The following is a 115,343-nucleotide window of genomic DNA, read 5'->3' as shown; positions in this document are numbered from 1 at the left end:
CGCTCAAGGACAGCTTGCCTTGCGCCTGAGCATAGGCGGCCAGCGTGGCTGTCAATGTCTTGCTGACCGAGCCCACCTCGAACAATGTGTCGCGCGTGACTGGCTGGCCGGTGTTCTTAGAAACCTGACCAAATTCGAAGAACCGCTGCTGACCGTGAGACGTGACGGCGACCGCCATACCCGGGATTCCGTACAGCGTCATAACGGATTTCGCTGCGTCTTCGACAACCGCATCTAGCGGGTCGAGATTGTCGTCAGCCACCGCGTTGCAGCTGAGTGCCACAATCATTGCAGAGACGACGAGTCGTGCTTTGGTCATTAGCGGTAAGTGCATGGATAGTGCCTTGATTGTGTAATCAGGGAATCAGGGAATCACGGAGTGGGACGAAACCCTGGATCGAGTAGCTGGCTCACGAACCGTATCCTTACCGTCAGCCGAAGCGGGCCTGAATAGCCTGCATGAAATCCTGCGGAGAAGGGCTTTCCGGCCAGCTTGGCACATCATCAGGCAACGTCAGCCAGGCTTGCTTGCGCCGGGTCCAGATGTGCGCCGCGGGCTCGATCGATTCTGACATGTCCAACGTGCCTGCTCGCAGCACGATCATCCCTGGTGCTGCAGTGGTCTTGTTGTACAGCCGCGTGTGGCAATGGCTGCATAGGTAGTGCGTGGACTGTATCCGCTCGTGCGCATGGGTGTATTCGGTCACGGGGCCCGTTATGCTGAGCGCCGCCTCAGGCAGCAGGGCATGCAGGCCGAAGGCACTGCTGTTCCAGCGCTGACAATCGAGACAGTGACACGCATAAACGGCGGGCAGCTCTTCGCTGGTCAGACAATAACTGGCGGCGCCGCATCGACATCTACCTGCGATCATATTCCAGGGCTAGAGCATACGTTGCGCGGCGAGTCCGGCGGCGATCGCCAGAGCTAGTGTTCCGATGAGTATTCCCAGGCGCCAGCGCGAGGTGGCCTGTTCAGCTGGCTCGTTGGCCGAGGCTGTGGTTGCCGCAGTGCGGAGCGGGTTCGGTGTGGCGGGGCGGGGCCGGGTAGGCTTCTCGGCAGGAACGGCAAGGGCCGCAGGAACGGCAGCGACAGGCAGGTCGGTTGCGCGAATGAAAACGGTGGCGTCTTCATCAGCGACTTCCGGAGCGTTGACCTTCGGACCAATCACTAGCAGGGTCGTGCTTCCCAGCTGGACCTGATCGCCGGGCTGCAACACTGCCGTCGTGACTTTCTCGCGATTGACCAGCAAACCGTTGGCTGAAGCCAGATCCTTGACTTCGAGCACGTCGCCCTTGAGGTAGAACTCGGCGTGTCTGCGCGACAGCTCAGCGTCGCTGAAGCAGAGTTCGCACTTGACTGATCGGCCGAAGGTCATCGAACCGGTAATGTGGTACTTGTGCCCTTGGTTTTCGCCTTTGACGACTTGCAACAACCAGCGTGGCGCAGTCGCTACCTTCGCACCGACCTTCGCAGGGTCGACGATTTCCAGTTCCAGGGTGCCAAGGCGAACGCGGTCCCCGGAGCGAATCTGATAGCGATCACCAATCTTCTCCTCGTTGACGAAAGTGCCGCCTGGTGTCCCCAAGTCAGTCAGGTAGTAAAAGCGGTTGTCGTGGTGCAACTCAGCGTGAAAGGGGGCGATGCCTACGTCGTTCAGTACCAGATCATTGCTGCGATCCGTGCCAAGCGTGAATTTTTCATCGGCAAGCCAGACAGGGCTCTGGCGATTGTCAACGAAGTGGATCCTGAGCATCTATGCATACCTTGAGGGGGATTGAGTGGGCTCGAACCAAACGGTCGAGCAATCTGATCAGTCGAACAACCGGTTCCAGAGTCGCTTGACCGGGTTTGCAGGTGCCGGCGCAGGCGCAGCGCTGCGTGATGTGCTTCGGGCTGTGCTGACAGCCGTCCGTTTCGCGACACGAGGCGCACGAGCCTTGGCGACTCGCTGCAAGTGCCCGTCGCGCAAGGCCAGAAGGGTCGCCTGCTCGGGCGCTGCCTCGAGGCCCTGTTGAATGTATTCGAGCGCCAAAGCGTGCTCAGCACGTCCATAAGCCGCTTCGGCAAGCTCTACGTAGCGTTGGCTCACGCGCTCCAGTCCCGTACGAGCTGCTTCGTTCTCCGGTAGCCACCCAAGCACCTGACGGAAGTAATGCACGGCGCTGTCTTCGGCTGGTTCGAGCAGTTGATCCTCGGCCAGCCGCTGCTCGGCCATTACCAGCGCTTCGGCAATGCGGGCGTTGAGCACGCGTTTGAGACCGTCCAGAGCCTCAGGGTTGTCCGCATCCAGCCGCAACGCGCGGCGATAGTAGTAGTCGGCATTATCAAGCGCCGGTGCGATCAGCTGCCCATTGGCCAGACGAACTTCAGCGCGTTCAAGAAAGTCATTGATGCGGCTGTACTGGAACCATTGATAACCACCAGCGCCCAGAGCAACCGTCATCGACAGAGCTGCAGCTGTCGCTCCCCAACGTTTCAGTCCGCGCCGCCGGGACCGTCGTCTGGGTTGCTGAGTCACGACCAACGCCGGCGCGATACGCGTCTGATCCATATCGGGCTCGGTGAGCCTGTCGATGGCTTCCAGCAATTCGCGGCAACTGCCGAACCGCGCGTTTGGTTGCTTGGCCAGCATGCGCTCGAGAAGGTTTTGATAGGGCGCGAGCGCCGGCGGTAACTGCGGCGTAGGCATCTGCAGGTGGTTGAGCACGGTTTGCGGGTAGCTGTCCGCACGGAACGGGTTGGTGCCGGTAAGCATTTCGGCAAGGATCACACCGAGGCTGTAGATGTCGCTTCGTGCGTCCAATGTCTGGCATTGAGCCTGCTCCGGACTGCTGTAGGCGGGGCTGCCAACGGCTATTCCAAAGTGGGTGAGTTCGTTGTCCAGCTCTATGGCCTTGGCCACGCCGAAATCGGTGAGCACGACGCTGCCATCGTCCCGGAACAGGATGTTGGCGGGTTTGACATCTCTATGAATCAAGCCCCCGTCATGTACAACGGCCAGGCCGCCAGCCAGCTGCCGGACAATGTCCAGCGCACGCGAAGGGGAGAAGACGATGCCGCGGTGCTGCGCCAAGTCCCCGCCACCGATGTATTCCATGGCCAGATAGTGCCTGCCATCTGCAACCTTACCGATGTCGTAGATCGTGATGATCGCGGGATGGCGGAGTGAGGCGACGATGTGGCCTTCCTGAATGAATCGTTCGGTAAAGGCCGCGTCCTCGGTCCGTAACAGCACCTTGACCGCTACCTCACGGTCCAGTGATAGCTGCGTGGCCAGGTACACCTCGGCCATTCCGCCTTTTCCGAGTCGCTTGTGCAGGCGATAGCCGGGAACTTCTAGCATCCGTTGCGTCATGAAACGTGGGCCTACTTACGACTTCAGGGGATTTAGCAGCATGTTGATGAGCCGGCGTGTCCGGGACTCGGTGGTCGTGACAGCCGCCGTTCGGCCCACCACGATGCAGGTGATATTGTCGCGTCCGCCATGGTTGTTCGCCTGTTCGATCAGATACTCCACAAGACTTTCGAGCGTATCTGCGAAGGTGCAGGTGGCGTGAATCTGGGCGTCCGTCAGCTCATTGGTAAGCCCATCGCTGCAAAGCAGTAGCAATTCATCTGCGCCCAGCGTCCCCTTGCACGTGCCTATTTCGAGCGGCTCTCCGCGCCCGAGGCACCGCATGATGATGTTGCGCCAAGCATGCCCTCGGGCATCGGATGGCTGCAGCTCGCCAGCATCAATCATCATCTGTACCCAGCTATGGTCACGGCTCAACTGCACGATTCCATTAGCGGTCACCAGGTAGGCGCGACTGTCACCCACCCAGGCAAGGTCGAAATCGACCCCGTCGAAGTGCGCAGCGACTAGGGTTGTACCCATTCCATCATCGATGGCAGCTTCGAGCACGGCCTGGTTTGCCATGTGAACGGCAGCGTCCAGCGGTTCGCCATCCTCGATTGCCCGCTCCAGTGCTGCGAGAGCAAGGGTGCTTGCGACTTCACCGCATTGGTGGCCGCCCATGCCGTCCGCAATGGCCCAGAGCCCTAACGTTGGCGAGCAGACCAGAGCGTCTTCATTGTGAGCACGTGTGCGACCGGGGGATGTGAGCCCGGCGTAATCCAGCAAGGAGGCGGAGAGGGTAGGTTGCATGCGAGGGGCTGTTCCTTTTCCTGCGGCACGACAGCAAGCGGCCATGATGCGTGGGGCTTGTGCGGCTGTCATCGCTTGGCAGCAGAGCAAACGCAAAACTGTTAACTCGTCGGCGTCCTGGCGAGACCCGAGCGACGCCGTTGTCGTTGCCTTGACATCTGATGGACCGGAACTGCGTTTTCGCTATACAACCTTCAGCTGTAAGTAGCCACCAAGGAGCGGATAACGCCAAGCGGAAGGCTGCTGGCATACTCTATGGGGCGCACCCGACGTCAGCTCAAGGAATGACCACCCGCCCGGGTTTTCCGGCATCGTCGTATCGCTTTCGTAGAAGTGTGGCCAGGCACTGCTTGGCCTGGTCTTCGCCGTGAATGAGACGGATCTCTGCGGGCCATTCCTGCATGCGGGTAACGAAATCAACCAGATCAGCCTGGTCGGCGTGCGCCGAATATCCGCCTACGCTATCGATGCCTGCACGGATGTCGACGCGTTGCCCATCCAGATCGACATAGCCGCCCTCGGGTCCATGAGTCTGGATATCGCGTCCTGGCGTCCCCTTGCCTTGATAACCGACGAACACGACATGATGCCGTGGGTCGCCCAGCATCGCCTTCAGGTAATTAACGATCCTCCCGCCGGAGCACATACCGTTCCCGGCGATGACAATCGCGGGCCGAGCGGTTTCAGCAAGATGCTTCACAATACGGATGTGGTCGTCGTGGTTGTCCACGGTGATCAGCTGCTCAAACGACAACGGCTTGCGTCCCTCCTTCAAACGACGTCGGGCATCCTCATCCCAGAAGCTTTGTAGCTCCTTGTAGGTCTTGGTGAATCGGCCAGCCAGCGGTGAGTCAAGAATGATCGGGAGATGAGGCCAGTCGATATCGGGTGCGCCTTCCTCGGATCTGCTACCCGGCTCGCTGGGCCTAGCGGGCGCATCGTCGGCCTCGCTTTTTTCGTGAAGGATTTCCTCCAGTTCGTACAGCAGTTCCTGCGTTCGGCCAATGCTGAAGGAGGGAATGAGTACGGAGCCCTGGTCCGCCAGTGACCGCTCGATGGCAGCTTGAAGACGTTCGCGACGATGTGCTCGGTCCTGGTGGCGACGGTCACCATAGGTGCTTTCGAGGATCAGCAGGTCGGCGCGCTCAGGCGGCACGAGGTCCGGTAGGATCGGTGAGTGATGCGAACCCAGGTCGCCGCTAAAGACGACGCGCTTGCCAGTGGCGTCATTAGCGTTGAGGTCCAGCTCGACGTACGCAGACCCCAGTACATGCCCAGCCGGCTGCAGGCGCACCTTACATGCGCTTGTGTCGGTTTCGTGTAGCGTGAACCAGTGATCGTAGGGCAGGGCAATGATGCGTTGCTCGACAACCTTGAGGTAACGCTCCAACTGCTCTTGGTCACGGCTGATCGACAGGCGGAACGCATCTTCGAGCACGATCGGCAGCAGTCGAGCGGAAGGCTCGCTGCACAGAATCGGCCCTTCGAAACCGGCTGCCAAGAGATTCGGAATGCGCCCGACGTGGTCGATGTGCACGTGAGTGACAACGAGGGCCCTGATGCCGTTGATGGGGAAGTCCAGGTCTAACTCGTCGCCGTGCTGTCCTTCGTCAGCACCCTGGAACAGGCCACCGTCGATGAGAATGCTGTCGGAATCGTCCATCCATAGTTGATGGCAGGAGCCAGTCACGCCTTCGCGCGCGCCGTGGTGAATCAGTTTTGTGTGCTGCATCGGATGCCCTGAATGACGAGTGGTCAGAGCCAATGAGCCGTCAATCGGCGTCAGAAGCCTTTCACCCTTATGCGCATCAGGCATCACCAGCAGCGCGATAGTTTCGACGGATGAGCCTGCCCTGACGAGATGCTCAGGCGACGGCGCGTGCGGCGTTGTCTTGGCTTATTCAATCAGGTCGTCGAGCAGCGAACGTCTCGCTTCGCCTCGCTCCGCAGCCAGTCCGGACTAGCCTGAAAGCGTGATGGCAGATAGCCCCCCACTTAGGGTCTAAAAGTTCTTTTGTCCAGCGTAATAGATGCCAATTTTTCTTAAAAAGCTGTTGACAAGAAATTGTTATGCACAATCTGACGAGCCTCCGGCAGATGTGGCACGTCAACGCCAATGATCTCCAAGAATATTTATAAGTCATTGATTTTAAAAGAGATGATGCTGTTGAGTAAAAACTCATCGATCTGTTCCAAGCCCGCGCCGGATGGGCATTTGGGCGTGTCATCCCGGATATATTCACAGTGTTATCCACAGGTTCTGTGAATAACAGCCAAAGCCTAGGCGCGGCGGGCCTTTCAGAGCTCAAGCAAAAAAGCGGCGGCCAATCCTAATGTAGTTTTGTTGCGCTTTTGCGATTCGACTGACCGCGCCTATCGGTCCGCTGGCAACGCATTGCCTGTCGTCGATAACGACGCCCGTACCCGGTGTGTGTGTGGTTTTCCGTATTACCTGATTGGTTTCGGCCTCAGGGCTCAGGTCTCGATACCTTGTTCCGGAAGCGTGGCCGGCGCTTGCACCTCTTCATCAGGCTGCTCAATTGTCGCTCCATCTTGTTGAAGGCCGAGGTGGTCCTCGGCCGCACGCTGTAGCTCATCGACCTGTTTGTTGAAGGCTTGAACGGCATCGCTTATCGCTTCATGGGCGAGGTCCTGCACGGCTCGCTCGGCTTTCTCCTGAAGCTTGTGTGCCGACTCTTCGGCGGCGTCGCATCCCGTTAGCGTGATGGCGATCAACGCGACAAGCCCGAGAGCAGCGAAAGGTGACGATTTCATGCGTATCTCCATGGTCAATGATGACCCGGTAGGCCGGGCAACCGAGTTATCGAGAGGACGTTTCAACCTCTGCAAGGGGAGGGTCGTTTCGTGTTTTCCACAGTGACAGCAGCACGCCCCCGGCCAGCAAGCCTACGGTCACGCTCAGCGAAATCACCGGAGGCGTTTTACCGATGATGCCAACCAGGAAGATCTTGCAGCCGATAAACACCAGCACCAGCGCCAGGGCATACTTGAGGTAGGCGAAGCGATGGATCATCGCGGCCAGGGCGAAGTACAACGCGCGCAGGCCAAGGATCGCGAAGATGTTCGAGGTGTAGACGATGAACGGGTCCTGCGTGATGGCGAAGATCGCCGGCACGCTGTCTACCGCGAACACCAGGTCAGCACATTCGATGAGCACCAACGCCAGGAACAGCGGCGTGGCCCAGACCACCGCGCGGCCACTGGCATCCGGCTGGCGCACGAAGAAGCGGCCCTCGTGAAGCCGGTCGGTGACCCTCATATGCTTGCGCAGGAACTTGACCAACACGTTCTCGGAGAGGTCCGGGTGATCGTCGACCTTGCTGAACAGCATCTTCACGCCGGTGAGCAACAGGAATGCGCCGAACACGTGGAGAATCCAGCTGAACTCGGCGATCAGTGCCGCACCCAGACCGATCATGATCGCCCGCAGCACGATCACCCCGAGGATGCCCCAGAACAGCACCTCGTGCTGGTACTTACGCGGAATGGCCAGGAAGCTGAAGATCATCGCCATGAGAAAGACGTTGTCCATGGACAACGATTTCTCGATCAGGAAGCCGGTATAGAAATCCATGCCGGCGGTCACGGTGCAGCACCCCGAGGTCGAGGATCAGCAGGCTGATGAAGATGAGCCACAACCAGGTGGCGGTGCCGAAGAACTCGGCCATGAAGAACGGTTCTAGAGTGCTCATGAGCCCCTCCTAAGTCGAAGTTGTACAAACTGCAACTCCGACATGGCAGCTGGTTGGCTGTCAGAGGGGCCCGGCGTTGCATCGCTAATCTAAGCAGGCGCCAGGTCCCGCTCAAGCGGGCGCTCATTGCAAAGTATTTCAAATAGTGGGGCAGATATCGAAAGAGCCACCACGGGCTTGACTCTCCAATTCGAGGGCGTGGGCGCCTGACCTTAAGCGTCGGAAGCGCCCGCACCCGCGGCGGAGCATGTCGATCTACATCGAGTAAGCAGACATCCCGTGCCAAGCGATCTCAGGGTAAAACCGTGCTGTCGATGAAGGCTGCGCAGTAGTCGCCGCTGCCAACAGCCGTTCGAAAACCGCCCGAGACGGCTGGATCGCGAAGCACAGCGCCAAAAAGTCCCGCTCCGCATCAAGGTGCGTTTGCAGGTCGGACGACCCCGTTCCTTTGTCCATCGGCCAGCTGGCCCGCCAGACCGGAGCCAGCGTCCGTTCGATTCGCCATTACGACGATCAGGATTTATTCGCGTCCAGCCGCGCTGCGAACGGCTACCGCAGTTTTCAAGCCACCGCGATCACCCAGGTCCGGCAGATCCAGCGAATGATCGCCACCGGATTCAGCCTGGCCGATATCAAAACGTTTCCCGATTGTATGCGCCTTATCGAAAGCGCCGGCGCTTGTCCTGAGACCACCGCTCTCCAGCGAGAGCGGCTAGCGGACATAGAGCATCAGATCCAAGAGTTGAAAGCACGCCGCGCCCGCTTGCTGAAAACATTGCAAGAGGGCGCAGTACTGCCGTTTGAGTCGTAGAGGCTAAAGACCTGGCAGCTGGCGACCAATATCCGACGAAGTGCCGGTAGCTTAAGAGTCGGTTCGCTACTGGCCGAGCGCGGCTTCTGCGTGCTGGCAGCTATCGGCCATAAGCGGACATTGGGAAGCCGACCGCTACCGGCCAAAAGGGTCAGTGGAATCATCAAGGAGCTCAAAAGGCATTCAAGTCAGTCAACCTCGGGAAATGTTGTTGCTAATGATGGACCGCCCGCATAGCAAGTAACTTTTCTGATGCTTAGCTTCAATACTAGTCATTCAAATCAAATCGCTCTTTCAGCTCACCAAAATCTGACCATCTCTTTGTCTTGACTCCAATTAGATTGGCGCCATAGTAGCTAAAAAATGACGAATAATGGTTCTGCTTAGTGATAGCATCCATGCAAGCACGAATAATTATCTGCCTCTCTATGGTCGCAGTGTCTTTTCCATAAAAATCCACCATCGGAAGCCAGTCATACAGGGATCTGCAGTTATCAAAAACAAACATATCAAGATACATCTCCCTCTCCTTTGCTTTATACCTAGCTCGCCAATGCGCGTCCGTGTTTATGTGGTGCGTATTCCCAAGGTGATTTAAAGCAAGCTCTATCCATAAATGCGGCATCGGTACATCACAAAAAACGCCTCCGCGCGGATCAGGAAGAGATTTAATTATTTCCTTTATCGACCGAGACAAGCTTTCCGACAGAGTGCTTTTATAAGAGTACTGTGCATATCTAAGCAAATCATAAAGTTGCACGCTATCTAGATATGACAGAGCCCCATTCTTTTTTGAAAACTGCTCGTGCCAGTACTGACCCAGCTTACTTTTAGACTCCTTCAGCCTTAGCAAGAAATTCCAAATTGGAAAGTCTTCATGCGGCTCGAAAATTTCACCTCCTGGCAAATCCAAATCTTCGAGGGTGGCCTCATCAACTGTCCATCTTCGAAATCATAGCTTTGGCGGGTAGACATTTTTTTAATAATGGATTTTATCTGAGCTTCATCCATTTTCAAAAACATGCGTTTTAAGGCTGGGCTACTACCAACCTTAAGCATCGGACTTATGTAGCTAGCAAAGATTGTTGGATAATGCGTTGAGAATGCACTGTATGCAGAGTCGAAGTGCGAGCTTATCAAGTCCTCAAACAAACGTTCCTCGCAAGGCTCGCCGAGCGCCTTAAGCTCCTCTTGGTAGGCCCTGTCAACAAACCCATAGCAATCAACTCCTTCCCAAAAGCCAGTATCTTTAGGGTCACCTGAACGGATACAGTTCTCTAGAAATGGATGACTACGAAAATAAGAAGACAAGAATTCAATATTTTCTTCGGTTTTTTCGGGGAGCGAGCTATTTACTCGTTAGGACTCTCGTCTTGTAGAACTTCGTCAAAAGCGTAATCCCAAAGGCGCCTTATATAATTCGGCTTTAAAACCCTATGCTTTTCCCTATCAGTAGTCAGTTTTCTAACAGCCCTAGTCCATACTTCTACTCTGCTTTTTTATTTTACACTCTGTGTATAAGTAACCACTGCATCCCTCCAGAGGTTATAAAATTCAAATTGTGCTGCAAGCAGCACCTAAAATGTAAATAAAAAAGCCTTCGCACAACAACGTGCATAAACACGAGCTTTGGAAAAAAAGGACTGATTAATTTCTCAGAAACTAAATCAGCCCCCTTTTCTTACATCGTAGGACGGATGTTGTAGCGCCCATATTCCACTCGCTGAATTTTTATCGAGATCATCACGAAAAGCATGAGGATACCGAGCCCTCCGGCAGTCGCCACAATCACGGAAAAAGCCCCCCAAATATAAGGAATGCTGCCGGTGCTCCTGAGCGCAGCGAAGACGAGACACAAAAGCGAAATCACGAATCCTAGAATCGCAATGGCCAACGAGCATTCCCGTTCAAATTTGTCTTGAACCGGATCCCCCCCGACGAGTGTTCTCGGAATTTCCCTAATGCAAGCCGCCCAGATAGAAACACAGAAAAAAGAGAACGCCGGAAACTGCAGGGAAATCTCAAACTCGGGCTTCGAAAACCAGATGATGAAAAGCCAAATAAGCACAGGCATCAACGTCAGAAGCACCTCATACGTAGCCCAAACCGATGACCGAGTGATGATGACTCCCTTCGACAATGGCGCCTTTCCGCTCCCATTTCCTTCACTCAACGTCTTTCTCCTGCCAATAAATGAATGATAAAAGATCGTCCGCATACCGGCGGTAACCGGGATAGCGGCCCCCGGATTGATGGACAATCCATGATATCAAACAGGCATCACTCATGGCAGGGATTGAAGCAGGCCTCGGTTCGGCGGTGTGCTGGGGTGAAAATGCAATTCAAAGCCCCTCCATACCACGTGACATCGCTAGGTGATCGTACAAAAGGGGATTACAAAAGGCGGACGCTCGGCAGCACACCTGCCAATATGTGTTCTAACAGGCCTGCGCTGAATCCATCGAGTAACTGGATTGAAGAGTACGTTCATCCCATGGAAAGGTCTGAGTGATGCCAACCTTAATTACGTACTTACGGTTATTGAAAGAGCCCCAGACGCCGAGTTAGGTGTGATGTGTGAGCACCTACAGATCGACAGTCGCGATCTTTTTGAATCAGTTGGCGATCTCAATAACAAGACTGTTTTTTACAGGCACCCGCGATTTTCATCACTGTGATGAGGTGATGAGGTGATGAGGTGATGAGTACTGTCGTCAGCGATATCGTCGGCATTGTCCATGCATGCGGATATGCCCCAGCCGGCATTCTCTATCTACCAGGCATTTGATGCAGGCGAGTATTGGCACAGCGACGACGACCGGGACGCATTTCCTTAGGAGAGGTGGACGCGGCCTTAACTCGAGAGATTTTGTGGGTGGTCGACCACGGCGCAAACGGGCTTTCGAAGTAGGTTCGACTTGAGCCCCCACAGGACCGCTTTTGGCCGAAACCAGTCATCGCCACTGCTTCTTCGCATCAACGATGGGCGCTCTCATGGGGCGAGACGGCCTGGCTCGCTCGATGCGCAGCAGGCAGCCCTATTATCCAATTCTCAGCCAGCCCTTTGCGAATCTTGCCCTTCCAACTCTTGCTCGATGCGACTCCAATCCCCACGAAGTCGAAAACGCAGGTAGGCGACCAGAACTTTGTGGCGCATGCGGCGGAACCTGGAACTCCGACGAGCCTGCTGGTTGTTGTCAATGGTATCGGCAAGCCGAGTGCTGTCGAATGCCGTCCATATCGGTGGTATAGGTGCCTGCATGTTCGAGTAGCAGACGGGTGCCACCTCCTCGAAGAAGGCTTCCTTTACCGCAGCACGGTCGTATCCTGCCACCTCCCGTGCTATTGCCGGATAATCGATCTCGTTGTCGATGAAGACATCTGAAAGCGCCGACCATAAACGAGCTTTGTCGTCGTGTGTCAAAACACTTCCCACTTGGAGAGCTCCTCGAGTTCGTCATCTAGGGCATCGGCCGCCAGGCTGCCTGCAACTCCGCCAGCTGCACTGCCTGCAAGTACCAAGGCAATGGCACAGAAAGGAGCGCCAGGGCCGCAGACGAGCGAGACGCCAAGGCCTGCGAGAAACCCGCCGGCAGCGCCGGCGCCGATAATCATGCCTTGGCGTGCAGTCTCCTTTACCTTGTTATCAGCATTGAGGATCTCGTATGTGGCAAATGCCGCAGTGACCATGATGCCTACCTTGCCCATGATGCGCAGGCGATCCGAGCCCTTTGTAAACTTGGCGTTATCCCGGCCAGAGGATTCAAGGACTTCATAGTGGATCTGCCGCTTTTGCTCGATCGTGAGCGCCTCGTAGGGCTTACCAAACTTGCGGGTGGCGTACTTTTCGAATAGTTCAGGCAGGGTTGGTGGAGTTTGCTTGTGCTGCTGTGCTTTGGCGAGCCCGGTAGCCGAAGTCAGCTTGCGGTGCTCCGCCATGATTTTGTTGCGCATCTCGTGGCAGAACTCGACCCCTGCCTGGCTGCTTATCTTGCCTGCTGCCACATCCGACCGTACCTGAGCGGATATCCGCTTGATGTTTGCGGCGTAGCTGGCGCGTGTCTGCGCGTCGTTGATGGCATCAAGTGAAAATCTTGTCGCCACGCCTTCCATGCTGGCGAGGGCCTCGTCGAGTGGCGAGCCGGGCAGGGTGTGAACGCTCTGAGTCTGGTATTGGCCCAGTACCTCAATGCTCCCCGGCATACTTGGCTACTCTCAAAGATGATGGCGAGCAGCTTGTCCGTTACGGCGGGCTGCTCGCCAGCCTCTGGTACCGGGATCTCAACGCGGGTGCAGATTGACCCCGAGAGATTGCCAAAGGCCACTCGGTTGTCGCTGCCGATGACGCCATCAAGGCTAGATCCGTCATCGAAGTGGGCGATGCACTTCCAACCGGTGTAACACTCAGTTGCCGGAATCTGGAAGCTGATCCATTTGTCGGTCGCCAGAGGTGGCGGAGCGGTGAAGGGCGACGTGATAACCGTATCGCCAATCAGCACATCACCCGATCCGCCGATGATTACTCCGCCATGGCTCAGCGTGCTGTCTAGCATCGCGGCATTCTTGCCGTTGATAAATACGGTGGAGGAGAAAGCACCGGATATGGCCTGGCCACAGCCAGCAGCATCTCCAAGGCGCGCAGCGGGGAGGTTATTGAACAGCACATCCGGGGAGCCGGACGTGATGGCCGATGTGCCATGTCCGGGGACCGGGCAGGAGGTTGGGTCGCTCAGGCGAGCTGCGGGTTTGCCTGACATGAGAGTCCTTCTCGTGGTTTCGTCCAGATATGGATCCGTTGGGTCACTGCCTACTGTAGCTAACGGGTTAGAGCGTTGCGGTGATCTTCGTCGCGCATTGCATTGATGGTCAGCCCCAACGAGGTCCTATGCGCCATGGAGTTGGAAGTCGGAATCTTCCTTTGTTTCGTAGATGCTCAATGACTGCTCCTGGCCGTGAGGCCCCGGTCACGACAGGCAGCTTCTGGCCGAAAGCAGCCCGCAGCTACGCAGCTTAGGAAGTTACAACTTCGCAGCAGACCATCAGCGGTGATGACGGCCATTGCCGCTAACTCTCCCGTCGATATCCTCCTCTCACACAAAGCCGATCCACCGCCCGGCCACGAGAATAGAAACCCAAACAACAGCGGATGCGCCGGCCAGGGCGCGCACGTGCACTGTCGGCTGGCCGCTGCGCAAGGCGGTAGCAAAGAACTCGCCGCGATGCTGGAGTGCAACGGTGCAAGCGGCTAGCACCAGCAGTGCTGCCTTGTAGCGGAAGGCTGGGTTCACGGCGTATTCGACCGGCCTTACCGAGAACAACAGGAGCCCCGTTATTACCGCGAGTGCAGTGCCCGTTGCGGCTGCGCCTATGAGGAAGGGGCCAAGGACTGGCAGTTCCCGCCCGCGGGTTGAGCGCAACAGGCACAGATCAAGCGGCAGGATCGCGCCAAGGAGCAGGCCGATGCCAAGGATGTGCGCCGCGTTGACGATGAGGTAGGCGACCCAGTGTTCCTGCAGGAAGACGGCGCCGGGCCAGCCGGCGATTGCTTGCAGAAAGGCTGTCATCGCCGTGTCGTCATTCCTTGATGCGTTCCGGGTACATGTCGTACTGCTTGCCATCGACCGTGATGCGCACGGCTTTAATGAGGGCTTTGTTCGGCTCTTTGGTGCGGTTGCCAAGCACGGTGATGTTATCGCCCACCTGGGCGGTGTCGCCGGTGAAGCCGGACCGTTGCGTCTGGCTTGGATTGCCCAGATCAACTTGCCACTCGCGGCCGTCTTCAGCCTGAACGCGCAGGGTTGGATGAGGTGGTGCCATGGAAATCTCGCTGATCCTGCCCTGCAACTCCGACTGCTCTCCTTCCGCCCACGACCAGCCGTGATGCGCGAAGGTCTGTGTTGTAAACAGCACCATCGCCGACGCGCAAAGTAGCAAGGCCATGCGATGCCCAAGAGGACGTGCCGTGACGGCGCGGGTGACGTGGCTTTCGCTTGATACCGACATAGTCATGCTCCCATGTTCCGATTGAAGGCGTGTTCGACACATCGAACCCTAGCTCCCGGTCATGAAAGTACAAGCACTGCCGGTGCCGACGGTGCTGAAAGCGATGGGCAGCAGCGGTGACCGAGCTGCTGGCTAACATGAACGACACGCCCTAGCGATACCGCTCTCGGATGGACTCCGCCATGTCCATCGCGGCTTTGGCAGCGCCTGGCGAGACGTGAAGCTGGATCGCGAAATTTGGCAACGGAGGCAGTCCGGATTCTGCTCCGAGCATGCGCACGTCGTCCGGCATGAGCGAGCGTAGCCAGGGCGTCAATGCAAGACCGCTTCTCACGGTAGCGAGCGTTGTATCCACCGAGGCGTTTTCAAATACGACGCGCCAGCTGATGTGCGCTTCCCTCAGCACCGAGAACACTATGTGGCGAAACGTGCAGGTAGGGGTCACAAAACACAACGGCAAGGGCCTTTGGCTGATCACGTCATCCGAGGTGCCTATCCACACCAAAGGCTCCAGGCAAAGGCGTTCACCATTACTTTCCCGCTCCGGACATTGGCCGATGGTCAGGTCGATGGGGCCTTTGGAGAAGTCGGTCATCAGGTCGACCGAAGAGCCCGATACGACCGTGACATCGACGTCTGGATGGCGCCGCGCGTAGGCGCTGAGAACAGGCGCGAAGTGCGCGCCCGCCATGTCGTAGGGTACGCCAACCCGTACCTTTTCCCGAGTGCCCAGCCCGATCATTTCCTCACAGGCGAGGTCGTTCAGATCCAGAAGACTGCGGGCTTTGGGCAGGAGATCCATGCCACGGTCGGTCAACCGGGCACCCTGCGGATCACGCTCCAGTAACCGGCATCCGAAGATGTGCTCGAGCCGTTTGATCTGCTGGCTGATTGCCCCTTGCGTCAGGTGCAGCTGGCGCGCGGCACCGCCAATGCTGCCGGTCTGGGCGACAGACAGAAAAGTACGCAGCAGGACCAGATCGACAGTACGAAGCGCGGACATAACAGGACGCCAATACGGTTGCTAATACCCCCATTATGAACCTTCGATATGGCGTGTCGCTGGTCTAACGTACAGTGAGGCGCTTTTACACGGAGCCTTCTTATGATCCTCAGCGGCAACAGCACGAATATCGAGTCAGCCCTGGCCAAGGTCAGTGACTATTGGTCACCGCAGGTTATCGGTCAGGTCAATGATCAATACATCAAGGTCGCCAAGCTCAAAGGCGAGCTGATGTGGCATTCCCATGCGGATGAAGACGAGATGTTCCTGGTGGTTTACGGAACACTCAAGATCCAGCTGGAGGATCGGGACGTCATCCTCCAGCCCGGTGAGTTCTGTGTGATCCCCAAGCAAACCCGGCATAACCCAGTCGCCGAAGAAGAGTGCGGAATCGTGTTGATTGAAACCGTCAGCACCCTGCATACGGGCGATGAAGTCAGCGCGAGGAGCGTGCCGATCGAAAAGCAGTTGGGTGCTTAAGTTTAGCGGCGAGTGTGGCTTCTGGCCGATGGTTGTTGTTTACGACGATCATTATCGGCCAGAGGCTGTTGTAGCCTTCCAGTTGGTCGACAAAAATGCGCTATTGCAAGCGCAGCTAAGGGCCTCAATGGCATCTTGGGCCTAGCTCAGCCGCTCCCGGACGGCATCGACGAAGATTTTAACCTTCGGCAGAATCTGCCTACGGGTTGGATAGACCGCCCAAATGCCGAGTTCTTTGGGTTCGGCATCCTCCAGTGCGATGGGCACCAGGCGACCGGCTTCAATGTCTTCGTCGACGTGCCAGGTGGAGAGGATTGCCAAGCCTGCACCCGCCACGCACGCGTTGTGTACGCCATCAATACTGTTGGTGGTCACTCGTCCCGCTATCCGGACACTCTGTTCCCTGCCTGCGACGTTGAAAGGCCAATGCAGCGTTCCGGTCGTTGCGATGCAGTCATGCACCGCCAGCTCGCGCACAGTTCTTGGTGCCTCTCGCCGAGCTAAGTAAGCAGGCGATGCGCACAGGATCCGCTTGTTTATACCAAGTGGGCTGGCAATCAGGGACGAATCCTTGAGATCCCCGATACGAACCGCGACGTCCACGCCGGTAGACACAATGTCCACCAGCGTATCAGTGAGCAGCAGATCGATTCGAAGGGAGGGATTTTCATCGAGCAGCTTTGAAAGCAGCGGCATGATGACGGCGTGTCCGATTGAATTGCAGGCGGTGACACGCAACAGTCCGGTTGCGCCTTTTTCGGTCGGCGAGACCACCGCCCGGCCAGCCTCGGCTGCTTCAAGGATTGTCGATGCGAAGGGAAGGAACGCCTCGCCTTCGGCGGTCAGCGAGACCGACCGCGTAGTGCGCTGCATAAGCCGTACCCCCAGGCTTTCCTCCAGCGAAGCGAGTCGCCGGGTGGCTGCCATAGGAGCGATCCCAAGCCGCCGGGCAGCAGCTGATAGACTGCCGGCCGAGGCGGCACTGACGAATACGGCCACTCCAGACATGTCGATTTTGCCGATATCCATGCGAAGCCCTCCGGGTATATCGGAATAGGTTACACGGGCTTACTGTACGCAGTATCTAATCAGAAGGCGATACAGTTGATACCTTGGCTCTACACCACCAACGGAGCCCTCCTCATGTCAAACGACCCACTCTTTCGTCCCCTCAAGGTCGGCGCCATCGAACTCTCTCATCGCGTCGTCATGGCACCGCTTACACGGATGCGCGCCGCCCAGCCCGGTGATATTCCTCATGAGCTCAATGCTGAGTATTACGGCCAGCGGGCCAGCAGGGGTGCCCTGCTCATCACCGAAGCGACTGACATTACCGCGCAGGCTCATGGCTATCCGCTGGTACCGGGTATCTTTACCCCGGCGCAAATCCAGGGCTGGCGCGCGGTTACAGACGCCGTCCATGCCAAGGGTGGTTTCATCTTCAATCAAATCTGGCATGTGGGGCGGATATCGCATTCGTCGATGCAGCCGGATGGGGAGCTGCCAGTGGCGCCGTCTGCGATAGCCGCATCGGGAAATCACATGACGGCATCATTCGAGACCGTATCCTTCGAGACGCCCCGAGCACTCGAAACCTTCGAACTTGCAGATATCGTTGCGGACTTCGCTCAGGCTGCGGTGAACGCCTGCGAAGCCGGGTTTGACGGCGTGGAAATCCACGGCGCGAATGGCTATCTCCTCGATCAGTTCCTGCGCACAGGCAGCAACAAGCGCACTGACCGCTATGGCGGTTCCATTGAGAACCGGGCGCGGCTGTTGCTCGAGGTCGTCGACGCTGTCAGCAAGAGAATTGGAGCAGACCGCGTAGGTGTCCGCCTCTCACCCTGGGGTGGCTTCAATGACATGCACGATGACGATGGCTCGTTGCTCTGGGAGTATGTCATTACCGAGCTGGACAAACGCGGTATCGCCTACCTGCACGTGATCGAGCCCCGTGCCGACTTCACGAGTGACACAGCTCCGTTGGATGCGAACGCGCCGGACGCGGCCAGCAGCTTCAGGGCATTGTTCCGCGGGGCTTTCATTTCCGCCGGCGGATACCTGCCTGATACGGCGCGTGCTGCTGTAGCAGAGGGCAAGGCTGACGCGATCGCGTTCGGGCGCCCCTTCATCAGCAACCCCGACCTGCCCGAGCGTGTAAGGGTGGGGGCCAAGCTCACGGCGCATGATCGCAGCACTTTCTATGGTGGTGGTCGCGAGGGCTACACCGATTACCCAACCATGCGTCAACCCGTTGAGGCCTGAGCTCAGACCGACCATGACAGAACCAGAAGGCCCGCGATTGCGGGCCTTCTTAATGCGGAACATTCGCCTGAAGCGTCGAAGAGACCGGTTCAAGTGTTCAGAGCTCCATGGTTGCTTCCACTCCGCTACCCGTGACCACGGCAGTCACCGTTGTGGCCGTGGTGAAGTACATTGGGTGGCTCGTCACTTGCGTCCCGTCAGGATAGGTGACCACGAATGTAATGGCGGACTCTCCCCGCACCTTGAAAGAACGCCTGGCGCCCGGCTTCAGGGGTTGCAGGATTTTCAGGCGGTCGCCCCAGTGTGCTGTCACCTGCACGGTGAGCTGCGAATCATTCCGGACGACCATCGTGGGCGTTGCCCAATAGGTGATCGCTAGCAGGAGCGCTGTGCACAGGATGAACAAAGCAAACAGCGCGATCGCGATACGTTTGATAATCGGCCTGCTGTGGGTCATAACGGTTCCGTCAATGGAGCGTAGCTGCGCTTATATAGCGTGTTGCCCACCAGTTTCAGCAGAGTAGTGCGGCCCCAGCCGGGCAGGCCGCGCATCTTGTCCCGCCCTGCGCACTGCTTATGGACCCAATCGACCCGAGGCTTGCGGCGGCGCGTGTAGCCGGCGAGCGCCTCGCTGATATTCGAGGCGGTAGCCAGCGTTTCAGCCAAGACCAGCGCGTCTTCCATGGCCATGGCCGCACCTTCTGCCATGGTGGGGGAGGAGGCGTGGGCGGCATCGCCGATCAGCACCACGTGCTCCTTGACCCACTCCTCCATGACGACTTGCTCGATGCGGCTGGCGTGAATCTGGCCGGGGGCCGGCATATGGGTGATAAGCGGGGATAAGGGAGCCGAGAACGCGTCGAGTAGGGCCTTGTGCGGAAGGCCAGTCAGGTTTCGCTGCGCCTCTTGCTCGCTCATCGCCATGTCCGCGTAGACGTAGACCTGCTCGTCGCCGATGGGTATGGCCAGCAGACTCATCCCATCCCCGAGCATGACCGTCCAACCTTCGACCCCGACGATGTCTCGGGTGATGAAGCGCCAGCACACATTGCCGGTGTACGAGGGCCTGACGTCGGGGAACAGACTTTGGCGCATATAGGAGTTGATGCCGTCTGCCCCTATGACGAGGTCGTACTCGCCTGAGGTGCCGTCGGAGAAGGTCGCCAGGCTTGTCGCGGCACGCTGCTCGATGACGGTGAGCGAGGTGCCGAAGCGCAGGTTTGTATCACGCAGCGAATCGCGCAGTGCGGCGTGCAGCGCGGCGCGGGGCAGCGCCAGGCAGGGCCCGCATGACGACCAAACATCCGCGGTCCGCGTCACGCTCAGGGGTTTGCCTGTGCTATCAAGGATGCGCTGGGTCGTGATCGGCATGGCGACCGCAGCAATCGAGCCTTGCAGGCCCAGGGCCTGCAAGGCCCGGGCGGCATTGCCTGGCAGGTAGAGCCCGGTCCCGCCTTGTGAAGCATCAGCCCTGTGTTCGATCAGGTCGGAGCTAAACCCTTGCAGCTCCAGTGCCCTGGCCATGGTGAGGCCGGCGATACCGCCGCCCACTATCAGTATTCTCATCCGGTTACTCGTTCGGTGCTGTGGCTGTAGCGACAACACCCTGCGCTGCGAGGATGAGGTCTGCCGCGCGTACGCCGATGACGACGCAGGGCGCCATGGTGTTGCCGAGGGTGATGCGCGGCATGATCGAAGCATCGGCGATCCGAAGCTGCTCAATGCCATAGACACGCAGTTGATGGTCAACCACCGACATCGCATCCCGGCCCATTTTCGCGGTGCAGGACTGGTGCCAGTAGGTTACGGCCGAATTGCGAATGAATTGCTGCATCGTGCGGTGCTCTTTTGGCCCGGGTGCGACCTCGCGCTTGATCAGCCCGTTGAACGCTTCGCTGTTGCCGAGCGCGCGGCACAGGTCGATCGATGCGAACGCTGCGGCCATATCCTCGGGGGCGCTCAGCGAATTCGGCTCGATGAGCGGGGCATCCAGCGGGCCGGCACCCGACAGGCGCACTCGCCCTCGACTGGCGGGCCTGGCGAGGCCTGCGAACATCGTCCAGCCATGTTGCGGCGGCTGGAGGTCGACTTCTGCGGGAGCGGGCACCGCGAACTCAAGCTGGCAGTGCAGCAGGTCTGGGGCGTCCAGGCGGCTGTCGCTTTTCCAGTACAGCGTGGTTTCACACCCGCCTGCCCCGACTGGTTGAGGTTGCAGGTACTCCCAAGTACAGCCGAAGGCGATGTGGTCCTGGAGGTTCTGGCCCACCCCGGGAAGGTGATGAATCGGGGCGATGCCGTGGGCGTGCAGTTCATCTTCCGGGCCGATGCCCGATTGCATGAGCACCTTCGGCGTGTTGATCGCGCCCATGGACAGGATGACTTCGGCATCGGCATAAAAGCATTGCCGTTCGCCGTCGATCACCACTTCAACGCCGACTGCCCGTGTGCCACTCAGCAACACACGGGTCACCAACGCGCCGGTGCGGACCGTAAGATTGGGGTAGTGCAGCCGCGGCCGGATATAGGAGTCGTACGCGGATTCGCGCTTGCCATCCTTGATGCGCAGATCGGTGAGCGCGATCCCGCCGGGCCCCTCCATCATCTCGCCATTGGCGCTGTCGTAGCGGGGGATGCCCAGACGGCTGGCTGCCGCCAGCGTTGCCCAGGCCAGCGGCTGCGGCGAGGCCGGCTGTTCGACATGCACGGGGCCGCCTGATCCGCGTCGCACCGCATCCGGCGTTCCTTGCCAGTTCTCGATTCTGCGGTAATAGTTCAGGACCGAGTCGTAGCCCCACGCAGGGTCGCCGGACTCGGCCGCGAAATGATCCCAGTCCGACCGATGCCCGCGCGCCCAGACCATCACATTGATGCTGGACCCGCCACCGAGTCCCTTTCCCATGCTGAGCGAAAGGCGACGGCCGTTCAGATGCGGATTGGGCTGCCCCTCGAATGCCCAGTCGCGCTCCGAGCCCAGATTCAGCGGCCATTGCGCCGGCTCGACGACCTCGGGGCCGGTGTATCCGTTGCCGGCTTCGATCAATAACACGCGTGCGTTGCCGTGGTCGGCGAGACGGGCCGCGACCACGCAGCCCGCCGTGCCCGCACCACACGCGATGTAGTCATAGTTTCGATCACGCAGATGATCCATGCGTCCGCTCCAGTTCAAGGGGTTGTCGATGGCGTCGGCGATCACTGCTGGCCCAAGCTGCGCACCGCCTCGAGAATCACCTCGGCAACCGCGTCTGGCTGCGACTGCTGGGGCACGTGGCTGGTGCGCAGCTCGGCCAGGGTCGCGCCGATACGCTTGGCGGCCGAGCGCTGGACGTCCGGGTGGATCATCCGGTCCTCGGTGGCGAGCAGATACCAGGACGGTTTAGTCTTCCAGGCCGCGACGGTCGTTTTGTCTTCGAAGGCGGATGCCTTGATGGGGCCTTGGGTCGCAGCCATCACGGCGGTTTGCGCCGCTGGGAGATCCTGGGCGAAATCCTTGGCCATGCCTTCTGGCGTCAGGTAGAGGAAGCCGTTGCCGTCTGCCTTTATCTGGCTGATGCCGGGCGGTGTGGGCGCGCCCTTGCCTTGTTCGCCACTGGTTTGCCCAGCGTCCGGCGCGAAAGCGGCGACATACACGAGCGCGCTGACCTTCTCGTCGCTGCCGGCCTCGGTAATCACGGTGCCGCCCCAGGAATGGCCGACCAGAATCACCTTGCCCTGCTGGTTGCTCAATGCACGGCGCGTTGCGGCGACATCGTCGGCAAGCGAGGTGAGCGGGTTCTGCACGACCGTAACAGGAACCCCTTCGGCCTGGAGCCGCGGCACGACCTTGGCCCAGTCGGAGCCGTCGGCGAAAGCGCCGTGTACGATCACCACCGAAGGCGTTGTATCTTGCGCCTGGCTGGCCGTCGTGGCGAATGTGCTTGCAAGGGCAAAGGCAGCGGTGGCGACTTTCAATGTGAGTGTTTTCATTTGGATGAGCTCCTATGTGGAAGCTCGATTCTGCTGACCGGCCTGCGCCGCGGGCATCGGTCATTTATCCGACCCCGGAGTACGTTTCCCATGGATACCGCGCTGCAGCTGGACATCTCGTTGAGTGGAGCGCTGGCGGCGATCGCCCAGGTCGGTGACCTCAGCATGGGGCAACCGCTCGGGCATTCCCGGCGCGTTGCCGGCCTGGCCCGGATGCTGGCGCAGGCCGCGCACGGCAATGGCGAGCACCTGCAGGTCGCGGAGCAGGTCGCCTTGTTGCGCTGGTCCGGCTGCACCGCTAACGCCGAAGGGTTTGCGGACTTGCTCGGTGATGACGTCGAGGGCCGCCGCGCGATGCTCGACCAGACCCTGGGCAAGGAAGAAATGAACGCGGTGCATCAGGCGACCCCGCTTGCCGTCGTGCACTGCGAGGTCTCAGGTGAAATCGCCAAGACCCTCGAACTCGGTGCTGCCGTCGAGGCGGGCTTGTGCCGCGTATTCGAAACCTACGACGGAACTGGCCGCCCATTGGGCGTGACCCATGAGCACATTCCGGAGGCGGCTTATCAGGTGGTGCTTGCCGGCGATCTCGACATTCTCAGCCGATCACATGGCCTGGACGCGGCGCTGCGCTGGATTCGCGACCAGTCGGATCGGCGCTATCCCGCTTCGCTGGCGTCCCTGCTGGTGGAAAACGCCGGGGAGTGGCTGGCGAATCTCGACGCTCTGTCGAAGCCTCCGGCCCCTGCGCAGGCCGAGCGTTCCGTTTCGCTGACGTTGGTGGGGGACGTGATCGACCTGAAGCTTCCCTGGCTGGCGGGGCATTCGCGGCAGGTGGCGCATGTCGCGGTGGAGGCGGCACGCCTGTCGGGCCTGAGTGAGCCAACGCTGACCGCGATTGGAAAGGCAGCGCTCGTCTACGGTCTCGGCCGGGCTGCGGTTTCCAACCACCTCTGGAACACCGCGGGGGCGCTGCCCTACGGCGCTGCGGAGCGGGTGCACCTTGTGCCGTACTGGACGCAACAGGCACTGCGGCCCATCAGTGAATTGGCCGTGCCTGGCGAGATCGCCGCGCATGCCTACGAACGGCTCAACGGCAGCGGCTACTTTCGAGGCGTGATGGGCGATGCGTTGTGTGTCGAGCATAGACTGTTCGCCACCGCCGTGGCCTGGGTCGCGCTAAGGGAGGCCAGGCCGTGGCGGTCGGCCTATGGCGAGTCGGAGGCCGCAAGGCTGCTCACGCAGGATGCCGATAGAGGACTGTTCGATAACGACGTCTGCGAAGCGGTGATCGCCGCCGCACGGGGCGAGCGCCAGATCCATCAGCCGAAGGCTTCGATACTCACCGCGCGGGAGTGTCGCATTCTGCTGGAGATCAGCCGTGGCGCCAGCAACAAGCAGGTGGCGCGGCTGCTGGAGATCAGCCCGAGCACGGTCCGCACGCATGTGGAAAGCATCTTCCGCAAGCTCGAATGCTCGACCCGCGCCGCTGCCACGCTTAAGGCGCTGACACTTGGGTTGATTGCCTGACGAGGTTCGCTTGTGCAAGCGCGCAAGCGATGGGGCGTTACGCGAGTCCGTCTTTGCTGTCCTGGCTGGCGCGAGCCAAGGCGATGAATGCCTTGAACGCGGCAGAAGGGTTGCGGCGGTTCGGGTAGTACAGGCAGAGGTTGTCACGGGGCGGCGTCCAATCCTCCAGTACCCGCTCAAACTGTCCGGCCTCGATTTCAGCCTGAACGTCCTGCTCCATGAAAAAGCCGAGCCCGAGGCCTTGCTGCACGACCGCCTTGGAGAGGCTGGCCTCGTCGAGGGTCAGCGGCCCGGTCACATCGAGCTTGATGACTTCCCCGTCTCGTTCGAAATGCCACGGGAAGAGGGCGCCGTTCGGCAGTCGGATGCGAATACAGGCATAGTTGAGGAGGTCGGGCGGGGTGCGTGGCCGTCCATGTCGGGCGAAATAGGCAGGCGTACCGACCACGGCGTACCGCCGGGGCTGACCGAGCGAGATCACGATCATATCGCTGGGCACGAGGCTCGCAGAACGTACGCCGAAATCGAAGCCGTCAGCCACGATATCCACCAGGCGGCCTTCGGTGACGAGGTCGATGTGCACTTTCGGATGTTGCTCAAGGAATTCCACCATGAGTGGCAGCAGCGCTGCCCGGGCGGCAGTGGCGAACGCGTTGATGCGCAACGTGCCCGAGGGGCTGGCATTGTGGGATCGCACCGCGTCGAGCGCAGCCCGTACATCCTGCAAGGCTGGCGCCACCTGCTCCAGAAAGATCCTGCCCGCTTCGGTCACGGCCACGCTGCGTGTCGTTCGGTTGAACAGCCGGGTTTCGAGGCTCGCTTCCACTTTGGCGATGGTGTTGCTCAAGGCGGTGGTGGATACATCGAGATCAATCGCTGCCTGGCGAAACGAAGCCCTGCGTGCCACTGCGATAACAGCGTCCAGCTCACCGAGGCCAAGCCGTGGGTCTGACATGGATAGTCCTGCATTTCGGGATGGGTCATTGAGGTCTGTCCCAGTTGAGCAAATTGTCGGCTGGGCAGCAAGATCGGTCGTGAAGCCTAGCCAGGACGAAGACAATGATTTCTCAGTTGCCTAACCTCGAAGAGGCGCTCATCCAGATCAGTCGTGGGGGTGGCCAGGTTCCGGCTGCAACGGTCAGCCTGACGCCCGCCGAGCAGCGGCTCCATCAGCGGGGTTCGTTGCTTAGTGCACGTGAATGCCGCGTTCTACAGGAAATCAGCCGGGGTGCCAGCAACAAGCAGGTGGCGCGGTTGTTGGAAATCAGCCCGAGCACCGTTCGCACCCATGTGGAGAGTATCTTCCGCAAACTGGGATGCTCGACCCGCGCAGCGGCGACGTTGAAGGGCTCGACGCTGGGTTTGATTTCCTGATCCTAGCGCGCATGCCTGTGGCTCTGCCTGTGCATCAGCAAGCGCACTAACCTAAGGGCGGCGAAGGGTTAGGGCGTTCACGTGGAGCCAGAACCTCGGGCGCTCCGGGGTGTTGCTAACTGGGCCTGGCCTGTGGTGACTCCAACGCGAGCCTCTGATTAGCGGGTACATCGCGCCTCAAAGCCTGGCGCCGATACCGGTTAACTCCGCAATACCTCCTCACCCGAAACCCTCCAGTACGAACATCAGCGCTCATGCAAAAGCAGTCTTGCTGGGACATAGGCATTTGCACGACGGCAAGCCATTGTCCTGATTGGCGGGATTACCTATGAATGGTTGTCCGTATTGGATTGATTATGATCGTGGCCGCAAGATCATTCTCGTCGTAACCCGTCCAGGAGAACCGCGAATGAGCCTTCAGCTTCCAGACGTCGTCGAGACGTACTTTGATATCAGCAACGGTGGCGACCTGTCGCGGCTTGCGAGCTGCTTCTGTACCGACGCCACGGTGTTTGATGAGAACAAGACCCATGAGGGCCCTGCGGCCATCGAAGCCTGGCAGCGTGAGGTTCGGCAGGCCTTTGCGTTTGAAAGCAAACCTCTGCAGGCGCTGCAGGAGGAGGGAAGGCTGACCGTCCTTACGCGCCTTACCGGCAATTTTCCAGGCAGCCCGGTTAAGCTGAATCATGTGTTCAGGCTGGAGGGTGACCGAATCCGCTCCTTGGAGATCACGCCATGCTGAACCTGGAACTGAGCGGCAAGCGGGTCCTCGTGACCGGGGGCACCAAAGGCATTGGGAAGGCTGTGGTTGACCTGTTCCTGGCCCAGGGCGCAAAGGTGATGACTTCGGCTCGACAGGCCGACCGCGAAATGCCGGATGGCCTTCTGGTCACGGCAGATCTTATGACCCGCGAAGGCTGTGAGGCGTTGGCCGCTGCAGTCAAATCGCGACTGGGCGGCGCGGATATCATCGTTCATGTCCTGGGTGGCTCGTCGGCGCCCGGCGGCGGCTTCGAAGCACTGGATGATGAGCAGTGGCAACGCGAGCTCGACCTGAATCTGTTACCGGCCGTGCGCCTGGATCGCGCCTTGCTCCCGGATATGCTGGGCCGAAAGCAAGGGGTCATCATCCACGTGACGTCCATTCAGAACCGGCTTCCTTTGCCCGACGCTACGACAGCCTACGCGGCGGCCAAGGCTGCGCTCTCGACGTACAGCAAAAGCTTATCGAAAGAGGTTTCGCCCAAAGGCGTCCGGGTTGTACGGGTATCCCCAGGCTGGGTTGAAACCGAAGCGTCTGTCGCGTTGGCCGAGCGGCTCGCGCAACAGGCAGGCACCGACTACCAGGGCGGCAAGCAAATCATCATGGATGCATTAGGAGGCATCCCGCTGGGGCGGCCATCGACGCCGTCAGAAGTTGCCGACCTCATAGGGTTCCTGGCGTCGCCTCGAGCTGCATCCATCACAGGAACCGAGTTTGTGATTGACGGCGGCACGGTGCCGACAGCCTAGTGTTGGTCGGTAGTGCACGGACACCAGCCACAGTGATCAGCGCCAAGACGGACAGCGAGGAGGTATTGAGCAGGACATCAGCTGAACCAGAGTACGCTTACGCTCCTGACGTTTAGATAGTACAGTTCGCATAATCTATATTATGTTAAATAAGATATTGGGTGATGTGGTTGCAGCTGACTTAACCTGTGCTCCCCGCTGAAACCTAGCCCTCGCCGCGCTACCGCCTTTTTTAGCGATACCGCGGCGCTTGCGTCCTTCAGGCGTTCTCGGAAACGACGCTGCGTATGTCATCGGCTAACTGGCGCACCCGCGCTTCGCTGGTGTCCCATGAGCACATGAAACGCGCTCCGCCGACGCCGATAAACGTATAGAACATCCAACCACGGCTTCTCAGTGCCTCGAGCGCCAATGGCGGGATGCTCACGAAGACGCCATTGGCCTGCACCGGGAACATCAGCTCTACGCCAGGCACATCACTGATCAGCTCCGCGAGTAAACGGGCGCAGCTGTTAGCGTGTTCTGCATATCTCATCCACGCGCCGTTTTCCAGCAGGCCTACCCATGGCGCAGACAGAAACCGCATCTTCGACGCCAGCTGCCCAGCCTGCTTGCAGCGATATTCGAAATCTTCGGCAAGTGCGCGATTGAAGAACAGGATGGCCTCCCCGACAGCCATACCGTTTTTGGTTCCACCGAAACAGAGCACGTCAACGCCGGTTTTCCAGCTCAGTTCCGCTGGTGACAGGCCCAGGTGCGCGCACGCGTTGGCGAAGCGCGCTCCGTCCATATGCAAATGCAGCTCGAGCTCCTTGCAGGTCTCGCTGATGGCGCGGAGTTCGTCCGGCTGGTACACGGTACCGATTTCGGTGGCTTGGGTCAGACTGACTACACGTGGCTTGGGGTAATGGATGTCCTTGCGCTTCAGTGCAATCTCGCGGATCGCTTCAGGTGTCAGCTTGCCTTGTTCAGTACGAGCTACGAGCAGTTTGGACCCATTAGAAAAGAACTCCGGAGCGCCGCATTCGTCGGTTTCGATGTGCGCGATATCGCCACAAATAACGCTGTGATAGCTCTGACACAAGGACGACAGTGCCAGTGAATTTGCAGCGGTGCCATTGAAGGCAAAAAAGACCTCGCAGTCTGTTTCGAACAACTGGCGAAAGTGATCGGCTGCGCGTGCCGTCCACTGGTCGTCGCCATAGGCCCTGTCGTGGCCCTGGTTAGCCCTGGCCATGGCCTCCCAGGCTTCGGGGCAAATGCCTGAGTAGTTATCGCTAGCGAATTGCTGATTAGCGGTGGTCATCGATGCCTCTGTCAAAGGAATACTGCCTAACTGGTAATGGGCAGAAAAATAACGGTGTAGAGCCCAAGACCACCGAGCGCGAATACGGTTGTGGCTATCCAGATAACTGACACCACGTCAGCCTGAATCAGCCCGCTTTTCACGCCGCTTGAGCTACGCGTATAGCGGCGCCGTTGAGTGCTCCAGATACCTAGCGCGGTGGCTAAGGATAGCGCTACCAGTACCGCAACGAAGGCACCATGAAACGGTATCCACCGCAGGAACAGCGCGCTGACGGTGATCATGGTCAGTAAGGTGCGCCCCCACGCCAGCGAGGTTCGCTCGGGTTGCAGACCAGGGTCTTCATGCAGCGGTAACGGCGGCGTTTTGGGCTCAAGGCGCCTGCGAAAGGATCTGTGCATCGGCCTCAGCCACGTAGCGCTATAAAGGCTATCAATACGAGTGTAACCAGAGCGCCACCGATGGACAGAACAGGAATCAGCAAAGGGAACGGCAACGGGCTCTTGTGGCGCATCGCTCGTTCAATCGTCAGCCATCGAATACACGCAGTCAAACTGATGAACATCGCCAGCACTAACAACGAGACCGAGAGCAATTTGCGTATTTCCAGCGGAAACACCTGGCTGGCAAAAGCCTCGACCGCAACGCCTCCCGCCAGCAACGCCAGCGACGTTCGGATCCAGGCGAGAAAGGTTCTTTCATTGGCAAGGGTGAAACGCGGATCGGGTTCGTTTCCCCCAGCCAGCAACCTGTGACTCCATCGACTGCGTTCCATGAAATGATGCGTCTCCCATCGAAAGTTTCAGGCTTCATTCAAACAGAAACAACGGATAGTTGCAGTTCCGTTATCCCTGGTAGGCGCTAACTTGATATGGTGCGGCGAACAGCCCTAACGGAGACCTCTATGCTGCTTCGCCTGCTAACCACCGTCGTTCTTGGCGCGGCGTGCCTGTCTGCACAGGCCGCGGATAACGACCACTCACATCGTTCCAAGGCCCCTTCCCTCAGCGTTGCCCAGGTCTGGTCGCGAGCGATGCCGCCGACCGCACCGACGGGCGCGGTCTACTTCACGCTGCAAAATCCAGGCGACCAGACCGATCGACTATTGGCCGTGCATACGCCACGTGCGAAAAAGGCTGAGCTGCACACTCATGTGCATGAAGGCGAGTTGATGCGCATGAAGCAGATCGACTCGATTGAGGTGCCGGCGAACGGCAAGGTGGAATTCAAACCCGGTGGCAACCACGTCATGCTCTTCGAGCTGAGCGAACCGCTTGTGGCTGGCGAGCAGTTTCCGCTCACCTTGAAGTTCGAGCACGCCGGTGAGGTGACGGTCGAGGTGAAAATCGAGGACCAAGCGCCGGAGTCGGGTGGTCACGAACACATGCAGCACTGAGTGATTAGCTCATCAGTGAGGGGGGCCGCTAAACAGCGGCCCCCTCCTCCTACTGACTAGTTCGTCAGATGCCGGTTGGCGTGCGCATGGTGACAAACTCTTCGGCGGCTGTTGGATGAATGCCAACCGTGTCGTCGAATATCCGTTTGGTCGCGCCCGCTTTCAACGCAACGGCCAGCCCCTGGATGATTTCTCCCGCTTCGGGGCCGGCCATGTGGCAACCGAGCACCACGTCGGTCTCGGCGTCGACCACGAGCTTCATCAGGCTCCGCTCGAGGCTGTCGGTCATCGTCTGTTTCATTGGCCGGAAGCGGCTCTCGAACAACACCACCTTGTGTCCCAGCTTGCGGGCTTCCTCTTCGGTCAGCCCCACGGTCGCCATGTTTGGCAGGCTGAATACGGCTGTAGCGATGTTGTGATAGTCAACCGGGCGGTACTCTTCGGGTTTGAACAATTCACGAGCGACGGCCATGCCTTCTGCAAGCGCAACGGGCGTCAGCTGGATGCGGCCAATCACGTCGCCAATGGCGAGAATCGAGGGCACGGAGGTTCGGAACTGCTCATCGACGGCGATGAACCCGCGCTCGTCCAGCGCGACGTCGACGTTCTCCAGGCCAAGCCCGTCGAGCATGGGCCGGCGTCCTGTTGCGTAAAGAATGCAGTCGGCTTCCAGCGTCCGACCATCTTGCAGCGTGGCCAGCAGAGTTCCGTCCGCCTGTTTGTCGATTCTGGCGATGTCGGCATTGAACTGGAGGTCGACGCCCTTCTTGATCATCTCGTCCTTGAGGTGATCACGCAGCGAGCCATCAAAGCCGCGCAGGAACAGCTCGCCGCGGTACAGGAGCGTCGTGTCCGCACCGCAACCGTGGAAGATCGAGGCAAATTCGACGGCGATGTAGCCACCGCCCACGACCAGTACACGACGAGGCAGCGTGTCCAGGTAGAAGGCTTCGTTTGAAGTGATTGCATGCTCGCGGCCCGGAACCTCTGGCATGAATGGCCAGCCGCCCGTGGCGATCAGGATATGTTCGGCGCTGTACTGTTTGCCTTCTACCTCGATGGTATGCGCGTCGACGACATGCGCATGGGCCTGCATCAAGGTTACGCCGCTGTCGATCAGGAGATTCTTGTAGATACCATTAAGGCGTTGAATCTCGCGATCCTTGTTGGCAATCAGCGATTTCCAGTCGAACTTCGCGTCGGTTATGGTCCAGCCGTAGCCGCTCGCTTCGTGGATATCATCAGCATAGTGCGCGCCGTAGACCAGCAATTTTTTCGGCACACATCCTACGTTTACACAGGTACCGCCCAGATAACGGCTTTCGGCTACCGCCACGCGGGCGCCAAACCCTGCGGCAAAACGGGCGGCACGGACGCCACCGGAACCCGCGCCGATGACGAATAGATCGAAGTCGTAAGCCATGAACTGTTGTCTCCCTTGTAGAACGCACAGCATAACCCAGGCGTTTGACCTGATCACCGAAGGAGTGCCGTATGCGCCCTACCCTAACCCATCTTGCCCTGCATGTTCCTGACCTGGACGCGTGCATTGCCTTCTATGAAAGGTTTTGCGGCATGCACGTATTCCACGAGCGACCCGGCAAGGGGGCTCGCATCGTATGGATGGCAGAACCGGGTAAGGAGCGCGAGTTCATCTTCGTGATCATGCCGGGTGGTAAGGATCGCGCCCTGGCCAGTAACGACTACAGCCACTTTGGTTTTGCGCTGGCCAGCCGGGATGAGGTCGATGCGATAGCGGATGCTGCACGTCAGGCGAATTGTCTGATATGGGAACCGCGTGACGAGCCTTATCCTGTCGGCTACTACTGCGGCGTGCGCGACCCGGCCGGCAATTATGTCGAGTTCAGCTACGGTCAGCCGTTGGGTCCGGGTGCAGAAGACTTGCCGCTCCCCTGAAAGAAACAAGGCCACCCGGAGGTGGCCTTGTCGATGGATCACTTCGCTTAGAACGCTTTACCGGTCAGGTAGAAGTTCTCATAGCAGAAGTTGGTCGCCGCGATGTAGCCCTCGGCGCTACCGCAGTCGAAACGCTGACCCTTGAACTTATATGCCAGGACGCAACCGTCTTGCGCCTGACGCATCAGTGCGTCAGTGATCTGAATCTCACCACCCTTTCCAGGCTCGGTCTGTTCGATCAGGTTGAAGATGTCCGGCGTCAGGATATAGCGGCCGATGATGGCGAGGTTGGACGGCGCATCTTCCGGCTTTGGCTTCTCGACCATGTGGCTGACACGGAAGATGTCGTCGCGGATCATTTCGCCGGCAATCACACCGTACTTACTGGTTTCTTCCGGCGGTACTTCCTGAATCGCGACGATCGAGCAGCGGAACTGGTTGTAAAGCTTGACCATCTGCGCCAGGACCGGGTCGCCATCGACGTTGATGCAGAGGTCGTCTGCCAGCACCACAGCAAATGGTTCGTCACCGATCAGCGGGCGGCCGCTGAGAATCGCGTGGCCCAGGCCTTTCATTTCAACCTGGCGGGTATAGGAGAAGCTGCACTCGTCGATCAGCTTGCGGATGCCGACCAGGTACTTCTCTTTGTCCGTATTGCGGATCTGATGCTCCAGCTCGTAGCTGATATCGAAGTGATCTTCCAAAGAGCGCTTGCCGCGACCGGTAACGATGGAGATCTGGTTCAGGCCTGCGGACAGTGCCTCTTCAACCCCATATTGAATCAGGGGTTTGTTGACTACCGGCAACATTTCCTTGGGCATGGCCTTGGTCGCAGGGAGAAAGCGCGTGCCATATCCGGCCGCAGGAAAAAGGCATTTCTTGATCATGTGAGTCCTTGAAGAGGAAGGTTCCAGTTGATGCACTGCGCCTGGATCGGTCAGCAGTCATACCCTGCATGTCCCGCCGACAGCGGTTGACTAGAGGCTACGACCGCCGAAACGGTACGGGGTTCGACGGCTGTTAGGGCTAATTTGCCATGTTGGGCGACCCGACCAGCGGCCGTTGACATAGCTAATCGCCATAGCGTGGCTCGGCCTGAAACAATTGCCAATAGCCTGACGCAAAAAGAATCCAAGCGGCCCCAGGCAAGCACGAGCGAGCTGCGCGAAAGCCGGGGCGCTCCGATGCGCTGAGGTACGAAAAGGTCGCAATCCCGTTTTGCCCCGCCGTGTTAGCTGATCCAGATCAAGAAAAAGCGAGATTGCTTTCCATTCATCGCAGGTCGTGACGTCCGATTGCGGAACTGCGACTAGGATGTCGCAGGCTCGACTTCTAGCACTATGCCTGTATGCGCTGAGGTTCCCGCTTCGAGAGCGAAGGGCGTGTCGCGATAGGAGCTGGCCCGGCCACAGCGCTGAGCCTGATGGCTGCGCCACGGTTCGCAGCGCTTGTGTGTCTGGTTTGTTTTAGCGTGGTTAAGGTCCCTTCAAGGAACAGGATGAACAGCACCTCTCTCACTCGGCATCTATCCGTTCAGTCAAAGATCAATCTGGCATTGCTGGTGGTGTTCGCCCTGGTCCTGGTTGCCTCCCTCCTCTACTCGGGGAGCGCAGAGAAGCAGCTGATTCTTCATGTGGTCGAGCAGCAGACCAAGGACACCGCCGATTCCTATTTCGACAGCATCAATACGATGATGCTGACCGGCACCATGGCTCAGCGAGAAGTACTGCGTAGCAAGATTCTGGCGCGCCCAGGGGTGATCGATGCGCGCATCGTGCGCGGCGATGCCGTGACCAAGGTGTTCGGCCCCGGCTTCGCCCATCAGGCTCCGGCTGACAAGCTGGACGAACGTGCCCTTGCCGGCGAAGCCACCGTAGAAGTGAGCAATGGCCAGAACGGTCGGGTCCTCACCGTGCTCAATCCGATCCGTGCCCAGCAGGACTACCGTGGTACCAACTGTCTGACCTGTCATCAGGTCCCGCAGGATGCCGTGATGGGTGCGGTCCGTATCAGTTACGACTTGTCTGCACTGGACGGCGAAGTGCATCGCAACATCCTGACGTCGGCCATCATTCAGACGATGCTGTTGCTGGTTGGCTTGGTCCTCATGGGGTACATCATTCGCCGAGTGATCATCAGCCGCATCAACGACATGCGTCATACGATGGAGGCCATGACGGCCGATGAGGACCTCAGCCGGACAGTAGCCATTCACGCTCAAGACGAAGTCGGCGCAATGGGCAGCGCCTTCAACCGGATGATCTTCAAGTTCCGTAACAGTCTGGAAGCCGTAGCTGCTGTAACCCAGCAACTGGGTGACGTATCGAGTCGGGTATCGAGTGTTGCTGAGAAAACCCAAACGGCGGTACGGGAACAGCGCATCGAAACAGACATGGTTGCGTCGGCCATGAACGAGATGAGTGCAACCGTTCAGGAGGTAGCCCGACATGCGAACGAGACCGCTTCGGCCTCAAGCGGTGCCGATGAGGAAGCGCGTATAGGCGTTACGCTGGCCACCGAAGCGCTCGATGGTATCGAGGTGCTGATTCGCGATATCGAAAATGCCGCGCGGGTCATCAAGCAGGTAGAGACGGAGAGCGTCAGCATCGGTACGGTTCTGAACGTCATCAACGGTATCGCCGAGCAGACCAACCTCCTTGCGTTGAATGCCGCTATCGAGGCAGCGCGGGCCGGGGAACAGGGGCGTGGCTTCGCTGTGGTCGTCGATGAAGTACGCACGCTCGCTTCGCGCACTCAGAAATCCACCGAAGAGATTCAGCACACCATCGAACAGCTGCAGAGCGGCGTGCGCAACGCTGTTCAAGCCATGCAAGGTGCTCAGGCCCGCGCCCACTCAGGGTCGGATTGCGTGGCCAAGACCGCGCAGAGTCTCACCGTGATCGCTGGTGAAGTGAATACCATCAATGGGATGAACACCCAGATCGCTACAGCTGCCGAGGAACAGAGTGCGGTCGCTGAGGAAATCAACCGCAACATCACGACCATCAGCACCATTGCCGACACCACGCTGGCAGATGCTTCTCAGACTGCGCTTATCAGTGAGGACCTGGTGCAGCTGGCGGCTGAGCTGAATCGTCTGGTTGGGCAGTTCCGGCTGATATAGGTGGCCTTCCGAGGACACAGCTCGTAAGCCTTGCCCACTATTTGAAGAGCTGACCGGATGGCGACCTTTTACTTATGCCTGACCCGGTTCTTGATCTGGGACAGGCCCAAGCCAGGCGCGGTAACGCGATAATTCGCGCCTGGCTGTCGAGGATACCCGTCAGCCAAACACCCCTTCATTCAAGGTGAATCCGTACATGGACCAAACGCCGAGCTTTAACCGCGCCCTGGTCGAGAAATATGACCGTCCGGGTCCTCGTTATACCTCCTACCCCACCGCTCCCCAGTTTCATCAGGCCTTCGCTACTGATGACTACTGCAGCGCCGCGAAGGAAACCAACGAGGCCCCGACGCCCAAGCCGTTGTCGGTGTACATCCATATACCGTTCTGCAAAAGCCTCTGCTACTACTGCGCATGCAACAAGATCATCACCCATAAGACTGATCGCGCCGCTGAATACCTGGACTACCTCAAACGCGAGATCAAGATGCAGGCCGAGCTTTTTGATCGCTCGCGCAAGCTGACTCAGCTCCATCTCGGGGGGGGAACACCGACCTATTTCACCAGCGACCAGCTGGCTGAGCTGATGGCTGCGCTGCATGACGCGTTCAACATGGACGACAGCGATAATCACGAATTTTCGCTTGAGGTCGATCCGCGTACCGTCACTCCGGCGCAGATCCACGAGCTGCGCGGGCTTGGCTTCAATCGCTTGAGCTTTGGCGTCCAGGATTTTGATGAGCAAGTGCAAATCGCGGTCAACCGCATCCAGACCGAAGAACAGACCCGAGCGTTGGTCCAGGCAGCCCGTGACGCCCGATTCAAGTCGATCAGCGTCGACCTGATCTATGGCCTGCCGCTACAAACCGTCGAGAGCTTCAGCGTCACATTGGACAAGATCATCGACATCCGTCCGGATCGCATCGCGGCCTACAGTTATGCACATCTGCCGGAACTGGTCCGGGCCCAGAAGCTGATCCGCCCTGAAGACATGCCACCACCCGAGCGCAAGCTGGAGCTGCTGGAGCTGACCATCAGGCGCCTGACCGATGCGGGATACGTCTATATCGGCATGGATCACTTTTCTCTACCGAACGATGAGCTGACCCGCGCTCGCGCCAACGGTACGCTACAGCGCAATTTCCAGGGCTACTCGACTCACGCCGATTGCGACCTGATTGGGCTGGGTATCTCGTCCATCGGTAAGGTCGGTAACAGTTACAGCCAGAACGTGAAGGAGCTGTCGCAATACTACGCACGGCTCAACGAAGGCATGCTGCCGGTACACCGCGGCTACAAACTGAGCGAGGATGACCGCCTGAGGCGCGATGTGATCATCTCGCTGATGTGTCACGGTCGCATCGACTTTTCAGAGATCCAGCAGCGCTACGGCATAGACTTCCGCGCGTACTTTGCCGACTCGCTGGCCAAGCTGGACGAACACATCGCCGACGGGCTGGTTGATGTCGCTGAGGACGCCGTGGTCCTGCTCCCCCAGGGGCATCTGATGATGCGCAACGTCGCCATGGCATTCGATGCCTATCTGGGCGGCGAGCAGCGCGGTCGTTTCTCCCGCACGGTCTGATAATCAGCACGCTCAAGCCTCCCAACTGTGAGAGGGATGAGCGCTGCGCACTCCCGTCTCGCTACACGCCGTTCTGATCCGCACCATTGATCGTCCAGCCGTTGCCAAACGCCTCGACAACTGTATAAATACCCAGCCCTATGGGCCGCAGCGCCCAGTTAGACCGAACCGGACGTTCGATGCGCCAGTCCCTGGAAAACCCCTTCTATTACCTCGACAATTTTCGGCAGGTGCTCGCCTGGATCGGTGAGCGGCACGGCGATCTGCTGGACGATTATGAGCGTGGGTTTGTCGATCAGTTTCAGCTGATCCCGCAGGCCTCTCAGGCGCTTTTGGTACGCATGGTGATGCGTAAGGGCATGCTGTTTCGTGCCAGCAAGCTGCGCTACGCCGAGATCGGCTGCCCCATCGAGGCAGCGGCTGCGTTGATCGAGCGCGGCTGGATCGAAGCCAATCCGATACTGGATATTGTTCAGTTGTTCGGGTTGCTGAAAAAGGACGAACTGCTCGGGGTCTTTGGCCATGTTGCCAGCCAAGTTGCCAGCCAACGCAAGGCCGATTTTCTCCGGGCCATGCAGGCCGAGCACATCGAGCCCAAGCGATTTGCAAGTTGGTGTGATGGGCTCGATGATGCGGCGTTTGGGCTGGTTATCAGCGATCTGTGTGATCGGCTGCGTCTGATGTTCTTCGGCAATATCCATCAGGACTGGTCAGAGTTCGTGCTGGCCGATCTCGGCATCTTTCGCTACGAGCAGGTCGCATTCTCCCCTGCTTCCAGAGCCTTTCACGAACGTGCCGATGTCGATGCCTATCTGCATCTGCACCGCTGCCGTGAACGCTTCGAAGCGGGCGAGCTGATCGAAACGATCCTGCCCGACGTTCCCACGGTTCCTTATACAAACGAATGGCTGGAAAATCGCCGGGGCAAACTGCTGCTGAGCCTTGGCAGGCAATGCGAGCGTGAGGGCGACTGGTCGCTGGCGCTAAAGCTGCACGCCGCTAACGCTTACCCCGGTGCCCGGGAGCGGGCGATACGGGTGCTGGAACGGCACGATCAGCCCGAAGCAGCACTGCATCTGGCCGCCGAGGCTGAGGCCGCCCCTGAGAGCGAGCATGAAGCCCAGCAGTTACAGCGCATCCTTCCACGTTTGCGGCGAACCCTCGGTGAAGCAGCAACGCGGAAGAAGGCTATTGCCGATCCGGAGCGAATCGACCTGATCCTTCCTCGGCCGGACGCAATGAGCGTCGAGCATGCGGTGAGGGAACACTTGAGCCGTAGCGATGCGCCTGTTTACTACGTTGAAAATGCGCTGATCAACTCGCTGCTCGGTTTGCTCTGTTGGGACGCGATTTTTGCACCCCTCCCCGGCGCGTTCTTTCATCCATTTCATGCGGGGCCGGCAGACCTTGCGCGTCCCGACTTTCATAGCCGCCGCGCTGAGCTGTTCAGTCAATGCCTGAACAAGCTCGGGACGGAGGAATACCGCGACTGCATACGGAGCGTCTACCAGCGAAAATTCGGCTTGCAGTCTCAGTTCGTCAGCTGGGGTCTGTTCGACGAAAGCCTGCTGGATCTGGCGCTCAACTGCATTCCAGCCGAACATTTGCGGGCATTCTTCCAACGCATCCTGCTGGACGTACCCAACCATCGCAGCGGCCTGCCGGACCTCGTTCAATTCGTTCCCCATGAACAGCGCTATCGGCTGATCGAAGTGAAAGGGCCAGGCGACCGTCTGCAGGACAATCAGAAGCGCTGGATCGACTTTGCGCTGCGCAATAGTGTGCCAATCGCGGTGTGTTACGTGCAGTGGGACGAGGCCTCGCCTTGAGCTACCGGGTTGCCGTTCGCGCAATGTGTGAGTTCACCGCTAAACAGGGCGATCTTGATCTGCGCTTTACCCCCTCGCCGACCGCGCTGGAAGGGATCGCCGGCCATACCACTGTCACGGCCCGTCGCGGAGAAGGCTATGAACGTGAAGTCAGCCTAGAGGGAAGCTACCACTCGCTCAGCGTGCGCGGCCGTGCAGATGGCTACGACCCGGCAAAGAACCAACTGGAAGAGATCAAGACCTACCGGGGCGACCTGACACGTCAGCCAGCCAACCATCGTCATCTCCACTGGGCACAGGCCAAGGTCTACGGTTGGTTGCTTTGCGAAACGCGTCAGCTGCAGTCGCTGAACGTAGCGCTGGTGTATTTCGATGTGGTCAGTCAAAAGGAAACGCTGCTGGTAGAGCCGTTCCTGGCTGAGGAGCTTAGGTCTTTTTACGAAGTTCAATGCCAGCGATTCATCGCCTGGGCAGAGCAAGAGTTGGCCCATAGGGCCGAGCGTGACCAGGCGCTTAGGACTATGACGTTCCCCTTCGGTGAGTTTCGCAACGGCCAACGGCAGCTCGCCGAAGCGGTATACAAAGCCGCTTGCACCGGTACCCATCTCATGGCGCAGGCGCCGACCGGTATCGGAAAAACCCTCGCGACGTTGTTCCCGCAGTTGAAGGCATTTCCTGGCCAGCAGATAGACAAGTTGTTCTTTCTCACAGCGAAAACCTCTGGCCGGCGACTCGCGCTGGATGCGTTGGAAGCGCTGAGCCGGGAATCGGCGCCCTTGCGGGTACTGGAACTGATCGCCCGTGACAAAGCATGCGAGCATCCGGACAAAGCCTGCCACGGCGAATCCTGCCCGCTCGCGCGCGGGTTCTATGACCGAGTGACGGCAGCTCGCGCAGAGGCGATTTCAAAACATTTTCTCGACCAGACGAATGTACGAGAGGTCGCACAGGCACATCAGGTATGCCCCTATTACCTGAGTCAGGAGCTGGCGCGCTGGGCCGATGTAGTGGTAGGTGACTACAACTATTACTTCGACCTGAATGCGCTGCTTTTCAGCCTGACACTAGTCAACCAATGGCGCGTTGGGGTCCTGGTGGACGAGGCGCATAACCTCCTTGAACGCAGCAGGAGCATGTACAGCGCTGAGCTGGATATCGGGAAATTCAGAGGGTTACGGAAGACTTCTCCGTCGTTAATCAAGAAACCGATTGAGCGCGTACTGCGTTGCTGGAACGACCTACAGCGAACGCAGACCGAGGACTATCAGGTTATTCCGGACCTTCCTTACAAGCTCACCAATGCGCTGCAACAAGCCGTCAGCGCCATCACTGACTACATCGGCGAAAACCCCGCAGGGCTCGATCCAGCGTTACAGGCAGCCTACTTCGATGCCATGCACTTCTGCCGGCTGGGGGAGCTGTTCGGCGAGCACTCGCTGTTCGACTGCACACTCCTCCCGGTACGAGAAGGCGGCGGCCGCGCTTCGGTTCTGTGCATACGCAACGTATTGCCGGCGCCCTTTCTCGCGCCGCGTATTCTTGAGGCGCGCTCCTGTGTCCTGTTTTCGGCTACGCTGGCCCCGCAGCGCTTCTATGCGAACACGTTGGGTGTGCCGCACAAGCATGTCTGGATCGATGTGGAGTCTCCCTTCAGGGCCGAGCAGCTCGAAGTTCACTTTGCACGGCACATCTCTACTCGTTATCGCGACCGTTACGCCTCGCTACAGGCCATTGTCGATCTGCTGGCAGCGCAATACCGAAAGCGTCCCGGCAACTACCTGGCGTTCTTCAGCAGCTTCGACTATCTACAGCAGGTCACCGCCCTGCTTCGCGCTCAGCATCCCGGTTTGCCTTGTTGGGAGCAGACGCGAAGCATGCACGAGACCGCGCGCAATGCATTTCTGGAGCGCTTTACCGAGACCAGCAGCGGCATTGGTTTCGCTGTGCTTGGCGGCGCGTTCTCCGAGGGGATCGATCTGCCTGGTGATCGCTTGATCGGTGCGTTCATCGCTACGCTAGGCCTACCTCAGATCAATCCGGTCAACGAGCAACTGAAAGCGCGCATGCATCGCCTGTTTGGCGCCGGTTATGACTACACCTACCTCTACCCAGGCTTGCAGAAGGTCGTGCAGGCGGCCGGTCGCGTGATCCGCACCACGGAAGATGCCGGTGTGGTGCATCTGATCGATGACCGTTTCGGTCAACCACAGATCAAACGACTCCTTCCTACGTGGTGGGACCTGTCTAGCTAATCAAGATATGACCGAACAAGTCATCTGATCTCCAAAAGTGACCGGCGCCTTGGCTAGTTCCTACAGCGCCTCGTTCCATTAGAGCCAGGTGCTCGATTTATCAGGACACTATACCAAGGTCTAACACCCTAACAATTCTTTACAAATGAATTGACAAGGCCTCATCGGCAGCCATAATCCGATAGTCGTCAGACAACAGATAACAGATCTTTCTTACGACAGCGCCATACTTCGGCCGCGCTACACCCCGCTTCGCTTTAGGCTATGTCCGTGCGTGGCGGATTACTCAAAAAAGGGAGCACAACAACAATGACCCCACGCAACCCCCTGTCTGCCGCGGTATTCGCGGGCACTCTTTCGCTGGCGCTTGGCATTCCTGTCGTCGCTCACGCCGCGGATGGTTTTGTCGAAGGCAGCAAAGTCGCCCTGAACGCGCGCAATTTCTATATCAACCGCAACTTCGTCGATCCGGCCTATAACGGCGGCCAGAACAAGGCCGAGGAATGGACCCAGAGCTTCATTCTCAACGCCCAGTCCGGCTACACCCCAGGCCCGATCGGCTTTGGTGTCGATGTGCTGGCCGGTCTGGCAGTCAAGCTCGACGGCGGCGGCGGTACCTACGGAACCGGTCTGTTGCCAACCAACGGCACTGGTGCTGATCGCCACCCTGCGGATGACTTCGGTCGGATCGCCGTTGCCGCCAAGGCAAAGGTATCGGAAACCGAGCTGCGTATTGGTGAGTGGCAGGTTGTAGTGCCGGTGCTGCGCGCTGATGACGGTCGCTCGCTGCCGCAGACATTCCAAGGCGGCATGATCTCGTCGAGAGAGTTCGACAACCTGTCGTTGTTTGGTGGCCAGATGCGCCAGAACAGTACGCGTGATGACGCCAGCATGGAGGACATGGTCTTCGGTGGTGCCAGCTCGGATCGCTTCAACTTTGCTGGCGGTGAATACACCTTCAATGAATCGACCAAGGTCGGCCTGTGGCATGCCCGCCTGGAAGATATCTACCAGCAAAGCTACGTTCAATTGCTGCACGTACAGCCGTTGACCGAAGACCTGGCGCTTACCGCAAACCTTGGCTACTTCACCGGTAAGGATGAAGGCAGCGCACTGGCCGGCGATCTGGACAACAAGACCTACTCAGGTCTGTTCGGCCTGCAAGCCGGTGCCAACACCTTTTATGTCGGTCTGCAGAAAGTCAGCGGCGATCAGTGGATGCGTGTCAACGGAACCAGCGGTGCGTCGCTGGCCAACGACAGCTTCAACTCTGCCTATGATGCGGCAGAGGAGCGTTCCTGGCAGATTCGCCATGACTACAACTTCGCAGGCGTCGGTATTCCAGGTCTGGTCCTGATGAACCGTTACATCAGCGGTGACAACATCCGCACCGCAAGCGGCGATGACGGCGAGGAATGGGGCCGCGAGTCGGAACTGGCCTATACCGTACAGAGCGGTGCACTGAAGAACCTGAACATCAAGTGGCGTAACTCCAGCATGCGTCGTGACAGCTCGTTCAGCCGTAACGAGTTCGACGAGAATCGCCTGATCATCAATTATCCGATCTCGATCCTCTAAGCGGTCACCACCACGCTGGACGCAACACTCCTCGCTCCTGTTGCGGAAACTTTCGCCCGTCCTTGTGACGGGCTTTTTTTTGCGTACCACGAGCCATCGAGGAGCCCCTGAGCAATTGGGCCCACGGTATGGAAGAGTGAGTCCCGTGCCGGGCGGATCAGGTGCGCACTATCTTGAATGAGCAATCGACCTGCATGGTCTCACCAGGGGCCAGCGTATGAACGCCGTGCGCGGCCGGATCATCCATGCAAAGCGCGTTGTTGGCATGTGAAACAGGCTCGACTGCAAAGAAACCCATCTCTGCTGCCGGCGTGAACACGACCAGGTGATCGAGTGTCTCGCTGGGATGCATCGTCAGCTCAACGCCTTCGTTCGGCCACCGGATGGTTATGGGCTCGGTGCGCCCTGCAAAGCAATTATCCAGGTCAGGTTGCTGCAGCGGTCTTTCAGTCGAGAAATCCCATTCTGCGGGGATTGATGTCTGTTTGGCGGGCAGGTCATGAGCGTCGTTGTGCCAGACGCCTTGCGCTTCGAACCGCAGCCGACACGCCTCACGCCGCAGGAAATATGGATGCCAGCCGAGCCCGGCCGGCATCGATCGGCTGTCGTTATTGCGCAGCGTCAGTTGCAATGCGACACCATCATCGTCCAGCGTGATGCTGTGTTCCACCTCGAACGCGAACGGCCAATCCAACACGCTATCCCCTTCCGGCTGATGCGCGAACCTCAGGCATAGGCGGGCGGGGTTCCGCTCGGTAATGGACCACGCACGCTTCCACGCAACGCCGTGAATCGGCAAGGGGTGTTCTGCGGAAAGTCTGCGCAACGGGTAATGCTGGCCGTCATGCTCGAATGCAGCCTCGCCGACTCGATTGGAAAAAGGGGCCAGGACAAAACAGCTGGTACGCCGCACGCTGTCGGAACCATCCCAAGGGCGCAGCAGATCTATGCCGTCGACGGTCAGTTGGGTCATCGCACCGCCCAACGCTGGGCACACCGATAATCGAAGCGAGCCGTGCTGGAGTTCGACCTCCGTCAGATCTGGGTTTAGGTCAGGCATGCAAGTCCTCCTGAGGAAGCCGTATCGGTCGCGGTCTTTAATCGATATGGCGCCTTGCACCTGCGGGCTTGTGGCTCGCGGTACCAGGCGCCAAAAGGTGACGCTCTTTAATAGTCTGACCGAGGCTCATGACCAGGGCCTTCGGCGACCGAAGCCGCCCGTTGTCTGAAGCGCACGGGTGTGTCCGCTCAGACAGCCGTCAGCACCTCACCACGTTCGAGAAACACACGCAGATTAGCGAACAGCAGTTCTTCCATTGCCAGCCGGGTTTCCTCGGTGGCGCTACCGATGTGCGGCAGCAGGACGACATTTGGCATATCGATAAGAGCCTTCGGGACCTTGGGCTCATGGGCGTACACATCGAGACCAGCGCCCCCCAGACGCCCTTCAGACAGTGCTTCAACCAAAGCCGGCTCGTCCACGACCGAGCCGCGGGCAACGTTGATCAGGATACCCTTTGCCCCAAGCGCATCGAGCACCTCTCGATTGATCAGGTTGCGCGTGCTGTCGCCGCCAGGACAGGTCAGAACCAGAAAATCGCTCCACTGGGCCAACTCGACGAGATTGGCTTCATAACCGTAGGCGCTGCCCTCAACGGGTCGGCGGTTGTGGTAGCGCACCTGCATGTCGAAGCCCGTCGACCGCTTGGCGACCGTTTCACCGATACGGCCGAGGCCAACGATGCCCAGCCGCTTGCCACTGACTTGCATCGCCAACGGCAAGCCGCCGGAGGGCCACTCGCCCGCCCGCACGAAACGGTCAGCACGCGACATCTGCCTCGCAGTGTCGATGATCAACCCGAACGCCAGATCCGCCACACAGTCATTGAGCACGTCGGGCGTGTTGCTTACCTGAATGTTCCGTGCGTGCGCTGCTGCCACGTCAATGGCGTCATAGCCGACACCAAAACTGATGATCGCGCGCAGGTTGGGCAATCGTTCGATCAGCCCTGCCGTGCAGCCGAAACGACCGGATGTCACCACGACATCGATGCGCTGGGCGTGCTGATCGATTAACGCGTCAGCGCTCTCTTCCCAGAAACGCAGCACCTCATGTTCCGCTGTCAGGCTGCGGTTAAAACGTTCAGTCAGAGGGCCGATCTGGAGTATGCAGGTCACGGATTTACCTCCAATGGTGAAAAGCGGTAAGCGGATTGATCACAGGACCTTGCCGGGGTTCATCAGGCCTTTGGGATCAAGCGTTGCCTTGATCGCACGCATCAGGTCGAGTTCCAGAGGGTCCTTATAGAGCCTGGCAGCGGCGCGCTTGGCCTGTCCTATGCCGTGCTCCGCGCTGATACTGCCCTGCAAGTGTGCAGTCGCCTCGTAGATGACATGCATGATCGCCTCTTGCTGCGCTTTGAACGCCGCATCGTCAGACCCGACTGGCTTGCTGATGTTGTAATGCAGGTTTCCATCGCCAACATGACCGTAGGCGACGATACGCACGCCAGGAAATTGCTCGAGCAGGCGCTGATCCGTCGACTGGATGAACACCGGAATGCAGCTCACCGGCACGCTGATATCGTGCTTGAGACTTGGACCTTCATGGTTCTGCGCTTCGGAAATACCTTCGCGTATCGCCCACAACGCTGCTACCTGCGCTTCGCTGTTAGCCAATACTGCATCGGTCACCAGGCCGCTCTCCAGGGCTTCGCCTATCGCGACTTCGAGCAGCGCATTGAGCGGCGCGTCGGGTTGGGTGTCGCTAAGCTCGATCAGCACGTACCAGCGGTGAGCTTCGGCAAAGGGGTCGGTGCAGCCGGCGACGTGACGCAGTACGAATTCGACGCTTTGCCGGGACATCAATTCGAACCCTGTAAGCCGGTCGCCGCACAGGCCACGCACCAGGCCTATCAGCTGGACCGCCGCAGCCGCGCTGGGCAGTGCCACCCAAGCGGTCGTCATGCTGCGCACCGCTGGATAGAGCTTTAGCACGGCCGCAGTGATAATTCCGAGTGTGCCCTCCGAGCCGATGAATAGGTGCTTCAGATCGTAGCCGGTATTGTCCTTACGGAGCCCGCGCAAACCATTCCAGATCTGTCCGTCCGGCAATACGACTTCCAGGCCCAGCGTTAGGTCGCGCATGTTGCCGTAGCGCAGCACGGCGGTGCCGCCTGCGTTTGTGGCGAGGTTTCCGCCGACGGTGCAGCTGCCTTCGGCGCCCAAGGACAATGGAAACAGCCGTCCCGCTTCGGCAGCGGCCTCTTGGACCTGCTGCAGAATTACACCCGCTTCGACCGTAATGGTCTCGTTCGCCGCATCGATGTCGCGAATTTGACTCATGCGCGTCATGGACATCACGACCTGCGTACCGCTCGCGTCAGGAATCGATCCGCCACACAAGCCGGTATTGCCACCCTGCGGAACCACTGCCACCTCGTATCTGTTGCACAGCCGTATCACCGCAGCGACCTGTTCAGTGCTGGCGGGCCGTACGACAAGCGCTGCTTTGCCCTGGTAGGCGTGGCGCCAGTCGCTCAGGTAGCTTTGCATCCGATCGGCATCGCAGACCATGCCGGCGGCGCCAACAACGCTCTCGATCTCGCGGATAAAGTCGTCCGGCAGCGTAGTCATGTCGTTATTCCTGAGCGGATTACGGAAACGGCGCACCGCTTGGATGCGCTGACGTTGCTGGATTCAGGTAATCGGAGCCGGATTGAACAGCGTAATGTCGTTGTGGATACGGTGCTGCTCGGCCCACGTTTTCTTGCGACCGCTAGCAACGTCCAGGTAGTAGTGGAATAGCTCCCAGCCCAGTTCCTCGATGCTGGAACGGCCGGTGGCGATACGGCCGGCATCCACATCGATCAGATCAGGCCAGCGCTCGGCCAGTTCGGTACGGGTCGAAACCTTTACCACCGGCGCCATCGCCAGTCCGTAGGGAGTCCCCCGCCCGGTGGTGAACACGTGCAGGTTCATACCGGCCGCCAACTGCAAGGTGCCGCAGACGAAATCGCTCGCCGGGGTCGCGCAATAGATCAGGCCTTTGCTGGTGAAGCGCTCGCCCGGGCCAAGGACGCCATTGATTGCGCTGCTGCCTGATTTGACGATGGAGCCAAGTGACTTCTCGACAATGTTGGACAACCCGCCCTTCTTGTTACCAGGCGTGGTGTTGGCGCTGCGATCGGCTGCACCGCGTTCCAGATATTGATCGTACCAGTCCATTTCACGGACAAGCGCTTCGGCGATCTCCGGGGTCTCAGCGCGAGACGTGAGCATGTAGATCGCATCGCGCACTTCGGTGACTTCGGAGAACATGACCGTGGCGCCTGCGCGGATCAGCAAATCCGATGCATAACCCAGCGCCGGATTTGCAGTGATGCCCGAGAAAGCATCGCTGCCGCCGCATTGCATCCCGAGTACCAGCTCCGAGGCAGGCACCGTCTCGCGCTGACGGCGGTTGAGCTTTTGCAGGCGAGCCTCGGCAAGCGCCATGATCTGTTCGATCATTTCGCCGAAGCCGGTATTGGATTCCTGCAAGCGGTACAGCCAGGGTTCGCTGAGATCGACCGATGCGTCGCCCTCGTGCATGACCTGCTCGGCCTGCAGCTTTTCGCAGCCCAGGCTGATGACCAGCGCTTCGCCACCGAGGTTGGGGTTGCGAGCCAGATTGCGGACCGTGCGGATCGGGATGTAGGCGTCCTTGGCGTTGATCGCCACGCCGCAGCCGTAGCTGTGCGTCAGCGCTACCACATCGTCTACGTTCGGGTACTTGGGCAGGAGCTCCCTACGGATGCGCGTCACTGCATGATCCAGTACGCCGGTCACGCATTGAACGGTCGTGGTAATACCGAGCACGTTGCGCGTACCGACCGTGCCGTCGGCGTTGCGGTAGCCTTCAAACGTAAAGCCTTCGAGCGGTTCGAGCCGCTGCGGTACGGCGTCGGCCATTGGCAGGCTGTCGAGGGGTGGCGCAGAGGGCATGCGCAGCTGCGTTTCCTTGACCCAGGAGCCCCGCGCAATGGGCTCGAGCGCGTACCCGATAATTTGACCGTAACGGCGCACAGGCTGGTCGACGGAGATATCCACCAGCGCAACCTTGTGGCTTTGCGGCACCGGCTCGACGGTGACCAGCCCGTCTTCAAACCGGGCACCGATCGGCACGCCACCATCGTTGACCACCACAGCCACGTTGTCTGCATCGTTGAGGCGGATGTAACGCGGCGAATCTTGATGCTGAATCAGTTCCACGGTTTCGTTCATATAGCTCTCCGGTCAGGCCGGTTTGTTGTTGTTGGGTGATAATCCGGTCTGATGTATCTGGTTTTGAAGATTCGCGGTCGAGACCGCTCTCACGGTATGCGGCGCATCGTAGGGGCGGTCTCGACCGGAAGCTGCGTACGTCAACGCACCATGCACGGTTTCTTGTTGTTGAACGTCCACTCCGGAATCAGATACTGCATGGCGATGGCATCGTCGCGCGCGCCCAGGCCTTTAGCCAGGTACAGCTCGTGGGCTTTCTGCAGCGCATCTTCGTCCAGCTCGATGCCCAGGCCCGCTTTGGCCGGAACAGCTACCTTGCCCCCAACGATTTGCAGCGGCTCGCGTGTCAGGAACTGGCCGTCCTGCCAGATCCAATGGGTATCGATCGCGGTGATTTTGCCCGGCGCGGCGGCGGCCACGTGGGTGAACATCGCCAGAGAGATATCGAAGTGGTTGTTGGAATGTGAGCCCCAGGTCAGGCCCCAGTCGTTGCACATCTGCGCAACGCGCACCGAGCCACTCATGGTCCAGAAATGCGGATCGGCCAGAGGGATGTCGACTGACTGCAGTTGAACGGTATGACCCATCTGCCGCCAATCGGTCGCGATCATGTTGGTTGCGGTCGGCAACCCGGTGGCGCGGCGGAACTCGGCCATCACCTCTCGGCCGGAGTAGCCATTCTCAGCTCCGCAGGGGTCTTCGGCATAGGCCAGCACGCCGTGCAAGTCCTTGCATAGATCAATGGCCTCGGCCAGCGACCAGGCGCCATTGGGGTCCAGGGTGATGCGGGCATCAGGGAAGCGTTCAGCCAGCGCGCGGATCGCCTTGACCTCTTCGCGCCCCGGCAGCACACCGCCCTTGAGTTTGAAATCCTTGAAGCCGTAACGCTCGTAGGCCGCTTCGGCTTGGCGAACAATCGTTTCGGGAGTCAGTGCTTCTTCGTTGCGCACGCGGAACCAATTATCACGGGCGTCGGACTCGTCACGGTAGCCGAGGTCGGTCTTGTTGCGATCGGCGATGAAGAACAGATAGCCGAGCATCTCGACTTCGTCGCGCTGCTGTCCGTCACCGAGCAGCGCGGCAACCGGCACGTTCAGGTGCTGCCCGAGCAGATCGAGCAGTGCCGACTCGATTGCAGTGATCGCGTGAATAGCGATACGCAGGTCGAAGGTTTGCAACCCGCGGCCTGCGACGTCACGGTCGGCGAATGCCTTGCGCGCCTGGTTGAGCAAGCCGTTGAAATTGCCTACAGATTGGCCGAGCAGAATGGCGCGAGCGTCGTCCAGCGTCTTGCGGATCGCCTCGCCACCGGGGACTTCGCCGACACCTGTGTTGCCGGCGCTGTCCTTCAGAATGAGGATGTTGCGGGTGAAGTACGGACCATGAGCGCCACTCAAATTGAGCAGCATGCTGTCTTGTCCTGCTACCGGCACCACACGAAGCTCAGTGATGACCGGAGCACCTTTATTCACAGAATCGTTCATATGCGTCTCTCTTTTGTTCTTATGGTCCGCGTTGCGGTGCAGCAATCTGTTTACCGCTGGCGCGAACCGCCGAGCCGCTGAGCGACTCGGACAGTTGCGCGCCGTGAAGCGGCTCGGCTGATCAGCCGATGTAGGTGGTCTTCACCGTGGTGTAGAACTCCTGGGCGTAACGGCCCTGCTCGCGTGGGCCATAAGATGAGCTTTTGCGACCACCGAAGGGCACGTGATAGTCCACGCCCGCGGTTGGCAGGTTGACCATCACCATTCCAGCTTGCGAATGACGCTTGAAGTGATTGGCGTACTTCAACGAAGTGGTGCAGATGCCCGCAGACAGGCCGAACTCGGTGTCGTTGGCCATCGCCAGCGCTTCGTCATAGTCCTTGACCTTCACCACGTTGGCGACCGGCCCAAAGATCTCTTCACGGCTGATACGCATGTCAGGCGTGCCGTCGACGAACAGGGTTGGCGCCAGGTAGTAGCCCTCGGTACCGCAGCTCACGCGTTCACCACCGCAGGCCAGGCGTGCACCCTCTTGCTTGCCGATTTCGATGTATTTCAGGTCCTGGTCCAGCTGGGCCTGGGAAACCACTGGGCCGACATCAACGCCCTGCTCCAGTGCCGATCCGACCTTGATCTTCTTGATGCGCTCGATCATGGCCTCGACAAATCGGTCGTAGATACCTTCGGTCACGATGATTCGGCTGGAAGCCGTGCAGCGCTGGCCGGTGGAATAAAACGCGCTTTGAGCCGAGAGTTCTACAGCCGTTGTGAGATCGGCATCATCCAGAATGATTTGCGGGTTCTTGCCGCCCATTTCCAGCTGAACCTTGGCCTGACGACCGACGCAGGTTGCAGCAATGCCGCGACCGACACCCACAGAACCGGTGAAGCTGACACCGTCGACGCGCTTGTCGTTGACGATGGCTTCGCCCACTTCACGACCCTTGCCCATCACCAGGTTGAACACGCCGGCCGGAAAGCCGGAGCGGGAGATGATTTCAGCAATGGCCCAGGCGCAACCGGGAACCAGATCGGCGGGCTTGATCACCACGCAGTTGCCGTAGGCAAGGGCCGGGGCAATCTTCCACGCAGGAATGGCAATCGGGAAGTTCCAGGGGGTGATCAGACCGATTACGCCCAAAGGTTCACGTGTGACTTCCACGCTGACACCCGGACGAACCGACTGCAGTGTTTCTCCAGCCTGACGCAGGCATTCACCAGCGAAGTACTTGAAAATGTTACCGGCGCGCGTGACTTCCCCGATGGCTTCAGGAAGGGTCTTGCCTTCTTCACGAGCCAGCAGATTGCCCAGCTCTTCGCGGCGGGCGAGGATTTCCAGCCCGACTTTTTCCAAGGCATCGGCACGCGCCTGGATACCGGATGTGGACCACGCCGGAAAGGCCTCGCGTGCGGCGGCAACGGCCGCTTCGACCTGCGATGCGTCTGCCTGGGCGTATTCGCCGATGACATCCGACAGATCAGATGGATTGATGTTGGCCTGGTAATGCTTGCCGGCTACCCATTGGCCATCGATGTAGTTGTCATAACGCTTTGCGTCTGCCACGTAACGCTCTCCTTTGTAAGATCCGCCGCAATGCTTGTATCAATAAGGGCATCGTTAGCGGCGGTTGGGGCGAGTGATAGGTTTGACGTGCGGGTTACTGGGCGCCCTGCTTCTCGATGAGCGCCGCAAGAGCCTGGTACTCATCCGGGCGCAGATCGGTCAGGGGTGCACGGACGGGGCCCGCGTCGTAACCGGCGATCTTTGCGCCAGCCTTGACGATGCTGACCGCGTACCCTTTGCAACGGTTGCGGATCTCGAGGTACGGCAGAAAGAAGTCATCGATCAGCTTGCCGACGGTTTCATGGTCGTCACGAGCAATGGCGCCATAGAAATCCATGGCCAGCTTTGGTACGAAGTTGAAAACGGCGGATGAATAAACCGGTACGCCAAGCGCTTTGTAGGCAGCGGCGTAGACCTCTGCCGTCGGCAGACCTCCCAAGTAAGTGAGGCGGTCACCCAGACGACGGCGGATGGAAACCATGAGTTCAATGTCGCCGAGGCCGTCTTTGTAACCGATGAGGTTCGGGCAGCGCTCGGCCAGTTGCTCCAGCAGCGGCGCGGTCAGCCGGCATACATTGCGGTTATAGACCACGACGCCGATATTGACTGACTTGCACACTTGTTCAACGTGCTGTGCGACGCCTTCCTGGCTCGCTTCGGTGAGGTAGTGCGGTAGCAGCAACAGGCCCTTGGCACCGAGGCGTTCGGCTTCCTGGGCGTAGGCAATGGCCTGGCGCGTCGGACCGCCCACGCCTGCGAGAATCGGCACCTGACCGGCACAGGTATCGACCGCAGTCTTGATGATGTCTGGATATTCCTGCGGGGTCAGCGAGAAAAACTCGCCCGTTCCGCCCGCGGCGAACAGCGCTGTTGCGCCATAAGGTGCCAGCCATTCCAGTCGCTTGATGTAGCCGGCACGGCTGAAGTCGCCCTGCTGGTCAAAATCAGTGACTGGGAAGGACAGCAAACCAGAAGAGAGGATGGCCTTCAGTTCTTGTGGGTTCATTGTTCGAGCATCCTGTGAAACTTAGAGGAGATGAAGTAGGGCCTCAGCCTTGGAGATACGTTATCGTACAACTTTTAGCGACGCTACCTCTTTGTTGAACATTCTTGTCTGAACGCTTCCGCAGGCCCCCGTCAGAGCGTCTCGCCTCCATCCGTAATCAAGTTAAGGGTTGGTCCTGAGGGTATGAGCGGAGTGCGCGAACAAAATGATGACCGGCCGGTCATATGGGTCCGATTTTCATTGTTTCACCGATTTGACAACCGAGAAATCCACTGTTAAAAATCCCATCAAGTCATACGACAACATATGACATCTAAAACAACCAGAGCCGAAAAGCCATGAGTCTATCCGCGACTTCGCCTTTCACAGGGCCCCTGCCCTGCCTCTCTCAGCCCTGCCGTTTGGATTCAGCCGCGGCGATGGCTTTGCTCCGCTGCGTCATCACGTCTGGCCATGACAGCGGCAAGCGGCAGTACGGAAACCAAACCAGCCCTTCATTGAACGTCCCGACTGACAGGCGTGACCGACAGCACAAGATTCTGGCGAACCCCTTACGCCCGTAGCGTTGCCCGCTAAATCAGCTCACAAAAACAATCAGGAGCGAGACAGCAGATGCAAGACACACAAACAGCAACGCCAGTGGTCAAGGAGATGCAAGTCATCCCGGTCGCGGGTTACGACAGCATGCTATTGAACCTGTGCGGTGCGCACGCGCCCTACTTCACTCGCAATCTGGTGATCCTCAAGGACAGCGCGGGTCGCACCGGGATCGGCGAGGTGCCGGGTGGCGAGGGCATTCGCAAAGCCCTGGAACGAACCAAAGGCCTGGTCATTGGCCAGCCCATCGGCCGATACAACGGGATTCTGAACGCATTGCGTCGCGGAATTGCCAGCGGCTCGGCCACCGGTCCCCAGGCTACACAGCACGAAGTCACTTCTGAAGCCGAAGCTGCCGTACTCAAGCAACCGCATGAGATCAACCTTCGCCTGGATAATGTCATTACCGCAGTCGAAGCCGCCCTCCTCGACCTGCTCGGCCAGCATCTGGATGTGCCGGTGGCGGAACTGCTCGGCAGCGGCCAGCAGCGCGACAGCGTGCCAATGCTGGCTTATCTCTTCTATATAGGTGATCGCACCCGTACTGACCTGCCCTACCTGGCCGGAAGCGGCGCGCCTGATGACTGGTATCACATTCGTCACCAGGAAGCCGTTACCCCGGCCTCGATCGTCCGGCTGGCCGAGGCTGCCACGGCGCGCTATGGCTTCAAGGATTTCAAGCTCAAGGGCGGTGTCATGAGGGGTAGCGAAGAGATGCAGGCGATTGCCGGCATCAAGTCGCGCTTCCCTGACGCGCGCGTGACGCTTGATCCCAATGGGGCCTGGTCGCTGGCCGAAGCCATCGAGTTATGCAAAGGCCAGGGCCATATCCTTTCCTATGCCGAAGATCCGTGCGGGCCGGAAAACGGTTACTCCGGTCGCGAGATCATGGCCGAGTTCAAGCGGGCAACGGGCATACCCACCGCAACCAACATGGTCGCGACCGACTGGCGTCAGATGGGACATTCGCTGCGCCTCGAAGCGGTCGACATCCCCTTGGCGGATCCGCATTTCTGGACCATGCAAGGCTCGGTGCGGCTCGCTCAGATGTGCGAGCAGTTCGGTCTGACCTGGGGTTCGCATTCGAACAATCACTTCGACGTCTCACTGGCGATGTTCACCCACGCAGCCGCCGCAGCGCCGGGCAACATCACTGCGATCGACACTCACTGGATCTGGCAGGAAGGCCAGGAGCGACTGACTCGCGAGCCGTTGCAGATTGTCGGCGGTGCGGTTCAGGTTCCGGAGAAGCCTGGCCTTGGCATCGAACCGGATATGGATCGGATCATGGCCGCGCATGAGCTTTACAACGGGGTCGCCACTGGTGCCCGTGACGATGCTATGGCCATGCAATACCTGATCCCTGGCTGGAAATACGATCCCAAACAACCCAGCGTGGGCCGTCAACAAAAGTAATAGAAGAGAACCACTAGAAAGCGAAACCAAGCGCCGCAACCCCAACCACCGGAGAGACATACAATGAAAAAAGCACTCAGCGCCTCCCTTGTTTCCGCCCTTCTCGCTACTGCTGTCAGTAGTGCGTTCGCTGCTGAAACCGAATGGCCCACTCGCCCGGTACAAGTCGTCGTCATTGCTAACGCAGGCGGAGATACCGACTTCAACGCCCGCACCATGGCCAAGTACTTCACCAAGATCACCGGCGAGCCGATGGTCATCACCAACGTGGCGGGCGGTGGCGGCACCCTCGCAGCCGAGCAGGTCAAGCAGGCCGATCCCGATGGCAATACCATTCTGTTCACCCATACCGGGCAGATGATCGTCAACGAAGTCGCCGGACTGACCGAAGACAGCCTGGACGCCTTCGACATCTGCTGCATTGCCGGTGTAGACAAGGGCACCGTATTCGTCGCATCGAAGAGCTCGGGCCTGAAGTCTCTGGAAGACCTGATCTCCAAATCCAAAGCCGAGCCGAGCAGCGTTACCTATGGCACCGAGATGGGCAGCTACTCTCACCTCCAGGGCCTGATGTTTGAAGGCATGACCGACACCAAGCTGAAAATGGTCGATGCGGGCACGGTGTCCGAAAAAGTCGTTGCCCTGCTGGGCGACCGAATCGACCTGGCCGCCATCAGTTACGGCTCGGTCCAGGATTACGTTACCAGCGGGCAAATGGTTGCCCTGGGTCAGCCCAACGAGGAGCGCAACCCGTTGCTAGGCGACGTCCCCACCTTCAAAGAGCAAGGCGTCGACTTCGTCATGGAGAAGCCCTACATCGTGGCGTTCCCGGACGGCACTGATCCGGCGATCATCGAGAAGATGTCAGGCATCGTAAAGCAGATCACCGAGATGCCTGAATACGAGGAGGAGCTGCGCAAGACCTTCAAACAACCGGTCAGCTATTTCGATACCAACCAGTCCATCGACCGCCTGACGAACACCCGCGAAGACTTCATGAAGTACAAGGACGAATTGCGTCAGAGCAAGTAACGCCCGCGGCACGATGCCGGGCGCAGCCGCTGCGTCCGGCAGCCTTCCCTCTGAATCGAGAGCTGTCCCATGCATACCTACAAGAGAAAGGAGTTACTGGTCGGAGCCCTGATGCTGGGTGCCGGCCTGTTCTACCTGTTCCTGACGATCAATCTTCCGCGCAAAGGTTTTATCGACGCTTCCACGGTTCCCTACGTACTCGCCGTTGGTCTGTGCCTGCTCGGCGTGTTGCAGTTGTTGGCCGCCAGGAAAGCAACCCAGCCTCCAGCTGATCCCGATGCGGATGCCGACCCGTCTGCTGCAGCAACGCCACCGGACTATCCAACGGTGTTCAAGACGCTGGCGCTGATTGCCGTCTATGTGGCGCTGCTGCAACAGGTCGGCTTCCTGATCATGACCGTGCTCTATCTGTACGCGCAGTTCATCGTCATCACGCCGCGCGAGCAGAAGGTCAACCACATCAGTTACATCATCATCGCCGTCGTGACCTCTGCGGCCATCTTCTACCTCTTCCGGCAGGGCTTCGATCTGATGCTCCCGACCGGCGTTTTGAAAATCTAGGAGGCGGCCATGTTCGAACTACTGCAGGCCGGCTTTGGTGCTGTTTTCTCGCCGTACATTTTCATCCTGATCACGATTGGCGTAGCGGTTGGCATCGTCTTCGGTGCGGTTCCCGGGCTCTCGGCGACAATGGCCATCGCCTTGTGCCTGCCGCTGACCTACACCATGGGACCGGCTGCGGGTCTGTCTTTGTTGGTAGCGCTATTCATCGGTGCGACATCCGGCGGGCTGATCTCGGCCATCTTGCTGAAGATCCCCGGAACGCCCGCCTCGATCGCCACAACCTTCGACGGTGCGCCGATGATGGAGAAAGGCGAAGGCTTGAAGGCGCTGGGCGTGGGTGTGGTGTTTTCATTTCTTGGCACCATCTTCAGCATCGTCGCGCTGATGTCCATTGCACCGTCGCTGGCGAAGATCGCTCTGCGCTTCGGGCCCCACGAATATTTCTCCATTGCGATCTTCTCCCTGACCCTGATCGCCACGCTGTCCACCGGCTCGCTGCTCAAAGGCATCTACGCCGGCACGCTAGGATTTGCGTTTTCAACGGTCGGCATCGCCCCGGTCGATGCGATCCGCCGCTTCACATTCGATTCGCCGAACCTCAACGGCGGCTTTGCGATGTTGACGGTGATGATCGGCATGTTCGCTGTGGCGGAAGTGATCAAGATTGCCGAGACCGGCAGAGCGGCACATAAGAGCAAGATCGCCTCGGTCAGCATGAAGGGCGTGAAAGGCTTCGGTTTCTCGCTCAAAGAGTTTTTCGGGCAGATCCCCAACGCCTTTCGCTCCGCGTTGATCGGAACAGGCATTGGCATTCTGCCGGGCATCGGCGCTGGCACCTCCAACATCGTGTCCTACATCATCGCCAAGAAACGGTCCAAGCATCCCGAGCAGTTCGGTAAGGGTGCCGTAGACGGTGTGGTAGCCAGCGAGACCGCCAACAACGCGGGCATCGGCAGCGCCATGATCCCGCTGATGACGCTTGGCATTCCGGGCGACACCGTGACCGCGATCCTCCTTGGCGGCTTCATGATCCATGGAATCCAGCCGGGCCCGCTGCTGTTCATTAGCCAAGGTGCATTGGTGTACACCATCTTCGCAGCACTGATCCTCGCCTCAGTGATGATGCTGGTATTGGAGTTCTATGGCCTGCGCATTTTCATCAAGCTGCTGGCTGTGCCCAAGCACATCCTGCTGCCGATCATCCTGGTGCTTTGCGTAGTGGGTGCATTCGGTCTGAGCAGTCGGGTATTCGACGTCTGGACCATTTTGCTGTTCGGCTTGATCGGCTACGGCTTCGTCAAGGGTGGCATGCCGGCAGCCCCCTTCATCATCGGTTTCATTCTCGGGCCAATGGCTGAAACAAATCTGCGGCGTGGTTTGATGTTGTCCGACGGGAGCTTCATGGGCTTTATCACTAACCCGATTTCAGCCACGTTCTTGCTTCTGGCGCTCGCTTCGGTGGCCTGGCACCTGTTCGGCGCGCTGCGTACCCGCAAGGGTGCTACAGCCAGGCTGCAGGAGACCTGAGCCATCTGTGGCTATCACGCACTAACGAGCTGAGAGCTGTGGCGGACGTATCGAGACCGTGCCTGAGGGCGCGGTCTTTGGTTCAAGCCGCGCGTACCGATTTGCAGCTTAGCTAGCCTGTAACTGGCTGTTCGGCTGTTCGGCCGTTCACGCCGGTCCGGATCGGTCTGTCCAAAGGTGTAGTCGACGCGGTGTGACCAGCCACAGCGCGGCGGTGAGAGGTTCGATCTGCCAGCCTCGCTCAGCTTGCCGTAGCCGAAGCGCCACGCTTGGTGACTCGTCATACAACTTTCAGATGTTCTAACGTCATCTCCGATGTGCCGTCGCATTCATGCAGTAGTCGACTTTAGTGGTATGTCATTGCCTCTGCTCGCCCGTTAGCGTGACGTTTCAAGAGCCTAAACACTCCCAAAAAACCAGCCTAAACGTGGCTTTCAGGGGTTGGGGCGTGTTTCTGGAAGCATTACGGGACGGAAAGTCGGCGAATCATTTAGATCCGCCGGACGGTTGACAAAAATGAAGATCAACAGAAATAATCGGCTCAAGTCATCCGACAACCGATGACATCAAAAAACAATAAGCGACGGGCAGACCCCTATGACAAGCACGACCACCGCTCCCACACCCTTCAACCGCCTCCTGCTGACAGGCGCTGCGGGGGGATTGGGCAAGGTACTACGTGAAATGCTTCGCCCCTACGCCAAGATCATCCGCCTCTCCGATATCGCCCCCATGGAACCCGCAGCCGGCGAGCACGAAGAAGTGGTGCAGTGCAATCTTGCTGACAAGGCCGCTGTACATGCCCTATGCGACGGCGTCGATGCCATTGCCCACTTCGGTGGCGTGTCAGTGGAGCGCCCCTTCGAAGAAATTCTCGAAGCCAACATTCGCGGCGTATTTCATATCTACGAAGCGGCACGCAAGCATGGTATCAAGCGGGTGGTTTTTGCCAGCTCGAACCATGTAATCGGCTTTCACAAGCAGACCGAAACCATCGATGCCAGCGCCCCGCGCCGCCCGGACAGCTATTACGGGTTGTCCAAATCCTACGGTGAGGACATGGCCAGCTTCTATTACGATCGCTATGGCATCGAAACCGTAAGCATCCGCATTGGCTCTTCGTTCCCCGAGCCGCTCAATCGCCGGATGATGTCTACCTACCTGAGCTATCGCGACCTCAGCTCCCTGATCGAGCGCTCGCTGTTTACCCCGGACGTAAAGCACACCGTTGTCTACGGCGCCTCAGCCAATCGTGATCTGTGGTGGGACAACCACATGGCTGCGCACCTGGGTTTCGAACCTCAGGACACTTCAGAAGTGTTCCGCGAAAAAATCGAACAGCAGCCGCCCTATGCACCCAATGATCCAGCCCTGATCTACCAGGGCGGCGCCTTCTGCGAAGCAGGCCCGTTCGACGACTGATCCCGCCAGGCCGCGAAAAACAACAAGAGAATCGCAATGGCACATCCAGCAGAACTGATAGTCGATGCACAAAACGCAACGGGGGAAAGCCCGGTTTGGGTGCCCTCGGAGCAGGCACTCTATTGGGTAGACATCCCCAACAGGCAGCTGCTGCGCTGGAAGGCCTCGGATGCTTCCGTGACGCGCTGGACCGGTGAACAGATGATTGCCTGTATCGCCCGCCGCGAAGGCGACGAGAATCGCTGGGTTGCCGGCATGGAAGACGGCATCTTCGATGTCGTCCCGCAGGACGACGGCACGCTCCGGGCTACTCGCCTCGCAGGGGTTAAGCATGGTGTCGACAACATGCGATTCAATGACGGACGGTGCGATCGTCAGGGTCGCTTTTGGGCCGGCACCATGGTCATGGACATGGCCGCTGGCACTTCAGCCGGCGCGCTGTACCGAGTCGACGGATTGGCTGCCAGCGAGTCGCTCGACGCTTATTTGCAGGCTTTCATCGTGCCCAACGGGCTGGGATTCAGCCCTGACGGACGTACGATGTACCTTTCCGACTCGCACCCTAGCGTACAAAGCATCTGGGCTTTCGATTACGACATCGACAGTGGCACGCCGAGCAATCGTCGCCTGTTCGTCGACATGAACCAGCATCCCGGCCGGCCCGACGGCGCAGCGGTGGATGTCGATGGCTGCTACTGGATCTGCGGCAACGATGCCGGCCTCATCCATCGTTTCACCCCCGATGGACGCCTCGATCGATCACTGCCGGTACCCGTGAAGAAGCCAGCCATGTGCGCCTTTGGTGGTTCCGGCCTGGATACCCTTTTCGTCACATCCATTCGCCCAGGCGGAGATCTTTCCGATCAGCCATTGGCGGGTGGCGTGTTCGCCCTGCTACCTGGCGTCACCGGCCTGGAGGAGCCCCGCTTCCGCTAACGCTTTACCACCAGGGACAGGCACGCAGTTCCCCTGCCCTGACGCTTGCAACGCTGCATACCAACAAAAACAAGACGGAGACTCACATGAACTTCAAACGCAAGTTGCTAATCGCTGCACTTCCCCTCGCCTTTTGCCTGTCTGGCACCGCCTATGCGGATATGACGCTTAAGATCGCCGAGATCCACCCGGCCGGTTATCCGACCGTTGTGGCTCAGGAAAACATGGGCAAGAAGATCGAAGAAGCCACCGACGGCGAGCTCAAGTTCCGCATGTTCTCGGGCGGCGTGCTGGGTTCCGAGAAAGAAGTCGTCGAGCAGGTTCAGCTCGGCGCGGTGCAGATGACCCGTGTCAGCCTTGGCACGCTCGGCCCGGTCGTACCGGACGTCAACGCCTTCAACATGCCCTTCGTGTTCCGCGACCACGAACACATGCGCAAAGTGATCGACGGTGAGATCGGCCAGGAAATCCTGGACAAGATCACCAATTCGGATTTCAACATGGTCGGCCTGGCTTGGATGGATGGCGGCGTTCGCAACCTCTACACCAAAGAGCCCGTGCGTAACCTTGACGATCTCAAGGGCATGAAGATCCGCGTGATGGGTAACCCGTTGTTCATCGATACCCTGAACGCCATGGGTGCACAGGGTGTTGCAATGGACACGGGCGAAATCTTCAGCGCCCTGCAGACCGGTGTGGTCGATGGTGCTGAAAACAATCCACCCACCATGCTCGAACACAACCACTTCCGCGCCGCGAAGAACTATTCACTGACGGGTCACTTGATCCTTCCAGAGCCGATCGTGATGTCCAAGACGACCTGGAACAAGCTCACCCCAGAGCAGCAGGACATCGTCAAGAAGTATGCAAAGGAAGCGCAGATGGAAGAGCGCAGGCTGTGGGATGAGAAGACTGCGAGCAGCGAAGCCAAGCTCAAGGAAGAAGGCGTCACCTTCATCGAAGTCGACAAGAAGCCCTTCTACGAAGCGACCGCCTCGGTTCGCGATAAGTACGGCGCGCCATACGCCGAGCTGATCAAGCGCATCGAAGCCGTTCAGTAAATCGTTTCCTCCGAAAAACACGCGGCGTCGAGCATCGCTCGCCGCCGCGCCTGTGGTGAAGTCTGATGAAAAACACGCTGCTGCGCGTCAACGACGCGATCTACACGACCTGTGTATGGGTTGCGGGCCTGGCTATCGTGGTCATGTCCATGATCATCCCATGGGGGATATTCGCGCGATACGTGCTGGGCTCTGGTGGCGGCTGGCCTGAGCCTGTAGCGATACTGCTGATGGTGATCTTCACTTTTCTCGGTGCCGCGGCCAGCTATCGAGCCGGCGCACATATGGCGGTGACCATGTTCACCGACCGCCTCCCTCCATCGCTTCACCGCCATGTCGAACTGCTGGTGCAGGTCCTAATGGGAATCATCTGCCTGTTCATGACGATCTGGGGCATCAAGTTGTGCATTGCGACCTGGAATCAGTTCATGAGCACGCTGCCGTCCCTTCGTGTCGGCATCACCTACTCTCCAATCCCAATCGGCGGCGCGATTACGCTGTTGTTTGTCATCGAACGCATTGTCTTCGGCGACCAGAGCCACCGGCGTGCGGTCAACTACGAGCTGGTCGAAGACAGCAAGGAGGCTGCGTAAATGGACGCGCTGATTCTACTCGGCAGCTTTGCCGTACTCTTTCTCCTGCGGATGCCTGTGGCGTACGCATTGGGCCTTTCGGCGCTGATTGGCGCCTGGTGGATCGACATCCCCTTTGATGCGGTGATGATCCAGGTCGCTGGTGGCGTTAACAAGTTCTCCTTGCTGGCGATTCCATTCTTCGTATTGGCCGGTGCGATCATGGCCGAAGGCGGAATGTCGCGGCGGCTTGTGGCGTTCGCTGCGGTGCTGGTCGGCTTTGTGCGAGGCGGCCTTTCCCTGGTTAACATCATGGCGTCGACCTTTTTCGGCGCGATTTCCGGCTCGTCCCTGGCGGACACCGCGTCGGTAGGCTCGGTGCTGATCCCGGAGATGGAAAAGAAGGGTTACCCTCGCGAGTTTTCTACCGCCGTTACGGTCAGCGGCTCGGTCCAGGCACTGTTGACACCGCCAAGCCATAACTCGGTTCTGTACTCCCTGGCGGCTGGCGGTACGGTCTCGATCTCTTCGCTGTTCATCGCCGGTATCGGCCCTGGCCTGCTGCTCAGCGCCGTGATGATGACCATGTGCCTGATCTTTGCTCGGGTACGCAATTACCCCAAAGGCGAGGTCGTTCCGCTCAAGCAGGCATTGAAGATATGTGTCGAAGCGCTCTGGGGCCTGATGACCATGGTGATCATCCTGGGCGGCATTCTCTCGGGGGTGTTCACGGCCACCGAATCGGCGTCCATCGCGGTGGTATGGGCCTTCTTCGTGACCATGTTCATCTACCGTGACTACAAATGGCGCGAGCTGCCGAAGCTGTTGCACCGCACCGTTCGGACGCTGTCGGTGGTGATGATCCTGATCGCCTTCGCAGCAAGCTTCGGCTACATCATGACGTTGATGCAGATACCGTCGAAGATCACCACGCTGTTCCTGACACTGTCAGACAACCGCTACGTGATCCTCATGTGCATCAACATGATGCTGCTGGCGCTGGGCACACTGATGGACATGGCTCCGCTGATCTTGATCCTTACGCCTATCCTGATGCCTGTTATTACTGACATTGGCGTAGACCCCGTGCACTTCGGCATGATCATGCTTGTGAACCTCGGCATTGGGCTGATCACGCCACCGGTAGGCGCGGTGCTCTTCGTTGGTGCTGCGATCGGCAAGGTCACCATCGAGAACACGGTGAAAGCACTGCTGCCGTTCTACCTCGCACTGTTCACGGTACTGCTGGCGGTTACCTACATTCCTGCTATCTCCCTCTGGCTGCCCAACCTGGTGCTCTGACGGTTGCAAGAATGAACGAGGACGCCGCCCACTCGGGCGGCGTTTTTCTTTGGATGCCGGTGAACGATCAACCCAACAAAACGACGAATGAGCGCCCTCGCCTACTTCGAAGGGCGACCGAACAGATTGCTGTTGCCTAGGACAGGATTGACTCGATGCAAAATGCCGCACCCTTTCCACGTCACATTGCTGTACTGATCCTGGCAACCTTGGCCTGCTCGTTCGCAGCCAACCATATCGCTGCGCGTATTGCCTTTGATCACGACACTGGCCTGCTGCTGGCCATGCTTTGCCGCGCCGGTGTCACGCTGCTGGCATTGGCTGCGTTGGTGTTCTGGAGGAGAGAGTCACTGCGTTTGAGCGGCGCGACCTGGCGCTGGCAGATTCTTCTGGGACTGCTGATCACTGTTCAGAGCTTCTGCATCTATTCGGCTGTAGCGCGTATTCCTGTTGCTCTGGCGCTGCTGGTGGTCAATCTCTCGCCCATCCTGCTTGCACTACTTACCTGGGGACTCGGCGGCCCGAGACCGACACGACATGCAGTCGCCATCATGGGCGTGATTCTGGTCGGCCTGATCCTGGTGCTCGATGTGCCCGCACGTCTGATGACTAGCGAGGCGCCTGACGGTCAGTGGGTAGCAGGTATTGTTTTCAGCTTAACCGCCGCCGGTGTATTCGCGCTGGCGCTGTGGATCACCGAACATAAGCTATCAAGCATGGCAGGTTCGGTACGAAGCATGCTGACGTTGGTGCTGGTGTTCGGCGCGTCCGCTCTGCTTGGTGCAAGCGGCCTCATACCGGGTGGGCTGGGCCTTCCCAGTGCGACAATCGGTTGGATCGCGTTGGCTTGCCTGGTGCTTCTCTATGGCGCGGCCTTCTCCACGCTATTCATCTGCATGCCGCGACTGAACATCGCTCGCAACGCGCCAGTCATGAACATGGAGCCAGTCGCGGGCATGTTGCTTGGCTGGCTGGTACTAGGCCAGTTGATGGAGCCTCTGCAGATAGTGGGCGGCTTCATCGTGGTAGGTGGTGTTGTGCTTCTGGCGTATCGCAAGAAGTGATCGGCGAACCCGTGGCAGTCAGCGCGTATAGCCTGTGGAATGCCTGACAATGCTGGGAGCGGCCCGGTAGTGATGGGCCGAGCCTGGCGGAGCCCAGCTTGGGCTTGGAGAGTCGCTCAGTTGACCTTGTCGGTCTCAGCCTCTTCGTGCGCCTGGCGGAGACGCTCACGACTGTTGGTCAGGTGCAGGCGCATAGCAGCACGAGCTGAATCTGCGTCCTGACGGGCAATCGCGTCGTATATCTGCTCATGTTCACGCCCCAGGCGCTGTTGGTAGTGCGGCTGGTCATCATGCGCCAGGCGTGCCGAGTTCAGCCGGCTGCGGGGGATAATTGCCGTGCCCAGGTGATTCATGATGTCCGTGAAATAGCGGTTGCCCGTTGCCTCGGCAATTTGCAGATGGAACTGAAAATCCGACACGGCGGCTTCACTGGAAAGCGCTGTACTGCGCTGCAGCGAATCCAGAAACTCCCGCATCGCTGCCAGCTGCTCCGATGTCCGACGCAACGCGGCCAAGCCTGCGGATTCGACCTCCAAGCTGATACGCAACTCGAGGATCGACAGCACGTCACGCAACGTGCCAATGGTGGCCGGGTCGATACGCAACCCGGTTGTGCTTGGTGTATCAAGCACGAAGGTCCCAATCCCGTGGCGCGTTTCAACCAGACCAGACGCCTGTAGGCGTGAGATCGCCTCCCGGACGACCGTCCTGCTGACGCCCTGGGCCTGCATGATCGCTGACTCGGTCGGCAGCTTGTCGCCACGCTTGATCACCCCGTCGCGGATCTGCTGCGACAGCTCGGTGACCAATTCCTGGGCAAGGCTGCGGTGCTTACGGCGAACTCGTGGCTGGGCGATCTGGTTTTCCATGGACACTTCGATCTCTATCAAGCGGACTGGTGCGTATCATAGCCCAGCAGTTGTACGATAACTATCGCAACACCACGATTTGGGCGATTCCCAACCGTATATCGAAAAATCTTCCGACTTTCAGGCGGCTTCTATACTCACGATTGCCCCCTAACTGGAGACGGATCATGCACCGCATAATCGCGTTCATCGCAGCAGTCGCTGTTTCTGCACCTGTCTGGGCAATGCATTGCCCAATGGACATGGCCAAGATCGACAAGCAACTGGAGAACAACCCGCCAAGCGACCCGGCAATGCTGGAAAAGGTAAAAGAACTGCGAGCCGAGGGAGAGCAGCTCCATAAAGCCGGGGATCACGCTCAGTCACTGCAGGTGCTCAGCCAAGCACAAGCTTTGCTCGACTCTGCGCAGTAACGCCAAAGGGCGGCCAGCCCGGCAGTGGCTGTCCGCTAAGGTGAATTGGGCCCGCCTGAGCACCGGACTCTCAGCTCCTTTCGTTTGAAATCTTCTTCGCTACTAAGCGTCTCGTAGCCATTGGGGCAGATTTCGTTCGCCCGAGTCTTACATCCGGACTGCCCACTTAACTTGTTGCAGGCGAAGACGTATTCATCGGTTTGTTGCGCTGGAGGCACGACTTCATACGCGCTGCAGCCAGCCAACAGCAGCGAGCTTCCCGCAACGACGCCGAGACACTTCATCTTTTTGTTCATTGGCTGATCGTCTCGCTCTTGGGTGCTGTATCAAGCGTTGAATGCTTACTACACGTAAGCCTTAGCTGACTCACGGTAGCGGCGTTTGGTGGTATCGGATTGCCCCCGCCTTGCGTACTCTTCTAACCAGTAGCGCAGGAGGCGCAACGGGATAGGGAGACCCGCAAAGGATCATTCGCAGGCAAGCGAATCAAAGGACAAGGGAACGACTGGCTAGTCACCTACAGCCCCGCCACGTGCGGGGCTTTTTGTTGCGCAACCACTATCGGGGATTAGGGGCGTCATCCAGTTCCGCACTGTCGGGATCGATGTCAGGCACACCGCTCATCACCTCATCGCCCCTGGCATGGCTTCGGCTTCGTGGCGTACTACCGTCATTGTTTGGCAACTCATCCACTCCGGCTTCATGGCCGGGGCTGACATCCGTTCGCTCGGAGCCTAATGGCGGTGGGGAACCAGGGATGACCAGATCATCCTTGCCGGCACGTTCTGCCCTGGAAGCATCGTTGTTCTGGTACGAAGAATCGTCGCGCTCGTTGCCCATCTCTTCATCTCCTCTGCCGCAAACAGTGCATACAGATGAGAGGCTTGTGTCGACACTGCGTTCACGGTGACCGATGCCATTGGTCACATGCCGTGCTTCAGAGGTGGGCTGATGTTCAGGAAGGGAAACCGGCTCTGGTGCCAGGTTAGTCACTGACGTCGTCAGTGTGTCCCGATGGTGCCCGGAGCGGGAATCGAACCCGCATACCCTTTCGGATGAGGGATTTTAAGTCCCTTGCGTCTACCAGTTTCGCCATCCGGGCGGGACGGTGAGGCGCGATGCTAATCGCGGCGCAGGACTATAACGAGCCTCTGGCTGAGGTGCAACCCGAACGGCATTGGGGCGCCTCAGTATCGAGCAAAAAGGCATCCCCAGGCTACGCACGCTTTTCGCAGTTGCTGGTTCAATGGTGCCGGCGAACACCCACTATCAACCAGAACACCAGACCCAGAATCGGGAAAATCGCGATGCCCAGCGCCCATAGGGCTTTCGCTCCCACACTGCGGTCGCTCTTGAACACGCTGATGATTGCTAATAGATCCAAAACGATCACAGCGCCAGCGAGCGCAATCGCGAGGTAGCTCATTGCATCTGACATAGAGGACTCCTTAATAGTCTCTATGTGTCAGTCACTGCCAGACGACCTACAGTTCCAGTCCGGAGCGGACAGGTTCCGCCAATAGATAGATGCAGCTGAAAAGAAAAGACCGAGACCGAGCTAAATTCGAGCACAAAAAAACCGCGAAACTTTCGCTCGCGGTTTTTCTATTTACTGGAGGCCGATGTCGGAATCGAACCGGCGTACACGGATTTGCAATCCGCTGCATAACCACTCTGCCAACCGGCCTCAAAACGATAACGCCGCATACTGCGGCGTCATCGTCAACAAACTGGAGCGGGAAACGAGACTCGAACTCGCGACCCCGACCTTGGCAAGGTCGTGCTCTACCAACTGAGCTATTCCCGCATCGTCTTGGTGACGGGCGCCATTTTATAGTTTCAGCACGTCCCGTCAAGCCTTTGATTAAAAAAGTTTTTTATTTCTTTTCGGTAGGGCTGAGGTGGGGCCAGGCGGCCATTAGGTAGTTGACCATCGACCACAATGTCAGAGCCGCAGCAATGATCAACAAGGCATAACCAAGCCCCACCCAAACAGTCGTCAAAGGGGGGTTAGCCAGCAAAATGACGAGCGCGACCATTTGCGCCGCAGTTTTCCATTTCCCCAGGTTTGACACCGCCACCTGCGCGCGGGCGCCCAGTTCCGCCATCCATTCGCGCAGCGCCGACACCACGATTTCTCGCCCGATGATGATCGCCGCCGGCAACGTCAGCCAAAGGTTCGCATGTTCCTCAACGAGCAATACCAGGGCCACCGCCACCATCAACTTGTCCGCCACCGGATCAAGAAAAGCCCCGAAGGGTGTGCTCTGCTGAAGCTTTCGGGCCAGATACCCATCCAGCCAGTCGGTGATGGCAGCGATGGCAAACACGGCACTTGCCGCTAGGTAGCTCCACTTAAAAGGCAGGTAAAACAGTAAGATAATGATCGGTATCAGCAGCACGCGCAGCACGGTGAGGATATTTGGGATGTTCATCGATACCACTGATCCGCAGATTTAGAAGGCATTCTACTCACTGTGCAGAGCGGCATAAATCGACTCGGCAAGCTTTTTACTGATGCCAGGGGCCTTGGCGATCTCGTCAAGGCTCGCTCGGCTGAGTTCCTGAAGACCACCGAAGTGCTTGAGCAGTTCTCGACGGCGTTTCGGTCCGATGCCGGGCACTCCTTCCAACGTCGAGGTAGTACGCGCTTTGCCTCTTCGTGCTCTATGGCCTGTGATGGCGAATCGGTGAGCTTCGTCTCGCACCTGCTGGATCAGGTGGAGCGCAGGCGAATCGCCCGGCAGCGTGAATTCATGCGCTGCGTCGTTCAGGTACAGCGTCTCGAAACCCGGCTTACGGGTGACGCCCTTGGCGACACCCAGCAGGATCAGGTCAGGCACAGCCAGCTCCTGCAGCACCTCGCGAGCCATGTTGAGTTGCCCCTTACCTCCGTCCACCAGCAGGATATCGGGCAGCTTGCCCTCCCCCTCCGCCGCTTTCCTGAATCGACGCGAGAGCGCTTGGTGCATGGCCGCGTAGTCATCACCGGCAGTAACACCTTCGATGTTGTAGCGTCTGTAATCGGACTTCAACGGCCCTTCCGGACCGAACACTACGCAGGATGCAACGGTAGCCTCGCCACTGGAGTGACTGATGTCGAAACATTCCAGGCGACTCGGCTGCTCATCCATATCCAGTGCCTCGGCCAGGGCCTGGAACCGGGCCGCCAGATGCTGCCGGCTTGCCAATCTTGCGCCGAGCGCTTGCTCGGCGTTGGTCAATGCCAGCTGCTGCCAGCGTGCCCGAGTACCACGAACACGATGGGTGATGACCAGCTCGACGTCACGCAGCTCAGCCACCGCGCTGATCAAGGTTTCGAAGTCCTCGTGTACGGCGTTGACGATGAGCTCGGATGGAAGATCGCGCTCCATGGAGCTGAGGTAATACTGCTCCAGAAACGCCTGAAGGACATCGCCGATACTTTCCTCGATCGCAACCTGAGGAAAGAAATTCTTGCTTCCCAGTACGCGGCCGCTGCGTACGCTGATCAGATGGACGCAGGCGCCACCAGGGCTCACCACGGCAGAGACGATATCGACGTTGCCGCTGCCGCCTTCCATGCTCTGCTGGTCCTGAACGCGTCGCAGGATACCGATCTGATCCCTTATTTCCGCTGCGCGCTCGAAATCAAGCGCCATCGCGGCTTTTTCCATGTTCTTGGAAAGCTCCTCGGCCAGGGCATTGCTGCGCCCCTCCAGAAACATGATCGAGTGACGGACGTCTTCGGCATATTCATCCGGGTTGACGAGGTTCACGCATGGCGCCTTGCAGCGCTTGATCTGATATTGCAAGCACGGGCGGGTGCGATTGCGGTAGTAGCTGTCCTCACACTGGCGTACGAAAAACGCCTTCTGCAGCAGGCTCAGGCTCTCTCGGATGGCGCCGGCGCTGGGATAGGGACCGAAATAGCGACCCACCTCCTTCTTGGCGCCTCGGTGAATGCTGAGTCGAGGAAAGTCGCCACTCGAGAGGAATACATAGGGGTACGACTTATCGTCGCGTAGCAGGATGTTATAGGGCGGTCGCCACTGTTTGATCAGTGTTTGCTCAAGCAGCAGCGCTTCAGTTTCGTTAGCCGTGATCGTCGTTTCGACCTGGGCGATCCTGGCTACAAGCGCAGCTGTTTTCGGTGCTTGCCCGATCTTACGAAAATAACTGGCCAGGCGTTTTTTGAGATTTTTCGCTTTCCCGACGTAGAGCAGCTTGGACTCGGCATCGAACATCCGATAGACGCCGGGCCGCCCACTGCAGGAAGCAAGGAACGCTGAGGAATCGAAGCCGCTCATCAGTTGATGGTGTCGACCATACCGTGTCGGACCGCCAGCAACGCCAGTTCGACGTCACTGGTGATCGACAACTTTTCATAAATGCGATAGCGATAGGTGTTGACGGTCTTGGGCGACAGGCAGAGCTTGTCTGAAATAGTCTGGACCTTCTGGCAGTTGGCGATCATGAGCGCGATCTGAATCTCGCGTTCGGAAAGCAAATCGAAAGGAGAGCCGTTGACCTTCGGCTGGAAGGACTTCAGTGCGAGTTGCTGAGCTATCTGCGGGCTGATGTAACGTTGCCCGGCGAATACCATGCGAATCGCCTGGATCATCTCATCCAGCGCAGCACCTTTGGTCAGGTAGCCAGCCGCACCGGCCTGAAGCAAGCGTGTTGGAAAAGGATCTTCTTCGCAGATAGTGACCGCGATGACCTTGATGTCTGGGTGGCTACGCAGCAGCTTGCGGGTCGCCTCGAGGCCGCCAATGCCTGGCATCTTGACGTCCATCAACACGACGTCAGGCATGAGCTCTCGGGACTTCTTGATCGCAGCCTCACCGGATTCCGCCTGGCCAACGACCTGGAGGCCATCGATATCAGCAAGCATACGGGAAATGCCTGTGCGTACTAGATCGTGGTCATCGACCACAAGCACCCTAATCAAGCCGACACCTCGTTTCTGTGCAAATCTGACGCGGGCTGACTGCTCGCTTCGTAAGCAGCGAACTCTAACAAAAAATTTGCCGCCTTACCCAGACCATACATCGCAGCATGGCGCGTGGCCACTACCGAGTGCCTCGTCAGACCTGGTGCCAGGATGAACGCATGCTGGCGTTCCGAAGTCTGTCTTATCTATTCAGCAACAACATCATCGGGTGGTTTCGCTCTTGTTTACCAGCTTCGTTGCAGCCTTCGTTCTGGCGGCCGTCCATGTGTTTGCGGGACGTTTGCGTCAGCTAAACCGTCTCCCTCGCAGCCGCTGGTTATCCATGGCCGGCGGCGTTTCGGTGGCATATGTATTCGTTCACCTGCTGCCTGAGCTGGCGCGCGGCCAGGAAGTGCTGGGCGGAAGCGACTGGTGGCTGCTCAGTTACCTTGAGCATCACGTCTGGCTGTTGGCCTTACTTGGTCTGTCCACCTTCTATGGGCTCGAACGTCTTATCAAAGTGCATCGCCGTCACCTGCCGGAGGACAAAGAGCCTCACGCCGGGGTGTTCTGGCTGCATATCAGTGCATTCGCGATCTACAACGGCCTGATCGGCTATCTGTTGATTCATGGCGAAAACAGTAGCCTGACGACACTGGTTCTTTATTGCATCGCAATGGGCCTGCATTTTCTGGTCAATGACTTCGCCCTTCAGGCGGACCACAAGGGTCTTTTCAAGCGCAGGGGGCGTTGGCTGCTCGCGGCGATGCCGCTGGCTGGGTGGACACTGGGCGTTCTAACGGAAGTTTCGGAACTGGCCGTTTCGGCACTCACTGCTTTCGTAGGCGGCTCGATAATCCTGAACGTCATGAAAGAAGAATTGCCGGAAGAGCGCGACAGTCGCTTTACGGCTTTTCTGCTCGGTTCGCTCGGGTACGCGCTGCTGCTGCTTGGTTTCAATAATGGCTAGCAACCCGTTCGTGGAACGAGCCATATGACTGCCCGCGATGCTCGATTCGTTGGCCTCGTTTACCTCACATTCGGAAGGCTATATATTCGCCAAACCGTATATTCATCCTGATGTTAGTTCTCGGCTCCGATGGTTGATCAGTTGACCCCCACCGCTGTTTTCAGATGCCTGGCAGACGAGACGCGAGCGCGAATGACGCTGTTGATAGCCCGTGAGGAAGAACTGTGCGTATGCGAGCTGACGTTTGCACTGGACGAAATCCAGCCAAAGGTCTCCCGGCATCTGGCGCAGTTGCGAAACTGCGGTGTCCTTGCAGACCGTCGCCAGGGACATTGGGTCTATTACCGGCTTCATCCAGACCTGCCGGCATGGGCCAGGCGAATGTTGCAATCCATTATCGAAGCCGAGGATCAGTGGCTCGCGCCTAGTCGCGAACGGCTGAAATCCATGCGGGACCGACCTGAACGCGCCATCTGTGGCTAAGCGAGCTGAGAGCAGACATGACTGACCACGATCCGCTTCATGAGCATCTTCCCAACCTCGACGATGCGCTATTCGCAGCGCCCGATTACGAAAAGCTCGAGCGTTCGCAAGACCTCACCCATCCTCCACGGATCCTGCTGCTGTACGGATCGAACCGATCCCGCTCGTTCAGCCGTCTACTGGTTGAAGAGGCGTCACGTCTGCTGCAGCAGCTAGGTGCCGAGACACGGATATTCGATCCGGCCGGGTTGCCGCTTCCGGATGACGCGCCGGACACCCACCCGAAGGTTCAGCAGCTGCGTGAACTCATGAATTGGTCTGAAGGACAGGTGTGGTGTTCGCCTGAGCGGCACGGATCGATGAGCGCAGTGTTCAAGGCGCAGATCGACTGGGTTCCGTTGGCGATCGGAGCAGTGCGACCGACACAGGGCAAGACGCTCGCGGTTATGCAGGTCTGCGGCGGATCCCAGTCGTTCAACGTGGTCAATCAGTTGCGGATATTGGGGCGCTGGATGCGGATGTTCACCATTCCAAACCAGTCGTCAGTGCCAAAAGCCTTTCTCGAATTCGACGATGCAGGCCGTATGAAACCCTCCGCCTTCTATGACCGTCTGGTTGATGTCATGGAGGAACTGATGAAATTCACGCTGTTGCTTCGCGGCCGTCAGGACTATCTGGTCGATCGTTACTCCGAACGCAAGGAATCAGCCGAGGCGTTATCCCAGCGCGTCAACCAGCGTTCCATTTAATTCCTGGCGATACTGCGAGAACCGAATGCTCAATACGTTTGCTCTGTTTGCCGTCACAGCCGTTGCCGAAATCGTCGGATGCTACCTGCCCTATCTATGGCTCAAACAGGGCAAGAGTGTCTGGCTACTCGTTCCTGCAGCCCTTTCACTGGCGCTTTTTGCCTGGCTGTTGTCGTTGCATCCAACCGCAGCAGGTCGGGTGTATGCAGCCTACGGCGGCGTTTACATCTGCGTGGCCATGTTGTGGCTGTGGCTGGTCGATGGCGTTCGGCCTACGCACTGGGACCTGATCGGCTGTGTAGTGGCGCTGCTAGGCATGGCGATCATCATGTTCGCACCGCGTGCTGGATGATCACCGCACAGCTTCCACCTTCTCTGGAGTGACCTCCTAATGACTGTAAAAGTTGGCATCAACGGCTTCGGCCGTATCGGCCGTCTGGCCCTACGCGCGGCCTGGGGCTGGCCGGAGCTGGAGTTCATTCGCATCAATGATCCCGCCGGCGATGCGGCCACGCACGCCCACCTGCTGAACTTCGATTCGGTACATGGTCGCTGGCAGCATGAAGCAAACAGTGACGGCGATGCCGTCATCGTCGGGGGCAAGCGAATCCACGTCACAGCAAACAAGGCAATCGCAGACACCAACTGGTCAGATTGCGATCTGGTGATCGAAGCCAGCGGCAAGATGAAGACCGTCGCGGCACTGCAGGCGTATCTGGAGCAAGGTGTGAAACGTGTCGTTGTGAGCGCGCCGGTAAAGGAATCCGGGGCGTTGAACATCGTCATGGGCGTTAACGATCAGCTTTTCGACCCATCGCAACATCGCATTGTCACCGCAGCCTCATGCACCACCAATTGCCTGGCGCCAGTGGTCAAAGTGATTCATGAACATCTGGGCATTCGCCACGGATCAATCACCACCATCCATGACCTGACCAACACCCAGAGCATTCTCGACCAGCCGCACCAGGACCTACGCAGAGCCCGCGCATCGGGCATGAGCTTGATCCCGACGACTACCGGCTCGGCGACTGCCATTGCTGAGATTTTTCCTGAGCTGCGAGGCAAGCTGAATGGCCATGCGGTGCGCGTACCGCTGGCTAACGCCTCGCTGACAGACTGTGTGTTCGAAGTGGAACGCGCGACCACCGTCGACCAAGTCAACAGCCTGTTGCAGGCCGCTGCGATTGAAGGCCCGCTGGTGGGGATCCTCGGTTACGAAGAACGCCCCCTGGTTTCAATCGACTACCGCACCGATCCCCGCTCCTCGATCATCGATGCGTTGTCCACCATGGTCGTCAACGGCACTCAGGTGAAGCTCTATGCCTGGTACGACAACGAATGGGGTTATGCCAATCGCACCGTAGAGCTGGCGAGAAAGGTCGGCCAGGCCGGTTAACCTCGGCTAGCCACTTTCTTTAACGCGACAGGACTATTCATGCTCGCCCTCGCCCGCCTTGCGCCCGAGGTTCGCCAGTACCTGCTGGTAACCGGTAACTATTGGGCCTTCACCTTGACCGATGGCGCGCTGCGCATGTTGGTCGTACTGCACTTCCATGCGCTGGGCTATACGCCGCTGCAGATTGCCGCGCTGTTTCTCTTCTATGAGATCTTCGGTGTGATCACCAATTTACTCGGTGGCTACCTGGGCGCGTGGCTTGGGCTCAACCGCACGATGAACATAGGCCTGGCCTTGCAGGTCATCGCGCTGCTGATGCTGACGATACCCGCCGCGTGGCTGACGATTCCCTGGGTCATGGGTGCGCAAGCTTTGTCCGGGATCGCCAAGGACCTGAACAAAATGAGCGCGAAGAGCTCAATCAAACTTCTGGTGCCAGAGGGCCAGCAAGGCACGCTCTACAAATGGGTGGCGGTGCTGACAGGGTCGAAAAATGCACTGAAGGGTGTGGGCTTCTTCGTGGGCGGCGCGTTGCTCGCAGGCGTCGGCTTCCGAGGTTCGCTGCTGACAATGGCGTGCACATTGGCGCTGATTTGGGTTGCAAGCCTTTGTTTGTTGAAAAAAGACCTGGGCAAGGCCAGGGTAAAACCGAAATTCAGCGACCTGGTCTCGAAAAGCAGCGCCATAAATTATCTGTCAGCGGCACGGCTGTTCCTTTTCGGTGCGCGTGACGTCTGGTTCGTGGTCGCGCTACCTGTCTACCTATCGACAGTGTTTGGCTGGGATTTCTGGCTGGTCGGCAGCTTTCTGGCTGTCTGGGTAATTGGCTATGGAGTCGTCCAGTCGATCGCACCTGCTATTACTGGAAAGAAGCGCGGCCAGGTTCCAGACGACCGGGCAGCGTTTGGATGGGCACTGTTACTGACGGGCGTTCCGGCAGGCATTGCGCTGGCGCTCGGCAGCGGCGTGTCGCCCCAACTAATACTCATTGGTGGCTTGCTGTTGTTTGGCGTGTTGTTTGCGGTGAACTCCTCACTCCATAGCTATCTCATCGTGTTCTATGCCAAGGCCGATGGCGTCTCACTGGATGTTGGCTTCTATTACATGTCCAACGCCCTGGGACGACTGATCGGCACTTTGCTGTCCGGGTGGGCCTACCAGCGCTATGGTTTGGAAGTTAGTCTCTGGATATCCAGTGTCTTTGTCCTGCTTGCTGCTTTGCTATCGCTGGGGCTGCCCAAGCGCCTTGAGACATAGTCGATCCTATGACGAGTCAAACGTGCGAATGACGTTGGCGACCGCACGGCCGCAACGACGTCTTCATTCGGCATGAGCAGCCCCTTTGTAGGGACAATCTTCGTGCCAATGCAGGCGCCATGAGGCAATCCACGCTTGAGCGTGGCTCTATCGACAAAGGCTTGCGCTTCAGTCAAATCGAGCCTGTTTGCTTAACTGAGCAGCGCCTGATAGAAGCGGCACTCGCGCTCCAGTGCATCCGCCAGATTGGCTGCCTGGCGAAAGCCATGACGCTCTTCAGGATAGAGGCAATATTCCACCTGCACGCCCCGCTCACGCAGCGCGGCCACCATGGATACCGTCTGCTCAGGCAAAACTACCGCATCCAGCCCGCCCTGGAAAAAGATTACTGGAACCTGGATCTCTGCAGCATTGTTCAGCGGCGTACGCGCTGTGTATCGCTCGGCATCACGGTCCGGATCGCCTATGAGCCAATCCAGATAATCCGCTTCGAATTTGTGGGTCATTCGTCGCAGGGCCAACGGGTCGCTGACCCCGTACAGGCTTGCACCACCTGTGAATCCCGTTTTGGCTGCCAACGCGCAAAGTGCGCTGTACCCGCCGGCGCTTGAGCCTCGGATAAAGGTGCGTGCCGGGTCGATCTGGCCGCTGACAGCAAGCGAGTACACCGCAGCGCAGGCATCCTCTACTTCCACTACACCCCACTCGCCGCGTAGCCGCTGTCGGTAGGCGCGACCGAAGCCACTGCTGCCACGGTAGTTGATGTCTGCGACAGCGAATCCGCGTTGCGTCCAGTATTGAATGCGTGGGTCAAAAACAGGGTAGCTCGCCGATGTCGGACCGCCGTGCATGAACACGACCAGTGGCGGTTTTTCAACCGGCAGGCCTCGGAAAGCGGCATTCTTAGGCGGATAGATGAAGGCGTGCGCTGTGTCCTCATGCGCAACGGCAAAGCTGAACGGCTGTGGCGTGGACACTTGGTCCGCCGCTAATGGCTGCTCGCCGCCAGCAAGTACGTCGGTCTCAGCGGTCAGGCGGTCAATCGCCAATATCGCGGGCGCACGATCAGACGCTCCCGAAATGCAATAGTAGCGATAGTCGTCTACCGCCAGCTGACGGCATCGACTGTATTCAGCGGCCAGCTGACGCTCGCTACCGTCTTGGCGATGTTCAAAGAGCAAACCGTACCCATCGACCAGCCGAGTGACCAGCAATTCCTTGTTGGCTAACGGCACATAGCTGGTCGTGCTCAGCTGCCATGGGGCCGGAGCATGATCGAAGCGTTGGCAGGCGAGACGATCTAGCGCAACGAGTGCATCGCCCTGCTGCTGCCAGGGCTGCCACCAACCGGCTCGGTCGCTTAAACAGAACAAGGTGCCGTCAGGGGCAAAGCGAGGCTGTTGCAGTGATTCGCCCCCGTCTCCTCCCGCCAGGCACATCACGTTAACGAGTCGCCCGCTTGGCAACAGGTCAGCGACCCATAGGCCGGTGGCGGTCCAGGGCTGCTCGGGGCGCTTCCATTGAATCCAGGCCAGCTGCTCCCCGCTGGCATTCAACGCTGGAGATGCATAGAAGTCAGCGCCTTCGGCCAGCACCTCCAACCCACCGGCAAGCGAGAGGCTTACCAACCGATGCTCGACGCCATCGTCACGATGGGTCTCTTCAACAGCCAGAATCGCGCTCCGGCGAGCATCGAATTGCAGGCCACCGTAACGGCACTGGTTGTACGAAGTCAGCGCCACCGGCTGGCTCACGCTCGTGTAGTCGAGTCGCTGGAGATAAATCTGCTGATCCCTTTCGTTGACGAAGGCAACGCCCTCGTCTGTCAGGCACAGGGCACCGCCCCCGTATTCGTAGACCCGGCTGCGCAGCGAAAACGTATCGGGCGTCAGGCATCGAGCTGTACCGTCGCGCCAGTGCCAGAGCGTGCAACGTGCATCGGCTGGATCGAACTCGATCCAGAACAATCCCCCATGCCCCGCCTGCAATTCAGCGAAGTCGCGGCTGGCGGATGCAGCCTTGTCAGCAGTCCAGTCGGTGCGCCAGAAGCCATAGGGCCTTTCGGTTTTCGTCATGATCGGGTTCCACTCACTCAGGCATCACCCCGCAACATGGACCTATACCTTGAGAATCAGCTTCGAGGCTCTCTCGTTGCGGAAGGTCAGTTCATCCAGCCGGCGCGGGGACTGTTCGGCCTGGTTTCGCGCCGCGAGAATCTCGCCATGGTGCGCGGATTTGCTGCACACCGGGTCCGCGTTGGCTGCATCGCCGGTGAGCATGAAGGCCTGGCAGCGGCAACCGCCGAAGTCTTTTTCCTTCTCGTCGCAGGACTGGCACGGCTCGGGCATCCAGTCGAAACCACGGAACTTGTTGAAGCCCATCGAGTGCTTCCAGATCTGCTCGATGTTCTGCTCACGGACGTTGGGAAAGTTGATCGGCAGCTGGCGCGCACTGTGGCATGGCAGCGCCGTACCGTCTGGCGTGATGTCGAGAAACAGATTACCCCAGCCGTTCATGCAGCCCTTGGGGCGCTCTTCGTAATAGTCAGGCGTGACGAAGATCAGTTTGCACGGATGGTTCTCGGCCGCGAGCTTGTCACGCCACTCGTTGGTGATCCGCTCGGCGCGTACAAGCTGCGCCTTGCTTGGTAGCAGTCCGGCGCGATTGAGTTCAGCCCAACCGTAGAATTGGCAGGTGGCGAGCTCGACGAAGTCCGCCTCCAGTTCAAGGCAGAGCTGAATGATACGGTCGACATTGTCGATGTTGTGCCGGTGGGTGACGAAGTTCAGCACCATTGGGTAACCGTGGGCCTTCACTGCACGCGCCATGGCGAGCTTTTGTGCGAAGGCTTTCCTTGAACCGGCGAGCAGGTTATTCACCTCCTCGTCGGCTGCCTGGAAGCTGATCTGGATATGGTCGAGCCCGGCGTCGGCGAACGAGGCGATTTTTTCTTCAGTCAGGCCGATACCAGAGGTGATCAGGTTCGTGTAGTAGCCCAGGTCACGCGCCGCCTTGATCAGCTCGGCCAAGTCCTGCCGAACCAGCGGCTCGCCGCCGGAAAACCCAAGCTGCGCCGCGCCCATTTCCCGAGCCTGGCGAAACACCTCGACCCACTCGGCCGTGCTCAGCTCATCGTGGCTGCGGGCGAAGTCCAGCGGGTTCGAGCAATACGGGCATTGCAACGGGCATCGATAGGTGAGTTCGGCCAGTAGCCACAAGGGCGGCCCCGGCTCGAAACCCGGTTTAGCGAAGCTCGATCCAGAACCGTTCAACGGCGACCTCCAGAAACGCGATGATGTCTTCCTCGATGCCCTCGGCATCCGGAAAGCGGCTCTGCAAATCGGCGACTATCGCACCAACGGTGCGTGCTCCATCCACCTCGCCCAACACCGCCGAAGCGCTCTCGTTCAGTTTGATCATACCCTCCGGATACAACAGCACATGGCAGTTCTGCGCAGGCTCCCACTGGAAGCGAAAACCACGGCGAAATGCCGGAACCTGGGTCAGCATGTCAGTCATTGCCTGTCCTCGATCATTCCCGGTGCATACAAGTCCAGGTTAAAAGGTGATGCCCTTGTGCCAGACACGCTCGCTCGTGACCGTGTGGTACGGCGGGCGATCCAGTTCGTAGGCCATGCTCATGGCATCCAGCATGCTCCATAAGACATCGAGCTTGAATTGAAGAATGTTCAGCATGCGCTCCTGGCTATCCCGTGTCGTGTAGTGCTCCAGCGTGATGCGCAGCCCATGTTCGACATCGCGTCTTGCTTCCTTCAAGCGCATGCGGAAATAGTCGTAGCCAGACGGATCAATCCAGCTGTAGTGCTGGGGCCAGGCGTCAAGGCGGGACTGGTGGATGGTCGGAGCGAAAAGTTCGGTCAGCGAGCTACTGGCCGCCTCCTGCCAGACCGCGCGGCGTGCGAAGTTGACATAGGCGTCGACGGCGAACCGCACGCCAGGTAATACCAGCTCCTGCGACAGGACCTGTTCACGATCCAGCCCCACCGACTCGGCCAGACGCAGCCAGGCTTCGATTCCGCCTTCCTCTCCGGGTGCGCCATCGTGATCGATGATGCGTTGCACCCACTCGCGGCGTGCATCACGGTCCGGGCAGTTGGCCATGATTGCTGCATCCTTTACTGGGATGCAGACCTGATAGTAGAAGCGGTTCGCGACCCAACCCTGAATCTGCTCGCGAGTGGAACGCCCCTCGTACATGGCGCGATGAAACGGGTGGTGAATGTGGTAGTAGTCGCCCTTGGCGCGTAGCGCCGCTTCGAACTCCGATGGAGTCATAGCTGGCAGAGTCATAAATGTTCCTTGCGGGTTGTGCGGGCTACGGCTGAGGCAAACCTGGCGCATCGTTCTGCACCGAGGTTCGAGCAACCGTGCGCTGACAGCGCTACAGCTCGATACTCATGCCATCGAACGAGACTTCTATGCCGTGCTCGTCTAGCACCGCACGTTCGGCGGAGTCTTCGTCGAGAATCGGATTGGTGTTGTTGATGTGGATGAGGATCTTGCGAGAGGCAGGCATGCCATCGAGCACCTCGATCATGCCACCCGGCCCGCTTTGTTGCAGGTGGCCCATTTCGGAGCCCAGCTTGGTGCCGACTTCGCGCACCTGCATCTCATCATCGCGCCAGAGCGTACCGTCGACCAGCAGGCAGTCGACGTCTCGCATCAGCTCCAGTAATGCTGGGCTGACCTTACCGAGCCCCGGTGCGTAGAAGAGCTTGCCACCGGTGCGCTGGTCCTCGATCAGGAGGCCGATGTTGTCGCCAGGGTGCGGATCGTTGCGGTGTGGCGAATACGGCGGTGCCGAGCTGCGCAGCGGGATCGGGGTGATCTCGAGATTCGGGCAAGTCGGGATGCGGAAGCTGCCTTCGAGCGCGATGGGGTTCCAGCGCAGCCCTCCGTTCCAGTGCTCAAGCATCTTGAACAGCGGAAATCCGGTGGTGAGGTCCTGATGGACCATCTCGGTGCACCAGACTTCATGCGGGCAGCCTTCACGCAGCGTCAGCAAGCCGGTGGTGTGGTCGATCTGGCTGTCCAACAGGATGATTGCGCCTATGGCCGTGTCCCGCGGGCCTCGTGCCGGTTGCAGCTTGGGAAAGGATTCCAGCTGGGCGCGGATATCCGGCGAAGCGTTGCACAGGATCCAGTCTTCGCCGTTGTCACTGATAGCGATGGAAGACTGAGTTCGCGCCTGAGCCCGTAGCGTGCCGGCTCGCAGCCCGGCGCAGTTGGCGCAATTACAGTTCCATTGTGGAAAGCCGCCGCCAGCAGCCGAACCTAGGATCTGGATGAACATGGGCAGCTCCCGGAAAACAGAGCCCCGACCTTAGCCGGGGCAGAACACTCAGCGATTGGCGAAGTACATGGTGACTTCGAAACCAATGCGCATGTCGGTGAAAGCAGGTTTAGTCCACATGGATAATTCCCCTTGATTGATGACGGAGTATTCCGACGACGTATTAAGCACCTGTGTCCGCCAAAAGCAGAATGGCACTGTGGAAAGAGACAACGCCCCGCCTTGGTAGTGCCCTATCGGCGGCCCAGGGGTAGTGGAGGTTGTAGCTCGATATCACCGCTCGTCAGCTCCTCTCAACGCTGACGGACGGCTGGCCGATTGTTGACACCACGCCAGGCCAGTTCATTGGTCAAGGTCGCCATCGGCGAAAACATCTCGTAATCAAACTCGGTCATCTCATCACCATCGCGAACCCGCAGCGGCCAGTCGTGGTTAGCCAAAGCCGCCTTGCCAATAGCAACCAGATCCAGTTCGCCATCATCGAGCAGCTTCTGGGCCTGCGCGCCGCTTGTCACGCTGCCATTACCGATCACAGGGATCGATACGCTGGCCTTGGCGATCGCGGACAAGGTCGGGCCCTCGTCAAAGCCAGGTGCGCCCACGTCGTATTCGGTGATGTGAAGATAATCCAGCCCGGCGTCTGCCAGCGTAGAGAAGCGTACCTTGGCCTCCTCGGCACCACCCTCCCACTTCAGGCGGCTGGCAGTGACCATTCCCTGAGACAAACGCATGCCGACCAGGAAGTTCTCCCCTACCGCCTCGCGCACCGCATCAATGACCGCCAGCGGAAATGCCAGACGGGCCATGAAATCACCACCCCAGCGATCGCTACGCTGGTTGAATTCCGCGCTGATGAATTCGTGGATCAGGTATCCATTGGCGCCGTGCAGTTCGACACCATCGAAGCCGGCGTCTTGTGCATGACGGGCCGCTTGCGCGAAACCGGCAATGGCCTCGCGGATTTCCTCTTCGGTCATCTCGGCGGGCGTCGCGTAAGGCCCTTCGCCGCTGTAGAAGCTCAGTTGAGTGCCGGCAGGCTGCACCGCAGATGGCGCGACGTGACGAGCGTGATGAATATTACCCTGCGTCTGGGCGCCACCATGCATGAGCTGAGCGACAATCGCCGCGCCGGCCTCGTGGACTGCAGTGACGATTGGCACCCACTTGTCTCGCTGCACCTCCGTCGCGAGGCCCGGCTGGTTCAGGTAGCCCTGGCTATACGCGGTATCTGTATAGGTGCCCTCGGTGATCAGCATGCCGAAACCACCCTCGGCGAACGCCTGGTAGTAGTCGCGCATCAGCTCGTTTGGTTGGCCCTCAGGCTCCGCGCTGACGCGGGTCATCGGCGCCAGCACGGTGCGGTTGCGCAGGCGCAGCTGTTTCAGTTGAACGGGTTCGAGCAGTTTGGGCATTGGCACATCCTCATGAAACGCAGGTCATGCTGAATCTGAGGGGCTTGCCGGGCTTGGAGTTCGGCAAACGCGATGGCTGGTTTGTCAAAGGCCGTGATCTCGAACATGAAGGGGCGACGCCTGCTCAGTAGTGAGCGGTGGCCATAGGTCGACTCGTCGCGCCTCATGGCTGGACAATCACGAGGCAAATTGACGCCCGATGAGGCTCGCCAGCCGATAAAGTGGGCACCTAACGATCAGAGCACTCGCCCACGCCAGTCTTCCACGCGGTGTGAAGTCGCTCCATTGTCAATTCAGGCGTTCGAAATGAAACAGAGCTGGTCCGCGTTTCCCTGGGTGTGCTTTGCCATGTGTGTAGGTGTGATGGGTACCGCGCTCATATCACCGTTGTATCCGCTGTATCAGCAGGCATGGCAACTGCGCACCAGTGATATCTCGTTGATCTATGTCGTCTACATGGCTGGCGCGCTGTTCGGATTGTTGTTCATGGGCCGCCTGTCCGACACCTTGGGCTTTCGCAACGTCATGCTGACCGGCTTGCTGCTCGGATGGGGCGGGACCCTGGTCACGATGCTGGCGTGGGATCTGTCCAGTCTCAACATCGGTCGTTTTGCGGTCGGCCTTTCCTCCAGCCTGATCGTGACCAGCGCTTCGGTGGGCCTTGTACAGATTTCCCGTGACGGGGCGTCCCAGCGGATATCGATGATCACCAGCTTCCTGCTCGCCTTTGGCTTCGGGCTGGGGCCGCTGACCGGCGGCGTGATAGGCCAGTGGTTCGCGCAACCGCTGAAAACCACCTACATGCCCACGTTGGTTCTCGGCGTACTGGCGGTGTATGCCTTGTTACGCGTACAGCTCAAACCTCACCCTGAACTCAGCGCAGCCGCGCAACTGGGCTTGCGCACGTTCATACCACGCTTGACCTGGGCCAGCCGCCCCGATTCGATGGCGTTTCTGCTGACCTGTGCCTGCCCTTTTTTCGCCTTTGGGGTCTTCGGAATCTACGCCTCGATGGCGCCTCTGTTTCTCGATCGAATGGTGCCCTGGCACGGCCCGATCGTCAGCGGCACGGCGATCGGTGTGATCCTGCTCGCCTCTGCCCTCACGCAACTGCTGGCGGCAAAGATGAGCATTCGCTGGGCGGGTTTGCTCGGCCTGCTCGCAGTCGTGCTGAGCAACGCAATGCTGGTTCTGAATTTTCAGGTGGGCTCATCGGCCTTGTTCATCATTGGTGTGTGTGCCGCTGCGACGGGCCATGGCCTGTGTCTGCTCGCTGGCATCAGCATGGTGAACCGTATCGCAGGACCAACGGAGCGATCAGCATTGATCTCGACCTATCTGGTATGCGGCTACGTTGGCAGCATCGTGCCGTTGATCGTTGCCGGCTGGATCGCTGACCATTACGGGCTGCCGACCGCGATCACAATCCTGGGCTCGGCTGTGATCGCAACCGCCACTCCGGCTGCGCTGGGTTATTTCATGCACCCGCGGATGCGAGCAGGTTGATGGCAGCTGGGGCTAGTCGTCAGCGACCAACCGATAACCTACCCCAGCCTCTGTAATGATGAACCGCGGCGCAGAAGGATCATCCCCCAACTTACGCCGCAGATGGCCCACGACCACCCGCAAGTAATGGGTGTCGCCGCTGTGACTCGGCCCCCAGATGTCCTTCAGCAACTGGTGTTGCGTCACGACCCTGCCGGCATGCTGGGCAAGCGTCGCGAGCACTGCGTATTCCTTGCGGGTCAGGCTTATCTCCTCCCCGTTCAGATTGACGCGTCGAAAGGCGAAGTCGATGCTCAGCGGGCCGGAGGTCGCCTGTGATTGCATTGTCGCAGTGCGCTGGTTTTGCCGGAGCACCGCCCGCACCCGAGCGAGAAATTCCTGTATGCCGAACGGCTTGGTCACATAATCATTGGCGCCTCTGCTCATCACCAGCTTGTTCATCGGCTCCCATTTTCTTATCCCTTATAAAAGAAGCGACTCTCAAGCACGTCGCCCAGCCTTGTTCAGATGATTCGTTGTGAATCGAAAGAAAGGCTGGATGCGGCTCAGTTGTGACTACCGGATTCCCCCATGCCCATCATCCGTATCCCTCAGGTTGCTGAACTTGATGCCCTGCCCCGTTATGCCGGCGTGCCACCGGAGCGAATCGTCATGCCGGCCAACCCACAAGACTTTGCTCAGGCTGTTCAAGAAATCGGTGCCTTCACCCAGATCGGCTTCGACACCGAGTCAAAACCCACCTTCAAGGTGGGTGAGGTTTCTACCGGGCCTCATCTGGTTCAGTTCGCCACTCCGGGGGCTGCGTATCTTTTCCAGATGGGCGTCGAGGGGGCCGTACAAGCAGCCAAGTCGGTGCTGGAGTCGGATCGATTACTCAAGATCGGCTTTGGCTTGGGATCCGATCGCAGCCGTTTGCGCAGTCGCCTGGGCATCGATTTGCGGCACTTCATCGATCTGGGCACGACGCTCCGTTATCAGAACAAGAAAGGTCAGGTTGGGCTGCGTGGCGCCGTCGCGGCCGTTCTCGGGGCTCGAATCAGCAAGTCGCGCAGCGTGTCCACGTCCAATTGGGCCAACCGTGCCCTGACCGACGCACAAAGGCTTTACGCAGCCAATGACGCCTACGCTGCGCTGGAGATATTTCTAGCCCTTGGTGACAACCCTGAGCGGCTGCTGGCGGATCGCATCATGCCGGCTCGCGAGAAGCAGAACTGACAGCCAAGCGAAGCCGCCACACTAACCGCTCACCAGAAGCTACGACCGAGGCATGCAACCCCTCTGCCCCGTTGTCGTCTACCAACAGACGATTCCCAACGGAGGTAGCTGTGGAAGGCATGTTTTTTAGCGGTTGGTCGACCCTGTTTCGCACACTCGTTATCGGTGTGCTGGCCTACATCAACCTCATCGTTCTGTTGCGTATTTCGGGCAGACGCACCCTGTCGAAAATGAACGCTTTCGACCTCATCGTCACCGTGGCGCTGGGTTCAACATTCGCCACCATCCTGCTAAACCGAGACGTTTCATTAGCCGAAGGGACGCTGGCGCTCGCGCTGCTTATCGGTCTGCAATACCTCGTGACTTGGACCAGCGTGCGGGTTGGCTGGGTTCGCAAGCTGGTGACCGGCGAACCTGCGATGCTGTACTACAAAGGTCAAATGCTGAAAGCGGCGATGCGCAAAGCCCGGGTAACCGAAGACGAGGTGCGCTCGGCTGTACGCTCCAGCGGCATCGCGGCGATCGACGACGTGGAGGCTGTTGTACTCGAGACCGACGGCAGTTTCAGCGTGGTCAGGAAAGGCTCGGGTGACAGTCGGTCAACCCTGGCGGATGTCACGACGCCTGGGCCGCGCGAAGTGCAGGTGTAGCCGCATTCGTAGCAAGTACCCTGTGCTGACGTACATGACTGTCTGATTGAAAGCACAGCCACCAATCTCATTGACATCGGCCGGATTGACGCCACCTATATTCTGTCAAAACTTCAACAAAGCGCTGAAGAAAAAATTGTACATGCCGATGAGCTTGTAGAGCAGCTTTGCTCTTCATTCATCGGATTACTGACATGTTCAACAAGAGGCTGAAGCAGGAGCTGGCGGAGTTGCGTGAAGACGTCGCGACCAACCGACAGATCAAGGAATCGTTGTACAGGGAGATGATGGTGCTGGAAGTCGATCCACAGGGCCGCGTTCAGCACGCCAACGCGCTTTTCCTTGGCGAGATGGGCTTTCGCCTCGACGATATAGTTGGTCGCTCGATCGACAGCTTCTTTTCCGATGAATTTCGAAAAGAGCCCAACTACACCAGCCTCAAGGCGGCCATGCAGCGCGGCGAACACCTGAGCGGTGCCTTCCGCATGCTGCAGGCTGGGGGCGAAGAAGCCTGGCTGCGTTCGATCTGGCAGCCCATCAAGGCATCGGACGGCTCGCTGCATCACTTCACCCTGTGCGCCAACAACCTGACTCGCACCATTGCCACATCCCGTGAGCACGAGTGCATCATCAGTGCGCTCAAACGATCTACGGCCGTGATCGAGTTCGATCTGACCGGGCATGTCATTACCGCCAACGAACAATTTCTCAACGGCATGGGCTATCGGCTGGAACAGATCCGAGGCAAACACCATCGGATGTTCTGCGAGCGAGAAGAATTCGATTCAGCCGCCTATCGAGACTTCTGGGCACGCCTGAACCGCGGCGAGTTCGTCGTCGATCGCTTTAAACGCATCGACGCGCATGGCCAGGTCGTTTGGCTGGAAGCGTCATACAACCCTGTACATGATGCGTACGGAAAGCTGTACAAGGTGATCAAGTTCGCCACCGTTATCACCGATCAGGTCAATCGCGAGCTGGCCGTCTCCGAGGCCGCAACGATCGCTTACGACACATCACACCAGACGGATCTGAGTGCGCAGCGAGGCGCTGCTGTCGTACAGGAAACGGTGGGCGTCATGCGCAAGATAGCGTCGCAGATGCAGGAGGCTTCGGATGGAATCGAGGCGCTCGACAAGCAATCGCAGCTAATCAGCGCAATCCTGAAAACCATCAGTGACATCGCCGATCAGACCAACCTGCTCGCGCTCAACGCGGCGATCGAAGCAGCTCGGGCTGGCGATCAGGGGCGCGGGTTCGCGGTCGTGGCGGATGAAGTGCGTCAGCTCGCAGCGCGAACCAGCAAAGCGGCTGGAGAGATCGTTGGTGTTGTCAGCAAGAACCAGGACCTGGCACAGGCGGCTGTACAAAGCATGTCGGCCAGCCGCAGTCAGGCCGAAAGCGGCCTTGATCTCGCCAATCAGGCCGGCTCTGTGATCGTCGAGATTCAAGACGGCGCTAAGCGGGTAGTCAGCGCGGTGGGCCAGTTTGCCAGCCAGCTGAAAAACTAGAAATGCAGGGCGTAGGTCATCGGATCAACGCCCCTGCCACAACTGCGGGACCGTGCAACGTGCTCGGTCCTAACGCTCTGAGGCGGTCCCGTACACATGCGCCCAACACCATCCATCCGCCTCGAGCAGCGCGGTTAACGAGGCACACCGTTTTTTCGCTTGTGTAATCTCTTCTTCGCCCAATTCGTCACGCGCCTTGAACGGAATTTGCGCGAGGTTTAAGGGAGCGAGATCTACCTCGAGCGTCTCGGTGCCCGAAGGCGCTCCGCCCAGATAGTTGGCGCATTGCATGTCGAGATGTTGATCAAGCGCTGTGTCTAGCATCCGGCGTTTGAGCCTGTCTTGAGGTACGGCTTCGGATACATGATCGAGCAACCTCAGCACTTCGGCGAGTGTGGCAACCGCAGGGATGACATTCTTACTGGCATGCTGGTTGTGAAAGCACCGAATCACGGGGTAGGCGTGATGGTTCAGGGTGTGCTCCACCAACATCTGCCGGATGTCGCTGGCGTTGTCATAGAAGCGCGAAAAATCCGAGCCGTTCCAGCTATTGACCAGTATCTCCTGGGGCGTCCTCCCCATACTTGTGATGAGCAAGCTCAGCTGATTCTGCAGGCTGACAGCCGACAACACCGGAACGACGTAGGTGATCGCGGCCGTGATGAAGGTCAATCCGCAGAAGGCTGCGGCACTGGTCATTATCCGCCATCCATCGCTGGACGCCGAGAAGTCCCCGACGCCTAACGTCGACAGTGTGAAACCCGCGTAATAGAGCGTCTCCCACCCATTTGCGGCGACTTTGGTGCTGTCATTCACGATTGCACCCGGATCCGAAACAAGCATCAAGAAAAGGCTGAGCCACAGACAGGCGATCCACACCAGCAACACCAGGAGCAGCACACACTGGCCGGCATATTCGAGCAACTTGGATTCCCCTCGTCGCCCGGCTGCGGCAAAGAAACACCGCCATACACTCCGGGACACCATATTCGTGATGGTCCCGCCACCTCGCGTCGACAGCGTGGTTTTGGTGATATCAGTCGCCGTAATCAGAAAAAGCAGAATTCCCAAAACAAGAAAAACCATAGAGCTGCCGTATGACTCCCACCGTTCTACATCCCCTGGAGTGTATGAAGGACCCCAGCCGGGATTAGTTCACAACGGTGGTGACAGCACGAAAAAACAGGCAGAGCGACACTCCGTTTCATGCATGTCTGGACATCGCTATCAGCTGTCTTCGGCGTGGCGGGCGAAACCGGGTCATGGCATGACCGAGACGATCGGATCCGCTGTCAGTGCCCTACCACGACCTCGCTGATCTGACGGACCGGGGTCAGGTCGGTGTAGTTGGCGATGTCAGCAACGATCTCCTCGGCGTGGGGCCCGATACCGGCCTGGAAAGCTTCTACCGACTCGCTGAAGATGTGGCACATCGCGATAAAGGGTGCAGGTTCGTCAGGCGTGCGGCCGGAGATCGCCTTGTCGACGGTGTAGTACAGACACGCATCGCCCATGCGGGCCTTGAGCAGCGGCAGGTGCTTGTCCCGGTAATAATCGTGGTCGAATCGCGCGCCTGGGGTGTTGGGATACATCACGCTGACTTTGATCATGCTGCATGTTCCTCGGTTGAAAGCGACCCGCACAGCGCGAATCGCTGGATGATTCACAGCTTAGACAAGGCGCGGCTGGCCTGGGCCCACGTCGCGTCTGGCGCAGGTGCGTTAGCCACAACGACCCAGCCACGGGACGCCTCGCGCAAAGCGGCCAGGGCAGCCGTCAGGTCGTGCCGATGAAGCCCGCGCATAGCGGCCGCAACCTTGACCGGCCGGTCCATTACATGCCCCGCCAGGAGACTCTGCCAAGCCTGCTCGGCATGGGTGCGGATGTCGGCTGGGCTTGCAACGTGGCGGTCGCCGGCCTGCTGAGCAGCGCATTGGACCGCCTCTACAGGTTGCTTGGCCAGCTTTTCTGAAGCAGCCAGCAAGAATGACTCGACATGCTCGAGAATCTGCCCTGCCGAAGCGGTTGGAGACTGCACACCGAAGACTACACCGGCGTGCGATCCAAATTGGCAGTAGCGACTGAAGACGGCATATCCCAGTTGCAACTCGCTTCTCAGGCGTTGGAAAAAGTCTGGCTCGATCATCCGTGCCAGCACTCGCCAGGCTGCCTCGCATTCGGCGGTGCGCTCCGGCAAGGGGCAGAACAGCAGCAACGCGGTTTCCGCCCCGTCTGCGCCGCCGCCAACGTAGTGCCACCGCTTGCCGGTTTGTCCAATGTCATCGACAAGCGGAGTAGAGACGGGCGTTCCCGGCCACGCACGGGTCGTCTCGAACAACGGCCCGCTCAATGATTCAGGAAAACCTATAGCCAGCCCGTGCCACTTCGACGACTCCCACAGGCCAGCCAGCATGGCTTGATCCGACTTGGTGCTTTGGCGTTCAACCGAGGGCAGCTGCGCCAGAAGCCGAGGCAAACGTCTGAACAACTGACGAATCAGCATCTCATCACTGCCGAGAGAGGCTTCTTGCTGGGCCAGTGCTTCGCCTTGTATGAATGCCGACCGTGGCGGCTCGCTAAAACGTTGCAGCAGATCGCTGAGAATCGCCGGAATCGCTTCGGCAAACCCTGAAAGGCATAGAGTCCAGGCGCGGCCCATATCCTCGAATCGCAGCATGACCCCCGCTTGTTCGGCAGCCCAGGCGATCGATTTGGAGGCATGGGCCAACGAATGCCAAACGGCTGGCGAAGGCTGACCGTGCATGAACCGCCACTGCAGGAATAACACGCCCAGCCCGTCCGGCTCAGTGGCCCCATGCCAACGTATCGCCGACGGCACACGTGCGGCCTCGTAATGCGAAATGTCAGGCGCCAGCCACGGATTCGGAGTTGGCTGCGCCCAGATCCAGCCCCCCGAATCCGTTTGCTGCGGCGTCTCGGCTTGTAGGCTCAGCGGAAATCCGTTGTTTTCGAGGGCCGGGCGTTCAGTCTTGTCGGTGGTTAGAACCAGAGGACCGGATTCGAGCATCGATCTCGCAAGCACGCCCAGTGCCTGTTCGACCGCAGCTTCGTCACTGTCCGGGCTCCAGGCAACCGGGTCGACCCAATAACGCAGCCGCAGCAATGGCTCTGCGCTGTGCAAGCTTCTTTGACGGACGCGCCGATACTCCTCGCGACACAGCTGCCAATGCGTGCGCTCGGAGAAGAAACGCAACCAGTCGAGCACAGCGCCGACCAGCGTAGCGCGTGCGCCAAGTCCGCGCTCGGTGGGCAGCAGTTCGATGACGGCCACGCCCTGCCCCGCATACCAATACGGGATGCGCAGCCTGACCGACTGGCAAAGTTCGGCCTCCCGCAGTCGCTGGATCAGCCCACCGGGCGCTTCGGAGGCGAGCCAGACGGACAAATAATCCAGCGCAGCCGGAGTAGCATCCGGCAAACCATCCAGAACGAACGCCATCAGCAGGCGCGGGTTGGCGTCAGCGAGGTGCAACCGGAGCCAATCGTTGTTCTTCCAGCGCAACGGTGGCGGCTTCCGCGCCACGTGGGGATTTGCAGCGAGCCCATCATCCATTCGCTCGGCGAGACGCAGCAGCGCGTCACCTTGCACTGGCCCAGCCAATAGCAGTTCGATCTGGCCGGCGTGATAGAAGCACTTGTGGTAGCCAAGCAGGGAGTGCTGAAACGCATCGTCCTCTACCGGCAACGTTTCCCGATTGCCCGCGTGAAAGCCGCTGAACGGGTGGGCTAGGTCAGTGACCTGCCCGAACGCGGCGTCGCATAGTGTTTCGACGTCCTTCGCTCGCGCGAGAAACTCGGCGTGCAGCACCTCGCGTTCACGCTGTTGCGCATCACGATCCAATAACGGATTGGCCAATAGATCGATGAGACGCAGAAAGCCCTCTTCGAACTGACTCGATGGAACTTGAAAGAAAAAATCAGTATGCCGCTCACGGGTCGATGCGTTCACCTGGCCGCCACAACCCTGAACGAAAGGCATCAGGCTCTGGGCCGCGGGAAAGTCTCGGCTACCGAGAAACAGCAGATGCTCAAGGAAGTGGGCAAGCCCAGGGTATGCGCCCGGCGCGTCATGCGAGCCGGCGTGGACTCGCACCAGAGCCGCTGCGTTGACGCCGCGGGGCACTGACAAAAGGCGCACACGCAACCCATTGGTCAAGACCGTTTGCGATGGGCGCTGGACGGGATCGAATGACGAGTGCATCGGCTATGGGTTCCGGCTGAGAAGCACAGAGGATCGCGCCGAACATCGATCAATACAATGCATCGCGCAACAGATGCCAACCCACACCCTGCAAGGCGGGTGTCGTCACGTATCCAGGTGGCCTTCCAGGAACTGGGACAACCGCTGCTGCATGAGCTTGCCGGAATTGCCCAGGCAAGCGATCGGCGATCCGCGCAGTCCATCCTGTGACAAATCGGCCGCTTCACCCGCCATTGCCAACGGGCAGTCCAAGCTCAACGCCAGCTTGGTAAACAGCTTGAGCAACGATGCATTGGGCGGGACGTTGGAATACAGCACCAAGGCGCGTGGGCGAACCTTTTCGCAGACAAGGGTCAACTCATCGAGCGGCTGTCCGACAGGAAGCACGCTGACAACAGCCTGGTCACTGCAAAGCAACAGGCCAGCGACCAACAATTCCAGTTCACGACATTGCCCAGGCACACCCGCCAGCAGTACGCGTTGATCTGACTGACTGCGACCAATTTGCAGCCGCTGCAACACGCGCGCGCGCAAAAAATTATCGAGAAACAGCCACTCGCTGGTCTGACCGAACGCACTCTGGCGCACCAGCAACTGCTGCCACAACGGCAGCAATACGTCCTGAAACACCACAGTCAGCGGATAGGTGGAAAAGATTTGTCCATACACCTGATCGAGTCGATTCTCGTCAAAGCTGCTCACTGCCCGTTGCACCTGACCCTGCCATTCGCCCCATTCGCCCGCAACCGCTTCCTGTTGCTCGGGCGGCGCAGCGGCCTTGGTTGCGGCACTGCGCGACAGAATACTGCCCACCTTGCTGACCGCCACGCCGCGTTCAGTCCAGGCGACAATGCTGCGCACTGACTCGACATCGGCCATGGAATAGAGGCGATGACCACTTTCGGTACGAGTCGGTTGAATCAAACCGTAGCGACGCTCCCAGGCACGCAGCGTGACCGGATTGACGCCAGTCAATCGCGATACCTCACGGATCGGGAAAAGCTCTTCCTGCTTGAGTGACTCGGAAGAAAGCAGCGAAGAGGCACGGGCAAATTCAGTCATGACGCAAGCAGCTCATGCAAAGGGATGGGCGCATTGTAACCCAGCGTCTACAGGCATAGGCTGTACATAAGCTATACAAATCCAGGAATACGCAATGTTTCCGAAACTCCCGCTTACGCTCTACGTCGACGGTGCCTGCCCGCTCTGTGCCCGCGAGGTCATCTGGTTGCGGCGCCATGCCACACCCGATCGTCTGCAGCTTGTGGACATCAGTGCACCTGAGTTCTTCAGCGAAGAGCGCTCGCTGGAACAGCTTCGCGCCAAGCTTCACGCACGCAGTGCCGACGGGCATTGGCTGACGGGACTCGACGCAACCTATTGGAGCTGGCGTGCGGCAGGTCGTGGCCGATGGGCCGCCCCGCTAGGTTGGCGACTATTGAGACCCTTGCTGTTGCTAGCTTACTGGTTGTTCAGCCTCGCCCGCCCTCATCTTGGCTGGCTGCCCCACCCTTCAGGAGTGACCGTTGCGCGGCGCGTTGCAAGCTGAAGTCCTGATCGGTGTTTTCGGACATCCGATCCGTTGCCTGAGCCCAGAACTGCCAAGCGCGCGACTCTGGCGCTTGCTGTCACTGCACCAATCGGTGCAACGCTCCTGGCCGCAGCGTTGACTCGCCTCAAAAGCGTTGTGCGCCCTCTCCAGAACTTGTTCTAGAATGCCGCGAAACGAACAAGAGACAGCCTGATGATCAACGCCAAGTTGCTCCAACTGGTAATCGAAGCCTCCAACGATGGAATCGTGGTAGCCGAGCGAGAAGGCGAGGACAACATCCTCATCTACGCCAACCCTGCATTCCAACGGCTGACGGGCTATGAGGCCGACGAAATCCTCTATCAGGATTGCCGCTTTCTGCAGGCTGGCGACCGCGAACAGCCAGGCCTTGCCGCTATCCGCGAAGCAGTGCAAGCCAACACGCCCTGCCGTCAGATTATCCGTAACTACCGCAAGGACGGCAGCGCCTTCTGGAACGAGCTATCGATCACACCGGTATTCAATGAAGGTGATCAGCTCACGTACTTCATCGGTATCCAGAAAGACGTCACCCCCGAAGTCGAAGCCAAGCAGCGTGTTCAGGAGCTGGAAGCCGAAGTCCAGCAATTGCGGAAGCAGCTCGCCGCGCTCCAAGGCTAACCAGGCTCTGGATAACGCGCTTCGGTCATCTGCACTTCAAGACTGATCACATACAGCCGATACGCCTGGCATGTCGCGTCTGCTTCGGGATGCCTGCGACTGGCCAATGCATCCCGACGCTGTACGTCGTACTATTGCGGACAATAGCCATTCGCCACTAAATTCCCGCCAACCTGGACGGTGGCTGAATCCGGATCGCCGCTTTGATCTCCTATGCTTTTTTTGAAAACGCAACGGCCCTCCTTGCGCTTTGCTGGCGCGGCGCTGGGCTCAGCCTGGAGGTAATTGCAGAGGGCGTCGAGACGGAGGCACAGCGTTCGCTGCTGTGGCCAACGGCTGCGACATGTTCCAGGGATACCTGTTCAACCGCCCGGTGCCGCTGGAAGAGTTCGAAGCGTTGGAGTTTGAAGCCGTCGTGGCGTGAGGGATGCACCTTCCATCCCTCAGGCGTTCAATGGCTTACAGGGCTAGCGGGGCCCGGCGGCATAGTGCGACAAGTGCCTCTACCCACTGTTCATGGGTGTTCAGGCAAGGGATCAGCTGCAAATCTTCGCCGCCTGCCTCAATGAATTGCTCGCGGCCTCGGTCGCCGATCTCTTCCAATGTTTCAATGCAGTCCGAAACGAACGCCGGGCACATCACCAGCAATTTCTTCACGCCTCTAGCCGCCAACTCTTCCAGATGGGCCTCGGTATAGGGCTCGATCCACTTCGCTCGCCCCAGCCGCGACTGGAAAGACACCGACCATTGATCCGATCGTAAACCGGCACGCTCAGCGAACGCAGCCGCACTCTGGATGCACTGCGCGCGATAGCAGCTGGCAAGTACGGCTCCTTCGGCGCGTTGACAGCAATCGTCAGTCTTGAGGCAGTGCGCGCCGGTTGGGTCCGTTTTGTGAAGATGCCGCTCAGGTAATCCGTGGAAGCTCAGCAACAGGTGATCAAAGGGCTGCTGCAGATGCGGTCTGGCACTTGCCACCAGCGCATCAAGGTATTCCGGCTGATCATAGAATGGCTGCAGGACCGACAGCTGAATATCAAGGCTACGCTCTCGGATTACCCGACGAGCCTCTTCGACTGCCGTGGTCGTAGTGCTGTCAGCGAACTGCGGATACAACGGAGCGAACGTAACCTGGCTGATGCCCTGCCCCGCCAGCTTCAGCAACGAGCGCTCAATGGACATGTCGCCATAACGCATGGCCAGCTCAACCGGGCCATCCTTCCAATACGGCCGAATCGCGTCAGCCAGGCGCTGGCTGAGCACCACGAGTGGCGAACCCTCAGGCCACCAGATGGACGCGTAAGCATGCGCGGACTGTTCCGGCCGTTTGATCAGAATTAGCGAAACCAGCAATCGGCGAATGGGCCAAGGCAGGTCGATGACGTAAGGATCCATCAGAAACTGGTTAAGGTAGCGGCGCACGTCAGCCACTTCGGTGGACGCCGGGGACCCTAGATTAACCAACAACAACGCCTGCTCTGACATGCACATTTCCAACTACTGATTTAATGGATCGCGCCACAGCCCGCGGGTCGGCAGCGCTATTTTCACACAGCGGTTACGCGTTGCGCAGGTCCGCAAGTGCCGCATCCAGCGTCTCGAAACGAAACTGGAAGCCGGCGGCCTGCAATCGCAGCGGCAGCGCTCTTTGCCCTCCGAGGATCAACCCCGATAGCTCACCCAGTCCGATCTTCAAGGCCGCCGCAGGTACCGGCAAGACCGCAGAGCGACCCAGACTCGCGGCGAAAGCCTTGGCAAAATCCGCGTTGCGCACCGGCTGCGGTGCGCAGCCATTGTAGGGGCCGGAAGCGGCCGGATGCTGTAACAGAAAATCTATCAGCCTGATCTGATCACTGATGTGAACCCAGGGCATCCACTGACGGCCGTTACCCTGCCGACCGCCCAGGCCAAGCGCGAACAGCGGTCTCAGCCGCTGCAGAAAGCCGCCGCGACGCGCCAGTACCAGACCGGTTCGGACCAGGACGACACGGATGCCGCACGTCTCTGCCCGCAAGGCGCTGTCTTCCCAGGCGCTGCACAGTTGGCTGGCGAAATCGTCGGTAATTGCGCTGTCGTCCTCGGTCAGCTCGCGCTCACCGCCGTCGCCATAGCACCCAACAGCCGAGCCGGATATCAACAGTGCCGGCTTCTGTAGCCGCATCGAAAGCCACTCGACCAACTGATCAGTCAACACGATTCGACTGTCCCACAAGGCTAAACGGCGGGATGTGGTCCAGGGCCTATCGGCAATAGGCGCGCCGGCCAGGTTGATAACCGCGTCCAGAGGGACCTGATCCATCTCACCGAGCGCACCAATGCCGGTTACCGCTTCGCCACAAATCTTGGCTACCCGCTCCGGTGTTCGACTCCAGACCCAGATTCGATGGCCCTGTTCAAGCCAATGCTTGCACAGCGCACGACCGATCAATCCGGTGCCTCCCGTCAGCAATATGTTCATTGCAGCATCCTCATTACAGCCCAGTGCTACCACGCCACGATCGATGAGACGACGAGATTGACGTTGCGTTTATACAGCCAACGCATCTTGTATAAATTTGTAACGCAAGCGTAGGCTATGTACAAGTTTTAACCCACTTGTGTTCCATCGCTTAGCTGAGGCTCGTTCCCGCCATGAATCGGTTCAATCCAGATAAGCTGCTGCTCTCCAAGTGGACAGCGACCCGACCGCAACGCAAGGAAAAACATTTCCTGGTAACCGAGCTGCTGCGGGACGAACACGACGTTTCATAGTAAGTGGAGCTACAGGCCGTGCACAGCCGGCGAAGCATTCAGGTTGACTGGCGCACCTTGCGCGACGACGAGCAATGGCTGTTCGGCTGACGCTGACGGCGCGGCGCGCTTTCGCATGACGGTTAAGCGTCAAACGGCTTTGGCTAATTCTTATACGCGTATTATTGACTTGTACAAGTAATTACCTATCATGGCCTCATATTGTACAGACATCACTCGCTGTACAAGTAGCAATGAGGCCGATGCCATGCCCAATACTTCTCGTCGCCCTATCAAAGTTGGTATCAGTGCGTGCCTGCTCGGCACTCCCGTGCGGTTCAATGGGGGTCACAAGGAATCACGGCTGTGCAGCGAAACGCTCGCCAGACATTTCGAATTTGTGCCGGTCTGTCCCGAGGTGGCTATCGGCCTGGGTACACCGCGTGAACCCATCAGGCTGATAGGAGACCCCAATAGCCCTCGAGCAGTCGGGACGGTGCACCCCGAACTGGACGTAAGCGAGGCATTGACCGCCTATGGCAAGCAGATAGCGGATGAGCTGCAGGAAATCAGCGGCTACATCCTGATGCAGAAGTCGCCGTCATGCGGCATGGAGCGGGTCAAGGTTTACCAGGCCAACGGACATCCCATTGAGGGCGGTGGCTCCGGCCTGTTCGCGCACGCTCTGATGGCGGCACGCCCGGATCTTCCGGTCGAAGAAGACGGCCGACTCAACGACCCAGTGCTGCGCGAAAACTTCCTTACTCGAATTTTTGCTTATGCCGAGTGGCAACGTTTGCTCGAAGCTGGCCTTACCCGAAAGGCGTTGGTCGAGTATCACTCGCGTCATAAGTACCAGCTGATGGCAACTAATCCGGAGCAGTACAAGGCGCTGGGCCGCATGGTCGCAACGGTTGGGATAAAGCCCCTGGATGAGTTCGCTCCTGCGTACTTCAGTCAGTTAATGGCAGCGCTGAAGAAAACTGCATCGCGCGGCACGCACACCAACGTGCTTCAGCACCTGAGCGGTTACCTGAAGAACGACCTATGCGGTGAAGACAAGCAAGAGCTGCAACGCGTCATCGGCCAGTATCGCGAAGGGATCGTTCCCCTCGTCGTGCCGATGACGTTGCTCAAGCATCACTTTCGGCGGCATCCAGATCGCTACGTAGCCAGCCAGGTATACCTGCAGCCTCACCCTGAAGATTTAAGCCTGCGGAACGCCATCTGAACATGACTCGAATTTTCGATGATGAGATTGACGCACCGCTCGCCGAGGGCTGGTTTCCAATCCGGGAAGTGGCGCGTTTGACTGGAGTGAACCCGGTGACGCTTCGTGCATGGGAGCGGCGTTACGGTTTGATCGTCCCGCGACGAACGCCCAAGGGCCATAGGCTTTATGACGAGAGCCATGTCAAAAGGATCCTGGACATTCTCGGTTGGCTCAATCGCGGCGTCGCAATCAGCCAGGCGAAGCAACTGCTGGACGCACGAAAGACGATCGATCTATCCGAGCATAACCAGTGGGGCGGTCTGCACGAACAAATGCTGCGGGCAGTTGCAGACCTATCTGACCGTCAGCTCGATGACCACTTCAATCGCGCCCTTTCGCTGTACCCGCCATTGACGCTGAGTAAGCACCTGTTGCTTCCACTGCTCCTGGAACTCGAGCAACGCTGGGCCAATCGATCCGGTGCGGAGCTCGAACGCGGCCTGTTCAACTCATGGCTGCGCACGAAGCTCGGTACGCGCATCTATCACAATAATCGTCAGCACAACGGGGCTCCGTACCTGATGATGCCCTTGGGCGAGCAGCATTTCGAATCCGGACTCTGGCTCAGCGCATGGCTGGTATCCAGCACCGGCTGCCCGGTCGAAGTGATCGAGCGGTCGGTGCCGCTGACCGACGTGCCGCTGGCCTTGGAAAAGATCAATCCTCGCGGCCTGCTGCTGTATGCCAGCCAGTCGCTGGATAGCGGTTACCTCAAGCGACAGCTGCCACGTCTAGCAACACCGCACGACCCGGCCCTGATATTGGCGGGGCCCGCCGCGAGCATTCACGAAGCGGAGCTACGGAACGTGCCCGGCCTGACTCTCGCCGTTGATCCAATTGCCGTACTTGAAACGTTACGGATGGGTTCACAGCTCGACGATCCCAAAGGCTACCTGGAATGAATCAGCTTTTCTGGCTACGCACCGACCTGCGCGTCAGTGATAACACCGCATTGACTGCTGCAATGAATGCCGGTCCAACGGTTGCGCTATACCTCATCACGCCAAACCAGTGGTTCGCTCACAACGATGCGCCATGCAAGGTCGACTTTTGGCTTCGCAATCTAGCAGAGCTGTCGGTACGCCTTTCCGAGCTGAACGTGCCGCTGCTGATCCGTCACGTTGGGGTCTGGCAAGCCGTGCCCGAGGTGATCGCTTCGCTCTGCAGGGCGCATGATATCGACACCGTTCACGTCAACGACGAATACGGCGTGAACGAGCAACGCCGCGACGAAGCAGTGGCCCAAGCACTGGCGAAAACGCGCACGACGATGCGCCGTCACCTCGATCAGGTGTTATTCGCGCCGGGCTCGATAACGACCTTGTCAGGTGGCTACTTCAAGGTCTTCAGCCAGTTTCGAAAGGTCTGTCATTCCCGCCTAGCCTACTCGCTTCCGCCGTGCCTGCCTGTTCCTGATCGCCAGCCTTCGCTACCGATCGTCAGCGACCCGGTGCCTGGATCAGTCGATGGCTTTGCCCAGCCCAGCGACTACCTGCGTTCGTTGTGGCCAGCCGGGGAGGACTTTGCTCAACTCCGTCTAGCGCACTTCGCTGAAGATGACCTGGCAGACTATCAACAGCGTCGCGATTTCCCTGCCGAGCCCGGTACGAGCCAGATCGCAGCCTATCTGGCCGCAGGCGTCGTTTCCCCTCGGCAATGCCTGCACGCCGCCTTGAGAGCAAACCGGGGTGAGTTTGAAAGCGGCAATCCAGGCGCGGTGACCTGGATCAACGAGCTACTGTGGCGCGAGTTCTACAAGCATGTGCTGGTGGGCTACCCCCATGTTTCGATGGGCCGTGGCTTTCGAAAAGAGACTGATGCCCTGCCCTGGCGACATGCGCCGGACGAGCTGGCCGCCTGGCAGGAAGGACGTACCGGTTTACCGATCATCGACGCTGCGATGCGACAGTTGCTGGCCACCGGCTGGATGCATAATAGGCTTCGCATGATCGTCGCCATGTTCCTGAGCAAGAACCTACTGATCGATTGGCGGGAAGGTGAACGCTGGTTCATGCAACACCTGATCGATGGTGATCTTGCCGCCAACAATGGCGGTTGGCAGTGGAGCGCTTCGACGGGTACAGACTCGGTGCCCTACTTCCGGCTATTCAACCCCTACAGCCAGTCTAAGAGATTCGACCCGGACGGCCGCTTCCTCCGCCGTTGGCTGCCTGAACTCGCCGAGCTGGACAAGCGCAGCATCCACAACCCGGCAAAACTGGACGGGTTATTCACCAGCATCGACTACCCCTCCCCAATCGTCGACATCCCCATGAGTCGAGACCGGGCACTCTCCGCGTTCAGAGAGCTGGGGTAACAACCGTGAGCTGACTGCTTTCGAGAGCGGCTTTCGCCAATCGGCCCCGGCAAGATTCGCCGGGCTGAGCGGAATGTCCGGGGGGACCGATGAGCGGACTGAGTTCCGGTTGTAAACCAGCCGATATAGCGATGTGCACCCGAGCACTTCCGAGAGACGTAAAATGAACAGCACGACTTTTACCATGCAAGACCATTATCGCAAGGCCGATCGAATCATGCTCGGCGTGCTGTGGTTTCTCTTCGTGTACTCGCTCGGCTTGGCAGCGATGAGCGGCACCTGGGCACAGGCCATCGTCATAGGTGGCTGTACGGCAATCGCAATGACCGCTCTCAACGCGCTGATAGGAGGCCAGCGATTGATGCGTTGCCTCATTGGCGCTGCGTTCATGGTCATGTCAGCGCTGCACATCAACCAGGAGCACGGCATGTTGGAGATGCATTTCGGCATATTCGCCTTGCTAGCGTTTCTGGTTTGCTACCGGGACTGGCTACCCATCGTCGTGGCTGCGGTGACGATCGCAGTTCATCACCTCGCTTTTTTTGCGCTACAGCAACAGGGCGCAAGCGTGTTTGTCGTGCCAAATGGAACCTGGAGTGAAGTGTTTTTGCATGCGTTCTACGTAGTGCTTGAGAGTGTCATTCTTGTTTATCTGGCAGTGCGCGCCAATGCCGAAGCCCGCGAAGGCGAAGCGCTGCTCAGCGCCGCCGCCGAGATTACCCGCAACCCTGAACGTATCGACCTGCACCAGCGCTCCGCCGTCAGTGGGCCTGTCGGTGAGCGGTTCAACCATCTGCTCGATCAACTATCCGAACTAGTCAGCGCCGTGGTAACTGATGCGCGCGGCCTTGGCGGCACGGCTGGCAGCCTGAGCGCTGCGACCCGGAAAATGCGCGACGGTGCCGATCTGCAACTGGGCAAAACCGCACAGATGGTCGATGCAATGCAGCAAATGTCTGCTGCTATCGAAGAAGTCGCTGGCCATGCTGATCGGGCCTCATTGGCAGCACAAGCCGCAAACGCAAAGGCCGGACAGGGCCGGCAGTCGATGGTAACCAGCCGCGAGGAGATTGCCCAACTCGCGCAGCGCATCGACGGGACCGACGAGGTCATGCAAGACCTAGCCGTCCAGTCCGAGCAGATCGGCCGAGTACTCGAGGTGATTCGCAGCATCGCAGAACAGACCAACCTGCTTGCCCTGAACGCCGCCATCGAGGCCGCTCGGGCCGGCGAACAGGGTCGGGGCTTCGCGGTGGTTGCCGATGAGGTACGTAACCTCGCGCAGAAAACGGCGACCTCCACACGCGAGATCCAAGAGATCATCACGAGTCTGCAGCACAGCAGCCGAAAGGCGGCCGAATCGATGCAGGACAGCCGACAGAGCGCGACCCGCTGCGTCGATGACAGCCAGCAAACCACGCTGCTGCTGGAATCCATGGCGCAGGAGATCGAAGCCATCAGTCACATGAACGAGCTGATCGCTGCGGCGACTCGCCAGCAGACCGAGGTTTCTGCGGATATAGCCAGTCACTTGCAAAGCGTTCAGCAGATCGCGGAACAGAACGCCGTTGAGGCCAGCCAGCTGGAGCATGACAGTGTCGGGCTGAGCGCATTGGCCTCACGTCTGGGCACACTCAGCGGTCGGTTCGCCGTCAGTCGATAGCTGTGCGCAGCACTTCGGTTGTGCGCCGGATCAGCAACCGGCTTATCACCCCTCTGGACGTTGCGTACCGTCCGACACATTAGCCGTCCGAAGGCGTTCAAACGTCAGGGTGCGCCCGGGAGAATCAAAGTTGGCGATGCTTACCTGGTCGCGCCCACCACGCTTTGCAACATACAAGCGACAGTCAGCAATGTTTATCAACCGTGCAGCCGTCTCGCCTATACCTGCGGTCATCGCTAACGCTTGATCACCTGCGAGCGTGGCGATACCGATGCTCGCCGTGATCTGCTGAGTGGGTGCACCTACGTGAACGATGGCTTCATCTTTCAACCGCGCACGCAAGCGAGCCGCTACACGCTCTGCTGCGTTGCCGTCAGCGTTGGGAAGGATGACAGCAAACTCTTCGCCCCCGTATCGACTTGCCAGGTCGCCCGGACGGAACACTCCGTCACCTAGCAGGCGGGCAAGGGTACGGAGGCACTCGTCGCCCGCCTGATGGCCGTAGTGGTCGTTGTAAAGTTTGAAAAAATCGATATCCAGCAGCATCAACGACAACGGCTCGCCGCTGCGCATGCTTCGCGCAACTTCGGCCATCAACGTCTTGTCGAAACGGCGGCGGTTCAACAAGCCTGTCAGGTGATCGGTGTCAGCCATTTCGCTCAAGCACGCGTTGGCATCTGCCATCCGCTGGTTAGCCTCTGCCAACTCCTGGCGCAGCCGGTATTGTTCGGTGACGTCCGTGATGGCGAGCGTCATTCCGACAAGCTGGTCAACATCATGATCGCGCACCGCCTGGATCGCGATCTGGTAGTTGCGACCGCTCAACGCCAGCGCAAGATCGCCGATTGCCTGGCCGGCCTCCAGTCGCATAAACGCACTCGGCACATCCAGCTGGTCAGGGGATAGATAATCAGCCACTGCCCGCTTGGCTAGCGTCATGCCATCAACACCCAACAAGCGAGTAAGCGCATGATTGGCATTAACGAAGCGCCCTTCTCTATCGACCAGCCCGAGCGCTACCGGCGCAGCGGCATACAGCGCTTCGAGCTGGACGATCCGCGGACTTAACGAACCTATCGCGGGCGTGATGTCTCGATCTATCCCACGATAACCCCGCAGACTGCCATCTTCGGCAAACAGCGGTATCCCGCTGGTTTCCAACACCACCAACCGACCATCGGCCCGCAAGTTACGGTTGATCAAACCGGCGAATGGCCGCTGTTGCGCCACGATCTCGGCGAACGCCTGCCCCACGCGCTCGGCTTCTTTAGCAGGCATGAAATCGAACGGCGTCCGACCGAGCACCTCGGATGGCGGATAACCCAGCATCTGCAGGCTATGTTCGGAACAGAATGTGTAGCGGCCTTGGGCGTCCACCTCCCAGAGCCAGTCACTGTTGTGCGCAATGATTTCCTGGAGGCGCTTGATTTCGCGCTGATAGGCCTCAGGCGTGGCGTCGTGACTGGTCATCCTGGACTCGCCGGCTTGACTGATGGTGGGTGCGGAGGCGGACTTTAGTGTAGCGAGCGCACCTAAGCAATGTGATGCAGATCACCGCTTATCGCATCGCATCGCATCGTTAGGAAAGCTTCTGCCGCGGTTTTACTGAACGTTGATGCGTCGGCTCTGGACTATAGATACTCAGCGCGACGAAAACATGACTGCTGACGGGTATTCAGGTGCGGTCGAATGCCGCTGACCCCTTGTCTGCTCAGGTCCGTAAAGGAGTAACTGATGATCCCAGCCGCATTGATCGATGCGTTGCGCAGCGCCCAGCACGTCATGGTCTTCTCAGGTGCAGGCGTGTCCGCGGAAAGCGGGATTCCCACGTTTCGCGACTCGCTCACTGGGTTGTGGGAGCGCTTCGACGCGGCGTCGCTGGCGACACCCGAAGCCTTTCGGGCCGACCCTGCGCTGGTCTGGGGATGGTACGAGTGGCGGCGCATGAACGTGTTGCAGGCCCAGCCGAACCCTGCGCATTTCGCTATTGCCGAATTGGCCCGCCACGCCCCCCGCCTCACACTCGTCACTCAGAATGTCGACGATCTGCATGAGCGTGCCGGCAGCAATGGCGTCATACACCTGCATGGCAGTCTCCATCAGCCTCGCTGTTTCAACTGCGGCAAGCGTCCGGCCGCTCCGCTGGGAATGCCAAGCGAGCCCGAGGGCGGACGCCGCCTGGAGCCGCCTCGCTGCGACGCCTGTGGCGGAAGCTTGCGCCCAGGCGTCGTCTGGTTCGGCGAAAGCTTACCGGCCGAAGCACTGACCACTGCCTTCGCGGCCGCAGAGTCCTGCGATCTGCTCATCTCGGTCGGCACCTCAGGGATGGTCTATCCCGCCGCCGAGGTGCCCGGCCTCGCCTGGCGTGCAGGTGCAATCGTCGTTCACGTCAACCCTCAGCCTCAAACCGGTCACAACGATCGGGAGTTCGCTTTGGCAGGACTTGCCGGAGAGCAGCTTCCGGCGCTGATCGCACAAACCTTTGGCCAGCGCTAAGCGCAGAGGCGATGCATGAGCATCCGCCTACAAGCCGACCGATCCGATGAATTGCTGCAGCTCAGCCGTCCGTGGATTGGCGAACAGCTCACGCGAGTCACCCACCTCATGGACTTTGCCTTGATGCATGAATACCAGCTTGCTGCCCACTTCGCGGGCGAAGCGCATCTCGTGAGTAACCATTACCAACGTCATGCCTTCGCTCGCCAGCTGCTTCACCACGGCCAGCACCTCGTTGACCAGTTCGGGATCCAGCGCCGAGGTAATTTCGTCGCACAGCAGTACCTTGGGCGACATTGCCAGCGCACGGGCAATCGCCACGCGCTGCTGCTGGCCACCCGACAGCCGCTCGGGATAGGCATCGAACTTCTCCGCCAGCCCAACCTTGTCCAGCATCTGCCGCGCCAGTCGTTCAGCGTCGGCATGGGGCAGCTTTTTCACCACTTTCACCGCCAGCATCACGTTCTCGCCAGCCGTTAAATGAGGGAAGAGGTTGAATTGCTGGAACACCATGCCGATTTTCTGCCGCAGGCTGCGCAAGTCAGCGCGAGTGGCGTCCACGTATTCTCCATCGACTTCAATGACGCCATCATTGATCGTCTCCAGCCCGTTCAGCGTGCGAAGCAAGGTACTTTTGCCCGAGCCGCTGCGCCCGATGATCGCCACCACCTCCCCCTCCTTGATGCTAAGATCGACGCCCTTGAGAACATGGTTCTCGCCGTAGTACTTGTGCAGCGCCGATACGTTAAGCAGTGACATTCAGCCTCCTTTCCAGGTAGTACGCCGCGCGGGACAGCGGATAGCAGAGTGCGAAGTAGCCGAGCGCAACCAGGCCGTAGACCATGAAGGGCTCGAAGGTGGCATTAGCCAGCATGCCGCCGGTCTTGGTGAGCTCGGTGAAACCGATGATCGAGGTGACCGCCGTGCCTTTCACCACCTGCACCGAAAAGCCCACCGTGGGCGCCACCGCAATCCTCAATGCCTGCGGCAGCACGACGTAGCGCAACGTCTCCAGTCGGGTCATCGCCAGACATTCGGAGGCTTCCCACTGGCCGCGCGAGACTGACTCGACGCAACCACGCCAGATCTCCGCAAGAAAGGCACTGGTGAACAACGTCAATGCTGCCGCGGCAGCGAGCCAGGCGGATACCTCTGTCCCCAGCAAGGCAACGCCAAAGAACACGATGAACAGTTGCATCAACAGCGGTGTGCCCTGAAACAGTTCGATGTAGCTGTAGGACAGAATGCGCAGCCAGCGCACCGGCGCGATCCGCGCCAGCATCACCAGCAACCCGACCACGCCGCCACAGATGAATGCAACCAGCGACAGTGCCAACGTCCATTGCAAGCCGGTCAGCAAGTTGCGTGCAATATCCCAGAAGGTGAACTCCATCAGCGCGCCCCCACGACATAACGTCGGCCGACCCAACCCAGCAGCTGCCGGATCAGGATGGCCATCGCCAGATACAGCACGGTGGTCGCCAGATAGGTTTCGAACGCACGAAAATTACGTGACTGGATGAAATTCGCAGCGAAGGTCAGCTCTTCGGTGGAAATCTGCGAACAGACCGCCGACCCGAGCATAACGATGATGATCTGGCTCGACAGAGCCGGCCAGACCTTAGCCAAGGCCGGGCGCAACACCACATGGCGAAAGATCTCCATCCGGGTCATGGCTAGCGCCGACGCCGCCTCGATCTGTCCGGGAGGGACTGCCTGTACGCCGGCCCGAATGATCTCGGTTGAATAAGCGCCCAGGTTGATCACCATCGCCAGCACGGCGGCTTCCCATTCATTCAATCGCAAACCAAGCGCGGGGAGCCCGAAAAAAATGAAAAACAGCTGAACAATGAAGGGGGTATTACGAATCAGCTCGACGTACAGGCCGAACAGGTAGTTGAGCGGCCGAATCCGCCAGGCGCGCACCAACGCGCCTGCGATGCCCAGCCCAACCCCTAGCAGAGTGCCGATGGCGGTCAATCCAAGGGTAAACGTCGCGCCTTGTAACAGCACGTCGGTGTTCGCCAGCACCGGACCGAAATCCATCTGATAGGCCATGATCGATCTCCAGATCCAACGGTGCTCTTACAGGTCCGCCGGCAGGGGTTGTTTGAGCCACTTCTCGCTGATGTCACTCAGGCTGCCGTCCTGTTTGGCCGCCGCGATGATCTCATTGACCTTCTTCAGCAAGGCCGGCTGGTCCTTGTTCAGCCCGACATAGGTCGGCGAGTTCTTCAGATTCAGCTTCATGACGGGCAGACGCTTCGGGTTGCGCTCGGCAATCGCTGCCATGACCACGTTGCCAGTGGCGATCAGATCGACCTGGCCAGATAAATAAGCGGCAATGGTCGAGTTGTTGTCTTCGAAACGTTTGAGCGTGGCGCCTTTAGGCGCTACCGCACTGAGCTCGATGTCTTCAACGGAGCCACGAGTGATACTGATGGTCTTTCCATCCAGATCATCAAGGCTCGTCACCTGGGCTTCTTCTGGCCCGAACACACCCAGGTAGAACGGGGCATAGGCATCGGAGAAATCGATTACCTGCTCACGCTCGGGATTCTTGCCGAGGCTCGACACCACCAGATCGACCTTACCCGTGGTCAGGAATGGAATGCGGTTGGTGCTGTTGACGGCAGTCAATTCGAGTTTGACGTCCATCTTGTCGGCCAACAGTTGGGCGGTATCGATATCCAGGCCACGCGGCTGCATGTCTGGTCCGACCGAGCCGAACGGCGGAAAATCTTGAGGCACCGCCACTTTCAGCACGCCTCGCTTGGTGATGTCTTCCAGGCCGTCTGCGATGGCGGTGCCGCTGGTCAGTGTGATGCCCAGGCACAGGGCGGTAAGCAATGAGCGAGTCGAGTTGAGCATGATGAAACTCCGATGGATGGAAGACGGCATCGGCTTTGCACGCGTCATGCCAGCAGCGCGCCACGTATCTGTATAGGGACCGGAACGCACCACCTGGTACGACTGGTCTGAACAGTCGCCTCGTTGAAGGACCGGGTTTTGCTCGCCGCTGGTGCGCTTTCGGGGCGCCATGCTTCGTAGCAATGCATGGCCCTTTCGCTCACACATCGACAATGGTCTTTAAACGGAGCCTCATGCAGCCGATCAATCGAGCAGTGCCGGAACATGCGTTAGCCTCGATCCGCCAACTGATTGAGGACGATGCCTACCAACCTGGGGATGCCCTGCCGTCGCAGCGGGAGCTGGCTGAGCGATTCGGTGTCAGCCGCGCCTCGTTGCGTGAAGCGCTTTCATCGCTTAATGCGTTGGGGGTCGTGCGCATCCAGCCAGGTAAAGGCGTCTTTATTCTGGAACCGCCAAATTCTGCTGTTCACCCCAAGCAGCCATCTGGCTGGCCGTTTACAACGCAGGTGTCGGCAACCGACATCTTTCAGCTGCGCTATGCATTGGAGGGCTTTGCGGCCAATCTCGCCGCTTTGATGCTCAGTAGCGATGAACTGGATGCGCTAAGCGATAACGTGGAAATGATGCGCTACGAATTACGCGCCCAGGCGTTCGACGCTGCAGCGAAACTGGATTTCGAGTTTCACCGGCTGATCCTCCATGCCACAGGGAATCAGGCGATCCTGAGCATCCTGGCGAGCCGCTCCGATATCTATCTGGAAAGCCAGAAGTTACCGTTCATCCGCCCTGAACGGGCGATGGAAACCTGGCAGGAGCATCGCAGGATCTTGCGCGCGCTGTCGCGCCATGCCTCGGCAGCGGCCCAAAAGGCCATGCAAACTCACATTCGCGCTGCGGCGTCGCGCACCGGAATCAACTTTGACGGGCCTGGCACCTGACGGGCATGGCTTCACGTCTGTTCGATGGTCCAGATCAGGTCAGCGGCGTAACCACCGCCGTCTGATAAGCCGGACGCTGCAAGAGCCGCTCGTACCAGCCGCGCAGGTGCGCAAGCTCTGGGCGCTCAATGGGCATCTCGAACCAGGCGTAAGCGAAGCAGCCGAGCGGGATGTCCCCCATGCCGAACGAGTTACCCGACAGGTAGGGTTGTTTCGAGAGGCTTTGGTCGGCGATTGCCAGCAGCCTCCCGCATTCGGTGATCGCCGCCTGTACTGCTGGCATGTTGCGTTGATCCGGCGCAGTGCGCACCATGTTCCAGAACACCGTGCGGAAGGGAGCGGCCAGCGACGAGGTGACCCAGTCCATCCATTTGTCCGCCTCCGCGCGCTCGGCAGGGTCTGCGGTCCAGAGTCTCCCCTCCCCATAGCGAGCGACTAGATAGCGCACAATGGCGTTTGACTCCCACAGCACCAACGCACCGTCTTCCAGGCATGGCACCAGCTGATTCGGATTCTTGGCGATGTAGTCAGGGTCGCTAACGACGCCGTAAGCGCCGCCTGCATCGATTCGCGAATAGGGAATATTCAACTCTTCGAGGTACCAGAAGGCCTTCTTCACGTTGGTCGAGTTCGCTCGGCCCCAGAGTTTCAACATGCAAACGCACTCCTATCCGTTGATTGATTCAATGAATTCAACCGTAGCCGTAAACGACCGCTGGCTGCTAGTGCGAAGATTTACCGGCTTTATGCTTGTCCGCGAGCAGCCGCGTTGCGCCCTGTGGTTTCTGCGTATACCAGAACACCCTGCTGACGCCACGGGTGATCGCTACATAGGCCAGCCGCAAGTTTTCATCGGCCATGGCCTGGTCATAACTGTTACGGAAGAAGCCGCTGTAGGCGTACAGCGCATTGCGCAGCGGGTGGCGTTCAGCCGGGAAACAGTCATCGACGATGATCGCAACCTCCGCTTGCAGCCCCTTGGCGCGGTGGATGGTGTAGGTCTTGACCGGCAGCTTGCGATCCAGCTGTGCCTCGATGGCACGCAGGGGCTCGTTGCGTCGGCTGAGCACTAGCACGGCGTTGCGATCAGCAGCAGACAGAGTGGCGACATGGGTGCACTGGGCTTGAATGTCTCGGATCAGGTCCGGCAGACGGGTCTTGATATCGAAACGGGTCACCAGCTTCACACCATGATCGCCGGGCTGTGCAGCGCGGCTCGCCTTGCTGGCTTTCGGCTGCTTGACCGCGACGCCCGCCAATACGGCTTCGCCGTCGCGGATAACCGGCTCGATGGAACGGTAGTTGGTTTCCAACATTAACAGCCGACTTTGCTTCGCCCCTCCTTTGGCTGGGAAATACTTGTCGAAGTCCATGAACAGTTCAGGCGAACTGCCGCGCCAACCATAGATCGACTGCCAGTCATCACCGATCGCCATCAGACTCACGGTTTCACCCTGCCTGGCGAGGGCCCCATGCACTGCCTGCAGCCACTGTACGATCTGGGGCGATATGTCCTGAAACTCGTCGATTAATAGATGGCTGAACGGAGCCAGCGCATCGCCTGAGGTCTTGCCTCTAGCGTTCAGCTGCTGCGTGAGTGTCTGGAACGCACCGTTGAAAGTCATCAGCCCCTGCGCTTGCAAATCATTCTGGAGTTGCCGCCAGAACAGCTGCAGCGCTTCGATGAACGTACGCTCGGGTTCCTTGCAATCCAGCCGTGCGGGTTGGATCTGATCAATGCTTATGCCGATGCTTTCGATGAAGCCGGCTTGTGCATAGAACGCCTCGAACAACGGCGACGCAGTGAACTCACCGGCCAGCTTGTGGCCATCCAGGGGGGCACGTGGAGCCGCCCGACGGGCGCTAGGCTCCTGTGGCGGAGCGAGCCCTAGCAAAGCATGCACAAGCTCCCTGAACCGTTGATCGAGGGTGTAACAGCGCTGGTACGCTTCTTTCAGCAACAGCAGCTGGGCGGGCCGTAAGCGCGAAGCAGTAAGCGGATTGTCCAGTTCCGTGGGCGAAGCCCCCTTCTCATCCAACTGCTCGAACCACTGCGCCTTGCCGAGCAGATCCTTGGCGAGCACTGCCATGGCCGAGTGGAAGGTGCGGACGCACTGACGTGCACGTGCCGGGTCAAAATCGAAATTCCAGAAGCCGAGCACTCGGGTCAGTTGCTCGCGCAGTTCGGCGCAGGACGCATTGGTGAATGAAATGACTGTGAGTCGTTCGGGCGGAACATCCAAGTGACAAAGCATGAACACCACACGTAGAACCAAGGTGGTTGATTTGCCCGAGCCCGCCCCGGCGAATATCCGAGTAACCGGCGACGCTTCAAGGATCATGGCCCATTGCTCGTCGGACGGCGCACGAACCACGCCAGCATCCACGGCACGTCCCACACGCAGGCGCATCGCTTGGATCTGTTGCTCGTTTACAGAGAGTTTCGCAGGCCCGTAGAGACCTTCGCCGGCCGGCTTGCGTGCTTTTGTCCGGGGCTTGGACGCGACTTTAGGGGCCGCGTTGGCGGCGGTGTCAGCCCGCTGCGCCGGCTTGGCCGCTGACGAGGCTTTCCTGAGGCGCTTGCTTGGCTTCCCCGGCGTGCCGACGGGCTTTATCGCCGAATCCGGCCAGCGACGAAGGAGAACATCGTCCTCCGATTGCAGGTATGCAGCGGTACGCGGGAAACAGCGTATCAGTGCGCTGGAAACCAACAGCTTGTAGCGCTTGACGGCAGACAGCATGAACAACCAACCGGAGCTAGACAGATGATGGATATGGTACGGGTTTTCGCAGCGTGTCTGGGCTCCGGACAGTCATGCGATCGCGTCGGCGTAAAGCGTGCTTCGAGTGTTTCCGCGTTCGGCAACATCTCGGTTCAGCGTTCAGGCTGATGCTGTCGCTTGATGATTCGCTGCACAGGGTCGGTTTGCATCGGCAATGGCACTGGTTTGACCGTTGCGTTCGTCAGTCACACCGCACGCTATGGCATCCTTAGGTACTAATCAGAACAGTCATCTCGCAGCGGCCTTCTTCGGCGCTGCCTGCCCAAGGTTGCCATGTACAGAATCGGTTTCGCCTGCATGTACCGTCACCCCGGCCACAGCGAATCGCTGAAGGAGCTGGAAGTCATCGAGCGCGCCTTCAACCCCCGCTCGACCACGCTGAGATGGCTCAACAGCGTGTCGCAGGACGTCGCGCGCGAAAAGCTGAACGGCATCATCGAGCACAACCTCGCGGCACAGCTGCGGCTGCTCGATTACGTGGAAACCTTACCCAAGACATTGCGCATGCTGCGCCTGAGCAGTGATTTGCTGCCGTTCTACAGTCATCCGGAAGCGGCCGATTTCTATCGGCAGACGGATGTCCGATCTGCCCTGGAGAAAGGCTTCGCCCAAATTGGCGAGCGCGCCCGGGCAGCTGATATCCGGCTATCGCTCCACCCTGGACAATATTGTGTGCTTGGCTCGGACAAACCCCAGGTCGTCGAGAACAGCCTGGCCGAGTTCGAGTACCACGCGGACATGATTCGCATGATGGGTTTCGGTCGACAGTTTCAGGACTTCAAATGCAACGTCCATATCGCTGGGCGACTGGGCGTTGAGGGTATCCGCGCAATTTGGCTGAGGCTTTCCACCGAAGCGCGCAACTGCATCACGTTCGAAAACGAGGAAAAGACCTACGGCGTGGATGACTGTCTGCAGCTGTCCGACTTGGCTCCCGTTGTGCTGGATATTCATCATTGCTGGATCAACGAAGACGATTACATCGATCCACACGACGCTCGCGTGGCGCGCATCATCGATAGCTGGCACGGCGTTAGGCCAGCCATGCATTACTCCCAGCCACCCGAAAGTCTGATGGAGCTCGGCTTCAGCGCCGATGACAAGCTGGAGATGCCGACGCTGCTGCAAAAGGTAAGCAAGCGCGACCTCTATAGTCACAGCAAACGCATGTGGAACCGCTGGACCAACCTCTACGCCCGAGAGTTTCTAGACCGGTTCGACATCATGTTCGAGGCCAAGGACAAGAATCTCGCCACGCTGGACTACTACCGAGATTTCCTCGAAGGCCGTCAAATCTAGACGCCTTACCGAGCCTGGCATGCTGTCGCGTAGACAACAACAAGGGCATCTCAAGTGCCCCACTTGAACCACAGCCACACTGCAAACAGTACAAGCCCGACAATGCCTATGGGCTTGGCGTGCCGGTTCCAGATGTTCAGCGCCGCCTCGCCTGCGACGGCAATCAACAGCGCGAGACCGAAGTAGCGGGCGCCACGTGCCATGCAGGCCGCTGCGAGAAACAGCAGGATCGGATAAGCGCTGGCGCCCGCGACGAGCATGGCAATCTGGAAGGGTATCGGGACGATTCCAATCGCCAGGATCGCTGTGAACCCGTCCTCCCGAAACTGCTGATCGAATTCGTCATAGGCGTCTTGCCCGCCGAACAGCCCAACCAAGGTATCGCCCCACTGGTCCATCGCGAATAGGCCGAGGTAATAACCCAACGTGGCTGCGGTGAGATTTCCGGCCAACGCGACAGTCGCTATCCGCCATTTGCGATCAGCGTGACAGAGCATCCACGGAATCAGGATCACCTCAATAGGAATCGGGATGAGCAGCGTCTCCATCATGGACGCTAGAAACAGCAGCGGCATGGCATGACGCGACTTGTCGAGGCGATCGAGCCAGGCGCGTGCGGAAATCAGGCGCGGTTGAGGCATTGAAACGGTTCCAGAATCGGAAAAGGCAGAACAGCAGCGCTTTAGCGCCTATTGATGTGAGCTGCTGTCGGCGCAGGCGTTCCCATGCTCAACGGAGGCGATCGTTACCGCCGATGATCTGAACCTATAAGAGCGCTATAAGCGTTGAGCACAACGCCGCACTCCTAACGGATCGGTGCCCGGGTTGGTCAACGCCGGCTCGCAGGAGTCGAAGGTGGGTGTATGCGCTGCTCCATGCAACGCTACGCCTGCCATCGACACCCCGCTTGGGCCGCGGTCTCTACTGGCGCACCGGCGGAACCGTGGTATTGAGAGTGAAGAGATCAGACGATCGCGGGTGCAGTTGCGTATGGTCATCCTGCGCAGACCGCGCCGATCAGCGCAGGATACGGGTGGTCAGGAATTCCTTAGTTGAATGTCATGCTCCCGACGTTTGGCCACTACATCGGCGGCGATCAGTGCCAGCAACGGCAGCACACCGACTTTCAGGCCCAGTTCCCAAGATCCAAGGAACCCAATCAGTACCGCTCCTACTACAACGATGGCAGCAATGCAGTGAGCGCAAAAGCGCCACAACTCGAGTGCAACGACCTGAGATTTCTGGTTGTTGATCATAGTTCGCCCCTCTTTCTTGTTGTAATAAAGCTTCGTACACCTTGAGCGTAGCTAGCCTGACGTCGCGCGCAACCACAATTTTGTTTCAGAGAGATGTCTATCTCGGGGGTTCCAGCGCCATCCGTCGCGCTAATGGCCGGTCTCATGGGGCGTCGGGCGCAATCGGACAACGAAACAACAGGCCGATTGCCTTCCCTTAAAGCCCGGCATTTCGCGACGAGCGGTCCTAGCGCATATGCGGAACGTCCTCTAGCAGGAACGATCGGTTGAGATCCGGTCCAGTGCTTGCGTAAGAATGTCGAGCGTGCGGTCGAGGTTCCGTAGCTTTTCCAGACCGAACAGCCCGATTCGAAAAGTCTGGAAATCAGCCGGTTCGTCGCACTGCAGCGGCACACCCGCTGCAATCTGCAAACCATGGGCTGCGAACCTGCTGCCGTTTTTGATACTCGGATCGTCGGTGTAACACACCACTACGCCGGGCGCTTCGAACCCTGCCGCCGCAACGCTCAAGAAGCCCTTTTCAGCGAGAAGCGCCCGGACACGCCGACCTAGCTCCTGTTGGGACGCTCGGACAGCTTCCAAGCCATAGGCCCGCGTCTCCAACATGGCGTCACGGAAGCGAGCCAGGGACTCGGTTGGCATCGTTGCATGGTACGCGTGTCCGCCCTGCTCGTAGGCTTGCATGATCTGAAGCCATTTCTTCAAGTCACACGCAAAGCTGCTGCTCTGCGTGGCTTCGACGCGTTCACGGGCCGCCTCGCTCAACATCACCAATGCACAACAGGGCGAAGCGCTCCACCCTTTTTGTGGTGCACTGATCAAGACGTCGACACCGGCGGACTGCATATCGACCCAAAGCGCACCGGAGGCGATGCAGTCCAGAACAAACAAACCATCAACGGCATGGACGGCGTCGGCTACAGCGCGCAGGTAATCGTCAGGAAGGATGATTCCGGAAGAGGTCTCCACGTGTGGTGCGAAGACCAGGTCGGGCTTTTCCGATGCAATCGCAGCAATGACTTCGGCCAGCGGTGGCGGCTCGAAGGCAGGCTGCGCGCCTTCCCCGCTGGGCCGCGCTTTCAGCACCGTAGACCGGGCAGGAATGGCCCCCATTTCGAATATCTGCGTCCAGCGATAACTGAACCATCCGTTGCGGATCACCAGACAGTTGGCACGGTGGGCCAGCTGTCGCGCCACGGCTTCCATGCCGAAGGTTCCGCTGCCGGGCACTACAGCCACAGCTTGTGCCTGATAAACAGCTTTAAGCGTGGCAGATATGTCGTTCATCACGCATTGGAACGACTGGGACATGTGATTCAGTGAGCGATCAGTGAATACCACTGAATATTCGATCAGGCCATCAGGATCGACGCATGGATAAAGCTCGGACATGGCTGACTCCGCGGACAGAAAACCTGAATGGACCCTGCATGATGCCGGCTCGTTCTACAAGCGTCTCGCACCGCTTGTCTGCTAGCCGAACCTTTAGTCTTCAGTAGATAACAGAACTGCCGTTAACCCGCGTTCCGCCTTCCAATTAGCCATCAAATTCACATGCCCCATAAGTTCCACAGCCTTTGAACCGTTCGTCTGGAAGTTTCACTCCCGCTAGAAAAGTCGCCGATTGAGCGATTCAAAAAAATGACGCCAATATTAGCGTAAGCTGCGTTATCACTGGGCTGGAGAGCGTTTCGAACGCTTTTAGGTGATGGCCAGTTAATATTAGACGCTAATGTTCGATTACCTAGTCGACATATTGACGACAAGAAGTCGTCGACAATCATTTCATTCATTAACAAATAGAATTATAAAAGCGCCGCGACGCAGAACTGGCCAACCGGCCAGGCGCCGCGCTTATGGTTCGTTCTGTTTGTGGATGTCCAGCCAGTTGGCAATACCGCTTATCGAGCAACCCTCCCAATCGTTATCTGTCGAGCCATCAGGCAAGCGGATATGTGAATCACGGAGAGTCTCCATGTTCGTAACACCCCTCTCGGGCGCCTGGAAAGTCCTCGCTCCAACCGCCGCAATCATCGCCATGCTGGGCATCATGCCGGTTGGCGCCACCGCGTTCGCTGCGACTGCAGGCAATACCAGTGTCTCGGAAATTTCATACGCAGCGCTGATCAACAAGTACACCAATACCCAATGGCAGAACGGCTCCTGGCGTGCTTCTGCCGGTGTGTCCATCCGCGCCACGGCAGAAAACAAGGCCGCGTTCAAAGCTGGCGGCTATGCCAAAACGGCGGATGGCCAGGTCCGCAAGATCACCTCGGTGAAGGTCGTGGGTGCTGACCTCAGCGTATTCATGGAAGGCCCAGCCTTCGATGGCGACAAAGTTGGCTATCCGAAGAAGCTCAGCGTCAGCAACGCGGCGAGCGCAACCTCATTCGCACCACAACCTGCTGCCGCTACCAAACCGGCGGCCACCTATTCGGCGCTCATCAACAAGTTCACTAACAGCTATTGGGCCAACGGTTCGTGGCGCGCTTCGGCAGGCGTTTCTGTCGCCGCTACGTCTCAGAACCTCGATGCATTCAAGGTTGGCACACGTGTGCTTCTGGCTGATGGCCAGGTGCGCACCGTCACCTCGGTAAAGCCCGCCAGCGGTGCGTTGACTGTCTTCATGGACGGTGCGGTATTGGACGGTGCGAAGGTCGGCTATCCGAAGAAGCTCAGCGTTGCGCCCGCATTGACAAACACCCCGGCGACTGCGCTACTTCCTGCGCGAACTTCACCTGTTGCCACCGTTCCTCCGTCAGTGCAATTGGTCGGCGTGGCGTTATCCGGCGCAGCCTTTGGCCCTTCGGTCCTGCCGGGCAAGCACGGCACGCATTACATCTACCCGGCCGAGTCCTACTATAAGAAGTATGCAGAGCAAGGTCTGAAGCTGGTGCGTCTGCCGTTTCTTTGGGAACGTATTCAGCCCGCGCTGAATACCGAGCTCGACGCAGCACAGCTGGCATTGTTGACCCAGTCGCTCGATTTCGCCCACAAGCATGGGGTGAAGGTTGTGCTCGACATGCACAACTATTACCGCTACTACAAGCAGCCGATTGGCTCTGAAACGGTACCAGTCCAGTCGTTTGCCGATACGTGGAAACGCATTGCCCAGAAGATCGGCAGGCACCCGGCGCTTAGCGGTTATGGCCTGATGAACGAGCCGAATACCAAGGGACTCTGGCCCGAAGCCGCGCTCGCAGCAGCGCAGGCTATTCGCCAGGTCGACAAGACCAACTGGATCTATGTTGCAGGCGATCGGTTTTCCAGCGCTTGGCACTGGCCTCAGTCCAACACGCAACTGATTGCCGATCCCTGGATGCGAGACCCCAGGAACAACCTCGTCTTCGAAGCGCATATGTATCTGGACCGTGACACCTCCGGTATGTACGTAGACAAGACCGAGACGTTTGCACCGGACTTGGGCATTACCCGTGCCAAGCCCTTTGTGGAGTGGCTGCGGGCCAACAAGCTGCGTGGCTTCATTGGCGAGATGGGTGTTCCGAACTACGCGCCTGATGCCATCGTGGCGATGGACAACCTGCTTGGATACCTGCGCGAGAACTGCGTGCCGATGACCTATTGGGCGGCTGGCCCCTGGTGGGGTAACTATATCCTGGCGCTGGATGTGAAAGGGGGCGCGGAACAACCGCAACTCCCGATATTGCGCAAGCACGCGGCGACGCCGAACAGCTGCTTGGCGATCGGAGAGCCGCGGTCATCATGATGAGCTAACGCGACGGATAAAGGCCTGCATCTCCTGGTGTCAGGCCTTCTTTCGCATGCTCACCTGGGACAGGCAGTCTTGCGCAAGCTCAGGGCTATTGGCTGACAAACGGAACCAATTCAGTAACAACCGGGACGAAACTTGAGCATTCCTTCAGGGGAATGTCCAACGGCCAGCACGATGAAGGCCGCCCTCAATCCCGGAGATGGATATGAAAGAAGGGATCATGTTGGCACTGACCCTTTTTATGGCTTTGCTGACATTTTTACCGCTCTGGAAAAACCCTAGCTGGTGGATACGCGGACTCGAC

Annotated in this window: 107 protein-coding genes, 3 tRNA genes and 5 pseudogenes (2 of these 115 cut by a window edge); 47 read left to right on the top strand and 68 right to left on the bottom strand. The window is 58.9% G+C overall.

The annotated features are described in order from the left end of the window. From ampC to JQR87_RS10110, 8 genes and pseudogenes are all read right to left on the bottom strand, one after another. On the bottom strand, positions 1-334 hold the start of the coding sequence (gene ampC / locus JQR87_RS10145; protein ID WP_407297531.1) for a class C beta-lactamase. It extends 827 nt beyond the left edge of the window; 334 of the gene's 1,161 nt are visible here — the first part of the coding sequence; its start codon is at positions 332-334; the stop codon falls past the left edge of the window. Positions 335-431: 97 nt separating this feature from the next. Then, positions 432-872 carry a GFA family protein gene (locus JQR87_RS10140; RefSeq protein WP_407297533.1) on the bottom strand — a complete coding sequence of 147 codons (441 nt, stop codon included), beginning with the start codon at positions 870-872 and terminating at the stop codon, positions 432-434. Positions 873-881: 9 nt separating this feature from the next. Then, positions 882-1,754, bottom strand: coding sequence for an FHA domain-containing protein (locus JQR87_RS10135; RefSeq protein WP_407297535.1), 873 nt, complete (start codon positions 1,752-1,754; stop codon positions 882-884). Positions 1,755-1,811: 57 nt separating this feature from the next. Next, positions 1,812-3,356, bottom strand: coding sequence for a serine/threonine-protein kinase (locus JQR87_RS10130; protein ID WP_407297537.1), 1,545 nt, complete (start codon positions 3,354-3,356; stop codon positions 1,812-1,814). A 15-nt stretch (positions 3,357-3,371) separates the two neighbouring features. Then, the gene (locus JQR87_RS10125; protein ID WP_407297539.1) at positions 3,372-4,148 is read right to left on the bottom strand and encodes a PP2C family protein-serine/threonine phosphatase; all 777 of its coding nucleotides are present in this window, start codon (positions 4,146-4,148) and stop codon (positions 3,372-3,374) included. 277 nt (positions 4,149-4,425) lie between these two features. Next, a complete protein-coding gene (locus JQR87_RS10120) occupies positions 4,426-5,880 on the bottom strand; it encodes an MBL fold metallo-hydrolase RNA specificity domain-containing protein (protein WP_407297541.1) in 1,455 nt (484 codons plus the stop codon). A 743-nt stretch (positions 5,881-6,623) separates the two neighbouring features. Next, the gene (locus JQR87_RS10115; RefSeq protein WP_407297542.1) at positions 6,624-6,923 is read right to left on the bottom strand and encodes a hypothetical protein; all 300 of its coding nucleotides are present in this window, start codon (positions 6,921-6,923) and stop codon (positions 6,624-6,626) included. A gap of 46 nt (positions 6,924-6,969) precedes the next feature. Beyond that, positions 6,970-7,861 (bottom strand): annotated as a pseudogene (locus JQR87_RS10110) (TerC/Alx family metal homeostasis membrane protein). A gap of 448 nt (positions 7,862-8,309) precedes the next feature. Here JQR87_RS10110 and JQR87_RS10105 point away from each other — a divergent pair. After that, positions 8,310-8,672, top strand: coding sequence for a MerR family transcriptional regulator (locus JQR87_RS10105; protein WP_407297544.1), 363 nt, complete (start codon positions 8,310-8,312; stop codon positions 8,670-8,672). Between the two features lie 268 nt (positions 8,673-8,940). Here JQR87_RS10105 and JQR87_RS10100 read toward each other — a convergent pair whose 3' ends face one another. From JQR87_RS10100 to JQR87_RS10065, 8 genes and pseudogenes are all read right to left on the bottom strand, one after another. Continuing rightward, entirely contained in the window at positions 8,941-9,579 is a 639-nt protein-coding gene (locus JQR87_RS10100; protein ID WP_407297546.1) for a hypothetical protein, read from the bottom strand. 774 nt (positions 9,580-10,353) lie between these two features. Continuing rightward, positions 10,354-10,932 (bottom strand): hypothetical protein, encoded by a 579-nt coding sequence (locus JQR87_RS10095; RefSeq protein WP_407297548.1) that lies wholly within the window; start codon positions 10,930-10,932, stop codon positions 10,354-10,356. A gap of 792 nt (positions 10,933-11,724) precedes the next feature. Next, the gene (locus JQR87_RS10090; protein ID WP_407297550.1) at positions 11,725-12,108 is read right to left on the bottom strand and encodes a DUF7079 family protein; all 384 of its coding nucleotides are present in this window, start codon (positions 12,106-12,108) and stop codon (positions 11,725-11,727) included. Next, positions 12,093-12,875 carry a hypothetical protein gene (locus tag JQR87_RS10085; RefSeq protein WP_407297552.1) on the bottom strand — a complete coding sequence of 261 codons (783 nt, stop codon included), beginning with the start codon at positions 12,873-12,875 and terminating at the stop codon, positions 12,093-12,095. Before JQR87_RS10085 ends, JQR87_RS10090 begins: the two co-directional genes overlap by 16 nt. A gap of 464 nt (positions 12,876-13,339) precedes the next feature. Beyond that, positions 13,340-13,429 (bottom strand): annotated as a pseudogene (locus JQR87_RS10080) (PAAR domain-containing protein); the annotation flags it as partial. Positions 13,430-13,762: 333 nt separating this feature from the next. Further along, the gene (locus JQR87_RS10075; RefSeq protein WP_407297553.1) at positions 13,763-14,236 is read right to left on the bottom strand and encodes a DUF2214 domain-containing protein; all 474 of its coding nucleotides are present in this window, start codon (positions 14,234-14,236) and stop codon (positions 13,763-13,765) included. Between the two features lie 10 nt (positions 14,237-14,246). Next, positions 14,247-14,675 carry a DUF6152 family protein gene (locus tag JQR87_RS10070; RefSeq protein WP_407297555.1) on the bottom strand — a complete coding sequence of 143 codons (429 nt, stop codon included), beginning with the start codon at positions 14,673-14,675 and terminating at the stop codon, positions 14,247-14,249. 151 nt (positions 14,676-14,826) lie between these two features. Next, positions 14,827-15,678 carry a LysR family transcriptional regulator gene (locus JQR87_RS10065; RefSeq protein ID WP_407297557.1) on the bottom strand — a complete coding sequence of 284 codons (852 nt, stop codon included), beginning with the start codon at positions 15,676-15,678 and terminating at the stop codon, positions 14,827-14,829. Positions 15,679-15,780: 102 nt separating this feature from the next. Here JQR87_RS10065 and JQR87_RS10060 point away from each other — a divergent pair, with 102 nt between their 5' ends. Further along, positions 15,781-16,158 carry a cupin domain-containing protein gene (locus JQR87_RS10060; RefSeq protein ID WP_407297559.1) on the top strand — a complete coding sequence of 126 codons (378 nt, stop codon included), beginning with the start codon at positions 15,781-15,783 and terminating at the stop codon, positions 16,156-16,158. A gap of 141 nt (positions 16,159-16,299) precedes the next feature. Here JQR87_RS10060 and JQR87_RS10055 read toward each other — a convergent pair whose 3' ends face one another. Further along, positions 16,300-17,187 (bottom strand): LysR family transcriptional regulator, encoded by an 888-nt coding sequence (locus JQR87_RS10055; RefSeq protein WP_407297561.1) that lies wholly within the window; start codon positions 17,185-17,187, stop codon positions 16,300-16,302. 114 nt (positions 17,188-17,301) lie between these two features. On the opposite strand from JQR87_RS10055, the gene JQR87_RS10050 reads away from it, so the two are divergent. Then, positions 17,302-18,423, top strand: coding sequence for an alkene reductase (locus tag JQR87_RS10050; RefSeq protein WP_407297563.1), 1,122 nt, complete (start codon positions 17,302-17,304; stop codon positions 18,421-18,423). Positions 18,424-18,520: 97 nt separating this feature from the next. Here the strand turns inward: JQR87_RS10050 and JQR87_RS10045 are convergent, their stop codons facing one another. The 4 genes from JQR87_RS10045 to JQR87_RS10030 are packed head-to-tail and all read right to left on the bottom strand — an operon-like array spanning position 18,521 to position 22,386. Next, positions 18,521-18,880, bottom strand: coding sequence for a hypothetical protein (locus JQR87_RS10045; protein WP_407297565.1), 360 nt, complete (start codon positions 18,878-18,880; stop codon positions 18,521-18,523). After that, complete coding sequence (locus tag JQR87_RS10040) at positions 18,877-19,989, bottom strand: FAD-dependent monooxygenase (RefSeq protein WP_407297567.1); 1,113 nt, start codon at positions 19,987-19,989, stop codon at positions 18,877-18,879. Before JQR87_RS10040 ends, JQR87_RS10045 begins: the two co-directional genes overlap by 4 nt. A gap of 4 nt (positions 19,990-19,993) precedes the next feature. Beyond that, entirely contained in the window at positions 19,994-21,571 is a 1,578-nt protein-coding gene (locus tag JQR87_RS10035; RefSeq protein ID WP_407297569.1) for a GMC family oxidoreductase, read from the bottom strand. A gap of 41 nt (positions 21,572-21,612) precedes the next feature. Then, positions 21,613-22,386, bottom strand: coding sequence for an alpha/beta fold hydrolase (locus JQR87_RS10030; RefSeq protein ID WP_407297571.1), 774 nt, complete (start codon positions 22,384-22,386; stop codon positions 21,613-21,615). A 90-nt stretch (positions 22,387-22,476) separates the two neighbouring features. Here JQR87_RS10030 and JQR87_RS10025 point away from each other — a divergent pair, with 90 nt between their 5' ends. After that, positions 22,477-23,916: an HD domain-containing phosphohydrolase gene (locus JQR87_RS10025; RefSeq protein WP_407297572.1), complete on the top strand. Its 1,440-nt coding sequence runs from the start codon at positions 22,477-22,479 to the stop codon at positions 23,914-23,916. 37 nt (positions 23,917-23,953) lie between these two features. On the opposite strand, the gene JQR87_RS10020 is transcribed toward JQR87_RS10025, so the two are convergent. Continuing rightward, positions 23,954-24,871 carry a LysR family transcriptional regulator gene (locus JQR87_RS10020; RefSeq protein ID WP_407297574.1) on the bottom strand — a complete coding sequence of 306 codons (918 nt, stop codon included), beginning with the start codon at positions 24,869-24,871 and terminating at the stop codon, positions 23,954-23,956. 227 nt (positions 24,872-25,098) lie between these two features. Between JQR87_RS10020 and JQR87_RS10015 the strand changes: the two are divergent. The 3 genes and pseudogenes from JQR87_RS10015 to JQR87_RS10005 all read left to right on the top strand — a co-directional run. Then, positions 25,099-25,290, top strand: a pseudogene (locus JQR87_RS10015) (response regulator transcription factor); the annotation flags it as partial. A 409-nt stretch (positions 25,291-25,699) separates the two neighbouring features. Continuing rightward, complete coding sequence (locus JQR87_RS10010) at positions 25,700-26,032, top strand: nuclear transport factor 2 family protein (protein WP_407297576.1); 333 nt, start codon at positions 25,700-25,702, stop codon at positions 26,030-26,032. After that, a complete protein-coding gene (locus JQR87_RS10005) occupies positions 26,026-26,802 on the top strand; it encodes an SDR family oxidoreductase (protein ID WP_407297578.1) in 777 nt (258 codons plus the stop codon). Before JQR87_RS10010 ends, JQR87_RS10005 begins: the two co-directional genes overlap by 7 nt. Positions 26,803-27,061: 259 nt before the next feature. Here the strand turns inward: JQR87_RS10005 and JQR87_RS10000 are convergent, their stop codons facing one another. The 3 genes from JQR87_RS10000 to JQR87_RS09990 are packed head-to-tail and all read right to left on the bottom strand — an operon-like array spanning position 27,062 to position 28,883. After that, on the bottom strand, positions 27,062-28,108 hold the full coding sequence (locus JQR87_RS10000) for a threonine aldolase family protein (protein WP_407297579.1): 1,047 nt from the start codon (positions 28,106-28,108) through the stop codon (positions 27,062-27,064). 26 nt (positions 28,109-28,134) lie between these two features. After that, positions 28,135-28,509 (bottom strand): DUF202 domain-containing protein, encoded by a 375-nt coding sequence (locus JQR87_RS09995; RefSeq protein WP_407297581.1) that lies wholly within the window; start codon positions 28,507-28,509, stop codon positions 28,135-28,137. Between the two features lie 5 nt (positions 28,510-28,514). Next, positions 28,515-28,883 (bottom strand): YidH family protein, encoded by a 369-nt coding sequence (locus JQR87_RS09990; protein WP_407297583.1) that lies wholly within the window; start codon positions 28,881-28,883, stop codon positions 28,515-28,517. Between the two features lie 129 nt (positions 28,884-29,012). On the opposite strand from JQR87_RS09990, the gene JQR87_RS09985 reads away from it, so the two are divergent. Then, the gene (locus JQR87_RS09985; RefSeq protein WP_407297585.1) at positions 29,013-29,504 is read left to right on the top strand and encodes a copper chaperone PCu(A)C; all 492 of its coding nucleotides are present in this window, start codon (positions 29,013-29,015) and stop codon (positions 29,502-29,504) included. 64 nt (positions 29,505-29,568) lie between these two features. Here the strand turns inward: JQR87_RS09985 and gorA are convergent, their stop codons facing one another. After that, positions 29,569-30,927: a glutathione-disulfide reductase gene (gene gorA, locus JQR87_RS09980; RefSeq protein WP_407297587.1), complete on the bottom strand. Its 1,359-nt coding sequence runs from the start codon at positions 30,925-30,927 to the stop codon at positions 29,569-29,571. Positions 30,928-30,998: 71 nt separating this feature from the next. Here gorA and JQR87_RS09975 point away from each other — a divergent pair, with 71 nt between their 5' ends. Continuing rightward, on the top strand, positions 30,999-31,421 hold the full coding sequence (locus tag JQR87_RS09975; protein WP_407297589.1) for a VOC family protein: 423 nt from the start codon (positions 30,999-31,001) through the stop codon (positions 31,419-31,421). 47 nt (positions 31,422-31,468) lie between these two features. Here JQR87_RS09975 and galU read toward each other — a convergent pair whose 3' ends face one another. Beyond that, entirely contained in the window at positions 31,469-32,308 is an 840-nt protein-coding gene (gene galU / locus JQR87_RS09970; protein ID WP_407297591.1) for a UTP--glucose-1-phosphate uridylyltransferase GalU, read from the bottom strand. A gap of 611 nt (positions 32,309-32,919) precedes the next feature. Here galU and JQR87_RS09965 point away from each other — a divergent pair. From JQR87_RS09965 to JQR87_RS09945, 5 genes are all read left to right on the top strand, one after another. Continuing rightward, positions 32,920-34,545, top strand: coding sequence for a methyl-accepting chemotaxis protein (locus tag JQR87_RS09965; protein ID WP_407297593.1), 1,626 nt, complete (start codon positions 32,920-32,922; stop codon positions 34,543-34,545). A 196-nt stretch (positions 34,546-34,741) separates the two neighbouring features. After that, on the top strand, positions 34,742-36,130 hold the full coding sequence (gene hemN, locus JQR87_RS09960; RefSeq protein WP_407297595.1) for an oxygen-independent coproporphyrinogen III oxidase: 1,389 nt from the start codon (positions 34,742-34,744) through the stop codon (positions 36,128-36,130). A gap of 179 nt (positions 36,131-36,309) precedes the next feature. Then, positions 36,310-37,959: a VRR-NUC domain-containing protein gene (locus tag JQR87_RS09955; protein ID WP_407297597.1), complete on the top strand. Its 1,650-nt coding sequence runs from the start codon at positions 36,310-36,312 to the stop codon at positions 37,957-37,959. Further along, a complete protein-coding gene (locus tag JQR87_RS09950) occupies positions 37,956-40,211 on the top strand; it encodes an ATP-dependent DNA helicase (RefSeq protein ID WP_407297599.1) in 2,256 nt (751 codons plus the stop codon). The genes JQR87_RS09955 and JQR87_RS09950 overlap by 4 nt, the downstream gene beginning before the upstream one ends. A 309-nt stretch (positions 40,212-40,520) precedes the next feature. Then, positions 40,521-41,789, top strand: a complete 1,269-nt coding sequence (locus JQR87_RS09945) for an OprD family porin (RefSeq protein WP_407297600.1) — start codon at positions 40,521-40,523, stop codon at positions 41,787-41,789. A gap of 157 nt (positions 41,790-41,946) precedes the next feature. Here JQR87_RS09945 and JQR87_RS09940 read toward each other — a convergent pair whose 3' ends face one another. From JQR87_RS09940 to kdgD, 7 genes are all read right to left on the bottom strand, one after another. Then, complete coding sequence (locus tag JQR87_RS09940; RefSeq protein WP_407297602.1) at positions 41,947-42,849, bottom strand: aldose 1-epimerase; 903 nt, start codon at positions 42,847-42,849, stop codon at positions 41,947-41,949. Positions 42,850-43,037: 188 nt separating this feature from the next. Beyond that, entirely contained in the window at positions 43,038-43,967 is a 930-nt protein-coding gene (locus JQR87_RS09935; protein ID WP_407297604.1) for a 2-hydroxyacid dehydrogenase, read from the bottom strand. A gap of 39 nt (positions 43,968-44,006) precedes the next feature. Continuing rightward, positions 44,007-45,425, bottom strand: coding sequence for an FAD-binding oxidoreductase (locus JQR87_RS09930; RefSeq protein ID WP_407297606.1), 1,419 nt, complete (start codon positions 45,423-45,425; stop codon positions 44,007-44,009). Between the two features lie 63 nt (positions 45,426-45,488). Further along, positions 45,489-47,042, bottom strand: coding sequence for a galactarate dehydratase (gene garD / locus JQR87_RS09925; protein ID WP_407297761.1), 1,554 nt, complete (start codon positions 47,040-47,042; stop codon positions 45,489-45,491). Positions 47,043-47,194: 152 nt separating this feature from the next. Further along, positions 47,195-48,538, bottom strand: a complete 1,344-nt coding sequence (gene gudD, locus JQR87_RS09920; protein ID WP_407297608.1) for a glucarate dehydratase — start codon at positions 48,536-48,538, stop codon at positions 47,195-47,197. A gap of 121 nt (positions 48,539-48,659) precedes the next feature. Then, entirely contained in the window at positions 48,660-50,102 is a 1,443-nt protein-coding gene (locus tag JQR87_RS09915) for an aldehyde dehydrogenase family protein (RefSeq protein ID WP_407297610.1), read from the bottom strand. Between the two features lie 94 nt (positions 50,103-50,196). Next, positions 50,197-51,108, bottom strand: a complete 912-nt coding sequence (gene kdgD, locus JQR87_RS09910) for a 5-dehydro-4-deoxyglucarate dehydratase (RefSeq protein WP_407297611.1) — start codon at positions 51,106-51,108, stop codon at positions 50,197-50,199. 612 nt (positions 51,109-51,720) lie between these two features. Between kdgD and JQR87_RS09905 the strand changes: the two genes are divergently transcribed. The 10 genes from JQR87_RS09905 (at position 51,721) to JQR87_RS09860 (ending at position 62,601) form a co-directional block, all read left to right on the top strand. Then, positions 51,721-53,121, top strand: a complete 1,401-nt coding sequence (locus JQR87_RS09905) for an enolase C-terminal domain-like protein (protein ID WP_407297613.1) — start codon at positions 51,721-51,723, stop codon at positions 53,119-53,121. Positions 53,122-53,184: 63 nt separating this feature from the next. Continuing rightward, a complete protein-coding gene (locus tag JQR87_RS09900) occupies positions 53,185-54,153 on the top strand; it encodes a Bug family tripartite tricarboxylate transporter substrate binding protein (RefSeq protein ID WP_407297615.1) in 969 nt (322 codons plus the stop codon). A gap of 111 nt (positions 54,154-54,264) precedes the next feature. Beyond that, on the top strand, positions 54,265-54,714 hold the full coding sequence (locus JQR87_RS09895; RefSeq protein ID WP_407297617.1) for a tripartite tricarboxylate transporter TctB family protein: 450 nt from the start codon (positions 54,265-54,267) through the stop codon (positions 54,712-54,714). 9 nt (positions 54,715-54,723) lie between these two features. Next, positions 54,724-56,244, top strand: a complete 1,521-nt coding sequence (locus JQR87_RS09890; protein ID WP_407297619.1) for a tripartite tricarboxylate transporter permease — start codon at positions 54,724-54,726, stop codon at positions 56,242-56,244. 597 nt (positions 56,245-56,841) lie between these two features. Beyond that, the gene (locus tag JQR87_RS09885; RefSeq protein ID WP_407297621.1) at positions 56,842-57,666 is read left to right on the top strand and encodes an NAD-dependent epimerase/dehydratase family protein; all 825 of its coding nucleotides are present in this window, start codon (positions 56,842-56,844) and stop codon (positions 57,664-57,666) included. 36 nt (positions 57,667-57,702) lie between these two features. Beyond that, positions 57,703-58,602, top strand: coding sequence for an SMP-30/gluconolactonase/LRE family protein (locus JQR87_RS09880; RefSeq protein ID WP_407297623.1), 900 nt, complete (start codon positions 57,703-57,705; stop codon positions 58,600-58,602). Between the two features lie 86 nt (positions 58,603-58,688). Continuing rightward, complete coding sequence (locus tag JQR87_RS09875) at positions 58,689-59,663, top strand: TRAP transporter substrate-binding protein (protein WP_407297624.1); 975 nt, start codon at positions 58,689-58,691, stop codon at positions 59,661-59,663. 65 nt (positions 59,664-59,728) lie between these two features. Continuing rightward, complete coding sequence (locus tag JQR87_RS09870; protein ID WP_407297626.1) at positions 59,729-60,256, top strand: TRAP transporter small permease; 528 nt, start codon at positions 59,729-59,731, stop codon at positions 60,254-60,256. Then, positions 60,257-61,537 (top strand): TRAP transporter large permease, encoded by a 1,281-nt coding sequence (locus JQR87_RS09865; RefSeq protein ID WP_407297628.1) that lies wholly within the window; start codon positions 60,257-60,259, stop codon positions 61,535-61,537. 155 nt (positions 61,538-61,692) lie between these two features. After that, positions 61,693-62,601 (top strand): EamA family transporter, encoded by a 909-nt coding sequence (locus tag JQR87_RS09860; protein WP_407290610.1) that lies wholly within the window; start codon positions 61,693-61,695, stop codon positions 62,599-62,601. Positions 62,602-62,717: 116 nt separating this feature from the next. On the opposite strand, the gene JQR87_RS09855 is transcribed toward JQR87_RS09860, so the two are convergent. Next, complete coding sequence (locus JQR87_RS09855) at positions 62,718-63,470, bottom strand: FadR/GntR family transcriptional regulator (protein WP_407290611.1); 753 nt, start codon at positions 63,468-63,470, stop codon at positions 62,718-62,720. Between the two features lie 167 nt (positions 63,471-63,637). On the opposite strand from JQR87_RS09855, the gene JQR87_RS09850 reads away from it, so the two are divergent. Beyond that, entirely contained in the window at positions 63,638-63,883 is a 246-nt protein-coding gene (locus tag JQR87_RS09850) for a hypothetical protein (RefSeq protein ID WP_407290612.1), read from the top strand. 558 nt (positions 63,884-64,441) lie between these two features. On the opposite strand, the gene JQR87_RS09845 is transcribed toward JQR87_RS09850, so the two are convergent. From JQR87_RS09845 to gacA, 8 genes are all read right to left on the bottom strand, one after another. Further along, entirely contained in the window at positions 64,442-64,723 is a 282-nt protein-coding gene (locus JQR87_RS09845) for a hypothetical protein (protein ID WP_407290613.1), read from the bottom strand. A 175-nt stretch (positions 64,724-64,898) separates the two neighbouring features. After that, a tRNA-Leu gene (locus JQR87_RS09840) sits at positions 64,899-64,985 on the bottom strand. A gap of 141 nt (positions 64,986-65,126) precedes the next feature. Then, on the bottom strand, positions 65,127-65,321 hold the full coding sequence (locus JQR87_RS09835; RefSeq protein WP_407290614.1) for a PLD nuclease N-terminal domain-containing protein: 195 nt from the start codon (positions 65,319-65,321) through the stop codon (positions 65,127-65,129). 175 nt (positions 65,322-65,496) lie between these two features. After that, positions 65,497-65,570 (bottom strand) — tRNA-Cys (locus JQR87_RS09830). Positions 65,571-65,614: 44 nt separating this feature from the next. After that, positions 65,615-65,690: transfer RNA gene (locus tag JQR87_RS09825), tRNA-Gly, on the bottom strand. A gap of 70 nt (positions 65,691-65,760) precedes the next feature. Next, entirely contained in the window at positions 65,761-66,318 is a 558-nt protein-coding gene (gene pgsA / locus JQR87_RS09820; RefSeq protein WP_407290615.1) for a CDP-diacylglycerol--glycerol-3-phosphate 3-phosphatidyltransferase, read from the bottom strand. Positions 66,319-66,351: 33 nt separating this feature from the next. Continuing rightward, entirely contained in the window at positions 66,352-68,172 is a 1,821-nt protein-coding gene (gene uvrC, locus JQR87_RS09815) for an excinuclease ABC subunit UvrC (RefSeq protein ID WP_407290616.1), read from the bottom strand. After that, positions 68,172-68,816, bottom strand: coding sequence for a response regulator transcription factor GacA (gene gacA / locus JQR87_RS09810; RefSeq protein WP_407290617.1), 645 nt, complete (start codon positions 68,814-68,816; stop codon positions 68,172-68,174). Before gacA ends, uvrC begins: the two co-directional genes overlap by 1 nt. A gap of 223 nt (positions 68,817-69,039) precedes the next feature. Between gacA and JQR87_RS09805 the strand changes: the two genes are divergently transcribed. The 6 genes from JQR87_RS09805 (at position 69,040) to arsJ (ending at position 73,656) form a co-directional block, all read left to right on the top strand. Next, on the top strand, positions 69,040-69,768 hold the full coding sequence (locus JQR87_RS09805) for a hypothetical protein (protein ID WP_407290618.1): 729 nt from the start codon (positions 69,040-69,042) through the stop codon (positions 69,766-69,768). A gap of 129 nt (positions 69,769-69,897) precedes the next feature. Further along, a complete protein-coding gene (locus JQR87_RS09800) occupies positions 69,898-70,251 on the top strand; it encodes a metalloregulator ArsR/SmtB family transcription factor (protein WP_407290619.1) in 354 nt (117 codons plus the stop codon). Between the two features lie 17 nt (positions 70,252-70,268). Further along, positions 70,269-71,000 (top strand): arsenical resistance protein ArsH, encoded by a 732-nt coding sequence (gene arsH / locus JQR87_RS09795; RefSeq protein ID WP_407290620.1) that lies wholly within the window; start codon positions 70,269-70,271, stop codon positions 70,998-71,000. 25 nt (positions 71,001-71,025) lie between these two features. Beyond that, positions 71,026-71,352: a YnfA family protein gene (locus JQR87_RS09790; RefSeq protein ID WP_407290621.1), complete on the top strand. Its 327-nt coding sequence runs from the start codon at positions 71,026-71,028 to the stop codon at positions 71,350-71,352. Positions 71,353-71,391: 39 nt separating this feature from the next. Further along, positions 71,392-72,399 carry an ArsJ-associated glyceraldehyde-3-phosphate dehydrogenase gene (locus JQR87_RS09785; protein WP_407290622.1) on the top strand — a complete coding sequence of 336 codons (1,008 nt, stop codon included), beginning with the start codon at positions 71,392-71,394 and terminating at the stop codon, positions 72,397-72,399. Positions 72,400-72,438: 39 nt separating this feature from the next. After that, a complete protein-coding gene (gene arsJ, locus JQR87_RS09780; RefSeq protein ID WP_407290623.1) occupies positions 72,439-73,656 on the top strand; it encodes an organoarsenical effux MFS transporter ArsJ in 1,218 nt (405 codons plus the stop codon). Positions 73,657-73,847: 191 nt separating this feature from the next. On the opposite strand, the gene JQR87_RS09775 is transcribed toward arsJ, so the two are convergent. The 7 genes from JQR87_RS09775 to JQR87_RS09745 all read right to left on the bottom strand — a co-directional run bounded on the left by JQR87_RS09775 (position 73,848) and on the right by JQR87_RS09745 (position 80,382). Then, positions 73,848-75,731 (bottom strand): alpha/beta hydrolase family protein, encoded by a 1,884-nt coding sequence (locus JQR87_RS09775; protein ID WP_407290624.1) that lies wholly within the window; start codon positions 75,729-75,731, stop codon positions 73,848-73,850. A gap of 42 nt (positions 75,732-75,773) precedes the next feature. Next, entirely contained in the window at positions 75,774-76,928 is a 1,155-nt protein-coding gene (gene pqqE, locus JQR87_RS09770) for a pyrroloquinoline quinone biosynthesis protein PqqE (RefSeq protein WP_407290625.1), read from the bottom strand. Beyond that, the gene (pqqD, locus tag JQR87_RS09765; protein ID WP_407290626.1) at positions 76,900-77,175 is read right to left on the bottom strand and encodes a pyrroloquinoline quinone biosynthesis peptide chaperone PqqD; all 276 of its coding nucleotides are present in this window, start codon (positions 77,173-77,175) and stop codon (positions 76,900-76,902) included. The genes pqqE and pqqD overlap by 29 nt, the downstream gene beginning before the upstream one ends. A gap of 39 nt (positions 77,176-77,214) precedes the next feature. After that, positions 77,215-77,967, bottom strand: a complete 753-nt coding sequence (pqqC, locus tag JQR87_RS09760) for a pyrroloquinoline-quinone synthase PqqC (protein WP_407290627.1) — start codon at positions 77,965-77,967, stop codon at positions 77,215-77,217. 91 nt (positions 77,968-78,058) lie between these two features. After that, positions 78,059-78,970 carry a pyrroloquinoline quinone biosynthesis protein PqqB gene (pqqB, locus tag JQR87_RS09755; RefSeq protein WP_407290628.1) on the bottom strand — a complete coding sequence of 304 codons (912 nt, stop codon included), beginning with the start codon at positions 78,968-78,970 and terminating at the stop codon, positions 78,059-78,061. 48 nt (positions 78,971-79,018) lie between these two features. Beyond that, positions 79,019-79,090, bottom strand: a complete 72-nt coding sequence (pqqA, locus tag JQR87_RS09750; RefSeq protein WP_003284930.1) for a pyrroloquinoline quinone precursor peptide PqqA — start codon at positions 79,088-79,090, stop codon at positions 79,019-79,021. Positions 79,091-79,263: 173 nt separating this feature from the next. Then, a complete protein-coding gene (locus tag JQR87_RS09745) occupies positions 79,264-80,382 on the bottom strand; it encodes an NADH:flavin oxidoreductase (protein ID WP_407290629.1) in 1,119 nt (372 codons plus the stop codon). A gap of 306 nt (positions 80,383-80,688) precedes the next feature. Here JQR87_RS09745 and JQR87_RS09740 point away from each other — a divergent pair, with 306 nt between their 5' ends. Continuing rightward, positions 80,689-81,888, top strand: a complete 1,200-nt coding sequence (locus JQR87_RS09740) for an MFS transporter (RefSeq protein WP_407290630.1) — start codon at positions 80,689-80,691, stop codon at positions 81,886-81,888. A 12-nt stretch (positions 81,889-81,900) separates the two neighbouring features. Here the strand turns inward: JQR87_RS09740 and JQR87_RS09735 are convergent. Then, positions 81,901-82,308: pseudogene (locus tag JQR87_RS09735) on the bottom strand (winged helix-turn-helix domain-containing protein); the annotation flags it as partial. 150 nt (positions 82,309-82,458) lie between these two features. Between JQR87_RS09735 and JQR87_RS09730 the strand changes: the two are divergent. The 3 genes from JQR87_RS09730 (at position 82,459) to JQR87_RS09720 (ending at position 85,264) form a co-directional block, all read left to right on the top strand. Further along, a complete protein-coding gene (locus JQR87_RS09730; RefSeq protein ID WP_407290631.1) occupies positions 82,459-83,103 on the top strand; it encodes a 3'-5' exonuclease in 645 nt (214 codons plus the stop codon). 110 nt (positions 83,104-83,213) lie between these two features. Further along, positions 83,214-83,753 (top strand): DUF421 domain-containing protein, encoded by a 540-nt coding sequence (locus JQR87_RS09725; protein ID WP_407290632.1) that lies wholly within the window; start codon positions 83,214-83,216, stop codon positions 83,751-83,753. Positions 83,754-83,947: 194 nt separating this feature from the next. Further along, a complete protein-coding gene (locus JQR87_RS09720) occupies positions 83,948-85,264 on the top strand; it encodes a methyl-accepting chemotaxis protein (RefSeq protein WP_407290633.1) in 1,317 nt (438 codons plus the stop codon). A 69-nt stretch (positions 85,265-85,333) separates the two neighbouring features. Here the strand turns inward: JQR87_RS09720 and JQR87_RS09715 are convergent, their stop codons facing one another. From JQR87_RS09715 to JQR87_RS09700, 4 genes are all read right to left on the bottom strand, one after another. Then, entirely contained in the window at positions 85,334-86,350 is a 1,017-nt protein-coding gene (locus JQR87_RS09715; RefSeq protein WP_407290634.1) for a potassium channel family protein, read from the bottom strand. 206 nt (positions 86,351-86,556) lie between these two features. Next, positions 86,557-86,874: an EthD family reductase gene (locus JQR87_RS09710; protein WP_407290635.1), complete on the bottom strand. Its 318-nt coding sequence runs from the start codon at positions 86,872-86,874 to the stop codon at positions 86,557-86,559. Positions 86,875-86,927: 53 nt separating this feature from the next. Then, on the bottom strand, positions 86,928-89,486 hold the full coding sequence (pqqF, locus tag JQR87_RS09705) for a pyrroloquinoline quinone biosynthesis protein PqqF (protein WP_407290636.1): 2,559 nt from the start codon (positions 89,484-89,486) through the stop codon (positions 86,928-86,930). 105 nt (positions 89,487-89,591) lie between these two features. After that, positions 89,592-90,548: a MerR family transcriptional regulator gene (locus JQR87_RS09700; RefSeq protein ID WP_407290637.1), complete on the bottom strand. Its 957-nt coding sequence runs from the start codon at positions 90,546-90,548 to the stop codon at positions 89,592-89,594. Positions 90,549-90,642: 94 nt separating this feature from the next. On the opposite strand from JQR87_RS09700, the gene JQR87_RS09695 reads away from it, so the two are divergent. Beyond that, entirely contained in the window at positions 90,643-91,035 is a 393-nt protein-coding gene (locus JQR87_RS09695; RefSeq protein ID WP_407290638.1) for a thiol-disulfide oxidoreductase DCC family protein, read from the top strand. A 195-nt stretch (positions 91,036-91,230) separates the two neighbouring features. Then, positions 91,231-91,677, top strand: coding sequence for a PAS domain-containing protein (locus JQR87_RS09690; protein WP_407290639.1), 447 nt, complete (start codon positions 91,231-91,233; stop codon positions 91,675-91,677). A 459-nt stretch (positions 91,678-92,136) separates the two neighbouring features. On the opposite strand, the gene hemH is transcribed toward JQR87_RS09690, so the two are convergent. Next, positions 92,137-93,162 carry a ferrochelatase gene (gene hemH, locus JQR87_RS09685; protein WP_407290640.1) on the bottom strand — a complete coding sequence of 342 codons (1,026 nt, stop codon included), beginning with the start codon at positions 93,160-93,162 and terminating at the stop codon, positions 92,137-92,139. A gap of 73 nt (positions 93,163-93,235) precedes the next feature. Continuing rightward, entirely contained in the window at positions 93,236-94,135 is a 900-nt protein-coding gene (locus JQR87_RS09680) for a TIGR01777 family oxidoreductase (RefSeq protein WP_407290641.1), read from the bottom strand. Between the two features lie 251 nt (positions 94,136-94,386). Here JQR87_RS09680 and JQR87_RS09675 point away from each other — a divergent pair. The 5 genes and pseudogenes from JQR87_RS09675 (at position 94,387) to JQR87_RS09655 (ending at position 99,660) form a co-directional block, all read left to right on the top strand. Beyond that, a pseudogene (locus JQR87_RS09675) lies at positions 94,387-94,518 on the top strand (TIGR02450 family Trp-rich protein). Between the two features lie 157 nt (positions 94,519-94,675). Further along, the gene (locus JQR87_RS09670) at positions 94,676-95,638 is read left to right on the top strand and encodes a YbgA family protein (RefSeq protein ID WP_407290642.1); all 963 of its coding nucleotides are present in this window, start codon (positions 94,676-94,678) and stop codon (positions 95,636-95,638) included. Between the two features lie 2 nt (positions 95,639-95,640). After that, a complete protein-coding gene (locus JQR87_RS09665) occupies positions 95,641-96,582 on the top strand; it encodes a MerR family transcriptional regulator (RefSeq protein ID WP_407290643.1) in 942 nt (313 codons plus the stop codon). Then, on the top strand, positions 96,579-97,997 hold the full coding sequence (phrB, locus tag JQR87_RS09660) for a deoxyribodipyrimidine photo-lyase (protein ID WP_407290644.1): 1,419 nt from the start codon (positions 96,579-96,581) through the stop codon (positions 97,995-97,997). The genes JQR87_RS09665 and phrB overlap by 4 nt, the downstream gene beginning before the upstream one ends. 163 nt (positions 97,998-98,160) lie before the next feature. Continuing rightward, positions 98,161-99,660, top strand: a complete 1,500-nt coding sequence (locus JQR87_RS09655) for a methyl-accepting chemotaxis protein (protein ID WP_407290645.1) — start codon at positions 98,161-98,163, stop codon at positions 99,658-99,660. A gap of 45 nt (positions 99,661-99,705) precedes the next feature. On the opposite strand, the gene JQR87_RS09650 is transcribed toward JQR87_RS09655, so the two are convergent. After that, positions 99,706-101,130 carry a sensor domain-containing diguanylate cyclase gene (locus JQR87_RS09650; RefSeq protein ID WP_407290646.1) on the bottom strand — a complete coding sequence of 475 codons (1,425 nt, stop codon included), beginning with the start codon at positions 101,128-101,130 and terminating at the stop codon, positions 99,706-99,708. A gap of 264 nt (positions 101,131-101,394) precedes the next feature. Here JQR87_RS09650 and JQR87_RS09645 point away from each other — a divergent pair, with 264 nt between their 5' ends. Continuing rightward, positions 101,395-102,156 (top strand): SIR2 family NAD-dependent protein deacylase, encoded by a 762-nt coding sequence (locus JQR87_RS09645; RefSeq protein ID WP_407290648.1) that lies wholly within the window; start codon positions 101,395-101,397, stop codon positions 102,154-102,156. Positions 102,157-102,183: 27 nt separating this feature from the next. Here the strand turns inward: JQR87_RS09645 and JQR87_RS09640 are convergent, their stop codons facing one another. The 4 genes from JQR87_RS09640 to JQR87_RS09625 are packed head-to-tail and all read right to left on the bottom strand — an operon-like array spanning position 102,184 to position 105,027. Then, positions 102,184-102,915: an amino acid ABC transporter ATP-binding protein gene (locus JQR87_RS09640; protein WP_407290649.1), complete on the bottom strand. Its 732-nt coding sequence runs from the start codon at positions 102,913-102,915 to the stop codon at positions 102,184-102,186. Beyond that, on the bottom strand, positions 102,902-103,552 hold the full coding sequence (locus JQR87_RS09635) for an amino acid ABC transporter permease (RefSeq protein WP_407297764.1): 651 nt from the start codon (positions 103,550-103,552) through the stop codon (positions 102,902-102,904). Before JQR87_RS09635 ends, JQR87_RS09640 begins: the two co-directional genes overlap by 14 nt. Then, positions 103,549-104,214 (bottom strand): amino acid ABC transporter permease, encoded by a 666-nt coding sequence (locus JQR87_RS09630; protein ID WP_407290650.1) that lies wholly within the window; start codon positions 104,212-104,214, stop codon positions 103,549-103,551. Before JQR87_RS09630 ends, JQR87_RS09635 begins: the two co-directional genes overlap by 4 nt. Positions 104,215-104,241: 27 nt before the next feature. Beyond that, a complete protein-coding gene (locus JQR87_RS09625) occupies positions 104,242-105,027 on the bottom strand; it encodes a transporter substrate-binding domain-containing protein (RefSeq protein WP_407290651.1) in 786 nt (261 codons plus the stop codon). A gap of 233 nt (positions 105,028-105,260) precedes the next feature. Between JQR87_RS09625 and JQR87_RS09620 the strand changes: the two genes are divergently transcribed. Then, positions 105,261-105,968, top strand: a complete 708-nt coding sequence (locus JQR87_RS09620) for a FadR/GntR family transcriptional regulator (protein WP_407290652.1) — start codon at positions 105,261-105,263, stop codon at positions 105,966-105,968. A 34-nt stretch (positions 105,969-106,002) separates the two neighbouring features. Here the strand turns inward: JQR87_RS09620 and JQR87_RS09615 are convergent, their stop codons facing one another. Both JQR87_RS09615 and JQR87_RS09610 read right to left on the bottom strand, forming a co-directional pair. Further along, positions 106,003-106,623, bottom strand: a complete 621-nt coding sequence (locus JQR87_RS09615; protein ID WP_407290653.1) for a glutathione S-transferase family protein — start codon at positions 106,621-106,623, stop codon at positions 106,003-106,005. A gap of 67 nt (positions 106,624-106,690) precedes the next feature. Next, complete coding sequence (locus JQR87_RS09610) at positions 106,691-108,709, bottom strand: UvrD-helicase domain-containing protein (RefSeq protein WP_407290654.1); 2,019 nt, start codon at positions 108,707-108,709, stop codon at positions 106,691-106,693. Between the two features lie 315 nt (positions 108,710-109,024). Between JQR87_RS09610 and JQR87_RS09605 the strand changes: the two genes are divergently transcribed. Beyond that, positions 109,025-110,050 (top strand): UV damage endonuclease UvsE, encoded by a 1,026-nt coding sequence (locus JQR87_RS09605; protein WP_407290655.1) that lies wholly within the window; start codon positions 109,025-109,027, stop codon positions 110,048-110,050. 50 nt (positions 110,051-110,100) lie between these two features. On the opposite strand, the gene JQR87_RS09600 is transcribed toward JQR87_RS09605, so the two are convergent. The 4 genes from JQR87_RS09600 to JQR87_RS09585 form a co-directional block, all read right to left on the bottom strand. After that, the gene (locus JQR87_RS09600) at positions 110,101-110,691 is read right to left on the bottom strand and encodes a YqaA family protein (RefSeq protein ID WP_407290656.1); all 591 of its coding nucleotides are present in this window, start codon (positions 110,689-110,691) and stop codon (positions 110,101-110,103) included. Between the two features lie 396 nt (positions 110,692-111,087). Further along, a complete protein-coding gene (locus JQR87_RS09595) occupies positions 111,088-111,306 on the bottom strand; it encodes a hypothetical protein (RefSeq protein ID WP_407290657.1) in 219 nt (72 codons plus the stop codon). Between the two features lie 249 nt (positions 111,307-111,555). Beyond that, positions 111,556-112,698, bottom strand: a complete 1,143-nt coding sequence (locus JQR87_RS09590; RefSeq protein WP_407290658.1) for an aminotransferase class V-fold PLP-dependent enzyme — start codon at positions 112,696-112,698, stop codon at positions 111,556-111,558. 462 nt (positions 112,699-113,160) lie between these two features. Beyond that, a complete protein-coding gene (locus JQR87_RS09585) occupies positions 113,161-113,283 on the bottom strand; it encodes a hypothetical protein (RefSeq protein ID WP_407290659.1) in 123 nt (40 codons plus the stop codon). On the opposite strand from JQR87_RS09585, the gene JQR87_RS09580 reads away from it, so the two are divergent. Next, entirely contained in the window at positions 113,282-115,033 is a 1,752-nt protein-coding gene (locus JQR87_RS09580; protein ID WP_407290660.1) for a glycoside hydrolase family 5 protein, read from the top strand. The two genes, JQR87_RS09585 and JQR87_RS09580, sit on opposite strands and share 2 nt — an antisense overlap. A gap of 211 nt (positions 115,034-115,244) precedes the next feature. Further along, positions 115,245-115,343, top strand: the start of a protein-coding gene (locus tag JQR87_RS09575) for an endonuclease/exonuclease/phosphatase family protein (protein ID WP_407290662.1). It continues 990 nt past the right edge of the window; 99 of the gene's 1,089 nt are visible here — the first part of the coding sequence; the start codon lies at positions 115,245-115,247; the stop codon falls past the right edge of the window.

The organism is Stutzerimonas stutzeri, from assembly GCF_051028275.1.
In the GTDB taxonomy this organism is placed as follows: Bacteria; Pseudomonadota; Gammaproteobacteria; order Pseudomonadales; family Pseudomonadaceae; genus Stutzerimonas; species Stutzerimonas stutzeri_AS.
This window is presented reverse-complemented; position numbering and strand designations above follow the sequence as displayed.

Coding starts and splice junctions, on each gene's coding strand:
- JQR87_RS10005 (WP_407297578.1), top strand. CDS start 26,026: ATGCTGAACCTGGAACTGAGCGGCAAGCGGGTCCTCGTGACCGGGGGC.
- JQR87_RS10020 (WP_407297574.1), bottom strand. CDS start 24,871: ATGTCAGACCCACGGCTTGGCCTCGGTGAGCTGGACGCTGTTATCGCA.
- JQR87_RS10040 (WP_407297567.1), bottom strand. CDS start 19,989: ATGAGAATACTGATAGTGGGCGGCGGTATCGCCGGCCTCACCATGGCC.
- JQR87_RS09655 (WP_407290645.1), top strand. CDS start 98,161: ATGAACAGCACGACTTTTACCATGCAAGACCATTATCGCAAGGCCGAT.
- JQR87_RS09585 (WP_407290659.1), bottom strand. CDS start 113,283: ATGGAGACTCTCCGTGATTCACATATCCGCTTGCCTGATGGCTCGACA.
- JQR87_RS09690 (WP_407290639.1), top strand. CDS start 91,231: ATGATCAACGCCAAGTTGCTCCAACTGGTAATCGAAGCCTCCAACGAT.
- JQR87_RS09990 (WP_407297583.1), bottom strand. CDS start 28,883: ATGGAACGCAGTCGATGGAGTCACAGGTTGCTGGCTGGGGGAAACGAA.
- JQR87_RS10135 (WP_407297535.1), bottom strand. CDS start 1,754: ATGCTCAGGATCCACTTCGTTGACAATCGCCAGAGCCCTGTCTGGCTT.
- JQR87_RS09835 (WP_407290614.1), bottom strand. CDS start 65,321: ATGTCAGATGCAATGAGCTACCTCGCGATTGCGCTCGCTGGCGCTGTG.
- JQR87_RS10085 (WP_407297552.1), bottom strand. CDS start 12,875: ATGCCGGGGAGCATTGAGGTACTGGGCCAATACCAGACTCAGAGCGTT.
- JQR87_RS10050 (WP_407297563.1), top strand. CDS start 17,302: ATGTCAAACGACCCACTCTTTCGTCCCCTCAAGGTCGGCGCCATCGAA.
- JQR87_RS10000 (WP_407297579.1), bottom strand. CDS start 28,108: ATGACCACCGCTAATCAGCAATTCGCTAGCGATAACTACTCAGGCATT.
- JQR87_RS09640 (WP_407290649.1), bottom strand. CDS start 102,915: ATGTCACTGCTTAACGTATCGGCGCTGCACAAGTACTACGGCGAGAAC.
- hemH (WP_407290640.1), bottom strand. CDS start 93,162: ATGTCAGAGCAGGCGTTGTTGTTGGTTAATCTAGGGTCCCCGGCGTCC.
- JQR87_RS09850 (WP_407290612.1), top strand. CDS start 63,638: ATGCACCGCATAATCGCGTTCATCGCAGCAGTCGCTGTTTCTGCACCT.
- uvrC (WP_407290616.1), bottom strand. CDS start 68,172: ATGAGCGGCTTCGATTCCTCAGCGTTCCTTGCTTCCTGCAGTGGGCGG.
- JQR87_RS09680 (WP_407290641.1), bottom strand. CDS start 94,135: ATGAACATATTGCTGACGGGAGGCACCGGATTGATCGGTCGTGCGCTG.
- JQR87_RS10060 (WP_407297559.1), top strand. CDS start 15,781: ATGATCCTCAGCGGCAACAGCACGAATATCGAGTCAGCCCTGGCCAAG.
- JQR87_RS09900 (WP_407297615.1), top strand. CDS start 53,185: ATGAAAAAAGCACTCAGCGCCTCCCTTGTTTCCGCCCTTCTCGCTACT.
- JQR87_RS09720 (WP_407290633.1), top strand. CDS start 83,948: ATGTTCAACAAGAGGCTGAAGCAGGAGCTGGCGGAGTTGCGTGAAGAC.
- JQR87_RS09710 (WP_407290635.1), bottom strand. CDS start 86,874: ATGATCAAAGTCAGCGTGATGTATCCCAACACCCCAGGCGCGCGATTC.
- JQR87_RS09790 (WP_407290621.1), top strand. CDS start 71,026: ATGCTCAATACGTTTGCTCTGTTTGCCGTCACAGCCGTTGCCGAAATC.
- galU (WP_407297591.1), bottom strand. CDS start 32,308: ATGATCAAGAAATGCCTTTTTCCTGCGGCCGGATATGGCACGCGCTTT.
- JQR87_RS09670 (WP_407290642.1), top strand. CDS start 94,676: ATGCCCAATACTTCTCGTCGCCCTATCAAAGTTGGTATCAGTGCGTGC.
- JQR87_RS09985 (WP_407297585.1), top strand. CDS start 29,013: ATGCTGCTTCGCCTGCTAACCACCGTCGTTCTTGGCGCGGCGTGCCTG.
- pqqC (WP_407290627.1), bottom strand. CDS start 77,967: ATGACTCTGCCAGCTATGACTCCATCGGAGTTCGAAGCGGCGCTACGC.
- JQR87_RS09955 (WP_407297597.1), top strand. CDS start 36,310: ATGCGCCAGTCCCTGGAAAACCCCTTCTATTACCTCGACAATTTTCGG.
- JQR87_RS10025 (WP_407297572.1), top strand. CDS start 22,477: ATGGATACCGCGCTGCAGCTGGACATCTCGTTGAGTGGAGCGCTGGCG.
- JQR87_RS09875 (WP_407297624.1), top strand. CDS start 58,689: ATGAACTTCAAACGCAAGTTGCTAATCGCTGCACTTCCCCTCGCCTTT.
- JQR87_RS10125 (WP_407297539.1), bottom strand. CDS start 4,148: ATGCAACCTACCCTCTCCGCCTCCTTGCTGGATTACGCCGGGCTCACA.
- JQR87_RS09930 (WP_407297606.1), bottom strand. CDS start 45,425: ATGACTACGCTGCCGGACGACTTTATCCGCGAGATCGAGAGCGTTGTT.
- JQR87_RS09620 (WP_407290652.1), top strand. CDS start 105,261: ATGCAGCCGATCAATCGAGCAGTGCCGGAACATGCGTTAGCCTCGATC.
- JQR87_RS09625 (WP_407290651.1), bottom strand. CDS start 105,027: ATGCTCAACTCGACTCGCTCATTGCTTACCGCCCTGTGCCTGGGCATC.
- JQR87_RS10075 (WP_407297553.1), bottom strand. CDS start 14,236: ATGACAGCCTTTCTGCAAGCAATCGCCGGCTGGCCCGGCGCCGTCTTC.
- JQR87_RS09595 (WP_407290657.1), bottom strand. CDS start 111,306: ATGATCAACAACCAGAAATCTCAGGTCGTTGCACTCGAGTTGTGGCGC.
- kdgD (WP_407297611.1), bottom strand. CDS start 51,108: ATGAACCCACAAGAACTGAAGGCCATCCTCTCTTCTGGTTTGCTGTCC.
- pqqD (WP_407290626.1), bottom strand. CDS start 77,175: ATGACTGACATGCTGACCCAGGTTCCGGCATTTCGCCGTGGTTTTCGC.
- arsH (WP_407290620.1), top strand. CDS start 70,269: ATGACTGACCACGATCCGCTTCATGAGCATCTTCCCAACCTCGACGAT.
- JQR87_RS09880 (WP_407297623.1), top strand. CDS start 57,703: ATGGCACATCCAGCAGAACTGATAGTCGATGCACAAAACGCAACGGGG.
- JQR87_RS09715 (WP_407290634.1), bottom strand. CDS start 86,350: ATGGTTTTTCTTGTTTTGGGAATTCTGCTTTTTCTGATTACGGCGACT.
- JQR87_RS09905 (WP_407297613.1), top strand. CDS start 51,721: ATGCAAGACACACAAACAGCAACGCCAGTGGTCAAGGAGATGCAAGTC.
- JQR87_RS09580 (WP_407290660.1), top strand. CDS start 113,282: ATGTTCGTAACACCCCTCTCGGGCGCCTGGAAAGTCCTCGCTCCAACC.
- phrB (WP_407290644.1), top strand. CDS start 96,579: ATGAATCAGCTTTTCTGGCTACGCACCGACCTGCGCGTCAGTGATAAC.
- JQR87_RS09745 (WP_407290629.1), bottom strand. CDS start 80,382: ATGCCCAAACTGCTCGAACCCGTTCAACTGAAACAGCTGCGCCTGCGC.
- JQR87_RS09615 (WP_407290653.1), bottom strand. CDS start 106,623: ATGTTGAAACTCTGGGGCCGAGCGAACTCGACCAACGTGAAGAAGGCC.
- JQR87_RS09665 (WP_407290643.1), top strand. CDS start 95,641: ATGACTCGAATTTTCGATGATGAGATTGACGCACCGCTCGCCGAGGGC.
- JQR87_RS09945 (WP_407297600.1), top strand. CDS start 40,521: ATGACCCCACGCAACCCCCTGTCTGCCGCGGTATTCGCGGGCACTCTT.
- JQR87_RS09895 (WP_407297617.1), top strand. CDS start 54,265: ATGCTGGGTGCCGGCCTGTTCTACCTGTTCCTGACGATCAATCTTCCG.
- JQR87_RS09965 (WP_407297593.1), top strand. CDS start 32,920: ATGAACAGCACCTCTCTCACTCGGCATCTATCCGTTCAGTCAAAGATC.
- JQR87_RS09845 (WP_407290613.1), bottom strand. CDS start 64,723: ATGGGCAACGAGCGCGACGATTCTTCGTACCAGAACAACGATGCTTCC.
- JQR87_RS10120 (WP_407297541.1), bottom strand. CDS start 5,880: ATGCAGCACACAAAACTGATTCACCACGGCGCGCGCGAAGGCGTGACT.
- JQR87_RS09650 (WP_407290646.1), bottom strand. CDS start 101,130: ATGACCAGTCACGACGCCACGCCTGAGGCCTATCAGCGCGAAATCAAG.
- pgsA (WP_407290615.1), bottom strand. CDS start 66,318: ATGAACATCCCAAATATCCTCACCGTGCTGCGCGTGCTGCTGATACCG.
- JQR87_RS10035 (WP_407297569.1), bottom strand. CDS start 21,571: ATGGATCATCTGCGTGATCGAAACTATGACTACATCGCGTGTGGTGCG.
- JQR87_RS09740 (WP_407290630.1), top strand. CDS start 80,689: ATGAAACAGAGCTGGTCCGCGTTTCCCTGGGTGTGCTTTGCCATGTGT.
- JQR87_RS10140 (WP_407297533.1), bottom strand. CDS start 872: ATGATCGCAGGTAGATGTCGATGCGGCGCCGCCAGTTATTGTCTGACC.
- JQR87_RS10065 (WP_407297557.1), bottom strand. CDS start 15,678: ATGTCCGCGCTTCGTACTGTCGATCTGGTCCTGCTGCGTACTTTTCTG.
- JQR87_RS10070 (WP_407297555.1), bottom strand. CDS start 14,675: ATGTCGGTATCAAGCGAAAGCCACGTCACCCGCGCCGTCACGGCACGT.
- JQR87_RS09730 (WP_407290631.1), top strand. CDS start 82,459: ATGCCCATCATCCGTATCCCTCAGGTTGCTGAACTTGATGCCCTGCCC.
- gudD (WP_407297608.1), bottom strand. CDS start 48,538: ATGAACGATTCTGTGAATAAAGGTGCTCCGGTCATCACTGAGCTTCGT.
- JQR87_RS09890 (WP_407297619.1), top strand. CDS start 54,724: ATGTTCGAACTACTGCAGGCCGGCTTTGGTGCTGTTTTCTCGCCGTAC.
- JQR87_RS09865 (WP_407297628.1), top strand. CDS start 60,257: ATGGACGCGCTGATTCTACTCGGCAGCTTTGCCGTACTCTTTCTCCTG.
- JQR87_RS09975 (WP_407297589.1), top strand. CDS start 30,999: ATGCGCCCTACCCTAACCCATCTTGCCCTGCATGTTCCTGACCTGGAC.
- JQR87_RS09605 (WP_407290655.1), top strand. CDS start 109,025: ATGTACAGAATCGGTTTCGCCTGCATGTACCGTCACCCCGGCCACAGC.
- pqqB (WP_407290628.1), bottom strand. CDS start 78,970: ATGTTCATCCAGATCCTAGGTTCGGCTGCTGGCGGCGGCTTTCCACAA.
- JQR87_RS10115 (WP_407297542.1), bottom strand. CDS start 6,923: ATGAAATCGTCACCTTTCGCTGCTCTCGGGCTTGTCGCGTTGATCGCC.
- pqqF (WP_407290636.1), bottom strand. CDS start 89,486: ATGCACTCGTCATTCGATCCCGTCCAGCGCCCATCGCAAACGGTCTTG.
- JQR87_RS09775 (WP_407290624.1), bottom strand. CDS start 75,731: ATGACGAAAACCGAAAGGCCCTATGGCTTCTGGCGCACCGACTGGACT.
- JQR87_RS09785 (WP_407290622.1), top strand. CDS start 71,392: ATGACTGTAAAAGTTGGCATCAACGGCTTCGGCCGTATCGGCCGTCTG.
- JQR87_RS09870 (WP_407297626.1), top strand. CDS start 59,729: ATGAAAAACACGCTGCTGCGCGTCAACGACGCGATCTACACGACCTGT.
- JQR87_RS10010 (WP_407297576.1), top strand. CDS start 25,700: ATGAGCCTTCAGCTTCCAGACGTCGTCGAGACGTACTTTGATATCAGC.
- arsJ (WP_407290623.1), top strand. CDS start 72,439: ATGCTCGCCCTCGCCCGCCTTGCGCCCGAGGTTCGCCAGTACCTGCTG.
- JQR87_RS09700 (WP_407290637.1), bottom strand. CDS start 90,548: ATGACTGAATTTGCCCGTGCCTCTTCGCTGCTTTCTTCCGAGTCACTC.
- JQR87_RS09855 (WP_407290611.1), bottom strand. CDS start 63,470: ATGGAAAACCAGATCGCCCAGCCACGAGTTCGCCGTAAGCACCGCAGC.
- JQR87_RS10045 (WP_407297565.1), bottom strand. CDS start 18,880: ATGACCCACAGCAGGCCGATTATCAAACGTATCGCGATCGCGCTGTTT.
- JQR87_RS09600 (WP_407290656.1), bottom strand. CDS start 110,691: ATGCCTCAACCGCGCCTGATTTCCGCACGCGCCTGGCTCGATCGCCTC.
- hemN (WP_407297595.1), top strand. CDS start 34,742: ATGGACCAAACGCCGAGCTTTAACCGCGCCCTGGTCGAGAAATATGAC.
- JQR87_RS09630 (WP_407290650.1), bottom strand. CDS start 104,214: ATGGCCTATCAGATGGATTTCGGTCCGGTGCTGGCGAACACCGACGTG.
- JQR87_RS09940 (WP_407297602.1), bottom strand. CDS start 42,849: ATGCCTGACCTAAACCCAGATCTGACGGAGGTCGAACTCCAGCACGGC.
- JQR87_RS10130 (WP_407297537.1), bottom strand. CDS start 3,356: ATGACGCAACGGATGCTAGAAGTTCCCGGCTATCGCCTGCACAAGCGA.
- JQR87_RS09885 (WP_407297621.1), top strand. CDS start 56,842: ATGACAAGCACGACCACCGCTCCCACACCCTTCAACCGCCTCCTGCTG.
- JQR87_RS09695 (WP_407290638.1), top strand. CDS start 90,643: ATGTTTCCGAAACTCCCGCTTACGCTCTACGTCGACGGTGCCTGCCCG.
- JQR87_RS09590 (WP_407290658.1), bottom strand. CDS start 112,698: ATGTCCGAGCTTTATCCATGCGTCGATCCTGATGGCCTGATCGAATAT.
- JQR87_RS09995 (WP_407297581.1), bottom strand. CDS start 28,509: ATGCACAGATCCTTTCGCAGGCGCCTTGAGCCCAAAACGCCGCCGTTA.
- JQR87_RS10030 (WP_407297571.1), bottom strand. CDS start 22,386: ATGAAAACACTCACATTGAAAGTCGCCACCGCTGCCTTTGCCCTTGCA.
- JQR87_RS09610 (WP_407290654.1), bottom strand. CDS start 108,709: ATGCTGTCTGCCGTCAAGCGCTACAAGCTGTTGGTTTCCAGCGCACTG.
- JQR87_RS09800 (WP_407290619.1), top strand. CDS start 69,898: ATGGTTGATCAGTTGACCCCCACCGCTGTTTTCAGATGCCTGGCAGAC.
- JQR87_RS10055 (WP_407297561.1), bottom strand. CDS start 17,187: ATGGATATCGGCAAAATCGACATGTCTGGAGTGGCCGTATTCGTCAGT.
- JQR87_RS09645 (WP_407290648.1), top strand. CDS start 101,395: ATGATCCCAGCCGCATTGATCGATGCGTTGCGCAGCGCCCAGCACGTC.
- gorA (WP_407297587.1), bottom strand. CDS start 30,927: ATGGCTTACGACTTCGATCTATTCGTCATCGGCGCGGGTTCCGGTGGC.
- JQR87_RS09860 (WP_407290610.1), top strand. CDS start 61,693: ATGCAAAATGCCGCACCCTTTCCACGTCACATTGCTGTACTGATCCTG.